122 protein-coding genes, 2 tRNA genes and 1 pseudogene (2 of these 125 only partly in view) are annotated in these 105,605 nt (G+C 64.2%); 72 read left to right on the top strand and 53 right to left on the bottom strand.

Annotated elements, in window-relative coordinates; genetic code table 11:
• Positions 1–1,071, bottom strand: partial view of a DNA topoisomerase IV subunit B gene (parE, locus tag ACNJYD_RS20530; RefSeq protein ID WP_260383545.1) — the 5' portion only. The gene continues 972 nt to the left of window position 1, outside the view; only the first 1,071 of its 2,043 coding nucleotides appear in the window; the start codon lies at positions 1,069–1,071; its stop codon lies off the left edge, out of view.
• Between the two features lie 274 nt (positions 1,072–1,345).
• Between parE and ACNJYD_RS20525 the strand changes: the two genes are divergently transcribed.
• A complete protein-coding gene (locus tag ACNJYD_RS20525) occupies positions 1,346–1,876 on the top strand; it encodes a DedA family protein (protein WP_172789134.1) in 531 nt (176 codons plus the stop codon).
• 40 nt (positions 1,877–1,916) lie between these two features.
• Here the strand turns inward: ACNJYD_RS20525 and ACNJYD_RS20520 are convergent, their stop codons facing one another.
• Positions 1,917–2,918: an MBL fold metallo-hydrolase gene (locus ACNJYD_RS20520; protein WP_212258602.1), complete on the bottom strand. Its 1,002-nt coding sequence runs from the start codon at positions 2,916–2,918 to the stop codon at positions 1,917–1,919.
• A 427-nt stretch (positions 2,919–3,345) separates the two neighbouring features.
• On the opposite strand from ACNJYD_RS20520, the gene ACNJYD_RS20515 reads away from it, so the two are divergent.
• A complete protein-coding gene (locus ACNJYD_RS20515) occupies positions 3,346–4,014 on the top strand; it encodes an FMN-binding negative transcriptional regulator (protein ID WP_439363153.1) in 669 nt (222 codons plus the stop codon).
• Positions 4,011–4,994: an N-acetyl-gamma-glutamyl-phosphate reductase gene (gene argC / locus ACNJYD_RS20510; protein WP_212258605.1), complete on the top strand. Its 984-nt coding sequence runs from the start codon at positions 4,011–4,013 to the stop codon at positions 4,992–4,994. Before ACNJYD_RS20515 ends, argC begins: the two co-directional genes overlap by 4 nt.
• Before the next feature lie 74 nt (positions 4,995–5,068).
• Here argC and ACNJYD_RS20505 read toward each other — a convergent pair whose 3' ends face one another.
• From ACNJYD_RS20505 to ACNJYD_RS20495, 3 genes are all read right to left on the bottom strand, one after another.
• Positions 5,069–5,836 carry an outer membrane protein gene (locus ACNJYD_RS20505; RefSeq protein ID WP_172789138.1) on the bottom strand — a complete coding sequence of 256 codons (768 nt, stop codon included), beginning with the start codon at positions 5,834–5,836 and terminating at the stop codon, positions 5,069–5,071.
• 179 nt (positions 5,837–6,015) lie between these two features.
• Positions 6,016–6,414, bottom strand: coding sequence for an MAPEG family protein (locus ACNJYD_RS20500; RefSeq protein ID WP_172789140.1), 399 nt, complete (start codon positions 6,412–6,414; stop codon positions 6,016–6,018).
• A 65-nt stretch (positions 6,415–6,479) separates the two neighbouring features.
• Complete coding sequence (locus tag ACNJYD_RS20495) at positions 6,480–8,288, bottom strand: PHA/PHB synthase family protein (protein WP_439363152.1); 1,809 nt, start codon at positions 8,286–8,288, stop codon at positions 6,480–6,482.
• A 254-nt stretch (positions 8,289–8,542) separates the two neighbouring features.
• Between ACNJYD_RS20495 and ACNJYD_RS20490 the strand changes: the two genes are divergently transcribed.
• The 4 genes from ACNJYD_RS20490 (at position 8,543) to glpX (ending at position 12,752) form a co-directional block, all read left to right on the top strand.
• Positions 8,543–8,818 carry a hypothetical protein gene (locus ACNJYD_RS20490; protein ID WP_172789142.1) on the top strand — a complete coding sequence of 92 codons (276 nt, stop codon included), beginning with the start codon at positions 8,543–8,545 and terminating at the stop codon, positions 8,816–8,818.
• A 228-nt stretch (positions 8,819–9,046) separates the two neighbouring features.
• Complete coding sequence (locus ACNJYD_RS20485; protein ID WP_172789143.1) at positions 9,047–10,267, top strand: LL-diaminopimelate aminotransferase; 1,221 nt, start codon at positions 9,047–9,049, stop codon at positions 10,265–10,267.
• A gap of 28 nt (positions 10,268–10,295) precedes the next feature.
• A complete protein-coding gene (locus ACNJYD_RS20480) occupies positions 10,296–11,612 on the top strand; it encodes a homoserine dehydrogenase (RefSeq protein WP_172789144.1) in 1,317 nt (438 codons plus the stop codon).
• Between the two features lie 138 nt (positions 11,613–11,750).
• On the top strand, positions 11,751–12,752 hold the full coding sequence (gene glpX, locus ACNJYD_RS20475; RefSeq protein ID WP_172789145.1) for a class II fructose-bisphosphatase: 1,002 nt from the start codon (positions 11,751–11,753) through the stop codon (positions 12,750–12,752).
• A 64-nt stretch (positions 12,753–12,816) separates the two neighbouring features.
• Here glpX and ACNJYD_RS20470 read toward each other — a convergent pair whose 3' ends face one another.
• Positions 12,817–13,839, bottom strand: coding sequence for a hypothetical protein (locus ACNJYD_RS20470; protein WP_439363151.1), 1,023 nt, complete (start codon positions 13,837–13,839; stop codon positions 12,817–12,819).
• A gap of 337 nt (positions 13,840–14,176) precedes the next feature.
• Between ACNJYD_RS20470 and ACNJYD_RS20465 the strand changes: the two genes are divergently transcribed.
• On the top strand, positions 14,177–14,905 hold the full coding sequence (locus ACNJYD_RS20465; protein ID WP_439363150.1) for a haloacid dehalogenase type II: 729 nt from the start codon (positions 14,177–14,179) through the stop codon (positions 14,903–14,905).
• Between the two features lies 1 nt (position 14,906).
• Entirely contained in the window at positions 14,907–15,320 is a 414-nt protein-coding gene (locus ACNJYD_RS20460) for an ASCH domain-containing protein (protein WP_439363149.1), read from the top strand.
• A gap of 111 nt (positions 15,321–15,431) precedes the next feature.
• Here ACNJYD_RS20460 and ACNJYD_RS20455 read toward each other — a convergent pair whose 3' ends face one another.
• A complete protein-coding gene (locus ACNJYD_RS20455) occupies positions 15,432–16,403 on the bottom strand; it encodes an MBL fold metallo-hydrolase (protein WP_439363148.1) in 972 nt (323 codons plus the stop codon).
• A 191-nt stretch (positions 16,404–16,594) separates the two neighbouring features.
• A complete protein-coding gene (locus tag ACNJYD_RS20450; RefSeq protein ID WP_439363147.1) occupies positions 16,595–17,260 on the bottom strand; it encodes a GntR family transcriptional regulator in 666 nt (221 codons plus the stop codon).
• A gap of 115 nt (positions 17,261–17,375) precedes the next feature.
• On the opposite strand from ACNJYD_RS20450, the gene ACNJYD_RS20445 reads away from it, so the two are divergent.
• From ACNJYD_RS20445 to ACNJYD_RS20420, 6 genes are all read left to right on the top strand, one after another.
• Positions 17,376–18,170, top strand: a complete 795-nt coding sequence (locus tag ACNJYD_RS20445) for an enoyl-CoA hydratase/isomerase family protein (protein ID WP_439363146.1) — start codon at positions 17,376–17,378, stop codon at positions 18,168–18,170.
• 9 nt (positions 18,171–18,179) lie between these two features.
• Positions 18,180–19,433, top strand: a complete 1,254-nt coding sequence (locus ACNJYD_RS20440) for a CaiB/BaiF CoA transferase family protein (RefSeq protein WP_439363145.1) — start codon at positions 18,180–18,182, stop codon at positions 19,431–19,433.
• 53 nt (positions 19,434–19,486) lie between these two features.
• On the top strand, positions 19,487–20,479 hold the full coding sequence (locus tag ACNJYD_RS20435) for a Bug family tripartite tricarboxylate transporter substrate binding protein (protein WP_172789153.1): 993 nt from the start codon (positions 19,487–19,489) through the stop codon (positions 20,477–20,479).
• 178 nt (positions 20,480–20,657) lie between these two features.
• Positions 20,658–21,140, top strand: a complete 483-nt coding sequence (locus tag ACNJYD_RS20430; RefSeq protein WP_212258628.1) for a tripartite tricarboxylate transporter TctB family protein — start codon at positions 20,658–20,660, stop codon at positions 21,138–21,140.
• A gap of 11 nt (positions 21,141–21,151) precedes the next feature.
• Positions 21,152–22,690 carry a tripartite tricarboxylate transporter permease gene (locus ACNJYD_RS20425; protein WP_439363144.1) on the top strand — a complete coding sequence of 513 codons (1,539 nt, stop codon included), beginning with the start codon at positions 21,152–21,154 and terminating at the stop codon, positions 22,688–22,690.
• Entirely contained in the window at positions 22,687–23,688 is a 1,002-nt protein-coding gene (locus tag ACNJYD_RS20420) for a 4-hydroxythreonine-4-phosphate dehydrogenase PdxA (RefSeq protein ID WP_172789156.1), read from the top strand. Before ACNJYD_RS20425 ends, ACNJYD_RS20420 begins: the two co-directional genes overlap by 4 nt.
• 14 nt (positions 23,689–23,702) lie before the next feature.
• Here the strand turns inward: ACNJYD_RS20420 and ACNJYD_RS20415 are convergent, their stop codons facing one another.
• Entirely contained in the window at positions 23,703–24,446 is a 744-nt protein-coding gene (locus ACNJYD_RS20415) for an SDR family oxidoreductase (RefSeq protein ID WP_260383550.1), read from the bottom strand.
• A gap of 320 nt (positions 24,447–24,766) precedes the next feature.
• Complete coding sequence (locus ACNJYD_RS20410) at positions 24,767–25,843, bottom strand: methyl-accepting chemotaxis protein (protein WP_439363143.1); 1,077 nt, start codon at positions 25,841–25,843, stop codon at positions 24,767–24,769.
• Positions 25,844–26,126: 283 nt separating this feature from the next.
• Here ACNJYD_RS20410 and recJ point away from each other — a divergent pair, with 283 nt between their 5' ends.
• The 3 genes from recJ to ACNJYD_RS20395 all read left to right on the top strand — a co-directional run bounded on the left by recJ (position 26,127) and on the right by ACNJYD_RS20395 (position 29,737).
• Positions 26,127–27,968, top strand: a complete 1,842-nt coding sequence (recJ, locus tag ACNJYD_RS20405) for a single-stranded-DNA-specific exonuclease RecJ (protein ID WP_439363142.1) — start codon at positions 26,127–26,129, stop codon at positions 27,966–27,968.
• Positions 27,969–28,031: 63 nt separating this feature from the next.
• Positions 28,032–28,841, top strand: a complete 810-nt coding sequence (locus ACNJYD_RS20400) for an SDR family NAD(P)-dependent oxidoreductase (protein ID WP_439363141.1) — start codon at positions 28,032–28,034, stop codon at positions 28,839–28,841.
• A gap of 98 nt (positions 28,842–28,939) precedes the next feature.
• Positions 28,940–29,737 carry an aldolase gene (locus ACNJYD_RS20395; RefSeq protein WP_439363140.1) on the top strand — a complete coding sequence of 266 codons (798 nt, stop codon included), beginning with the start codon at positions 28,940–28,942 and terminating at the stop codon, positions 29,735–29,737.
• Positions 29,738–29,870: 133 nt separating this feature from the next.
• On the opposite strand, the gene ACNJYD_RS20390 is transcribed toward ACNJYD_RS20395, so the two are convergent.
• The gene (locus ACNJYD_RS20390) at positions 29,871–31,100 is read right to left on the bottom strand and encodes a lytic murein transglycosylase (protein WP_439363139.1); all 1,230 of its coding nucleotides are present in this window, start codon (positions 31,098–31,100) and stop codon (positions 29,871–29,873) included.
• Between the two features lie 200 nt (positions 31,101–31,300).
• On the opposite strand from ACNJYD_RS20390, the gene ACNJYD_RS20385 reads away from it, so the two are divergent.
• On the top strand, positions 31,301–31,552 hold the full coding sequence (locus ACNJYD_RS20385; protein ID WP_172789163.1) for a hypothetical protein: 252 nt from the start codon (positions 31,301–31,303) through the stop codon (positions 31,550–31,552).
• A 33-nt stretch (positions 31,553–31,585) separates the two neighbouring features.
• Here the strand turns inward: ACNJYD_RS20385 and ACNJYD_RS20380 are convergent, their stop codons facing one another.
• Positions 31,586–32,107, bottom strand: a complete 522-nt coding sequence (locus ACNJYD_RS20380) for a MarR family winged helix-turn-helix transcriptional regulator (RefSeq protein ID WP_439363138.1) — start codon at positions 32,105–32,107, stop codon at positions 31,586–31,588.
• Positions 32,108–32,161: 54 nt separating this feature from the next.
• Between ACNJYD_RS20380 and ACNJYD_RS20375 the strand changes: the two genes are divergently transcribed.
• Both ACNJYD_RS20375 and ACNJYD_RS20370 read left to right on the top strand, forming a co-directional pair.
• On the top strand, positions 32,162–32,641 hold the full coding sequence (locus ACNJYD_RS20375) for a carboxymuconolactone decarboxylase family protein (protein WP_172789165.1): 480 nt from the start codon (positions 32,162–32,164) through the stop codon (positions 32,639–32,641).
• Between the two features lie 21 nt (positions 32,642–32,662).
• Positions 32,663–33,166, top strand: coding sequence for a cupin domain-containing protein (locus ACNJYD_RS20370; RefSeq protein WP_439363137.1), 504 nt, complete (start codon positions 32,663–32,665; stop codon positions 33,164–33,166).
• Positions 33,167–33,195: 29 nt separating this feature from the next.
• On the opposite strand, the gene ACNJYD_RS20365 is transcribed toward ACNJYD_RS20370, so the two are convergent.
• The 3 genes from ACNJYD_RS20365 to efp all read right to left on the bottom strand — a co-directional run bounded on the left by ACNJYD_RS20365 (position 33,196) and on the right by efp (position 36,470).
• Positions 33,196–34,182, bottom strand: coding sequence for a DUF808 domain-containing protein (locus ACNJYD_RS20365; protein WP_172789167.1), 987 nt, complete (start codon positions 34,180–34,182; stop codon positions 33,196–33,198).
• A 74-nt stretch (positions 34,183–34,256) separates the two neighbouring features.
• The gene (locus ACNJYD_RS20360; protein WP_439363136.1) at positions 34,257–35,858 is read right to left on the bottom strand and encodes a M23 family peptidase; all 1,602 of its coding nucleotides are present in this window, start codon (positions 35,856–35,858) and stop codon (positions 34,257–34,259) included.
• Between the two features lie 45 nt (positions 35,859–35,903).
• The gene (efp, locus tag ACNJYD_RS20355; protein WP_260383560.1) at positions 35,904–36,470 is read right to left on the bottom strand and encodes an elongation factor P; all 567 of its coding nucleotides are present in this window, start codon (positions 36,468–36,470) and stop codon (positions 35,904–35,906) included.
• Positions 36,471–36,632: 162 nt separating this feature from the next.
• Between efp and epmA the strand changes: the two genes are divergently transcribed.
• Genes epmA through ACNJYD_RS20340 form a run of 3 tightly spaced genes read left to right on the top strand, consistent with a single transcriptional unit; the run spans position 36,633 to position 39,074 of the window.
• On the top strand, positions 36,633–37,685 hold the full coding sequence (gene epmA / locus ACNJYD_RS20350) for an EF-P lysine aminoacylase EpmA (protein ID WP_439363135.1): 1,053 nt from the start codon (positions 36,633–36,635) through the stop codon (positions 37,683–37,685).
• A complete protein-coding gene (locus tag ACNJYD_RS20345) occupies positions 37,682–38,776 on the top strand; it encodes a lysine-2,3-aminomutase-like protein (protein WP_439363134.1) in 1,095 nt (364 codons plus the stop codon). Before epmA ends, ACNJYD_RS20345 begins: the two co-directional genes overlap by 4 nt.
• A 43-nt stretch (positions 38,777–38,819) precedes the next feature.
• Positions 38,820–39,074 carry a hypothetical protein gene (locus ACNJYD_RS20340; RefSeq protein ID WP_172789172.1) on the top strand — a complete coding sequence of 85 codons (255 nt, stop codon included), beginning with the start codon at positions 38,820–38,822 and terminating at the stop codon, positions 39,072–39,074.
• Between the two features lie 60 nt (positions 39,075–39,134).
• Here ACNJYD_RS20340 and ACNJYD_RS20335 read toward each other — a convergent pair whose 3' ends face one another.
• The 6 genes from ACNJYD_RS20335 to ACNJYD_RS20310 form a co-directional block, all read right to left on the bottom strand.
• Positions 39,135–40,220, bottom strand: coding sequence for a 3-deoxy-7-phosphoheptulonate synthase (locus ACNJYD_RS20335; RefSeq protein ID WP_311739340.1), 1,086 nt, complete (start codon positions 40,218–40,220; stop codon positions 39,135–39,137).
• A 235-nt stretch (positions 40,221–40,455) separates the two neighbouring features.
• Positions 40,456–41,034, bottom strand: a complete 579-nt coding sequence (locus ACNJYD_RS20330) for an HdeD family acid-resistance protein (RefSeq protein WP_439363133.1) — start codon at positions 41,032–41,034, stop codon at positions 40,456–40,458.
• A 68-nt stretch (positions 41,035–41,102) separates the two neighbouring features.
• On the bottom strand, positions 41,103–42,143 hold the full coding sequence (locus ACNJYD_RS20325) for a PrsW family glutamic-type intramembrane protease (RefSeq protein WP_439363132.1): 1,041 nt from the start codon (positions 42,141–42,143) through the stop codon (positions 41,103–41,105).
• Positions 42,144–42,644: 501 nt separating this feature from the next.
• A complete protein-coding gene (locus ACNJYD_RS20320; protein WP_260383564.1) occupies positions 42,645–42,917 on the bottom strand; it encodes a hypothetical protein in 273 nt (90 codons plus the stop codon).
• A gap of 104 nt (positions 42,918–43,021) precedes the next feature.
• The gene (locus ACNJYD_RS20315; protein ID WP_172789177.1) at positions 43,022–43,648 is read right to left on the bottom strand and encodes a PilZ domain-containing protein; all 627 of its coding nucleotides are present in this window, start codon (positions 43,646–43,648) and stop codon (positions 43,022–43,024) included.
• A gap of 217 nt (positions 43,649–43,865) precedes the next feature.
• Positions 43,866–44,540, bottom strand: coding sequence for a hypothetical protein (locus ACNJYD_RS20310; RefSeq protein WP_212258659.1), 675 nt, complete (start codon positions 44,538–44,540; stop codon positions 43,866–43,868).
• Between the two features lie 328 nt (positions 44,541–44,868).
• Between ACNJYD_RS20310 and ACNJYD_RS20305 the strand changes: the two genes are divergently transcribed.
• Positions 44,869–46,320, top strand: coding sequence for a glycosyltransferase (locus tag ACNJYD_RS20305; protein WP_433996079.1), 1,452 nt, complete (start codon positions 44,869–44,871; stop codon positions 46,318–46,320).
• Between the two features lie 53 nt (positions 46,321–46,373).
• Complete coding sequence (locus tag ACNJYD_RS20300; RefSeq protein WP_439363131.1) at positions 46,374–47,981, top strand: hypothetical protein; 1,608 nt, start codon at positions 46,374–46,376, stop codon at positions 47,979–47,981.
• 18 nt (positions 47,982–47,999) lie between these two features.
• Here the strand turns inward: ACNJYD_RS20300 and ACNJYD_RS20295 are convergent.
• Positions 48,000–48,074 (bottom strand) — tRNA-Glu (locus tag ACNJYD_RS20295).
• 224 nt (positions 48,075–48,298) lie between these two features.
• Between ACNJYD_RS20295 and ACNJYD_RS20290 the strand changes: the two genes are divergently transcribed.
• The 3 genes from ACNJYD_RS20290 to ACNJYD_RS20280 are packed head-to-tail and all read left to right on the top strand — an operon-like array spanning position 48,299 to position 49,022.
• The gene (locus ACNJYD_RS20290) at positions 48,299–48,553 is read left to right on the top strand and encodes a PilZ domain-containing protein (protein WP_172789179.1); all 255 of its coding nucleotides are present in this window, start codon (positions 48,299–48,301) and stop codon (positions 48,551–48,553) included.
• Between the two features lie 50 nt (positions 48,554–48,603).
• A complete protein-coding gene (locus ACNJYD_RS20285) occupies positions 48,604–48,849 on the top strand; it encodes a hypothetical protein (protein ID WP_212258770.1) in 246 nt (81 codons plus the stop codon).
• A gap of 5 nt (positions 48,850–48,854) precedes the next feature.
• A complete protein-coding gene (locus ACNJYD_RS20280; protein WP_172789180.1) occupies positions 48,855–49,022 on the top strand; it encodes a hypothetical protein in 168 nt (55 codons plus the stop codon).
• 127 nt (positions 49,023–49,149) lie between these two features.
• Here the strand turns inward: ACNJYD_RS20280 and ACNJYD_RS20275 are convergent, their stop codons facing one another.
• Both ACNJYD_RS20275 and ACNJYD_RS20270 read right to left on the bottom strand, forming a co-directional pair.
• The gene (locus ACNJYD_RS20275) at positions 49,150–49,788 is read right to left on the bottom strand and encodes a glutathione S-transferase family protein (RefSeq protein WP_172789181.1); all 639 of its coding nucleotides are present in this window, start codon (positions 49,786–49,788) and stop codon (positions 49,150–49,152) included.
• Positions 49,789–50,080: 292 nt separating this feature from the next.
• Positions 50,081–50,533, bottom strand: a complete 453-nt coding sequence (locus ACNJYD_RS20270) for a VOC family protein (protein WP_172789182.1) — start codon at positions 50,531–50,533, stop codon at positions 50,081–50,083.
• Positions 50,534–50,676: 143 nt separating this feature from the next.
• Between ACNJYD_RS20270 and ACNJYD_RS20265 the strand changes: the two genes are divergently transcribed.
• Entirely contained in the window at positions 50,677–52,545 is a 1,869-nt protein-coding gene (locus ACNJYD_RS20265) for a hypothetical protein (RefSeq protein WP_260383568.1), read from the top strand.
• 269 nt (positions 52,546–52,814) lie between these two features.
• Here ACNJYD_RS20265 and ACNJYD_RS20260 read toward each other — a convergent pair whose 3' ends face one another.
• Complete coding sequence (locus tag ACNJYD_RS20260) at positions 52,815–53,474, bottom strand: oxidoreductase (protein ID WP_439363130.1); 660 nt, start codon at positions 53,472–53,474, stop codon at positions 52,815–52,817.
• Between the two features lie 381 nt (positions 53,475–53,855).
• Here ACNJYD_RS20260 and ACNJYD_RS20255 point away from each other — a divergent pair, with 381 nt between their 5' ends.
• Together ACNJYD_RS20255 and ACNJYD_RS20250 are read left to right on the top strand one after the other, a co-directional pair.
• Complete coding sequence (locus ACNJYD_RS20255) at positions 53,856–54,056, top strand: hypothetical protein (RefSeq protein WP_439363129.1); 201 nt, start codon at positions 53,856–53,858, stop codon at positions 54,054–54,056.
• Positions 54,056–54,319, top strand: a complete 264-nt coding sequence (locus ACNJYD_RS20250; protein ID WP_439363128.1) for a hypothetical protein — start codon at positions 54,056–54,058, stop codon at positions 54,317–54,319. Before ACNJYD_RS20255 ends, ACNJYD_RS20250 begins: the two co-directional genes overlap by 1 nt.
• 3 nt (positions 54,320–54,322) lie before the next feature.
• On the opposite strand, the gene ACNJYD_RS20245 is transcribed toward ACNJYD_RS20250, so the two are convergent.
• Positions 54,323–54,475 carry a hypothetical protein gene (locus tag ACNJYD_RS20245; RefSeq protein WP_172789552.1) on the bottom strand — a complete coding sequence of 51 codons (153 nt, stop codon included), beginning with the start codon at positions 54,473–54,475 and terminating at the stop codon, positions 54,323–54,325.
• A 58-nt stretch (positions 54,476–54,533) separates the two neighbouring features.
• Positions 54,534–54,725, bottom strand: a complete 192-nt coding sequence (locus tag ACNJYD_RS20240; RefSeq protein ID WP_439363127.1) for a DUF3072 domain-containing protein — start codon at positions 54,723–54,725, stop codon at positions 54,534–54,536.
• A 98-nt stretch (positions 54,726–54,823) separates the two neighbouring features.
• Here ACNJYD_RS20240 and ACNJYD_RS20235 point away from each other — a divergent pair, with 98 nt between their 5' ends.
• The 3 genes from ACNJYD_RS20235 to ACNJYD_RS20225 all read left to right on the top strand — a co-directional run bounded on the left by ACNJYD_RS20235 (position 54,824) and on the right by ACNJYD_RS20225 (position 56,315).
• Positions 54,824–55,057: a hypothetical protein gene (locus ACNJYD_RS20235; RefSeq protein WP_439363126.1), complete on the top strand. Its 234-nt coding sequence runs from the start codon at positions 54,824–54,826 to the stop codon at positions 55,055–55,057.
• Positions 55,054–55,278: a hypothetical protein gene (locus ACNJYD_RS20230; protein WP_085974320.1), complete on the top strand. Its 225-nt coding sequence runs from the start codon at positions 55,054–55,056 to the stop codon at positions 55,276–55,278. Before ACNJYD_RS20235 ends, ACNJYD_RS20230 begins: the two co-directional genes overlap by 4 nt.
• 830 nt (positions 55,279–56,108) lie before the next feature.
• On the top strand, positions 56,109–56,315 hold the full coding sequence (locus ACNJYD_RS20225; protein WP_197958740.1) for a hypothetical protein: 207 nt from the start codon (positions 56,109–56,111) through the stop codon (positions 56,313–56,315).
• An 82-nt stretch (positions 56,316–56,397) separates the two neighbouring features.
• On the opposite strand, the gene ACNJYD_RS20220 is transcribed toward ACNJYD_RS20225, so the two are convergent.
• Together ACNJYD_RS20220 and ACNJYD_RS20215 are read right to left on the bottom strand one after the other, a co-directional pair.
• Entirely contained in the window at positions 56,398–56,700 is a 303-nt protein-coding gene (locus ACNJYD_RS20220; RefSeq protein WP_212257008.1) for a hypothetical protein, read from the bottom strand.
• A gap of 110 nt (positions 56,701–56,810) precedes the next feature.
• Positions 56,811–57,302: a hypothetical protein gene (locus ACNJYD_RS20215; RefSeq protein WP_439363125.1), complete on the bottom strand. Its 492-nt coding sequence runs from the start codon at positions 57,300–57,302 to the stop codon at positions 56,811–56,813.
• Positions 57,303–57,558: 256 nt separating this feature from the next.
• Here ACNJYD_RS20215 and ACNJYD_RS20210 point away from each other — a divergent pair, with 256 nt between their 5' ends.
• The 3 genes from ACNJYD_RS20210 (at position 57,559) to ACNJYD_RS20200 (ending at position 59,166) form a co-directional block, all read left to right on the top strand.
• Positions 57,559–57,855, top strand: coding sequence for an HU family DNA-binding protein (locus ACNJYD_RS20210; RefSeq protein ID WP_018323108.1), 297 nt, complete (start codon positions 57,559–57,561; stop codon positions 57,853–57,855).
• Between the two features lie 497 nt (positions 57,856–58,352).
• Positions 58,353–58,487, top strand: coding sequence for a hypothetical protein (locus ACNJYD_RS20205; protein ID WP_256456618.1), 135 nt, complete (start codon positions 58,353–58,355; stop codon positions 58,485–58,487).
• Positions 58,488–58,968: 481 nt separating this feature from the next.
• A complete protein-coding gene (locus ACNJYD_RS20200; protein WP_212257284.1) occupies positions 58,969–59,166 on the top strand; it encodes a hypothetical protein in 198 nt (65 codons plus the stop codon).
• Here ACNJYD_RS20200 and ACNJYD_RS20195 read toward each other — a convergent pair.
• Both ACNJYD_RS20195 and ACNJYD_RS20190 read right to left on the bottom strand, forming a co-directional pair.
• Positions 59,163–59,288 carry a hypothetical protein gene (locus ACNJYD_RS20195; RefSeq protein WP_439363124.1) on the bottom strand — a complete coding sequence of 42 codons (126 nt, stop codon included), beginning with the start codon at positions 59,286–59,288 and terminating at the stop codon, positions 59,163–59,165. The two genes, ACNJYD_RS20200 and ACNJYD_RS20195, sit on opposite strands and share 4 nt — an antisense overlap.
• 82 nt (positions 59,289–59,370) lie before the next feature.
• Complete coding sequence (locus ACNJYD_RS20190; protein WP_439363123.1) at positions 59,371–59,601, bottom strand: hypothetical protein; 231 nt, start codon at positions 59,599–59,601, stop codon at positions 59,371–59,373.
• Between the two features lie 280 nt (positions 59,602–59,881).
• On the opposite strand from ACNJYD_RS20190, the gene ACNJYD_RS20185 reads away from it, so the two are divergent.
• Complete coding sequence (locus ACNJYD_RS20185; RefSeq protein ID WP_172789561.1) at positions 59,882–60,169, top strand: hypothetical protein; 288 nt, start codon at positions 59,882–59,884, stop codon at positions 60,167–60,169.
• A gap of 97 nt (positions 60,170–60,266) precedes the next feature.
• On the opposite strand, the gene ACNJYD_RS20180 is transcribed toward ACNJYD_RS20185, so the two are convergent.
• Positions 60,267–60,431 (bottom strand): hypothetical protein, encoded by a 165-nt coding sequence (locus ACNJYD_RS20180; RefSeq protein WP_008558907.1) that lies wholly within the window; start codon positions 60,429–60,431, stop codon positions 60,267–60,269.
• A 256-nt stretch (positions 60,432–60,687) separates the two neighbouring features.
• On the opposite strand from ACNJYD_RS20180, the gene ACNJYD_RS20175 reads away from it, so the two are divergent.
• The 5 genes from ACNJYD_RS20175 to ACNJYD_RS20155 all read left to right on the top strand — a co-directional run bounded on the left by ACNJYD_RS20175 (position 60,688) and on the right by ACNJYD_RS20155 (position 63,984).
• Positions 60,688–61,449 carry an SIR2 family NAD-dependent protein deacylase gene (locus ACNJYD_RS20175; protein ID WP_439363122.1) on the top strand — a complete coding sequence of 254 codons (762 nt, stop codon included), beginning with the start codon at positions 60,688–60,690 and terminating at the stop codon, positions 61,447–61,449.
• 198 nt (positions 61,450–61,647) lie between these two features.
• A complete protein-coding gene (locus tag ACNJYD_RS20170; protein ID WP_172789563.1) occupies positions 61,648–62,310 on the top strand; it encodes a cold-shock protein in 663 nt (220 codons plus the stop codon).
• 110 nt (positions 62,311–62,420) lie between these two features.
• Positions 62,421–62,906, top strand: a complete 486-nt coding sequence (locus ACNJYD_RS20165) for a DUF192 domain-containing protein (protein WP_212257013.1) — start codon at positions 62,421–62,423, stop codon at positions 62,904–62,906.
• Between the two features lie 91 nt (positions 62,907–62,997).
• Positions 62,998–63,074 (top strand) — tRNA-Pro (locus ACNJYD_RS20160).
• Positions 63,075–63,789: 715 nt separating this feature from the next.
• Positions 63,790–63,984 (top strand): hypothetical protein, encoded by a 195-nt coding sequence (locus ACNJYD_RS20155; protein ID WP_172789565.1) that lies wholly within the window; start codon positions 63,790–63,792, stop codon positions 63,982–63,984.
• A gap of 9 nt (positions 63,985–63,993) precedes the next feature.
• On the opposite strand, the gene ACNJYD_RS20150 is transcribed toward ACNJYD_RS20155, so the two are convergent.
• Complete coding sequence (locus tag ACNJYD_RS20150; protein ID WP_260383578.1) at positions 63,994–65,166, bottom strand: OpgC domain-containing protein; 1,173 nt, start codon at positions 65,164–65,166, stop codon at positions 63,994–63,996.
• 250 nt (positions 65,167–65,416) lie between these two features.
• On the opposite strand from ACNJYD_RS20150, the gene ACNJYD_RS20145 reads away from it, so the two are divergent.
• Both ACNJYD_RS20145 and ACNJYD_RS20140 read left to right on the top strand, forming a co-directional pair.
• Positions 65,417–65,722, top strand: coding sequence for an ETC complex I subunit (locus tag ACNJYD_RS20145; RefSeq protein WP_172789567.1), 306 nt, complete (start codon positions 65,417–65,419; stop codon positions 65,720–65,722).
• Between the two features lie 304 nt (positions 65,723–66,026).
• Positions 66,027–66,521, top strand: a complete 495-nt coding sequence (locus ACNJYD_RS20140) for an Lrp/AsnC family transcriptional regulator (protein WP_172789574.1) — start codon at positions 66,027–66,029, stop codon at positions 66,519–66,521.
• Between the two features lie 45 nt (positions 66,522–66,566).
• Here ACNJYD_RS20140 and ACNJYD_RS20135 read toward each other — a convergent pair whose 3' ends face one another.
• Positions 66,567–67,595 carry an AraC family transcriptional regulator gene (locus tag ACNJYD_RS20135; RefSeq protein WP_439363121.1) on the bottom strand — a complete coding sequence of 343 codons (1,029 nt, stop codon included), beginning with the start codon at positions 67,593–67,595 and terminating at the stop codon, positions 66,567–66,569.
• A 111-nt stretch (positions 67,596–67,706) separates the two neighbouring features.
• Between ACNJYD_RS20135 and ACNJYD_RS20130 the strand changes: the two genes are divergently transcribed.
• Genes ACNJYD_RS20130 through ACNJYD_RS20115 form a run of 4 tightly spaced genes read left to right on the top strand, consistent with a single transcriptional unit; the run spans position 67,707 to position 73,429 of the window.
• Entirely contained in the window at positions 67,707–68,879 is a 1,173-nt protein-coding gene (locus ACNJYD_RS20130) for an isovaleryl-CoA dehydrogenase (protein ID WP_212257015.1), read from the top strand.
• Positions 68,880–68,903: 24 nt separating this feature from the next.
• Positions 68,904–70,508, top strand: coding sequence for a carboxyl transferase domain-containing protein (locus tag ACNJYD_RS20125; protein WP_212257016.1), 1,605 nt, complete (start codon positions 68,904–68,906; stop codon positions 70,506–70,508).
• Positions 70,509–70,512: 4 nt separating this feature from the next.
• Entirely contained in the window at positions 70,513–72,516 is a 2,004-nt protein-coding gene (locus ACNJYD_RS20120) for an acetyl/propionyl/methylcrotonyl-CoA carboxylase subunit alpha (protein ID WP_212257017.1), read from the top strand.
• A 1-nt stretch (position 72,517) separates the two neighbouring features.
• On the top strand, positions 72,518–73,429 hold the full coding sequence (locus ACNJYD_RS20115) for a hydroxymethylglutaryl-CoA lyase (protein WP_212257018.1): 912 nt from the start codon (positions 72,518–72,520) through the stop codon (positions 73,427–73,429).
• Positions 73,430–73,636: 207 nt separating this feature from the next.
• On the opposite strand, the gene ACNJYD_RS20110 is transcribed toward ACNJYD_RS20115, so the two are convergent.
• The 4 genes and pseudogenes from ACNJYD_RS20110 to ACNJYD_RS20095 all read right to left on the bottom strand — a co-directional run bounded on the left by ACNJYD_RS20110 (position 73,637) and on the right by ACNJYD_RS20095 (position 77,532).
• On the bottom strand, positions 73,637–74,563 hold the full coding sequence (locus tag ACNJYD_RS20110; RefSeq protein ID WP_439363120.1) for a dihydrodipicolinate synthase family protein: 927 nt from the start codon (positions 74,561–74,563) through the stop codon (positions 73,637–73,639).
• Positions 74,564–74,637: 74 nt separating this feature from the next.
• Positions 74,638–75,621: a TRAP transporter substrate-binding protein gene (locus tag ACNJYD_RS20105; RefSeq protein WP_439363119.1), complete on the bottom strand. Its 984-nt coding sequence runs from the start codon at positions 75,619–75,621 to the stop codon at positions 74,638–74,640.
• A 23-nt stretch (positions 75,622–75,644) separates the two neighbouring features.
• A pseudogene (locus ACNJYD_RS20100) lies at positions 75,645–76,909 on the bottom strand (TRAP transporter large permease).
• Complete coding sequence (locus tag ACNJYD_RS20095) at positions 76,909–77,532, bottom strand: TRAP transporter small permease (protein WP_439363118.1); 624 nt, start codon at positions 77,530–77,532, stop codon at positions 76,909–76,911. The pseudogene ACNJYD_RS20100 and the gene ACNJYD_RS20095 overlap by 1 nt, the downstream one beginning before the upstream one ends.
• 199 nt (positions 77,533–77,731) lie before the next feature.
• Between ACNJYD_RS20095 and ACNJYD_RS20090 the strand changes: the two genes are divergently transcribed.
• Complete coding sequence (locus ACNJYD_RS20090; protein ID WP_439363117.1) at positions 77,732–78,415, top strand: GntR family transcriptional regulator; 684 nt, start codon at positions 77,732–77,734, stop codon at positions 78,413–78,415.
• Positions 78,416–78,517: 102 nt separating this feature from the next.
• Here ACNJYD_RS20090 and ACNJYD_RS20085 read toward each other — a convergent pair whose 3' ends face one another.
• Genes ACNJYD_RS20085 through ACNJYD_RS20075 form a run of 3 tightly spaced genes read right to left on the bottom strand, consistent with a single transcriptional unit; the run spans position 78,518 to position 81,446 of the window.
• Positions 78,518–79,876: a TRAP transporter large permease gene (locus ACNJYD_RS20085; protein WP_172789122.1), complete on the bottom strand. Its 1,359-nt coding sequence runs from the start codon at positions 79,874–79,876 to the stop codon at positions 78,518–78,520.
• The gene (locus ACNJYD_RS20080) at positions 79,873–80,427 is read right to left on the bottom strand and encodes a TRAP transporter small permease (RefSeq protein WP_172789121.1); all 555 of its coding nucleotides are present in this window, start codon (positions 80,425–80,427) and stop codon (positions 79,873–79,875) included. The genes ACNJYD_RS20085 and ACNJYD_RS20080 overlap by 4 nt, the downstream gene beginning before the upstream one ends.
• Complete coding sequence (locus ACNJYD_RS20075; RefSeq protein WP_172789120.1) at positions 80,424–81,446, bottom strand: TRAP transporter substrate-binding protein; 1,023 nt, start codon at positions 81,444–81,446, stop codon at positions 80,424–80,426. Before ACNJYD_RS20075 ends, ACNJYD_RS20080 begins: the two co-directional genes overlap by 4 nt.
• 332 nt (positions 81,447–81,778) lie before the next feature.
• Here ACNJYD_RS20075 and ACNJYD_RS20070 point away from each other — a divergent pair, with 332 nt between their 5' ends.
• Positions 81,779–82,024: a pentapeptide MXKDX repeat protein gene (locus tag ACNJYD_RS20070; RefSeq protein ID WP_036027965.1), complete on the top strand. Its 246-nt coding sequence runs from the start codon at positions 81,779–81,781 to the stop codon at positions 82,022–82,024.
• A 125-nt stretch (positions 82,025–82,149) separates the two neighbouring features.
• On the opposite strand, the gene ACNJYD_RS20065 is transcribed toward ACNJYD_RS20070, so the two are convergent.
• Complete coding sequence (locus ACNJYD_RS20065) at positions 82,150–82,497, bottom strand: DUF6481 family protein (RefSeq protein ID WP_172789119.1); 348 nt, start codon at positions 82,495–82,497, stop codon at positions 82,150–82,152.
• 266 nt (positions 82,498–82,763) lie between these two features.
• Between ACNJYD_RS20065 and ACNJYD_RS20060 the strand changes: the two genes are divergently transcribed.
• The 3 genes from ACNJYD_RS20060 to ACNJYD_RS20050 all read left to right on the top strand — a co-directional run bounded on the left by ACNJYD_RS20060 (position 82,764) and on the right by ACNJYD_RS20050 (position 84,237).
• Entirely contained in the window at positions 82,764–82,991 is a 228-nt protein-coding gene (locus ACNJYD_RS20060; protein WP_212257024.1) for a hypothetical protein, read from the top strand.
• Between the two features lie 76 nt (positions 82,992–83,067).
• On the top strand, positions 83,068–83,304 hold the full coding sequence (locus tag ACNJYD_RS20055; protein WP_212257025.1) for a hypothetical protein: 237 nt from the start codon (positions 83,068–83,070) through the stop codon (positions 83,302–83,304).
• Between the two features lie 174 nt (positions 83,305–83,478).
• Complete coding sequence (locus ACNJYD_RS20050; protein ID WP_172789116.1) at positions 83,479–84,237, top strand: hypothetical protein; 759 nt, start codon at positions 83,479–83,481, stop codon at positions 84,235–84,237.
• Positions 84,238–84,529: 292 nt separating this feature from the next.
• Here the strand turns inward: ACNJYD_RS20050 and ACNJYD_RS20045 are convergent, their stop codons facing one another.
• Positions 84,530–84,691, bottom strand: a complete 162-nt coding sequence (locus tag ACNJYD_RS20045) for a hypothetical protein (protein WP_172789115.1) — start codon at positions 84,689–84,691, stop codon at positions 84,530–84,532.
• A gap of 165 nt (positions 84,692–84,856) precedes the next feature.
• On the opposite strand from ACNJYD_RS20045, the gene ACNJYD_RS20040 reads away from it, so the two are divergent.
• Positions 84,857–85,042: a hypothetical protein gene (locus ACNJYD_RS20040; RefSeq protein ID WP_212257026.1), complete on the top strand. Its 186-nt coding sequence runs from the start codon at positions 84,857–84,859 to the stop codon at positions 85,040–85,042.
• 288 nt (positions 85,043–85,330) lie between these two features.
• Here the strand turns inward: ACNJYD_RS20040 and ACNJYD_RS20035 are convergent, their stop codons facing one another.
• Positions 85,331–85,558, bottom strand: coding sequence for a DUF2171 domain-containing protein (locus ACNJYD_RS20035; protein WP_025036201.1), 228 nt, complete (start codon positions 85,556–85,558; stop codon positions 85,331–85,333).
• Between the two features lie 114 nt (positions 85,559–85,672).
• Here ACNJYD_RS20035 and ACNJYD_RS20030 point away from each other — a divergent pair, with 114 nt between their 5' ends.
• A complete protein-coding gene (locus ACNJYD_RS20030) occupies positions 85,673–87,058 on the top strand; it encodes a hypothetical protein (RefSeq protein WP_246571199.1) in 1,386 nt (461 codons plus the stop codon).
• A gap of 737 nt (positions 87,059–87,795) precedes the next feature.
• Here ACNJYD_RS20030 and ACNJYD_RS20025 read toward each other — a convergent pair.
• Complete coding sequence (locus ACNJYD_RS20025) at positions 87,796–88,188, bottom strand: hypothetical protein (RefSeq protein ID WP_439363116.1); 393 nt, start codon at positions 88,186–88,188, stop codon at positions 87,796–87,798.
• A 426-nt stretch (positions 88,189–88,614) separates the two neighbouring features.
• On the opposite strand from ACNJYD_RS20025, the gene ACNJYD_RS20020 reads away from it, so the two are divergent.
• Both ACNJYD_RS20020 and ACNJYD_RS20015 read left to right on the top strand, forming a co-directional pair.
• Positions 88,615–88,791: a hypothetical protein gene (locus ACNJYD_RS20020; RefSeq protein WP_439363115.1), complete on the top strand. Its 177-nt coding sequence runs from the start codon at positions 88,615–88,617 to the stop codon at positions 88,789–88,791.
• Entirely contained in the window at positions 88,781–89,458 is a 678-nt protein-coding gene (locus tag ACNJYD_RS20015; protein WP_439363114.1) for a Fic family protein, read from the top strand. The genes ACNJYD_RS20020 and ACNJYD_RS20015 overlap by 11 nt, the downstream gene beginning before the upstream one ends.
• Positions 89,459–89,678: 220 nt before the next feature.
• Here the strand turns inward: ACNJYD_RS20015 and ACNJYD_RS20010 are convergent, their stop codons facing one another.
• The 5 genes from ACNJYD_RS20010 to ACNJYD_RS19990 all read right to left on the bottom strand — a co-directional run bounded on the left by ACNJYD_RS20010 (position 89,679) and on the right by ACNJYD_RS19990 (position 93,095).
• Positions 89,679–90,833, bottom strand: a complete 1,155-nt coding sequence (locus ACNJYD_RS20010) for a tyrosine-type recombinase/integrase (protein WP_439363113.1) — start codon at positions 90,831–90,833, stop codon at positions 89,679–89,681.
• Between the two features lie 223 nt (positions 90,834–91,056).
• Positions 91,057–91,212, bottom strand: a complete 156-nt coding sequence (locus ACNJYD_RS20005; protein WP_439363112.1) for a hypothetical protein — start codon at positions 91,210–91,212, stop codon at positions 91,057–91,059.
• On the bottom strand, positions 91,209–91,421 hold the full coding sequence (locus ACNJYD_RS20000) for a hypothetical protein (RefSeq protein WP_439363111.1): 213 nt from the start codon (positions 91,419–91,421) through the stop codon (positions 91,209–91,211). The genes ACNJYD_RS20005 and ACNJYD_RS20000 overlap by 4 nt, the downstream gene beginning before the upstream one ends.
• Before the next feature lie 232 nt (positions 91,422–91,653).
• The gene (locus ACNJYD_RS19995) at positions 91,654–92,127 is read right to left on the bottom strand and encodes a phospholipase (RefSeq protein WP_439363110.1); all 474 of its coding nucleotides are present in this window, start codon (positions 92,125–92,127) and stop codon (positions 91,654–91,656) included.
• A gap of 185 nt (positions 92,128–92,312) precedes the next feature.
• Positions 92,313–93,095 carry a LexA family transcriptional regulator gene (locus ACNJYD_RS19990; protein ID WP_439363109.1) on the bottom strand — a complete coding sequence of 261 codons (783 nt, stop codon included), beginning with the start codon at positions 93,093–93,095 and terminating at the stop codon, positions 92,313–92,315.
• Between ACNJYD_RS19990 and ACNJYD_RS19985 the strand changes: the two genes are divergently transcribed.
• From ACNJYD_RS19985 to ACNJYD_RS19950, 8 genes are all read left to right on the top strand, one after another.
• Positions 93,004–93,195 (top strand): helix-turn-helix domain-containing protein, encoded by a 192-nt coding sequence (locus ACNJYD_RS19985; protein WP_439363108.1) that lies wholly within the window; start codon positions 93,004–93,006, stop codon positions 93,193–93,195. The genes ACNJYD_RS19990 and ACNJYD_RS19985 overlap by 92 nt on opposite strands.
• A 174-nt stretch (positions 93,196–93,369) precedes the next feature.
• Positions 93,370–93,537, top strand: coding sequence for a hypothetical protein (locus tag ACNJYD_RS19980; RefSeq protein ID WP_439363107.1), 168 nt, complete (start codon positions 93,370–93,372; stop codon positions 93,535–93,537).
• On the top strand, positions 93,534–93,746 hold the full coding sequence (locus ACNJYD_RS19975) for a hypothetical protein (RefSeq protein WP_439363106.1): 213 nt from the start codon (positions 93,534–93,536) through the stop codon (positions 93,744–93,746). Before ACNJYD_RS19980 ends, ACNJYD_RS19975 begins: the two co-directional genes overlap by 4 nt.
• Positions 93,743–94,234, top strand: coding sequence for an HNH endonuclease (locus tag ACNJYD_RS19970; protein ID WP_439363105.1), 492 nt, complete (start codon positions 93,743–93,745; stop codon positions 94,232–94,234). The genes ACNJYD_RS19975 and ACNJYD_RS19970 overlap by 4 nt, the downstream gene beginning before the upstream one ends.
• The gene (locus ACNJYD_RS19965) at positions 94,231–96,630 is read left to right on the top strand and encodes a DUF7220 family protein (RefSeq protein ID WP_439363104.1); all 2,400 of its coding nucleotides are present in this window, start codon (positions 94,231–94,233) and stop codon (positions 96,628–96,630) included. The genes ACNJYD_RS19970 and ACNJYD_RS19965 overlap by 4 nt, the downstream gene beginning before the upstream one ends.
• The gene (locus ACNJYD_RS19960) at positions 96,627–96,815 is read left to right on the top strand and encodes a hypothetical protein (protein WP_439363103.1); all 189 of its coding nucleotides are present in this window, start codon (positions 96,627–96,629) and stop codon (positions 96,813–96,815) included. The genes ACNJYD_RS19965 and ACNJYD_RS19960 overlap by 4 nt, the downstream gene beginning before the upstream one ends.
• Complete coding sequence (locus ACNJYD_RS19955; protein ID WP_439363102.1) at positions 96,812–98,515, top strand: DNA cytosine methyltransferase; 1,704 nt, start codon at positions 96,812–96,814, stop codon at positions 98,513–98,515. The genes ACNJYD_RS19960 and ACNJYD_RS19955 overlap by 4 nt, the downstream gene beginning before the upstream one ends.
• Positions 98,512–98,727, top strand: a complete 216-nt coding sequence (locus tag ACNJYD_RS19950) for a cytochrome C (protein WP_439363101.1) — start codon at positions 98,512–98,514, stop codon at positions 98,725–98,727. The genes ACNJYD_RS19955 and ACNJYD_RS19950 overlap by 4 nt, the downstream gene beginning before the upstream one ends.
• Before the next feature lie 23 nt (positions 98,728–98,750).
• On the opposite strand, the gene ACNJYD_RS19945 is transcribed toward ACNJYD_RS19950, so the two are convergent.
• Complete coding sequence (locus tag ACNJYD_RS19945) at positions 98,751–99,440, bottom strand: hypothetical protein (protein ID WP_439363100.1); 690 nt, start codon at positions 99,438–99,440, stop codon at positions 98,751–98,753.
• A gap of 49 nt (positions 99,441–99,489) precedes the next feature.
• Between ACNJYD_RS19945 and ACNJYD_RS19940 the strand changes: the two genes are divergently transcribed.
• The 3 genes from ACNJYD_RS19940 to nusG all read left to right on the top strand — a co-directional run bounded on the left by ACNJYD_RS19940 (position 99,490) and on the right by nusG (position 101,579).
• A complete protein-coding gene (locus ACNJYD_RS19940; protein WP_439363099.1) occupies positions 99,490–99,768 on the top strand; it encodes an ABC transporter substrate-binding protein in 279 nt (92 codons plus the stop codon).
• A 69-nt stretch (positions 99,769–99,837) separates the two neighbouring features.
• Complete coding sequence (locus ACNJYD_RS19935; RefSeq protein ID WP_439363098.1) at positions 99,838–101,013, top strand: helix-turn-helix domain-containing protein; 1,176 nt, start codon at positions 99,838–99,840, stop codon at positions 101,011–101,013.
• A complete protein-coding gene (gene nusG / locus ACNJYD_RS19930) occupies positions 101,010–101,579 on the top strand; it encodes a transcription termination/antitermination protein NusG (protein ID WP_439363097.1) in 570 nt (189 codons plus the stop codon). The genes ACNJYD_RS19935 and nusG overlap by 4 nt, the downstream gene beginning before the upstream one ends.
• Positions 101,580–102,141: 562 nt before the next feature.
• Here nusG and ACNJYD_RS19925 read toward each other — a convergent pair.
• Together ACNJYD_RS19925 and ACNJYD_RS19920 are read right to left on the bottom strand one after the other, a co-directional pair.
• A complete protein-coding gene (locus tag ACNJYD_RS19925; protein WP_439363096.1) occupies positions 102,142–103,677 on the bottom strand; it encodes a sensor histidine kinase in 1,536 nt (511 codons plus the stop codon).
• Positions 103,678–103,824: 147 nt separating this feature from the next.
• Entirely contained in the window at positions 103,825–103,947 is a 123-nt protein-coding gene (locus ACNJYD_RS19920; RefSeq protein ID WP_439363095.1) for a hypothetical protein, read from the bottom strand.
• Positions 103,948–104,096: 149 nt separating this feature from the next.
• On the opposite strand from ACNJYD_RS19920, the gene ACNJYD_RS19915 reads away from it, so the two are divergent.
• Together ACNJYD_RS19915 and ACNJYD_RS19910 are read left to right on the top strand one after the other, a co-directional pair.
• On the top strand, positions 104,097–104,705 hold the full coding sequence (locus ACNJYD_RS19915; protein ID WP_439363094.1) for a hypothetical protein: 609 nt from the start codon (positions 104,097–104,099) through the stop codon (positions 104,703–104,705).
• Positions 104,702–105,605 carry the 5' end (the start) of a phage terminase large subunit family protein gene (locus ACNJYD_RS19910; RefSeq protein WP_439363093.1) on the top strand. Its footprint extends 1,049 nt past the window's final position, so the window shows 904 of its 1,953 coding nt (coding positions 1–904); its start codon is at positions 104,702–104,704; its stop codon lies beyond the right edge, outside the window. Before ACNJYD_RS19915 ends, ACNJYD_RS19910 begins: the two co-directional genes overlap by 4 nt.

The following is a 105,605-nucleotide window of genomic DNA, read 5'->3' as shown; positions in this document are numbered from 1 at the left end:
CACGTCTTCCGAGGTGACGGAGGCCGCGCGCTTGCCTTGGCCGACGCGCTCGGCGTGATCCTTCAGGCCGCGCAGCAGCGCGCTGCGCAGGCCGGATTCGTGCGTGCCGCCGTCGGGCGTCGGCACGGTGTTGGTGTAGGACGAGAGGAAGCCGTCGGCATCAGCGGTCCAGGCCACCGCCCATTCGCAGGCGCCGTGCGCGCCGTTGCGCCCCGACTTGCCGGAGAAGATGTCGGGATGCACCAGCGTGTCGGCGTGGATCGCGGCCGCGAGATAATCCTTGAGGCCGCCGGGGAAGTGGAAGGTCGCCTCCGCCGGCACGTCCTCGACGCCCTTGAGCAGCTCCGGCGCGCAGTTCCAGCGGATCTCGACGCCGCCGAACAGATAGGCCTTCGAGCGCGTCATCTTGAACAGCCGCTGCGGCTTGAACGCGGCCTTGGCACCGAAGATGTCGGTGTCGGGCTTGAAGCGCACGCGCGTGCCGCGGCGGTTGTTGATCTTGCCGAGATCCTCGAGCTTGCCCTTGGGGTGACCGCGCTCGAACGTCATGCGGTACAGCTTCTGGCTGCGCGCGACCTCGACCTCGAGACGGGAGGAGAGGGCGTTCACCACCGAGATGCCGACGCCGTGCAGGCCGCCCGAGGTCTCGTAGACCTTGCTGTCGAACTTGCCGCCCGAATGCAGCGTGCACATGATGACTTCGAGCGCCGACTTCTTTGGGAATTTCGGATGCGGGTCGACCGGGATGCCGCGGCCGTTGTCGGTCACGGTCAGGAACCCGTCTGCGCTGAGCTCGACTCCGATGAAGGTTGCGTGTCCGGCCAGCGCCTCGTCCATCGAGTTGTCGATGACCTCGGCGAACAAGTGATGCAGCGCCTTCTCGTCGGTGCCGCCGATATACATGCCGGGCCGGCGCCGCACCGGTTCCAGCCCTTCGAGCACTTCGATGTCGGCTGCCGTGTAATCGGCTTCCCCGCCGCTTCCGCGCGGCGCCGCCTTGGCGGCGCGGGGCTTCGGCTCGTCACCGCCGAAAAAGTCATCTTTTGCTTTGGGCTTCAATTGCTTGGACATGAATCTTGATACGTTTTGAGGGCCGCGGAAGCGGCGAATCGGTTAGGCCGACTATGCCACTTCTCTCCTGGAAAGGTTACCGGAGGGCGGGCCGCGCGCTGTGGGTTGGGAGCCAATCCCGGCGATTTTACGCCGCCGGCCCGCCATTTCCCGGCAATTTGACGTTCCCGCCTTAGTCATGTCGGGTTTTGTGACTTGATGTCACACAAGTCCTTGGCTTACCAGTCCTTTTCATCGAGCAGCACCTTGAGACGGGGCGGGAAGGCTTTTTTGGATGGAGCAATTTGCGCACGCCCTGGCTGACTTCGTGCGCGTTCACCAGGCCTGGGCGGCGCCAATCGTGTTCCTGCTGGCGTTCGGCGAGTCGCTCGCGTTCATCTCGCTTCTGGTCCCGGCCTGGGGTGCGCTGGTGGCCATCGGTGCACTGATCGGGGCGAGCGGCATCAGCTTCTACCCGATCTGGATCGCCGGCGGCCTCGGCGCGGCGCTGGGCGACTGGGTCTCCTACTGGTTCGGCTACCGCTACAAGGAGAGGGTTGCCCAGATGTGGCCGCTCTCGCGCTATCCGGAACTCCTGCCCCGAGGTGAGGCCTTCGTGCGCAGCTGGGGCATCCCCAGCATCTTCATCGGCCGCTTCTTCGGCCCCTTGCGCGCCTCCGTGCCGCTCGCGGCCGGCATTTTCGAGATGCCCTATTGGAGCTTTCAGGCCGCCAATTTCGTCTCGGCCCTGATCTGGTCGGCCGTGCTGCTGCTGTTCGGCGACGTGCTCGCCAAGATCATGGAATGGATCTGGCGGGTGATCTGACCGGGCAACCGGGCCGCCCGGTCAGGGCGTCAGGCCAAGCCTACAGCGTTGCGTTCCAGATCGCGGGGATCCAGCGATAGCCGGAGCCGTCCTTTTCCTTCTCGACCCGGACGAGACCGGGGAAGGCGGCGTGGAAGGCCTGGATCGGCATCTTCTCGGCAATCGCCATGTCGTAGAGCTTGCGCCGCGTCTGCTGTGCCAGCGGTTTGTCGACATCGGATGCGATGTTCCATTCGGGATGCTTCACGAACAGGAACGCTGCGCCCGCGGTGATATCCACCTGTACAAGCACCTTCTCGGCGCCGGAGGCGACGACAAAGGAATTGTGGCCCGGCGTGTGGCCGGGGCTAGCCACCGAGGTGATACCGGGCGCGACCTCCTTGCCGGCCTCGTATTGCGTCACCTTGCGACCGAGCGCATCGAACACGCGGCGGATGTTCTTGAAATTGTTCTCGAGGATCGGATTGCCCATTCCCTTGCTCATCTCGCCGTCGTCCATCCAGAACTTCCATTCCGCCGCCGGCACCATGATCTCGGCATTGGGGAAGGCGGGCTTGTTCTCGGCTGCCAGCAGGCCGTTGATGTGGTCGCCATGGAAGTGGGAGATGATGACGGTGTCGATCGCCGCGCGGTCGATGCTTGCGGCTGCCAGGTTGTTGTGGAACTGGCCGACCTTGCCCTTGGTCTGCGCGAACTGGTCGGGCCCAAGACCGGTGTCGATGACGACGAGCTTCGGTCCGGTGTTGACGACCACGGGGTTGAATGTGTGGGTGACCTTGTCGGTCGGCAGGTGATGTTCGGCGAAGACCTTGTTGATGTCGTCCTTGCTGGCACCGGCCGCGTAATTGTCGGTCAAATTGACGGTGGCAACGCCGTCGCAGACCACCGTGACCTGATGGGTGCCGACATTGTAGCGATAAAAGCTCGCATTCTGCTTTTCGGCCGGGGGCGCGGCGGCGCTCGCGGGAGAGGTCTTCACGAAGGGCAGGAGCGCCGAGGCGGCGGCACCGGCCAGCGTAGCGCGACGTGTGATCTCGGTCATGACGATGTCCTGAGGCTGGGTTGCGAAAGGGAGGACCCGGCGAGGTTGTGGCCCGCCGGTCATTCTCGGGAACACCCACGCTTAAGGGAAATTCCGCTGCAAGCCGATGACATCCGTGCGGCAACGTGCCGTCCCGTCCCCCAGTGCGGCAACGTGCCGTCACCAGTGCGGCATTGTGGCGGTCGACCCCGGCATCCCGCGAGATTTGGACTTGACCCTGGAACCCGCAGGCCTTATAGCCGCGCGCCATGATCAACGCCGCGACCATCATGTTCGCTCGCCGCCGCCGCCGCAGCTTAGCGGTTTGGGCGGTCGATCGCGTTTGAGATCATCGTCTTTGCCGCTGGACCCGATCCGCGGCATCCTCTCTCCTGTCAGCGCGATCTGATCCGGCGGCTCCCCCGAGGAGGCCCAGCAGGAGACCACGATGTACACGCCACCCTTTTTCAAGCAGGACCGCGCCGCGAGTTTGAAATTCGCCGAGGAGCGCGGCTTCGGCACCATGTGCGCGTTCGACGGCAGGAAGCCGATCGCCTCGCCATTGCCGTTCTATTTGACCTATGCCGCAGACGGCACGCCGCAGGCCGCGTTTCATCTCGCCCGTCACAATGCGCTGCTAAAGCAGGCGGGCGGCGATGCGTCGTGGCTGCTCGCGGTCAACGGCCCCGATGCCTATGTATCGCCGGACTGGTACGTCTCGCCGGATCAGGTTCCGACCTGGCTCTACCAATCGGTGCATCTGAGCGGTCCAGTACGGCCGTTGTCGGATGAGGAGCTCGCGGTGCAGGTCGACACGCTCAGCGACAAGTTCGAGAATTGGCTGCTGCCGAAGAAGCCATGGACCTCGGACAAGATGACGGCGGGCCGGCTGGAAGCGATGAAGAAGGGAATCGTGGGTCTGGTCATGACGGTTGAAGAGGTCGAGGGCAGCTTCAAGCTCAACCAGCACAAGTCCGACGCCGACTATACGGCGATCGCCAATGCGCTCGGCGCGCAGCCCGCGGCCGACGCCAGGAAAATCGCGCAACTGATGCAGGACGTGAGGCCGGAAGCCTTTGCGGCCGAGACCAACGAGCTCGAAAGGAGCGTTCCATGAGCCTCACCGAAACCACGAAAGCCCCGATCACCGGCGCGGCCAAGAAGCCCGCCACCGTCTTCGTCGACGGCGGCTCCGGCACCACCGGGCTCGGCATCAACGAGCGGTTGAAGCTCCAGAGCGACGTTGCGGTCAAGACCATCGCCGACGACAAGCGCAAGGATCCGGCCGCCAAGAAGGCACTGATGGAGGAGGTGGATCTCGTCATCCTCTGCCTGCCCGACGACGCCGCCAAGGAAACCGTTGCCCTGGTCGACAGCATGGGCACTCAAGGGCCGAAGGTGCTGGATGCCTCGACCGCCTACCGGGTCGCGCCGGACTGGGCTTACGGCTTTCCGGAGCTGACGCCGGACCAGGCCGGCAAGATCAAGGCCGCCAAGAAGGTCTCCAATCCCGGCTGCTATCCGACCGGCGCGATCGCGCTGTTGCGGCCGATCGTCGATGCTGGCCTGCTGCCATCGGATTATCCCGTCACCGTCAACGCGGTGAGCGGCTATTCCGGCGGCGGCAAGTCGATGATCGCAAGCTTCGAGGATGGCAGCGCGCCGTCCTTCGAGCTCTACGGCCTCGGCTTCGAGCACAAGCATCTGCCGGAGATGCAGCTCTATTCGAACCTGACGCGGCGGCCGATCTTCATCCCCTCGGTCGGCAACTATCGACAGGGCATGCTGGTCTCGGTGCCGCTCCAGCTCGACACGCTGCCGGGCAAGCCTGGCGGCGCCGACCTGCAGGCGGCGCTGGCAAAGCGTTACGCCGGCTCGAAATACGTCAAGGTGATGCCGCTGCAGAGCGAGGCGAGCAAGGGCGGCCGGCTCGAGCCGGAGGCGCTCAACGAGACCAACATGCTCGAGCTCTACGTCTTCGCCAGCGACAAATATCACCAGGCGCTACTGGTCGCCCGGCTCGACAATCTCGGCAAGGGCGCATCCGGTGCAGCCGTGCAGAACATGCGGCTGATGCTGGGACTGCCGGAGGAGTAGGGCAGTCTCGTGTCCCGGACGCGGTGCAGCGCTTAGCGCTGCTCCGCAGAGCCGGGACCCATAACACGACAAGCTCAGTACTTCGCGACGAGCGGCCCGCCGAACCGGTAGTTGATGCGGGCGGTGATCAGATCGACGTCCTGACCGATCCGATCGGTGCGCGAGAACGTGCCGGCAGGCGCCAGCGCGCCGGTGGAGGTCAGCGTGACGTCGCGCCGGCCCATGAACAGATGGTCGTATTCGAGGCCGACCGACCAGTTCGGGGCAAAGCCGTACTCGAAGCCGACGCCGACCGCGGCGCCCCAACGAGTCTCGTTGGCACGGTCGAACTCGGCTCCGGCCAGACCGCCCGTGCCGGCGCCCCGGTAGCGATCGCTGGTGACGGCGGCGCCGCCCTTCACATAGAGCAGCGCGCTGTTCCAGGCGTAGCCGACCTGGCCGGTGAACAGGCCGAAAGCCTCGATCCGGGTGCGGTTCTCGACCCCGAGAATGGCGCTGGCATTCCGGCCATAGAGATCGGCCCAGTCGCCCTGCGCTTCGAGACCAAACACGAAGGCACTGCTCTGCCAGCGATAGCCCACCTGGCCGCCGGCCACCGCGCCGGTCGCATCATGGCACCCTTCGGCAACGCCTGGGCCGAAGCCGGCGATCTGGTCCCAGCACTTGCGCGACGTACCGTATCCGCCATTGGCGCCGATGTAGAAGCCGCTCCAGTCATAGATCGCGGCGATCATCGGCGGCGCCTTGGTGTAGGGGCGGGCGGCGAGATCGGCGGCACCGGCCTGCGTCGTGATGGCTGCGAGCGAGAGCGCGCCGAGCGCGGATGCAATCTTCCAATTCATGTCTGCCCCGAATCAATTAATTGCGATGGGTAAATATAGCTGTGGAAGAACGAGCCAGTGCATTGGCAGAGCGGGCCGTTGCCGATTCTTCCGGACTGTCATCCTTCGGCAACAGTCTATCGGTCATCCAACCGCTGGTTGCGGCTGCGAAAGCGTGACTTCGGCGCAAGCCTGCCGCTTCAAACCAATCCGAAGATCGCCAGCGCCAGCACGGCCTGGGCGAGGAAGCCGACGGTGAAGGCGAGGGTACGGAACACCGGAATTCCGAGCGCATAGACGATGGTGTGCGCGACGCGCGACCAGAAATAGACGGCGCAGGCGAGCACCGTCCATTTCGTGGAATAGTCGATCGCGTTCAGGATCAGCACCAGCGGGGCGAAGATAATGAGGTTCTCGACCGCGTTGTCATGCGCGAACATCAGCCGGTTCGCCCATTCCGCCTGCGGCTTGTCGCCCCGCGAGGGGTTGGCCATGGCACCGCTCAACCCGCGAACCTGGCAGCGGTTGATGATGTAGGGAATCCACAAAACCCCCGTCAGGATCACCGTCAGTGTCAGCCAGAACAATTCGCGTGTCATAGTGCCGGTCCCCTGTGTCGTCGCTGGATTGAGGAAAAGTCTATACGAAAGCGCGCCGGATTCCGCTACGCGCGAACTCTGACATAGCTGCCGGGCGCGTCCTCGATCGGCGGGAAAGCTTCGCTGCCGACCGCGCGCGCCGGGACCTCCTCGGGATCGAGCTCGCCCAGCCATTGGCGCCAGTCCGGCCACCACGAGCCCTTGTGCTCCACGGCGCCCTTCATCCACTGCGCGACGTTGACGTTCTTGATGTTGTCGTTGGTCCAATATTGGTACTTGTTCGCGGCAGGCGGATTGACCACGCCCGCGATGTGGCCCGAGCCGGACAGCACGTATTTCACGGGGCCGCCGAAGAACTGCGAGCCGTACAGCACCGATTCAGCGGGCGCGATGTGGTCCTCGCGGGTGGCGAGGTTGTAGACGGGCACCTTGACCTTGGAGAGATCGAGCAGGGTGTTCTCGAGCACCATCGTGCCGGTGGAGAGCCGGTTCTCGAGGTAGCAATTGCGCAGGTAATAGGAATGGTTGGCCTGGGTCATCCGTGTCGCATCGGAGTTCCAGTGCAACAGGTCGAACGCGCTCGGCTGCTGGCCCTTCAGATAATTGCTGACCACATAGGACCAGATCAGGTCGTTGGAGCGCAGCATGTTGAAGGCCATCGCCATCTTCGAGCCTTCGAGCACGCCGGCCGTCTTCATGTCGTGCTCGAGCGCTGCGATCTGCTCCTCGTCGACGAACACGAGGAGGTCACCCGCATGGGTGAAGTCGACTTGCGCCGCGAAGAACGTCGCCGAACTCACGCGCTGGCGGCGCTTCTCGGCAAGCCAGGCCAGCGTGGTCGCGAGCATCGTGCCGCCGACGCAATAGCCGGCGGTGTGGACCTTCATCTCGCCGGTGACCTTCTCGATCACGTCCATCGCCGTGAGCGGGCCTTCCTTCATGTAGTCTTCCCAGCCCTTGGTGCCGAGCCGCTTGTCGGGATTGACCCACGAGACCACGAACACGGTGATGCCCTGGTCGACGCACCACTTGATGTAGGATTTCTCCGGCTTGAGATCGAGGATGTAGAATTTGTTGATCCAGGGCGGCACGATCAGGAGCGGGGTGCGCAGCACCTTCTCCGTCGTCGGCGAATACTGGATCAGCTGCATCATCTCGTTCTGGTAGATCACCTTGCCCGGCGTCGTCGCCATGTTGACGCCGACGACGAGATTGTCCGGGTTGGACTGGCGGATCTTCAGCATGCCCTTGCCGGCGGCGATGTCCTCGGCCAGCATCTTCAGGCCGCGCGCGAGGTTCTCGCCGCTGGACGCCACCGTCTCGCGCAGCACCTCGGGATTGGTCAGCACGAAGTTCGATGGCGAGAGCGCGTTGGTGACCTGCTGGACGTAGAAGTCGGCCTTGCGGCGCGTGTTCGGATCGAGCCCTTCGGCGTCGCGCACCAGCTCCTGCGCCCATTTGGTCGTGAGCAGATAGAGCTGCATGACGAAGTCGAAGAACTGGTTCGACTTCCACTCCGGATCGGCGAAGCGCTTGTCGCGCGGCGAAGGAGCGATCGCGGGCTCGGCATCCTGGCCGGCCAGGCGGCGCGCCGCCGAGCCCCAGAGGTCGAGATAGTCCTTGGCGAGCTTGGTCTGCAGATCGGACGAGCGCGAGGAGTCCGACAGCCAGTATTCGGCGACCGCGGTGAAGGTCTTGACCATCTCCGTGAGCTCGGGCGGCGGGCGGTCCTGCACCTCGCCGCTCTCGCGCGGCTTGAGGTAGGCGGCGAGCGCCTTGCCGCCGCTCTCCATCGCCCGCGCGACGTTCATCGCGAAGGCTTCGGCATCGAACTTCGTCTCGGGTTTCGGCGTATCGGTCGTGGCCATACTCATGAGCAGAACAGTAACGATTCATTCCGTATTCGTCACCGCGAAGCTCGCATGTTTGACGTTAAACACTCTCGAAGATGTGTTGCACTGCGACAAATCTTCTTGGTTCCGTCACAATCGGGCCGCACGTCTCGGTTTGTTGGGCATCGGCTGTTTTCTCGCTCCTACCATTTTGGGCAGCAATGGTTTGAGCTTGGGCGCGGTCTTGGGTAAGCTTGCCCGGGGCCGTGCTTTGGGACGAGTAGGGGATTTCCCAAGTGTTGGCGGTATGGGACCTGCAAAAGACGCTGCCGATTTGCGGCGCGGTGCTGATCGCGGCGCTCGCCTTGGGCGGGTGTTCGAGCCAGTTCGCGGATCTGGCGCCTGCGGATGCGCCGCCGCGTGCCAGGGAGCCCGGGACCTATCTGCCGGTGCACGATCTGCCGCCGGATCGCGATCAGGCGATCATCCCGCTGGAGCAGCGCGCCAAGATCGAAGCCGAGCTCGCCGCCGCGCGCGACCGCCAGGCCGCTGCCGCCAAGGACGGCAAATAGGCCCGTGACAGCGAGACCGGCAAGGTAATCGCTGGCGCGTCCGTGTTGCCGTGCTAAAAGACCTCGGTTCAGCCAAGAGTCAGGGCGAACGACTTCAGTCTTCGTCGCCGACGATTGCTCTAAGTATTTGATTTTGAGTAATTTTCGCGATGAGACCTGAGGGCTTTTGGAATGGCCCTCGCGGCCTGTCGATTCTGTCCTGACCGGTTGCCCGGAGCCCAGAGAGCCATGGAAGAATTTTACCGCATTCGCCGCCTTCCGCCGTACGTGTTCGAGCAGGTCAACCGGGCCAAGGCGGCTGCGCGGAATGCCGGCGCCGACATCATCGACCTCGGCATGGGCAATCCGGACCTGCCGGCGCCGGCGCACGTGCTGGAGAAGCTGAAGGAGACGCTGGGCAAGCCGCGCACCGACCGCTACTCCGCCTCGCGCGGCATCCCCGGACTGCGCCGGGCCCAGGCCGCCTATTACGCCCGCCGCTTCGGCGTGAAGCTGAACCCCGACACCCAGGTGGTGGCGACGCTGGGTTCGAAGGAAGGTTTTGCCAACGTGGCGCAGGCGATCACCGCGCCCGGCGACGTCATCCTCTGTCCGAACCCGAGCTATCCGATTCACGCCTTCGGCTTCTTGATGGCGGGCGGCGTGATCCGCTCGGTGCCGTCGGAGCCGACGCCGCAATTCTTCGAGGCGGCGGAGCGCGCGATCGTGCATTCGATCCCCAAGCCGCTCGCGCTCGTCGTCTGCTATCCCTCGAACCCGACCGCCTATGTCGCGAGCCTGGACTTCTACAAGGACCTCGTCGCCTTCGCCAAGAAGCATGAGATCCTGATCCTGTCCGATCTCGCTTATGCCGAGGTCTATTTCGACGAGAGCAACCCGCCGCCCTCGGTGCTGCAGGTGCCGGGCGCGATGGACTGCACCGTCGAGTTCACCTCGATGTCGAAGACCTATTCGATGGCCGGCTGGCGCATGGGCTTTGCGGTCGGCAATGAACGCGTGATCGCTGCGCTCGCCCGCGTCAAATCCTACCTCGATTACGGCGCGTTCACGCCGGTGCAGGTCGCGGCGACCGCGGCGCTGAACGGCCCGGACGATTGCATCAAGGAGATGCGCGACACCTACCGCAAGCGTCGCGACGCGCTGGTGGAATCGTTCGGCCGCGCCGGCTGGGACATCCCGCCGCCGGAAGCCTCGATGTTCGCCTGGGTGCCGCTGCCGGAAGCCTTCCGCAGCATCGGCAGCATGCAGTTCGCCACCCTGATGGTGGAGAAATCCGGAGTCGCGGTGTCGCCCGGCGTCGGCTTCGGCGAGCATGGTGAAGGATATGTCCGCATCGCCATGGTGGAAAACGAGCAACGGATCAGGCAGGCCGCGCGCGGCGTGCGCCGCTTCCTTGAAAGCGGGATCGAAACGTTGCACAACGTCGTTCCGCTCGCCAATCGGCGTTAATTCTCTTCTGCAGGTTTTCTGAAGTATCATGGTCGCACCCCTGAAAGTGGGCATAGCGGGGCTCGGCACCGTGGGTGCCGAAGTTGTCCGCTTGATCGAAACGCAAGCGCGCGTGCTGGCGGGCCGCAGCGGCCGCGGCATCCGCGTCGTCGCCGTCACCGCGCGTTCGAAGGCGAAGAAGCGCGGCATCGACCTGCGCGGCGTCGACTGGGCCAAGGATCCGATGGCGCTCGCCACGCATCCGGAGGTCGATTGCTTCGTCGAGCTGATGGGCGGCGCCGGCGATCCGGCGCTGTCGGCGGTGGACGCTGCGCTCAGTGCCGGCAAGTCGGTCGTCACAGCCAACAAGGCGCTGCTCGCCAAGCACGGCCTCAAGCTCGCCAAGGCGGCTGAAAAGCACGGCGGTGCGCTGAATTTCGAGGCAGCCGTCGGCGCCGCGATCCCCGTCATCAAGACGTTGCGCGAAGGTCTTGCCGGAACCGGCGTCAACCGCGTCTACGGCATCCTCAACGGCACCTGCAATTACATCCTGACCCGGATGGAGCAGGAGGGCCTGTCCTTCGCCGAATGCCTCAAGGACGCGCAGCGGCTCGGCTATGCCGAGGCCAACCCGTCCTTCGATGTCGACGGCCACGATACCGCGCAGAAGCTCGCCATTCTCGCCAGCCTCGCTTTCGGCACGAAAGTTGCTCAAAGCGCCGTGTATGTCGAAGGCATCTCATCCATCGCGCCGGAAGATCTTCGCGCCGCCGCCGATCTCGGTTACCGCGTCAAGCTGCTCGGCGTTGCCGTTCGCACCGCCAAGGGCATCGAGCAGCGCGTGCATCCGACCATGGTGCCGAAATCCTCCTCGATCGCGCAGGTGATGGGTGTCACCAATGCGGTCACGATCGATGGCGAGGGCATTCCGCCGATCACGCTGGTCGGCCCCGGCGCCGGCGGTGCCGCGACCGCATCCGCCGTCGTCGCCGACATCGCCGACGTCGCGCGCGGCATCCGCGCCAATCCGTTCGGCCGGCCGATCGCGCAGCTGCGCGACACCAAGAAGGCGCCGATGGAGCGCCACGAGGGCGGCTATTACATCCGCCTGCTCGCGCGCGATTTCCCCGGCACTGCGGCCGCGATCGCGACGCGGCTCGCGGAGCAGAAGATTTCGATCGAGTCGATCGTGCAGCGTCATCCCAATGGCGGCGCAGCACCCGCTGACGGCAAGGCGGTCCCCGTGCCCGTCATCCTGATCACTTATGCGACGCATGAGGACGCCGTGCGCCGTGCGCTCGCTGCCGTGCAGAAGGACAAGGTGATCAGCGGGCGTCCGCAGGTCATCAGGATTGAGAAGAACTGAGCATGCTCCGGAAAAGTGTGACGCGGTTTTCCGGCAAGAGCATGCTCAAACCATAGAGCACGGTTCGAACGAACTGTGGGTGTTGCGAGTTGATGCGGACGGAGATTTCCGTCCCAAACGTTTCGAAGGAGTGAGCCGATGTCGACCCATATTGAAGTCCCCCCGCACGCCTTGCTCGAGCGCATTCTGACGCTGGAGATCGTGCGGGTGACGGAGCGGGCGGCGGTGTCGTCGGCGCGGTTGCGCGGCCACGGCAACGAGAAAGCGGCCGACCAGGCTGCGGTCGACGCCATGCGGCGCGAGCTCAACAAGCTGCCGATTCAGGGCACCATCGTGATCGGCGAGGGCGAGCGCGACGAGGCGCCGATGCTGTACATCGGCGAGCAGGTCGGCCTCAAGGCAGGTCCCGAGGTCGATATCGCGGTCGACCCGCTCGAAGGCACCACGCTGTGCGCCAAGAACATGCCGGGCTCGATCGCCACCATGGCGATGGCCGACGGCGGCACGCTGCTGCATGCGCCCGACGTCTACATGCAGAAGCTCGCGATCGGCCCCGGTTACGACAAGGGCGTCGTCGATCTCGATGCCTCGCCGGCCGATAACGTCCGCCGCCTCGCCAAGGCCAAGGGCGTCAAGCCTGAAGGCATCACGGTCCTGGTGCTCGACCGTCCGCGCCACGCCGACATCATTTCGAGCGTGCGCTCGACCGGCGCTGCCGTGCGCCTGATCACCGACGGCGACGTCGCCGGCGTCATCCACTGCGCCGACCCCGACAACACCGGCGTCGACATGTATCTCGGCACCGGCGGTGCACCGGAAGGCGTGCTCGCCGCCGTGGCGCTGCGCTGCATCGGCGGCCAGATGCAGTGCCGCCTGATCCTCGACTCCGACGAGAAGCGCGAGCGCGCCGCCAAGATGGGCGTCAACGATCCCAAGATGATCTACGGCATCGAGGACATGGCACGCGGCGACTGCCTGTTCGCCGCCACCGGCGTCACCACGGGCTCGCTGCTGTCGGGCGTCAAATTCCGCAAGGACGGCGTGATCGAGACCGAGACGGTCGTGATGCGCTCCGTCACCGGCACGGTGCGCTACATCAAGGCCGAGCATCGCGAGCTGGCCAAGTTCCATCTGGACTGAGGTCGCGGTCATCCGCGCCCGCTTGTTCGGCGCTTTGGTCGCTGCCGAATCCGTGCTCTGCCTGCTATGGGCTGCGATGCGGTGCCGGGGCGAACATGTGCAGGTCGCGCAACATCAGAGCGAGCATGACGGCCCCCTGGAGCTGCCCAACCTCATCGGCCCAGGGCTGAAGAACGGACTTCGCCGTCGCCGTGTCTCCGCGCGCGAGCGCGCTGCGCGCGCTTATGTCGGCCTCGGCATAGGCGTCAGTTGCGATCATACGGGACAGCGCCTGCGTGAGGCCTTCATCGAAGCTCTCCAGGCGTACTTCGGAGAGGTAGTGATCAGGCTTGAGACCGATTTTGTTTCTTGGATGCGCCGAATCGAAATGCCCAACCTTTGCCAGCATGATCAGCAGGGGATGATTTGCGGCGATGGAAGGGGGAATGATCGGATAGGTCTTGTTTCTCCCCGCTCGATCATCAAGAGATGAGAAGGAGATGACCGGCCCAAGGTTGAAGCGCGACTTGCGATGGAGCACAGCGACGCGATGGTCGATCTCGGAGTCCGGTTTGAACACTTCACCGTTCTTGAAACTGGTGTCGGGATCGGCAGCGATGAGAAATGCCGAGAGCTGGGCAACCCGGCCGGTGACGGTGCGTTCGTCAAGCCCGTCCACCTCAAACTCGATCTCTCGTCCAGCGAACGCGGACAATCCGAGCGTATAAGCCCCCACGGTCTCGCCGGAACGGAAGGGAACGATGTCCATCCACAATCCGAACGGCTGATCTGGATACGCCTCGAACGCACGGCTTGACTGCTCCAGCCACATCTCGGGGGAACGGCCGACCTTTCCGCCCCAGATGACGGCGACGACACCGGGCATCGCCGCGAGCACTGCGCCTACAAAGGCGGTCGTGAGGGGCGTGCGCTCGGCAAATCCCAGCGCTTTCGTTTCAGCATTGCTTTTGGCCGGGTCCATTGCCGCGACGACGAGGTGCGCGCGATGGCGTCCGGCGGCGTGAAAAGCTTCCGGCCATAGTGACGAGGCCCGCTCCCAAAGCCGCTGATCAAAAGGCACCGGCTCCGGTATCAGGAAGATCGTCATGACGTGATCTCCGATGCCGATGAGCATCGGACGGGCCGCGCTGTCGCTTGGTGCGACAGTGCTGCGACTGCACCGCAAGTCGGGATGACGAACCCGTATTGACTGGATTAGAGCTTCCTCATCCGGGAGACGGGCATCTTCGAGCAATATGAAAGCGATAGGAATGTTTGTCATGGAAGATGCGATTGCAAGCAATAGGCAGGCTGATCACGCCGCTCGCGCTGGGCGAGCCTGATGCGGCGGGCAACCGCTATTGTTGCATGGAACGGATCATGCTTTAAAGCCCCCAATCTCGGCCGGAGCTAGCCGGGCCAAAACATAATGAGCGGAGCGAAGCATGACCACACCATCCGATCTCTCCGCCGTCAAAGCCCTCGTCTTCGACGTCTTCGGCACGGTCGTGGACTGGCGCACCAGCCTGATCACCGACTTCATGTGGTGGAGCAAGCAGCGCGGCATCAGCGCCGATTGGACCGCGCTCGTCGACGGCTGGCGCGGCATGTACATGGCCTCCATGGACGACGTGCGCAAACATCCCGAGCGCGGCTATGTCATGCTCGATGATCTTCACCGCCACTCGCTGGAGCAGCTCGTCGAGAAATTCGCGATCAAGGGCCTCACCGAGGCCGATCTCGATTACCTCACCAAGGGCTGGCATCGGCTCCATCCCTGGCCCGACAGCGTCGCCGGCCTGACGCGGCTGAAATCAAAATTCGTGATCTCGCCGCTGTCGAACGGCAACGTCGCGCTGCTCACCAACATGGCGAAGTTCGCCGGCCTGCCGTGGGACCTGATCCTGTCGGCCGAGCTGTTCGAGCATTACAAGCCCGATCCGGAAACCTATCTCGGCGCCGCGCGCCTGCTCTGCCTCAAGCCGGAAGAGGTGATGATGGTCGCCGCCCACAATGGCGATCTCGCGGCCGCGCAGAAGAACGGATTGAAGACCGCCTTCGTCGCGCGACCGACGGAGTACGGGCCGCTCCAGAAGGTCGATTTCGAAGCAACCGGCAATTGGGACATCGTCGCGAAGGATTTTGGCGGCATCGCCGACAAGCTCGGCTGCTAGGATGGGCAAGCAGATCCCCGAACGACATCGAGATCTGCGAACCTTCGCGTTCGGCGACAGCCCTGCGCTGGCGGACGAATTGGTCGAGCTCGTCGTCAACGGCATCAAGACCGCGACGTGCAGCACCGAGGACGAGCCGAACACCTCTACGCCCGGTGAGCGCTGGGTCGTGCTCGACGGGCGCGGAGAGCCGCGCTGCGTCATCGAAACCATCGAGGTGACATACCGGCGCTTCAATGAGGTCGATGCAGCCTTTGCACACGACGAGGGAGAGGGCGACCGGAGCCTGGCTGATTGGCGCCGTGCCCATCAATCCTATTTCGGCAGGCTCGGTCGCTACGGCGACGACATGATGCTGATGTGCGAGCGATTTCGCCTGGTCGAGGTCTTCGGCGATGCCGGTATGGATCCATAGGGGACGAGGAGATCCTAACTCTGGATCGCTCGTACGAGACCGGCTTGTGGGGCGCCTCGCGCCGCGAGAAACAGTCCGGGCGGCCCGCGCCGCCCGGACCTGAACTGATAGCTACAACGTCATCTTCATCGGCTCCGGATAGTAGCGGAAGCCATCTCCGGCCTTGGCGACGTGGCCATAGCCAGGCCAGGCGAAGTGATAGGACATCACCGGGATCTTGTTCGCCGCCAGCATCGTCAGCAGCTTGACGCGCGACTCGGCCGCCTGCTTCGGGTCGGAGTCATAGGAGAACTCCATCCGTGGTTTCTCCAGCAGCAGCACCGAATGGTGCGAGAGATCGCCGAGGAAGGCGAATGACTTGCCTGCCGACGAGACCATGAAGATGGTGTGGCCGACGGTGTGGCCGGGCGCCGCGATCGCCTGCACGCCGGGCAGGAATTCCTCGCCATCCCTGAAGAACTTGATTCGCTCGCGGACCGGCAGCAGGTTCTTGCGGGCGTGGACGACGAAGTCCTTCGCCGCGCTGCCGAGCTTGCCTTCGTCGGTACAGAAGTCGAAATCGCTCTGGGCAATGTAGACTTGCGCGTTGGGGAACAGCGGCTTGCCGCCCTCGTCGACGATGCCACCGATATGATCGATATGGGCATGCGAGCACACGACGGCATCGATGTCCTCCGGCTTGATGCCGGCCTCCGTCATGCTCTTCTGCTGACGTCCGGTGCTGGCGCCGAACATCTTCGATGAGCCCATGCCGGTGTCGAACAGGATGAGCTTGTCGCCGGTGTTGACGATCGGAGAATTCTGTTCGAGCACGACATTGTCCGGCGACAGGAAATTGTCGGACAGCATCTTCTTGACCTCTTCCTTGGGAACGCCGGTGAAGGTCCCGGAGGGATCGCCGAGCGGAAGCGGTCCGTCGGATACGACGGTCACCTCGGCATCGCCGAGAACGAAGCGGTGCCAGTAGGGCGTCTGGGTGCCGAGCTTGGGCGCCCGCGCCATCGCGCTGCTGCCGAGCAGGGCGCTGGCGCCGAGGCCGGCTCCGAGTGCGAGTAGGGATCGACGCGAGACGTCAAGTGTCATTCGTATCCTCCATTTTCTGTTTTGATCCGCGCGATTGTTCGCGCGTGATGTGCGGCCTTGGGCCGGCAGCGGGATGCTGCGCCGGTTCAGACAGGCTCGCAAGAGGAAACGGATTGATGATCGCGTGGCGCGCAAGCATCAATCAATGATTGTGTCGCGATTGTGTTCGCTGGATCGTCGCTGCAGAAATCTCACGCGATACGGAGCGAGGGCTCACTTGCATCCGTCTCGGCAAAGCCCGCCTGCAGCACCTCTTCGCGCTTGTGACGAAGATGCGCCCGCAGGATGTGGGCGAGGCCGATTCCGTCGCGGCGCTGAAGTGCGTTGAGGATCGCCTCGTGCTCCTTCACGGCGAGCGCCCAGCGCTGCGGCGTCATCGGCGTGACGTAGCGCGCGCGCCGGATGCGCGCGGTCACCGAGGCGTAAAGCCCTGCGAGCACGGGATTTCCTGCTGCGGTCACGATGCCTTCGTGGATGGCGCGGTTGCCGCGATAGTACTGGATCAAATCGCGGTCGCGATAATGCTGCACCATCTCGTCATGCGCGGCGGCGATCGCGTCGATCTCGGCATCGCCAATGCGCTCGCAGGCGAGTTCGCCGGCGAGGGCCTCCAAGCCCTGGCAGACCTCGAACAGGTCGCGCATGTCCTTGTCGGTCAGTTTTGCTGCGCGCGAGCCGCGATGCGGCAGCAGCTGCACGAGCCCTTCCGCGGCCAGCACCTTGAGCGCCTCGCGCAGCGGCGTGCGCGAGATTTCGAGCCGCTCGCACAGCTCGCGCTCGGGAATCCGCGCGCCCGGCGGAATTTCGCCGTCGAGCAGGATGGCGCGGATGCGGCCGACAACCTCCTCGTGAAGCATGGAAGCGCTCCGTTTTGAATGCAAAAGCGGGATTATATGGCGATATTCGGAAGTTCCCGCTTGCTAATCGCAAATTTTGCATTCAAAAATGTAAAAAACAAGAGGACATGAGGAAATGGACCTGGCTACGGAGGCGGACGACCTCGTTTTTGAATGCAACGATGGCATCGGGCGGATCACCTTCAACCGCCCGCAAGCCCGTAACGCCTTCACCTTCGCCATGTACGAGCGGCTTGCCGCGATCTGCGAGCAGGCCAACCGCGACCATGCGATCAAGGTGCTGGTGCTGCGCGGTGCGGGCGACAAGGCCTTCGCGTCCGGCACCGACATCAACCAGTTCCGCGAATTCAGGACGCCGCAGGACGCCATCGATTACGAGAACCGCATCGATCGCGTGCTGACCACGCTGGAGCAGTGCCGGGTGCCGACCATCGCGGCGATCAACGGGTTCTGCACCGGCGGCGGCGCCGGCATTGCCGCGGCATGCGATCTCCGCATCGGCACGAAAAGCGCAAAGATCGGATTTCCCATCGCCAGGACGCTCGGCAATTGCCTGTCGATGTCCAATGTCGGCCGTCTCACCGCCCTGATCGGCGCGGCGCGCGTCAAGGATCTCATCTTCACCGCGCGCCTCGTCGATGCCGCGGAGGCCGCAAGCGTCGGACTGCTCGGCGAGGTCGTCGAGGATCTTGCCGCCCTTGAAGGACGCGCGGACGAGGTCGCCCGGCTCGTTGCGAGCCATGCGCCGCTGACGCTGAATGCAACCAAGCAGGCTGTCGGCCGCCTGCAACGGCGGCTGACGCAGGACGAGGGCGAAGACCTCATCCTGATGTGCTACACGAGCCAGGATTTTCGCGAAGGGCTCGATGCTTTCCTCAACAAGCGCGCGCCGCAATGGCGCGGCCAGTAGGACGAGCCGATGCAAAGTTCACAATCCACCTCTCGCCGTTCGGGGCCGCTGGCCGGCCTCAAGGTCATTGACCTTACCCACGTCATGGCCGGACCGACCTGCACCTTGATGCTCGCCGACATGGGCGCCGACGTCATCAAGATCGAGAAATGGCCGAACGGCGACGACACCCGCCATTCGGTGCCGCCGAAGATCGGCGACGAGGCGGCGTCCTTCCTGATGATGAACCGCAACAAGCGCGGCATCGTGCTGGATCTCAAGACCGACGGCGGCAAGGAGGTGTTGCGCCGGTTGATCGCGGATGCCGACGTGCTGGTCGAGAACTTTGCGCCTGGCGCGATGGAGCGCCTCGGCTTCGGCTATGAGGCGCTGCACGCGGAATTCCCGGCACTGATCTATTGCTCGCTGTCGGGCTTCGGCCGTACCGGCCCCTACAAGCATCGCAGGGGATTCGACCTCGTCGCGCAGGCCATGAGCGGCATCATGAGCTTTACCGGCGAGCGGCCCGACGGCCCGCCGGTCAAGTGCGGGCCGCCGCTGTCCGACATCACGGCCGGCCTGCTCGCGACCATGGGCATCCTTGCGGCCTACACCCATCGCCTCAAGACGGGCGAGGGGCAGTGGGTCGAGACCTCGCTGTATGAAGCCGCCTTGGTGCAGACCTATTGGCAGTCGACCATCGCGCTCGCCGCGGGCACCGCGCCGCGCGCGATGGGCTCGGCGCATCCGCTCAACGCGCCGTATCAGGCCTTCGAAGCCTCGGACGGCTGGCTCGTGGTCGGCGGCGCCAACAAGAAGCACTGGCTGTTGATGCTGGAAGCGCTCGGCGCAAGCGAACTCGCCGACGATCCGCGCTTCGTCACCGGCGCCGATCGCATGGCCAATCTGAAGGAGCTCGAAGCCGTCCTCAGCGAGCGCTTCCGCACCCAAACGCGGGCGCATTGGCTGGCGGCGCTGGACGAGAAGGGCGTGCCGTGCGGCCCCGTGCACGACATGCTGGAGGCGCTGAGCGATCCGCAGACGCTGGCGCGGGAGATGGTTGTCGAGGTCGAGCACTCCACGCTCGGTCCCGTCAAGACGATCGGGCTTCCCATCAAGTTTTCGGAGACCCCGGGCAAAGTGCGATCAGGCGCACCGGTCTATGGTGAACACACGCGAGAGGTTCTGGCCGAGCACGGGTTCGACCAGTCACGAATCGAAGCGCTCGAAAAAGAAGGCGCAATCGTTTCCGCCCAGGAAAAGCGCGAGGAACGCGTCGCCTGAACGGACGTCGATACGACAACAATAAAAGACAAAAAAATCAGCTGGAGGAAATCATGGGTCGGACGTCAACATTTCTGCTCTCCGCAGCCGCAGTCGTGCTCGCCGGCACCATGCCGGCGCTCGCCGCCTGGCAGCCGCAAAAGCCGATCGAGTTCATTGCCACCGCCGGCCCCGGCGGCGGCACCGACAATCTCGCGCGCGCGGTGCAGAACATCATCACCAAGCACAAGCTGACGGACCAGCCGATCGTCGTCGTCAACAAGGGCGGCGGCAGCGGCGCCGAGGGCTATGTCTACGGCAAGGCCTCCGCGGGCGATCCCTACAAGGTGATCTTCGGCACGTCGAATGCCTGGCAGCAGCCGCTCGTCTCCAAGGTCGCCTTCAACTACACCGATCTCACGCCGATCGCGGCGATGGCGCAGGACGAGTTCCTGCTCTGGGTCAAGCAGGACGCGTCGTACAAGACCGCGGGCGACTATCTGAAGGCGGCCGCATCGGGCGAATTCAAGATGGGCGGCGCGCAGTCCAAGGACACCGACGAGGTGCTGACCCGCATGATCGAGAAGGCCGGCAAGGTCAAGCTGACCTACATCCCCTTCAAGAGCGGCGCCGAGACCGCCGTGCAGCTCGCCGGCGGCCATCTCGACTCCCACGTCAACAACCCCAGCGAGAGCCTCGGGCAATGGCGCGGCGGCACGCAGCGACCGCTTTGCGTGTTCAGCCCGAAGCGGCTGCCGCAGGGCCCGAAGGTCACCGCGACCGAAGGCTGGGGCGACGTTCCGACCTGCGTCGAGCAGGGCCTCGACATCAAGCAATACGAGCAGCCGCGCACCGTGTGGCTGCCCGGCAAGGTCACGCCGGAGCAGGCCGCGTTCTATGTCGACCTCATGAAGAAGGTGCAGGCAACGCCGGAGTGGAAGGACTACATCGAGAAGACCTCCCAGGTCGACACGTTCCTGACCGGTGCCGAGCTTGACAAGTTCATCAAGGAGGACCTCGAGCACGTCAAACAGGTCGCAGGCGAGCAGGGCTGGCTGGTCAAGTGAGGCCGAGGATGGCCTTCGATCGCGCAGCCGACGACAGCCCTGGTCCTCATCCTGAGGAGCCCGCCGGAGGCGGGCGTCTCGAAGGATGGCCCTGGATGCGATCTCGCCTGGAGCCGTCCTTCGAGACGCGCGCCAAAGCGCGCTCCTCAGGACGAGGACTGTTTCGCCGGAGCTGCCCATGATCTCACGCCGCACGCTTGAGCTTGCGACCGCCGTGCTCACCGGCAGCTTCGGCGTGGCTGTCGTCGTCTCCAGCCTCGACAACGGCATTGGCTGGTCGAGCGCAGGCGTCGATGCCGGCACGTTCCCGTTCCTGACCGGGATCATCGTCGTGCTCGGCAGCCTCTACAATCTGGGACGAGGCCTGCTGCCGGCCGCGACGCTCGCAAACGTACCGATCGCGATCACGTCCATCGAGCTGCGGCGGCTCGCGGGCCTGTTCGTGCCGGCTGCGATCTTCGTCGCCGCGATCCCGCTCGCCGGGATGTACGTCGCCTCGGCTCTTTACGTCTTCGCGGTGCTCGCGATCCCGCGGCACCAATCCGTGCCGCGCGCGCTCGCCATGGCAGGAGCCACGGCGCTCGCGCTCTATCTCGTGTTCGAGCGCATGTTCCAGGTCAGCCTGCCGCACGGCGCGCTCGCCGCCGCCTTCGGGTTCTGACGGAGGGCCCGATGGACAATCTCGCAGAGCTCCTGCACGGCTTCACCATCGCGGTCACGGCGCCGCATCTGGTTCTGATGGTGGTCGGCGTGCTGCTCGGCATTCTCGTCGGCGTGCTGCCGGGGCTGGGCGCGCCGAACGGGGTGTCGCTGCTCCTGCCGCTCACCTTCGGCATGCAGCCGGTCTCGGCGATCATCCTGCTCTCCAGCATGTATTGGGGCGCACTGTTCGGCGGCTCGGTAACCTCGATCCTGTTCAACATTCCGGGCGAGCCGTCGTCGGTGGCGACCACCTTCGACGGCTATCCGATGGCGCGCGACGGCCGGCCGACCACGGCGCTCGCGACCGCCTTCGGCTCGGCGGCGTTCGGCGCGCTGATCGGCGTCATCCTGATCACGTTCCTCGCCTCCTGGGTGGCGCAGGTCGCGCTCGCCTTCGGACCGGCCGAGTATTTTGCGGTGTATTTCCTGGCCTTCGCCAGCTTCGTCGGCATGGGTGGCGCGGCACCGATCAAGACCGTCGTGGCACTCGCAATCGGCTTTGCGATCGCCGCCATCGGCATCGACACGGTGTCCGGCAGCGTGCGTCTCACCATGGGAGTGGACGAGCTCGTCAAGGGTGTGAGCTTTGTCGTCGCGGTGATGGGCCTGTTCGGCATTGGCGAGCTGCTGGTCGCCGTCGAGGAGGAGTTTCACGCCCGCGCGGTTTCCTCGAAGATCGATTGGCGCGAGGTGTTCCGCGCCGTCGGCCGCCTGCCGCGGCACGGCGTGGCATTGCTGCGCAGCGCCGCGATCGGCTGCTGGATGGGGATCACGCCGGGCGGCCCGACCGCGGCCTCCTTCATGAGCTACGGGATTGCGCGCCGCTTCTCGCGCCGCGGCCGATATTTCGGCACCGGCGAGGTCGAAGGCATCATCTCTCCGGAGACGGCCGATCATGCTGCCGGGACCAGTGCGCTGCTGCCGATGCTCTCGCTCGGCATTCCCGGCTCGGCGACCGCGGCCGTGATGATGGGCGGGCTGATGATCTGGGGCCTCAATCCCGGGCCCATGCTGTTCGTCGACAGCAAGGATTTCGTCTGGGGCCTGATCGCCTCGATGTATGTCGGCAACATCGTCGCCGTGGTGCTGGTGCTGCTGACGGTCCCGGTGTTCGCCGCCTTGATGCGGATACCCTTCGTGGTGATCGCGCCGCTGATCGTGATCATCTGCGTCGTCGGCGCCTATTCGGTGTCGAACTCCTATCTCGACGTCGTCATGATGCTCGGCTTCGGGGTCGTCGGCTATCTCTTCAAGAAGCTGTTCTATCCCTTAGCGCCACTCGTGCTCGCAATCGTCATCGGCGACAAGGCCGAGGACGCGTTCCGGCAGTCGATGCTGATCTCCAAGGGCTCGCTGGGCATCTTCTTCGCGAACAAGCTGGTGACGTGCCTGATCGTGGGCGGCATCGCGCTGCTGCTGCTTCCGCTTGTGCTGCAGCTGGCGCGGCTTCGGCGCAAACCCGCGTCGCCCGCGACCGATACGCCAGTCCAGGAAAAGGTGATCATATGACTGCAAAGCCGCTGATTGCGCTGGCCATGGGCGATCCCGCCGGCATCAGTCCGGAGCTGACGGCGAAGCTCGTGGCGCAGGACGACATTCGCGCGAGCTGCCGGCTCGTCGTCATCGGCGACCGCCGCATCTTCGACGAGGGGGCGCGCGTCGCCGGCGTCAGGCCGGACTTGTCCACGGTGGAGCAGGGGACCGAGCTTCGCGCGGCGGGGGAGGATGCACTGTTCATCGATCTCCGCCACCTCGACCCCAGGGAGGTCGAGCCGAAGACGGCGACCCTTGCCGGCGGAAAATTCGCGCTGGCCAATTACAGACATGCGCTCGAGCTCGGCCGCGACGGCCATGTCGACGCGGTCTGTTTCACCCCCTTCAACAAGCAGGCGATGCGTCTTGCCCGTGCCGAGTACGACGACGAGATCGCGTTCTCGGCCGAGGTCGTCGGTCTCAAAACGCCGGCAAGCGAATTCAACGTGCTCGACCGGCTCTGGAACGCACGGGTCACTTCCCACATCCCGCTCAAGGACGTCGCTGCGAAGCTGTCCGGCGAACGCATCCATCGCGCGCTCAAGCTGACCGATTCCTGCATGCGCAACGCCGGCTTTGCGCGGCCGCGGATCGCGGTCGCAGGCCTCAATCCCCATGCCGGCGACGGTGGCAATTTCGGCCGCGAGGAGATCGATGTGATTGCGCCGGTGGTCGCAGCAAGCCAGCGCGAGGGCATTGCTGCGGAGGGACCCTTTCCCGCCGACACCGTGTTCCTGCGCGCCAAGGCCGGCGCCTTCGATGCCGTGCTGACGATGTATCACGACCAGGGCCAGATCGCGATGAAGCTGATGGGTTTCGATCGCGGCGTGACCTTGCTCGGCGGCTTCCCGTTCCCGATCTGCACGCCCGCGCACGGCACCGCCTACGACATTGCGGGGCAAGGCATCGCCTCGATTGGCGCCAGCCGCGCGGCACTGCTGCTCGCAGCGGAGATGGCTCGGCGCACCCGCTAATGAATCAGGGATATTCAGGCCGTCGCGAGCCACTTGGCGAGCGGCGTCGTCCCGAGCCGCGCCTCGCCGAGCGGGTTCAGCGATTGGTCGTCGATGAGAGCGCCGTAATAGGGCGCCTTCGGATCTCCGACCACAGGCCGGGCGTCGCCGGATGCCCTCAGACGCCGCGCGATGAATTCGTTGAAGGGCGCCTTCTCGGGTCCGGCGATATCGATCGTCCCGTTGAGCGGCTGCTCCGTTGCGACTTCGGCGAGGCGGTCGGCGACGTCGGCTGCCGCGATCGGCTGAAACAATGCGGAGGGAACGACGATCTTCCCCTCGCGCACGCTGGTCTCGGCGATGGCGCCGAGGAACTCGAAGAACTGGGTGGCGCGCACGATCGAGTAGGGGACCGAGCCGGACTTGATGACGGTTTCCTGCGCCAGCTTGGCACGGAAATAGGCGTTGTCGGGCGAGCGGTCGGTGCCGACGATCGAGAGCGCCACGTGATGTCTCACGCCTGCTGCGGCCTCGGCCGCGACGAGATTCTCGCTCGATCGCTGGAAGAACGCGAGCACCGCGGCCGGCTCCCAGGACGGCGCGTTGGCGACGTCGACGACCACATCCGCGCCCGAAAGCGCTGCGGCAAGGCCTTCCCCGGTGACGGCGTTCACGCCGGATTTCGGCGAGGCAGCCACCGCATCGTGGCCGTGCAGCTTGAGCTTCGCCACGAGCCTGGACCCAATCAATCCGGTTCCGCCGATCACGACGATCTTCATGGCATGTCTCCTTGCGATTGCGGAGCGCGAGATGATCGAAGCCAATCGAAAGTCGCGCCTCCCACGTCACCCATATGGTGCGAAGTGACTCTAGCCGATCCACGGCGCAGGCTCTTGCCTGTAACAGGCATACCTTGGCGGAAAATGCTGCCCGCATTTTGCCCGACGTTTCAAAACGTCCTGATGAACGCAAGGTGGCGCAGGCCCCTAAAAAAGGCCAATCAAAACAACCCTCAGGCTACTGTGCATGGGGTTGTTTTCGCACTTTTGGATTGGACGGCCGACCGCGTCCGATGTCGGGAGGGCGGCCGCTGGTCGCCTTATGCCCCGCAGACGATCACGCCGTACCAGCCGAGCCCGCGATAGGTCTCGTAGCCCGGGGTGGCATGGAAAGCGACCAGCGTGCCCGTGCGGTCGTGGTAGAAGCCGGAGCGCTGGCCGTTCAGCGACAGCGAGATGCGTTCGCTGAGGATGCCCTGGCCGTCGGAGGCCGCGATCACGCGGAAATTCGAATCGACCAGCAGCACGCGGGCCTTGTCGCTGTCGCCGACGCGCACGCCCTGTACGATGGCGCGGGCCTGCGGCTCCCAGTCGAAATGGATGGCGAGCACTCCGATCGGCGCGCCGTTGGCCTGGCCGCCGGCGCGGACGCTGGCGCAATAGGTCGCGACCTGGGCATTGCCGAGCAGCGGCTGGTTCTCGACGTCGCCGGCGACATAATCGTCGCCGGAGCGCAAGGACCGCGCGTCGCGAAACCATTTGGTATGGGCGACGTTCTGGCCGACGACGCGGAAGCGGTCGGCGCGGCCGTTGGCGATGACGTTGCCGTCGAGGTCGCAGAGCCAGAGATCGAGATAGACGGTGTAGGCCCCGAGGATCACGCCGAGGCGCTGCGAGGCATGGGAGACGGCCGCAGCACTGGGCGAGGCCGCGCAATCGACCACGGCGGAATCGGTCGCCCACCAGCGCACGTCGCAGGTGCGTTCATAGAGATTGCGGTCGATCAGCTCGATCGCGTTGAGCGACAGGTCGACCATCCGCTCGCCGCGGGAGCGCTGGCTCATGCGGTCGATCGAGGCGACGAGATCGCCGGTGCGTTTGGTTAGCTGGGTCTCGAGCTCGCGGGCGATGGTCTCGACCTGCTGGCCGACGCCGCGCACCTCCTGAGCCACGACCGCAAAGCCCGCGCCTTGCGCGCCGGCGCGCGAGCTTTCGATCAGCGCGTTCAGCGCCAGCATCTTCATCTGGTTGGTGATCTGCTGGATCGACTTGGTCTTGTCGACCGCGATCTGGTTGACCTCCGCGGTGAGGCGGTTGATCAGCGCGGAGATGTCGGAATCATCGTCCGCAGCCTCGGTGGCGATCGGCTTGGCTTTCAGACCCAGCGCAGCTGACATCGGGAACTTCCCTTGGCAATGAGGTCTGATCTGCAATGAACCCGGAACAACAACTTACAGATCGAATACGATTCTTTTTCGAGGATTCCGCCTAACGCCTGCTTAATTTGCTGTTTGCCGGAATGCCTAAATGATAGTCACTCCGGCCCGCCGACCTGCCATCCACCGCTTTGTGCGCCCCAGCCGTTGCAAATCGCCGGGGTTTCCCAGCCAATCCTTTCAAGCCAGTCCCGGCCGCGAGCGTGATCGCCCGGACCCGAGTTCCCAATCGATAGCCCTCGCCATGACGCCTCCCGCATCCGCACTGCCCGTCGAAGCGCCCCAGGCGTTCCTGGGCGTGGCACGCTCGCTCACCGACAAGCTGTGGCGCGACCGGCTCGATGCCCGCGGCGCGGCCCAGGCGCTCGCCATGGTGCAGCGGCACCAATTGCCGGAGCTGCTGGCGCGGGCGCTGGCGGGGCGCGGGGTCGATATCGACGCCGTCACCGATTTCCTCGATCCGACCATCCGTAAGCTGCTGCCGGACCCCTTCACGGTGACGGAAATGGAGGCCGCCTCCAAGCGCGTCGCGGATGCCGCGACCAATGTCGAGAAGGTCGCGATCTTCGGCGACTACGACGTCGACGGCGCCACCTCGGCGGCGCTGCTGGCCTGGCACCTGCGCCATTGCGGGCTCGATCCGCTGATCCACATTCCCGACCGGATTTTCGAGGGCTACGGCCCGAACGTCGAAGCCGTGCGCGGGCTCGCCGCAAAGGGCGCGACGCTGCTCGTCACCGTCGATTGCGGCACCACCAGCATCGAGCCGCTCGCCGAGGCCAAACGCCTCGGCATGTCCGTGGTGGTGATCGACCACCACCAATGCGGCCTCGATCTCCCCGAGGTCGATGCGCTGGTCAATCCGAACCGTTCCGATGATCTCTCGGGCCTTGGCCATCTCGCCGCCGTCGGCCTCGTGCTGGTGACGCTGGTCGCGGTCAATCGCGAGCTGCGCCAGCGCGGTTTCTGGACGAGCGAGATGCCGGAGCCCGATCTCCTGGGCATGCTGCACCACGTCGCGCTCGGTACCGTCGCCGACGTCGCGCCGCTGATCGGGCTCAACCGCGCCTTCGTGGCGAAGGGGCTGATCGCGATGCGTCGGCGCGACCATGTCGGCCACACTGCGCTGATGGACGTGGCACGGCTCAACGGCCCGCCGGAAGCCTGGCATCTCGGTTTCATGCTGGGGCCGCGCGTCAATGCCGGCGGCCGTATCGGCCGCGCCGATCTCGGCGTGCGGCTGCTGCTCGAAGGCGACAGCATCGAGGCGGCGCGGATCGCGGCCGAGCTCGACCGTCTCAACAGCGAACGCCGCGTCATCGAGCAGGCGGCGGAAGCCCAGGCCGAAGCCGAGGCGCTGGCCTCGATCGGGTTGGAGGACAAGCTCGCCGTGATCGTCACGGCCTCGGAAGGCTGGCATCCGGGCGTGGTCGGCCTCGTCGCCTCGCGCCTGAAGGAAAAGTTTTCGCGGCCTGCCTTTGCCATTGCGCTGGAGCCCGGCGGCATCGGCACCGGCTCGGGCCGCTCGGCCGCGGGCGTGGATCTCGGCAAGGCGGTACGGCAGGCGGTCGCCGACGGCATTCTGCTCAAGGGGGGCGGCCACGCCATGGCCGCGGGCGTGACGCTGCGCAAGGAGAAGCTCGCCGAATTCCGCGCCTATCTCGAGAACGCGCTGGCGCGCGACGTCGCCGAGGCGCGCCACGTCAACGAGCTCTATATCGACGGCGCGGTCTCGGCGCGCGCGGTGACGCCGGAGCTAGCGACGACGCTCAACCGCGCCGGTCCCTTCGGCAGCGGCAATCCGGAGCCGGTGCTGGCACTACCGGCGCATCAACTCGTCTTCGCCGACGAGGTCGGGCAGGCACATCTGCGCCTGCGCTTCAAGGCGGGTGATGGCGCCATCGTCAACGGCATCGCGTTCCGTTCGATCGGCCAGAAGCTCGGCAATGCGCTGCTCGCCAATCGCGGCCAGCAGATGCATGTCGCGGGCTCGTTGTCGGTGGACCGCTACCAGGGCGCGGAGCGCGTGCAATTCCGCGTCGTCGACGTCGCGCTACCGGACCAGGGGCCATCCGTGATTAGATGACGCATGATCGACGAGATCATGCGTCAGAAGCAGGTTGCTCAAACAACAAAAAAGGGAGTGAACATGGCAGGGCAGGTTGAGGGCAAGGTCGCGCTGGTGACGGGCGGCGCCTCCGGCATTGGCGAGGCTATCGTCGAGCTGTTCGCGCGCGAAGGCGCGACCGTTATCATCACCGACATCGACGAGCTGCGCGGGCCCGACCTCGCCAAGCGCGTGACGAATGCCGGCGGCAAGGCGATCTTCCTGGAGCAGGACGTCACCAGCGAGGAGCGCTGGATCGAGATCGTCGCCGAGATCGCAAGGCGCTTCGGCCGGCTCGACGTGCTCGTCTCCAATGCCGGCATCGGAATTTCCGTGCCATCGATCGTCGACATGACTCTCGCTGACTGGCGCAAGCAGAATGCGATCAATCTCGATGGCGTGTTTCTGTCGGTCAAGCATTGCCTTCCCCTGATGCGTAAGACCGGCGGCGGCTCGATCGTCATGATGTCCTCGCTGGCCGGCCTGCGCGGCTCGCCTGGATTGTCGGCCTATTCAGCGACAAAGGGCGGCGTGCGGCTGTTCGCCAAGTCGATCGCGATGGAGTGCGCGGCGGCAGGCGACGGCATCCGCGTCAACTCGGTTCATCCCGGCATCATCGATACCCCGATCTGGGGCAAGATCCCGACGGGGGCGGCCGGCTCTGGCCAGAACGCCCCGATCGATCCGGAGGAGCGCGCCCGTGTCGTCACGCCGCTTGGCCGTGCCGGCCAGGCCGCGGAGATCGCCTCGGGCGTGCTGTATCTCGCCTCCGATGCCTCGCGCTATGTCACCGGCAGCGAGCTCGTCATCGATGGCGGCATGAACGCCGGCGGGGTGCCGCGGCGCGCTTGATCGACGCAGGGCAGGGTGGCGACCGCAGGGGCTGACGCGAAGGCGCCAGCCCTGTACAACACGGGCCAGCTCCCCAACCGACAGAGGTGTCCTTCGCCATGGCGCACAGCCTTCACGCGTCCTCACCCGCGCCCGCGACCTTCCGCTCCAATCGGCCGGATCTCGCCACCGACGCGATCCGCACCGCACGCGAGGATCTCGCCGCCTGCTTCCGCATGGCCGCGCGCAACGGCTTTGAGGAGGGCATCTGCAATCACTTCTCGGCGGTCGTGCCGGGCCATGACGACCTCTTCCTCGTCAACCCCTACGGCTACGCCTTCCGCGAACTGACGGCGTCAAAGCTCCTGATCTGCGATTTCCACGGCAACGTGCTCGACGGCGAGGGCGTGCCCGAGGCGACCGCCTTCTACATCCATGCCGAGATGCACAGGCTGCTGCCGCGCGCCAAGGTCGCCTTCCATACGCACATGCCCTATGCCACGGCGCTGTCGATGACCGAGGGCGAGCCCCTGATCTGGGCCGGCCAGACCGCGCTGAAATTCTACGGCCGCACCGCGGTCGACCGCGACTATAACGGCCTCGCGCTCGACAACCGCGAAGGCGCGCGTATCGCCTCCGCCGTTGGCGATGCCGACATCGTCTTCATGAAGCATCACGGCGTGATGGTGCTGGCGCCGACCATCGCGGAGGCCTGGGACGATCTCTATTATCTCGAGCGCGCCGCCGAGGTGCAGGTGCTGGCGATGTCGACCGGACGGAAGGTGCTGCCGGTCGATCCCGCGATTGCGGCCGAGACCTACAGGCAGATGCGCGAGGGCGATTCCGAATCCGCCCGGCTGCATCTCGCTGCGATCCGCAGACAGCTCGATGCGGAAGAGCCGCAATACAGGCACTGAGAAAGGGAGCACCAGCCACGGTGTCATTCCGGGGCGCGCCACTTGGCGCGAACCCGGAATCCATTTTTCCGCGCGCTTGCTGCCCGATGGATTCCGGGCTCGCGCTTCGCGCGCCCCGGAATGACGAGCGCGACTATCCACCCTGCCGCAGCTTGGCCAGCACCTTCAGTCCACCATAGCCGTCCGCCGGCGTGATGCCGGCGCGCTGCTGGAAATCCTTGACCGCCTTCATGGTGTCGTTGCCGACGCGGCCGTCGGTGCCGCCGGTGTCGAAGCCGGCCTTGGTGAGGCGCGTTTGCATCTCCTGCACCTCGGCGAGCGTCAATGCACGCTCGGAGCCCGGGAAAGGCTGGATGAAGGGCGGAGCTCCCAGGCAGCGATCCCCGAGATGGCAGATCGCCAGCGCGTAGTTCATGGAAGGGTTATAGCTCTTCACCGAATAGAAGTTCGGTCCGAGCAGGAAGGTCGGCCCGCCCGCAACCGGCGTCCACATCTGTGCGGATGCGTTGGGCTGCGGAAACGGTTGGCCGTCGGCGCGGCTGACGCCGGCCGCCTGCCAGGCTGCATAAGTACGGTTGCCGCTCATGTTGCCGGACGCGCGCACCTCGTAGCCCCAATGCTCGCCGCGATGCCACTTGCCGCGATTGACAAGGTATTTTGCAGTCGAGCCCAGCGCGTCGTCGGGCTTGCCGAACGGCGAGACCTTGCCGTCGCCGTCATAGTCGATGCCGACATTGAGCCAGACTTCCGGCATCCATTGCGAATGCCCCATCGCGCCGGCCCAGGAGCCCTTCATCTCCTCGGGCGTGGACCAGCCCTTGTCGACGATGCGCAGTGCGTTGATCAGCTCGGTCTCCCAATAGGCCTTGCGGCGCGGCTCGTTCCAGGCGAGCGCGGCGAGCGAGGGAAACACCGGCCTCATGTGGTTCTGCTGCACCAGGGGATCGCCATAGGCGGACTCGACGCCCCACAGCGCCAGCAGCGTGCCGCGCTCGACCCCGAAATCGCGCTCGACGCGGGCGAGCAGCGCCTCGTTGTTCTTCAGCGCGACCTTGCCGTTGATGATGCGCCAGTCCGAGACGCGACGGTTGATGTACTGCCAGACCTGCTCGTGGAATTCGGGCTGGTTGCGCATCTGCGCGAACACGCTCATGTCCGGTTCGACCCGTCCCATAGCGCGCTGCCATGTCGCGGCGGAAATACCATTTGCCATCGCGCGTGCGCGAAAGCTCTCACGCCATTCGTCGAAGCCGGGAGGCGCGGCGAGAGCGCGGGTGGGAAGCGCGAGCAAAGCGGCTGCACCAAGCGTCGACTGGAGCAGGGCGCGGCGGGTGTGACGGGGCGAGGAATCAGCGTGCTTCATGGGCACATTCTAGCCGGAAACATGGCCCGTGTGAGTCGGTTCCAGAAACGGCAGCGTGCTGAAGTCCTGCCTGGGCGGGTCAGCTGTTCCCACCGGAACAAGTGTCGCTCTTCCCGCATTCCCTCCACACCCGGAAGGAGGAGAAGACGGGGCCGTGGGCCTGCCTTCCGTATGTCTGTTCATCGAAACATCGGGGTCCAATGAAGATACGCACGCATGCGGAAAGCCATGTCGTCGAGCTCGACGACGGATCGCAATGGAAGATCTTTCCCGGCGACCTCGCGACGACGCTGAGCTGGAAGCCCGAAACCGATTTGCGTCTCGAGCCGAGCGGTGAGCGGGTGAATTCGCACGTGCTGGTCAATACCGCCGACCAGACCCGCGTGCGGGTGATCGCGGCGGACGAGACCTGGCCCGACGGCGCAGTCAAGAACGCCTTGAAAGGCGGGTAGAACTGCGGCCGCGACAGCTGCGATGCCGGTCGCCTAGTCCTCCTGCAGGTCAGCCGCAATTCCGGCAAGCCAGCGCCGGATCGTGGTTTCCGCCTTTGAATCCAGATTTCGAGCGAGGCGCTTCTCCAATTCGAGCACACGCTGCCGGCACGTCTTCAAAAGTGTCGCGCCGCGCGGCGTCAGCGTCCATTGCTGGATGCGGCCGTGGACGGGATGAGGCGTCATGACAATGGCACCGTCGCGTTCGAGGTTGCGAATGATGACGCCGACGGTCTGGGGGGTCAGGAAGGTGAGGCGGGCGACATCGGCCCCCGACAAGCCCGGATAGGCGTTGAGCATCGTCAGCACCGCGAATTGCGGCGACGTCACGCCGAGATCGGCCAGGGTGCGCTCCATCGTCAGACGAACCGCGGCGTGGGCCTGGCGCAGCAGATAGCCGAGGTAGCCCTGCTCGCCGCGCTTGCCTTCGCCCGGCGCGGGAACATGCACGGCGCCGCCTTCAACTGCCTTTCGTCCCGATTGCGATCTCGTGACGTCATTGGTCTTGCGTGGCATATAAGAGCTCTTATAAGATATCCGAGCTCTTATAATAGGCCGAGGTGAATGGCAATGTCACACGCCCGCAGCGAATATGAAGATTTCAAACGGATCGCGCCCGATGCGTATGATCTGGTGCTGGCGCTGGGCCAGCTTGCGGCCAAGGCCGGCCTCGACAAGCAACTGCTCGAACTGGTCAAGCTGCGCGCCTCGCAAATCAACGGCTGCGCCTTCTGCGTGCAGCACCACGTCCTGCTGTCGGAACGGATCGGCGTTCCCGTCGACAAGCTCCATCTGGTCGCGGTCTGGCGCGAGGCGCCGATCTTTTCGCCGCGCGAGCGGGCTGCGCTCGCCTGGGCCGAGGCGCTGACCTGTCTGCCCGACGGCGTCGGCGACGAGGTCTATGCGGAAGCGTCCGGCGAATTCTCCGAGACTGAATTGACGTACCTGACCTCGGCCGTCGCCTCGATCAACGTCTGGAACCGCTTCGGCGCGGCGTTTCGCTGGACGCCTGCAAAGCGGCCGGTCGCAACGGCCGCCGCTGCGTCCTGACGGAGGCAAGGGGAGATCACGATGACAGCCATGAGCTTTTCTGCCGTGCAGTGGCCGGCGCCGTCGCGTTCGACGACGCTCGCCGTCGTCGCAGGGGTCGCCTGCGCGCTCGCGATCGGCAAGACGCTGCCGGTGACGATGGACACCGTCGCAGGCGTACTGACCCCGCTCTGCGCCACGGCCGCGGAGGGCTCGCCGCTCGACAAGGTCGAGCCGATCGGCTCCTACGCGCTGCCGAACGTCCCGGGCAAGCGCGTCACCATCGTGCGCGTGTTCTATGGTCCGGGCGGGTTTTCGCGGCCGCATCGCCACGCGGGATCCGTTACCGCCTACATCACCAAGGGCGAGATCCGCTCGCAACTCGGCGGCGGCCCGGTCGAGACGTTCGGCGTCGGCCAGTCCTTCTTCGAACCACCGGGCTCGACGCACCTGGTCTCGGCCAATGCCAGTATGACGGAGCCGGCGGAGTTGATTGCGGTGTTCGTGGCCGATGAAGGCGCGCAGCTGACGACTTTCCTGGAGTAGCCTACACGGGGCATTCGCGACGGCCGTGCTCAGGCCGATCGCGATCGCCTCAGCCGTTTCCATGCCGGTGCGAGTCCGTATTCGACGACCGGAATGGCAACCGCGCCGATGAGCAGTCCAAGCGCGCCCGAGATGGCTGCCTCGACCGACCATTCGACGATGCCGGCAACGGATGGAAGGAGATGTGCGGCAGCCTCGGTTGCGGCATGGACCGTGTCACCAATTGCGGGCGGGCCGTACTTTTCGATGCCGTGCAGGATGATGCCGCCGCCGACCCAGATCATGGCGGCGGTGCCGATCGCGCTCAGCACCGCCAGGAAGGCGGGCATGCCGCGGACGAGCGCGCGTCCAAGCAAGCGGATCGCGCGACCAACGAGTGAAGTGCCGCCGTAGCGCGCAAGGGCGATGCCGACATCGTCCGCCTTCACGATCAAGGCGACCACGCCATAGACCCCAACGGTGATAAAGACGCCGACCAGCGCCAGCACCAGCGCCTGCGTCCAGATGCTGCCCGCAGGGATAGCCGCCAGCGTGATCGCCATGATCTCAGCCGACAGGATGAAATCCGTCTTGATGGCGCTTGCGACCTTCTCGTCCTCGACCGATCGCGTATTCAACGCAATCGGCTGCAGCTGAGCTTCGTGCTGGTGCGCATGATGCGGCAGCACGGCTTCGAGCACCTTTTCGGCGCCCTCATAGCAGAGAAAGGCGCCGCCCAGCATCAGCAGCGGCGTGACCGCGGCGGGAAGGAAATAGCCGAGCAACAGGGCAACGGGCAGCAGAATCAGCAGCTTGTTGCGCAGCGATCCGATCGCGATCTTCCCGACGATCGGCAGTTCGCGTTTCGATGCAAAACCGATGACGTAGTTCGGCGTGACCGCCGCATCATCGATGACCACGCCGGCCGCCTTTGTGCCCGCCTTGGCAGCCTGGGCCGCGACATCGTCAAGCGAGGCTGCAGCCACCTTTGCGATCCCCGCGATGTCGTCGAGAAGACCGATCAGTCCGACACTCATCAACCTGTCCTTCTTCGTTCGAGCCGGCGAGATGCGCGACCAGATGCACGCTCCGGCAACGAACGAGTACGCTCTCAGTTCTCCTCGCCGCCCGCCCCCTCGCGCAAGTCGGGCTTGAGCACGTCCTGCGGCAGCGCATGGGCCACCGGTTGCGACGTGATTGCGATCTCCGGGCCGATCTCGCGGCCGCGCGCGCGGATCAGCCGCTCATAGGCCGAGACCAGCGTGACGTAGGGATTGACCCAGATCCAGCCGTCGCGGGTGAATACCTGGACGTCGAAATGCAGGTGCAGCGACGTTCCGGCGGGACGGTCGAGATAGTTCGAGACCACGCCGATCTTCTCGCCTTCGCTGACGAGGCGGCCGTTGACGAGGCCGTCGGCGTTCATCGCGTGCGGATTCATGTGCATGTAGCGGAAACGGATGTGCTCGGTGCGGCTATTGACCTGAAGCGTCGCCGCCTGGTCCTTGACACCGCGGATGACGATTGCATCACGCACGGCGACGACGCCGCGCTGCTTGGGATCGCAGGGCTCGCGGCCTTCGCCGGGCGGCGGACAGTCGGCGGCGCGGATGTCCTCGCCCTGATGGCCGTAGCCTCCGCCGCATTGCCACACTTCGAAACTGCGCGACTCGCAGAAATTGTCGCGCCAGGGAAAGGCGGTCGGGCCTTCGCTCTTGTCACGTTTGCCGTAGGATTGCGAGCGCACGAAGGCGGGCGCCTTCTCCAGCGGAAAGCGGATCTGGGCGTAGGCCATAGCGTCGGGATGGCCGCCCTGCTTGCGGTAGCCGGTGTTCGGGATGATGTCGCCGCTCGGCCGGTAGCTGAAATCCGGTGAACGCACCGCGGGGCGCGCGATGATGTTGGAGGCAACGTCCGTCAGTGGCCGCATGCGCTGGCCGCCAGCGATGCGCAGCGCCTTCAGGAAACGCTCGGCGACCGGATAGGCCTCCTTGCAGGCGAGCCGCCGCGGCCTCGCGACGCTGTCGAGGCACTGGATCGACACCACATAGGCGGCGCCGAAGCGGGTGAAGGCGTAGCGCACATAGCCTTCCCGGATGAACCTGCGCAGATCCGGATAGGCTACTGCGAGCGGCTTGACTGGCTCGCCCTTGCCCCCGGCGGGATCGGCGATGTCGTAGACGAGCGCCGAGCCCGTGATCTGCACCTCGACAGGCCTTGCGTACACCCGGCTTGGCATGCCCTCACCGGCGCCTGGATCGAGCGAGAAGGTCGCGCTGTAGCCGGCGGGCCCGGCATCGAACATGTCGACAGGATTGAAATCGGCCTGGTAGCGCGACAGCGCGAGCGTAGCCGGCGCGCCGCTGCGCTGCGCATCGAGATACGCGGCGGCGTCGAACGGCAGCAGCACGGGGACGGGACTTCGGGTAATGCCGGTGAAGAAGCGCGAGGAGATCGCGTTGAGCTGCACCAGTGCGGGCATCGCGCGCGGGTCGTAGCGCGGCACTGTACGGCGGGGTGCGAAGATGAAGTCGCCCGCAATCTGGGGACGGCTGTTGATCTCGCTGCGAAGCTGGTCGAGCGCCGCGCGCCAGTCGACGCGCAGGGCCGTCAGCGAGGGGCTGCGGAATTCATCCGCAGCGAGGGGAGTGGCAAGGAGGAGCGAAAGCAGCGCCAGATGCAGCGAGACGAAGCGGAAACCCTTCCCGACCACTGCCTCGCCCCCCGGCGGTACCTGTTGCGATCGCTCGGTTCCCCGTCAGTCCTTGGCGCGCTCGGAGTAGGAGCCGTCTTCGGTCATCACCACGATACGGGTGCCGACCGAGATGTGCGGCGGCACGGTGGTGCGCACGCCGTTGGAGAGCACCGCCGGCTTGTAGGACGAGGAGGCGGTCTGCCCCTTGGTCACGGGCTCGGTTTCGACCACTTCGAGCGTCACGCGCTGCGGCAGCGCCATCGACACCACATTGACGTCGTGGGTCGACAGCTTGACGGTCATGTCTGGCTGAAGATAGGCGGCCGCGTCGCCGACCACGTCCTTGGAGACCTGGACCTGGTCGTAGGTCTCGGGGTTCATGAAGTGGAAGCCGTCGCCGTCTTCGTACAGGAAGGTGTAGTTGCGCTCTTCGATCGTGGCCTTTTCGACCTGGTCGGTGGTCTTGTAGCGCTCGGAGATCTTTACCCCGTCCGAGATTCGGCGCATTTCGATCTGGCTGACCGGGGTACCCTTGCCGGGATGGATGTTCTCGGCGCTCACGACGACGTAGAGCTTGCCGTCTTGCTCGATCACGTTGCCCTTGCGAATAGAACTGGCGATGACTCTCAAAGCTGTATTTCCTGCTTGCTTGGCCCGGCACCAGCCAGGACGTGGTCGAATTGATGTGGGACTTGGGGCCTCAAATCGGACCTCGGCGCCCGTTTCGGGCCGCAACATACTGATTTTGCCGTTGGATGCCAGCACTTTGCTGCCGGTCGGGGCGGTCGGTTGATGGCTGGGGACAAGCCGATGTCGCCGTTTTGGTCGCCCTCGCGGCACCTCGACCGGCGGCCGTTCCTCCAGGCCAGGGCCGCCGTGACCGGAGCCTTGCGGGGGTTTTTCGCCGAACAAGGGTTTGTGGAGGTCGAAACCTCCGTTCTCCAGGTCTCTCCGGGCAACGAGACCCATCTGCACGCCCCCCGGACCGAGATCATGCGGCCGGACGGCAGCCGGGCCAGCCGATACCTGCGGACCTCGCCTGAATTCGCCTGCAAGAAGCTGCTGGCGGCGGGCGAGACGCGGATTTTCGAGTTCGCACGGGTGTTCCGGGACCGCGAGCGCGGCGACCTGCATCTGCCGGAGTTCACCATGCTGGAATGGTACCGGGCAGGCGCCCCCTATGATGCCATCATGGCTGATTGCGTCGTGGTGATCGCCCGTGCGGCGCAGGCGACCGGGATCGGGACCTTCTCCTTCCGCGGCCGGACCGCCGATCCCTTCGCCGAGCCGGAGCTCCTGACGGTCGCGGGCGCCTTCGAGCACTTTGCCGGCATCGACCTGCTGTCGACAATTTCGGGCGGCGAGGGTAACCGTGCGGCGCTGGCCGCGGCGGCAGCCGGAAAGGTCTGTGTCGCCGAGGACGACACCTGGTCGGACATCTTCAGCAAGGTCCTGGTCGAGCATGTCGAGCCGCAGCTGGGGCAGGGGCGTTTGACCATCCTGTTCGAATACCCATCTCCAGAGGCGGCGCTGGCGCGGGTGAAGACGGTCGATCCGAGGGTCGCCGAACGTTTCGAGGTCTATGCCTGCGGCGTCGAGCTCGCCAACGGCTTTGGAGAGCTGACCGATGCCGAGGAGCAGCGCAAACGCTTCACGGAATCGATGACGGAGAAGCAGCGCCGCTACGGCGAAACCTATCCGCTCGACGAGGATTTTCTGACGGCGGTTGCCGCAATGCCGGAGGCAAGTGGTGTCGCGCTCGGCTTCGATCGGCTGGTGATGCTGGCGAGCGGCGCAATACGAATTGATCAGGTGGTATGGACACCCCCTGCGGATGAGAGATGACAAAGACCAACCTTGCACGCACTCTGCGCGAACCTGCCGAGCTGGTGGCCGAGGGGCTGGCGCCCGCAGCGGCGCTGCCGGCGCTCGAACGCGTTGCCGCGCGCTATGCCGTGGCGATCACGCCTGATCTGGCCGGATTGATCGACCCGACGGATCCCGACGATCCCATCGCGCGGCAGTTCGTTCCGACCTCGGCCGAGCTCGAGGCGCGGCCGGGCGAGAATGCCGATCCGATCGGCGATCACCCGTATTCGCCGGTCGCCGGAATTGTGCACCGCTATCCCGACCGCGTGCTGTTCAAGCTCGTTCATGTCTGCGCGGTCTACTGCCGCTTCTGCTTCCGCCGCGAGATGGTCGGCCCCGGCAAGGACAATGCGTTGTCGGAGAGTGCCTATCGCGCCGCGATCGACTACATCCGGGCGGATGGCGAGATTTGGGAAGTGATCCTGACCGGCGGCGATCCCCTGATGCTGTCGCCCCGGCGGATGAGCGAGATCATGGCCGATCTTGCGGCCATCGATCACGTCAAGATCATCCGTCTTCATACCCGCGTTCCCGTGGCCGAACCTGCACGCGTCAGCGCGGAGATGGTTGCGGCGCTGAAGGTCGCGGGCGCGGCCACCTGGGTCGCGGTACACGCCAACCACGCGCGGGAACTGACGGGGCCCGCGCGCGCCGCCTGTGCGCGGCTCGTCGATGCTGGTATACCGCTTGTGAGCCAGTCCGTGCTGTTGCGCGGCGTCAACGATGACATCGCCGCGCTGTCGGATTTGATGCGAGCTTTCGTCGAATGCCGGATCAAGCCCTATTACCTGCATCACGGCGATCTCGCGCCGGGCACGGCGCATCTGCGAACGACGCTGGCGCAAGGCCAGGACTTGATGCGGCAGTTGCGCGGACGGGTGTCGGGCCTGTGTCAACCGGACTATGTCATCGACATTCCCGGCGGCGCCGGCAAGTCGCCGGTAGGGCCGAATTACGTGTTGGCGGTGCAAAATACCGCGGACGAGGCGCGTGAAGCGGAATCGGAAACGCGCTATCGTATCGTCGACTATTGCGGCGACGTTCATCTCTATCCGCCCGAGACATGAGGGGCGATGGCATGGACGCTGATTTGAGAATGGAGAAACGGACATGAAGAAGATCATGCTGGCAACATCGCTCGTGGTCTTGCTTGGCGGCGCGGCTGTTGCGCAGACCGGCGGCTCCAAGGGATCGACATCAAGCGGCGCATCGTCCGGATCGGTGTTGCCGGCGCCGGTCGGTCATCGCCAGCCGCGTGCCGGGGATGTGCCGAGCGAGAAGAATCTGAGCGATGCGAACGATCCGCTCAGCAAGGAAAACCAGGCGCTCGACAAGAAGATCAAAAGCATCTGCCGCGGCTGCTGAGACTTTCACCTCTCCCCGTCGGGGAGAGGTGAGGAACGAGCCATCTAACCCAGTGATCCGTCAGGCTGACCTCTCGTGCAGTCCCGCGCGCTGGGTGTTGCGGCGGATCTCGACGGCGTCGGCGAGCTGCTCGAGCGTCTTCGACGTCGTTGCCCAGTCGATGCAACCGTCAGTGATGCTCTGCCCATAGGTGAGCGGCTTGCCCGGCACGACATCCTGGCGGCCGGCGACGAGATTGCTCTCGATCATCACGCCCATGACGCGGCTCTCGCCGCCCGAGATCTGGCGGGCGATATCGGCCATCACCAGCGGCTGGTTCTCCGGCTTCTTGCTCGAATTGGCATGGCTGGCATCGACCATCACCAGCGGGGCAACGCCGGATTTGGTCAATTCATTGCAGGCGGCTGCAACACTTGCCGCGTCGTAGTTCGGCTCAGCTCCGCCGCGCAGGATGATGTGGCAGTCCTCGTTGCCGGCGGTCGAGGCGATCGCCGAGCGGCCGAGCTTCGTGACGGCCATGAAATGATGGGGATGCGAGGCTGATTTCACCGCGTCGGCCGCGATCCGCACATTGCCGTCGGTGCCGTTCTTGAAGCCGACCGGGCAGGACAGCCCCGATGCCAGCTCGCGATGGATCTGGCTCTCGGTCGTGCGCGCGCCGATCGCAGCCCAGGAGACGAGGTCGGCGATGTATTGCGGCGTGGTCATGTCCAGGAACTCGGTGCCGGCGGGCAGGCCGAGATTGTTCACGGCCGCGAGCACGTTGCGCGCGAGCCGCAAGCCCTTGTTGATGTCGAAGCTGCCGTCGAGGTCGGGATCGTTGATCAGGCCCTTCCAGCCGACCGTCGTGCGCGGCTTCTCGAAATAGACCCGCATCACGATCTCGAGCTGATCGGCGAGATCCTCGCGCAGTTTCGCCAGGCGCTCGGCGTAGTCGAGCGCGGCCTTGGGATCATGCACCGAGCATGGGCCGACGACGACCAGAAGGCGGTCGTCCTGATTGCTCAGGATGGCGTGGATGGCGTTGCGCGCGGCCATCACCACACGCGTTGCGGTGAGCGTACGGGGGACTTCCCGCATCACCTCTTCAGGCGTGCTCAGCTCTTTCAGTTCGCGGATACGAAGATCGTCGGTCGTGCTCAGCACGGCGGGCTCCTGTCTGTTCTAGAACCTGCCGGCCAATAAAAAAGCCGCCAGGTCTGGCGGCTGTTCGGACGTTTGCTGCAATGTTTTAGATTGAGCGCGATCCTCCCGCCGCCAGCGAGCTGTCGTAGCTAAAGTACCAAAAATAGCTGGTGGCGACGGTGATCATGGGAAGGCCATATAGCGTGCCGCTGGCGCCTTGTCACCCCCCAAGACGGCACAAGACGCAACGCGCGTTTCAGGTGTTGTTTTTGCGTGCCGCCAGCGCCATGCCGATCAGGGTGGCACCGCCGAACAGCAGGTTGATACCGACGAGGACGCCGATCGCCCACTCCGCCGAGCTTGGCAGTCCCGTGATCACCATGAACGAGATCGCGATGTCGACGAGGCCCGAGATCAGGAGCCACGACCAGCGGCCGCTGAGCTCGCGGCGGTGCTCCAGCGCGTACATGATGGTGGCGACGCCCTCGGCGAGGAAATAGGCGCCGAGCACGATGGTCAGCGTCAGCACGGCCTGCATCGGCCGGGCCAACAGCAGCATGCCGGTGAGCACGGCCAGCGCAGCCGAGATCAGCGACCACCAGAAACCCGGCGTGCTGCGCGCCCAATAGGTCGCGATCAGTCCGCCGATGCCGCCGATCAGGAACATCCAGCCGAGGAAGATCGCGGTCGCAAGACTGGCGAGCGGCGGCAGGACAAGCGCGGCAATGCCGAGGACGGCAAGCAGGATGCCTTCGAACAGAAAAGCCTTCCAATGCGTCTTGACCGCCTGGTTCATCTCGGATTGGAGGCGACCAAATTCCTCGGGCGATGTCATCGTCGGGCTCCGGAACGAGAGGATTACCCCAATCTAGTAGGCCGATGGCGCGTTCGCCATGCGGTGGATCAAGTACCGCCGGGCGCCGAGGAGAAGCCCTCCGCGCTGGTGCGGATGCGGTTGCGGCCGAGAATGTAGATCGCCGATGTGACAATCAGAAGCGCAAGGCCGAGCAGGATCGAGACGAAACCGATCGGGATCAGCGCCAGCGTCAGGTTACGCTCGGGGTTGATCAGCCAGTGATGGATCGAGGTCAGGACGAAGGCGAGCCCGACAAATCCGATGCCGCCGCCGGCGAGCAGCAGCGCCCACATCCGGCGCAGCTGGCTGAGCCGCTCGCGTGCGACATCGGTCCGCGGCGCATGGTGGCGAGCGACGCGCCGGACCAGGCGGATGGCAAAGGCGATCGAGCCGAAGCCGATCAACAGGCTCGCCGCGCCCAGCCACATGCGCAAGCTGGGATCGAGATCGGGCATGCGCTGGAGCGTCAGCAACGGGAAGTCGAAGGCCGAATGCAGCGCGAGCGGGCCGGCGAAGATCAGCAGGCGGCTGGAGAGACGGGCCCAATCGCGATGATGGCGGTTCGCGCCCAGCGCCGTGCCGGCGCGCGCAATGGTCAGGTAGGCGCCCGCGATGATGCCGAGCGCACCGTGGAAGGGCACGGTCAGGACGCTGCGCAGCGCGGCTAGCGAGCGCCACATGTCGGCGTGCTGGACCAGGTAGGCGAGGTTCTCGTAGGCGGCGAAGCCGAGGCCGACCGCGGCGCCGTAGACCACGGTGTCCATCGGATTGGCAAAGGTCCGCCGCTTGGTGGAAGAGACCAGCACGATGGCGATCACCTTGACGGCCTCCTCGGGCAGCGCGACGCCGAAGATCGAATGCATGGCCAGCGCCGCCCAGGGGTCGTCCGGGGCGGCGACCATCTTGGCGAAGGGGGCGCGCGCGAGACCCAGGAGTGAAATGCTGGCCGCCCCCAGCAGGAATGCGGTCCAGACCTGGGCCGGCGGGCCGGGACGCTCTTCGGCGGCGATGACGAGCCAGAGCATCAGCAGCGCCGGGGCGATGGCGGCAGTTCCAATGACGGTGGGGAGCGCTTCGATCAGGTACATTGGCGCCGAAAATAGGTTCCCTTGATCCGCTTATCTACGTTCACCGATGCGACCATGTGTCATGCGCCGGCTGTCGGGTCGCTTAACACGCGCGACAGCTGCCGTTCATGCGCTCCTCTCCCGTTACGAGGTGGAATACAAGCGCAATCAATTGCATGACAAAAGATGCTCGTCATCCATGGCAACGAGTGCGCGGCGGGCGCGGGATTGAGATTTGCAAGCCAGATCAAGGCAATGCGTTGGTTTCTTCGATTCTCGGCGCACATGGCCCGGCGGCGGCCGGTCCTAGTCTCGCTTCGCTATGCGCCCGTGGCGCGGGGCGTCGATCCGGCGTGCGCGCAACCGCTCCAGCTCCCAGAACGCGCGGACGAGGCACGTGCCGAGGCAGAGGACGATGAGCAGCAACAGAAAGGCCTGATCGACGGCAGGGATGTGTATCATGGCGATGATAAAGCAACGCCCATGCCAGGCGTTCCCGCGACGGTCCGCGCTTTTTCCAGCTCAGTGCGTGGTGATCGCAGGCGGCGCGTCGGGTGCGACGTCGAAGGCGCCGAGATGGAATTCCTCGCCGGTGGAGTCGGGCGATTCGGAACTCTGCGCCAGCAGCGTGAACGCGGCCTGCGGGTATCGCTTCCAGATCTCGAGATCGCCGGCGGTGATGGTGAGCCAGCCGAACGTGTACATGTAGCGTCCGGGCTCGGTTACCCGGCCGACCCTGTCCCAGGTGATCTTACCAACCTTGATCTTTTCAGCCGTGATCTTGTCGACTGCCATTCGGTCCCCCGATCGCAAGTCTGCAAAATGACGTCCGGCCCGAGGCACAGACCTGCAAAAGCTGATCCGGCATTGGGGCCGCTATAGGGCGGCGTGGCGGAGGGTCAGGCCGACTTCAGCAAGGGCGCGCGCACGATCAGGCGGCCGAGGTCGTCCCGGTCCTGCTTTTCGGCGAATTTGACCGCAAAGCCGTGGTCGAACTTGCGGATCACCCGCCCGACGCAGCCGCCGACAGCAAGCGGGGTTCCGATCGCCGGATCGTATTCGGAGGACACCGCGACGCCGGCCGTCGAGACGTCGATGATGAAGCAGGAATGGCTGCTGCCGTCCGCGAGGGTCAGGACGGTGTGCGAGATCTGCGGAACGAAACGCGCGTCACGCCGCAGCTCCCGAACGCTGGCATCCTTCTGCTTCTTCTCCAGCCAGGTCAGCTTTTCCGACATCCAGGCGCGCCGCGCCCGCGTCATCTCGAGCTCCATCAGGAAGCCTGCCTTCAATGTCGCACTGATGGTGCCCTGGAATTCGCCGAAATCCTGGAAGTAAGAGGTCAAGCGCTCGCCGACCTTGCCGACCACAGGCACGTCCACGATCATCCGGAAGGGTGAGACGCGCTTGGTCCGGCAGGCGAAGCTGCGGAGCTTGCCCTCGCAATCGTACCAGCGGGGCAGCGAGTAGCTGCCGCTGACCGCAACATCCACTGCTCGCTGCCTCAGGAATTCTGCGACGGACATGAGCGCCAATCTGCTTTGGATGACTTCCGTACTTTCACGGTAACTGCGAAACTCTAAGCAAATGATACTGAAGCCCAAGAGCAGGGGTAAATTTTCAGTAAATGCGCGGCTCGGCGGCACAGTAGGGCGCGCGGCATAAAGCCCCGTTGTGCTACAGGCAATCGCACAGCGTTGTCCACTCAGGGTGCAGCGAAGACACGGCGCTCCGCGGCGGCCCCTAGAGGAGTCCGAACAGCACCAGAATAGTCAGCGCGGCAGCGGCCACGGCGAACTGGATCGTCCTCCACGTCGGGCCGTCCGGGCGGATCTCCCATCCTAAACGCGGCAATGCGCGCCGCAATGCGAGCGGCGTCAATGCCTCGACGACGGCGAGCAGAAGGGCAATGCCTGCCAGGGAAGGCCATGACTCGGTCGGAGGCATCCATGGTGCGAGCCACACGGGGACGGAGCCTTTCAAAGCGCCGAGCAACGCGAACCATCCGAACCAGAATACAGAGCGCTTGACGAGGTCTGGGCCGATCGTTTCGGGCTCGAGGCGGATACCGATGCTTGCCAGTGCGCGTTCAATGCGCTCGCCGTCGGTCAGGAACAGAAACGCGCCGAAATAGAGAGGAACGTGCGACTGGAAGAGTAGCCCGCCGACACCGAACAGGACGACGTAGGCGATGACATCGCTAACAACGTCCTTGGCGCTGCTGCCAGACGGCACGGGTGCGGCCGGCGCAAAATCGGCCTGGGGCCGCGGCGCCGACCGGGCGCGCGCCATGTGCTCGAGCATTTTGGCGCGTCGCTCCGGCGAATATGGCGCGGTGCGGCGCATCCATGCCAGTGGCGTGGTCGTCGTGGAGGGGAGGCCGGACTGGCCTTCCAAGGTCGGCTTGCCCTGCTCCATGAGTCGAACCAGATCCTTCAATGCGCGGCGCCGCCGCGGCGGTGGTTTCCTTCAGACATTGGTTGCGGGTGAGGGCTGGGGAGTTCATGCCGGGTAACGGATTTTGCCGCTCATCGTCGCCGGCCGAGGACGAATGGATGGCGGCATATCCGGCGATCCACGTCGATGATTCTTCCTGTTGATCTCGCTCTCCAGTTGCGCTTGAGTACGATTAGGTCTGGGGGACCATATTGATGTCTAATTTGGTGGCTGCGGCGTCCTGCGCCGCGGCGTTGAATTTTGCGGTCCGTTTCAGTTCGAGCAGGCTCAATGAAACCTGCGTCTTGCCATGGACATGACAGTCGTCTCCGACTGCCTGTCCCCGCGGAAGGCAGGAATTCTAGATCACGCCGACCGGATCGCCGCGGATCGCGTGGCGTGGCGTGAGAGGAACCGCTTTTTTCACGACGAGGATGAGCGCTATCTCCGGTTTCTGATCCCGCCGGGAAGCCGCGTCCTCGACATTGGTTGCGGCATCGGCGATACACTCGCGAGTCTTGCGCCATCACATGGCGTCGGGGTCGATCTCTGTCGCAAGCAAATCACGATCGCGCGGCAGCGCCACCCCGATCTCACCTTCATCGAAGGCGATGCCGAAGACCCCGCGACGCTCGATGGGCTGCAAGGTCCGTTCGACTATATCCTCGTCCTCGATACGATCGGTTCGGTGGAGGATTGTCAGAGGTTCATCGCCCAGCTGCATCCGTTCTGTACGCGGAATACGCGCCTGGTGATCGGCTACTTCTCGCATCTCTGGTATCCCCTGCTGAAATTCGCCGAATTCGTCGGCCTGCGGATGCCGCAACCGGACCAGAACGTGCTGTCGCCGACCGACCTGCGCAGCCTTGCCAGGCTTGCGGATTTCGATCCGGTGAAGTCGGAGCAACGCGTGCTCTCTCCGGTCGGGATGTTCGGGGTCGGCCGTTTTCTCAATCGTTTCGTCAGCGTGCTCCCGGGGATCCGCCAACTGGCGCTTCGACATTATCTGGTCGCTCGCTCCGGCCGCAGCGCGAGGGAAGAATTCGCTTCGGCCACCGTCGTCGTCCCGGCGCGCAACGAACGCGGCAATATCGAGCCTGCGGTCCTGCGAATTCCCGACTTCTGCAGCGACATCGAGATCATCTTCATCGAAGGTCACAGCCAGGACGGTACGTTCGAGGAGATGGAGCGGGTCAAGCAGGCGCATCCATCCAAGGACATCAAGGTGATGCGGCAGCCGGGCAAGGGCAAAGCCGACGCCGTCTTCACCGCCTTCGACGCGGCGCGCGGCGACGTGCTGATCATTCTCGACGCCGACCTGACGATGCCGCCGGAGCAGATTCCGAAATTCGTCGAGGCGCTGCAGGCGGGCAAGGGCGAATTCGTCAACGGATCGCGCCTGGTCTATCCCATGGACGATGGCGCGATGCGCTTCCTCAACCTGATCGCCAACAAGATCTTCTCCTATCTGTTCTCCTGGCTGCTCAATCAGCGCTATACCGACACGCTGTGCGGCACCAAGGTTCTGCGCCGCAGCGACTATCAGCGCCTGAAGGCCGGCAAGGCCTATTTCGGTGATTTCGATCCGTTCGGCGACTTCGACCTGATCTTCGGCGCATCGAAGCTCAACCTGAAGACCGTGGATCTCCCGATCCGCTACGCCGCGCGCACGTACGGCGAGACTCAGATCTCCAGGTTTCGCCATGGCTGGATGTTGCTGAAGATGGTGGCTTTCGCCTTCTTCAAGATCAAGGCGATCTAGGCCGCGGAAGCCACGGTTCGAGTATGTCAGACGATTGCTATCCCGACGCACGGTTGAGCGGAAGGATCAGAACGCTGCTGATCCTCATCGTGCCGTCGCTGTATCTGGCGGCGACGTTGCTCTATTCGGCCTACCAGGCCGTTTGGGGCGTCCAGGTCGATCCGGAATCGGCCTACACGATGAACGGGCTGGCGATGGCGGCGGGATACGGCTCGCTGAAATTCGATCACCCGGGTACGACGACGACGCTGCTCGTCGCGTTGATCGTCAGGGGCTGGGCTCTGGTCGCCGGGGCCGGGGATGTCGTCGCGTTCGGGCTCGAACACTACGATGCCATCACATGGGCAGGCCGAACCGGAGAGGCGCTGGCGCTCACTGGCGCGTTGCTGGCCGGCGGACTCATCGTCGGTCGGACGACCCAGAGCGCGATCGCTGCGATGCTGTTTCAGGCCGGTGCGTTCGTGCACTCCGACTCGTTTCACTTCCAGACCGTGCTTGCGCCGGAAAGCCTGATGGCCGCCTTCGCGCTGTTCGGCATGGCGATCGTGATCAAGGCCGCGCTCGATGCGCGCCCGCCGGGGACGGGGCTCGGCGTCGTTTCCGGGGTCATCTTCGCCGTCGGATTTTCGACCAAATATCTCTACCTGCCGCAGGCGCTGTTCGCCGTGTGCCTGCTCAGAAACAGGCGCGCGTTCGTCGCCGCTGCGATCGCGGGGGCGATCGGCTTCGTTGGCTTCAGCCTGATCTTCAATCCGGGAACGATCACGCGCGGATTCGGATGGCTTGCGCAAATCGCCACCCACAAGGGAAATTACGGCGAGGGCGAGCCAGGGTTCATTGATTTCGGAATATTCTGGTCGAACATGGCCGCGATCGTCAAAGCCGCGCCGCTCGTGCTTGGCGTGTACGTCGTCGCCGCGGCCGTGGCGGTGGCCTGGTGTGTCAAGAGCCGGAGCTGGCGGGATCCGGTCAGCCTGACGCTCGGTGCCGCCGTCCTCATCTATGCCGCGCACCTCGTGGCAACGTCGAAGCATTACGCGGTCCATTACATGCTGCTGCCGTGGGTGCTGACGGGTGGCGTACTGGTCCTTGTCGTGGTGCAGGTCAGACGGCTCGTCCCGGCGATCCCGTCGGCCGCGCTGAGCCTGCTCGCTGGCAGCCTGTGCGTGGCGATCAGCGCGGGGACGCTGATCGAAGCCCGCGGCGCAGCGCTGCACTCGTATCGCTTGAACGCGATCGGAGCCAGGCTCTCGAAGGCCGTGGTCGCGGCAGGCCCCGCCTGCGCCAACGTCTCCAGCATGTTCGTGCGCGCGCCGGAGAACGACATGAACCACGGCTGGGACATGACGGTGCAGCTCTGGGGCGACAAGGCGATGCGGGACAGGTTCTCTGCGGCCTATGCGAGCGTCTTCAGGATCCCGCTGCTGGACCACAACGGCTACACGCGCGTGCTCAAGAACAACTTTCGTCCGGACAGCTACGCGAAGCTCGCGGCGGATTATCCCTGCATCGTCGTCCGCGCACCGGAGGCGCTCGATGCCGAAAGCTCGATCGGGCTGCTGGGCCTCAATCCCGACCATTGCCTGATCGAGGGGATCCACGTCTATACCGTCGGGCTTGCCTGCGCGAAGGTCGGCAGTAGCTTCCTGGAGCAGCGGTGAGGGGGATTGCGGACTGGCTGGCGCTCCCTAGCGGAATCGAACCGCTCTCTCCACCGTGAAAGGGTGGCGTCCTAACCGATAGACGAAGGGAGCAAACACAGGGCCCTGCCGATTGTCCCGGCACGGCCGCTGGCCGGCCGAACAGGGTCCGGCGGCTTGCAGCGGGCGAACGTATAGTGGCCTTTGCGCTCCCGGGCAAGCCGTTCGGGAACGGTCTTTTGGCTCCGGTGGATAGCCCCAAGCCCGGGATCATTCGGAGGCGATTTCAACGGTTTGTTAGGGTTCCCTGCGTAGCGCTGGATGGGGAGATTTTGCTGATGCCACCGCCGAAGAAGCGCGCAGCCCGCAAGCTGCTGTCGCAGCACGCCTGGATTACGCTGGACGGCGGATTCGCCGCGCGGCATTGCCTGGTTCAGGACATTTCGGATTCGGGTGCCAAGATCACCCTCGACGAGGACGCAAGCCAGCTTCCCGGCGTGATCCGGATGGCCTTCGCGCGCGATGCGCGCACCGGGCGGAGCTGCCAGGTGATCTGGCGCCGCGGCAAGTCGGCCGGCGTCAGGTTCCTCTGATCGCGGACCGCCCGATGGCGCGCGCGGCCGGTCCGGGCTACAAGGCGGCGATGCGCACACCGCTCCTCATCCTGCTCTGTCTGCTGGCCACGTCCGCGACCGCGGCCGAGAGCCTGCGCCTGCCGCCTGCCGAGCCGCCACAGGCGGGCAAGGCGCTGCCGCTGGCCGGCAGCACGGCCGGGAAGGCGAAGGCAGGCTCCTGCGCAGCGTACGGCCCGCGCTTCGTGATGGTCGAGGGCACCGGGACCTGCGTCCAGCTCGGCGGCGCGATCAGCGTCGACACCATCCGGCGCTGAAGGCCATGCCTGCGGATCTGGTGCGGCTCGACATCATCGTTCCCGTGCTGATGTATTGCGCGCTGCTGTGGTGGGTCGGCCGCGGCCTCAGCTGGACCGCGCGCCTTGCGACCGCCGCGGTGACGCTGTTGCTGATCATCGCCGTGCTGCTGGTCGAGCGCGGCTGGCGCTAGCGCACGTCAAAAGTTGAGAAAACAACCCCATGCACAGTAGCCGTCAAGCGCGGCCGTGACGCCGCGGGGCGCGCGCCGGAACGAGGATTCCCCGCGCGATCGCCGCAGCTTGACCCGCGCGAGGTGCTCACGACATCGGCGGTGCGACGAATTGCGCAAACCCCGGCCGTTTGCCGAGCTCGGCGAGCCAGCGCGTGAGGTGCGGCTGTGCCGGCCGGCTGATGCCCTCGACCCCGAGCCAGCGCCGCGCATAGGATCCGACCGCGATATCGGCCAGCGTGAACGTATCGCCCTCGATGAAGCGGCGCGTGGCGAGCAGGCGGTCGGCGATCGCCCAGACCTCGGCAGCGGCATCGGCATCGCGCTGCACCTGGATCATGTCGCGCTCGGCGGGCGCGGTGCGCACGATGCCCCAGAACACCGGGCGGTCGACCGGCTGCACCGTCGCCAGCGTCCAGTCGAGCCAGCGGTCGACCGAGGCGCGCTGCTTCGGCGCCTCGGGGTAGATCGGCGTGCCGCGCCCATGCGCCATGCAGAGATAACGCATGATCGAATTGGATTCCCACAGCACGAAGTCGCCCTCGACCAGCGTCGGAATCCGCGCATTGGGATTCATCGACAGATATTCGGCCTCGCGCGTCTTGCCGTATTGCATGCCGGCATCGATGCGCTCGTAAGCGAGGCCGAGCTCGGTGCAGCACCACAGCACCTTCTGCACGTTGACCGAGTTGGCGCGGCCCCAGATCGTCAGCTTGGTGTCAGGCATGAAGCGTCTCCCCGCATTGTCGCTTGCTGCGGGTGATAGCGGAATTCGGCGCACTGAGCGATGCGCGATTGCATCGTGCCCCTCATGCAAAAAGCTCCGCACGCGGCGGAGCTTTCATTGCAAAGTTCAAGCCTTTCACTCAGCGGCCGAAGAACAGCCACAACAGAATGATCACCGGGATCGGCACGCCAAGCATCCACAGCAACAGCCCTCTCGCCATCGCATCCTCCTCCAATCGCATCGCTTGGAGGGTGAACGCGGGCAGTGGGCGCTTGTTCCTGCGCGAAAGGGCCTACCAATGGCCGGTATTGGGCATCGACGCCCAGGGCTCCTGCGGCGGCTTCGGATCGCCCTTCTGCAGCAGCTCGATCGAGTGCAGGTCCGGCGAGCGGACGAAGGCCATGTTGCCGTCGCGCGGGGGACGGTTGATGGTGACGCCCGCCTTCATCAGCTTCTCGCAGGTGGCGTAGATGTCGTCGACCTCATAGGCGAGATGGCCGAAGAAGCGATCCTCGCCATACTTCTCCTCGTCCCAATTGTAGGTGAGCTCGACCAGCGGCGCCCCGCGGGTCGGCGGCTGCTTCTTCAAGGCTTCGAGATCGTCCGCCGAGCACAGGAACACCAGCGTGAACCGCCCCTTCTCGTTCTCGATCCGCCGCACCTCCTTCAAGCCGAAAGCATCAACATAGAATTTCAGCGCGACATCGAGATTGCGCACGCGCAGCATGGTGTGGAGGTATCGCATGGTTGTTGCTCCCTGGAACGGACGGAGGGTTTTGTCTTGGGCCGGGACGGCGGGGTAGGAAATAGCAGGAAACGGGGAGGAGGGGCAGGGGGAAGGCTCGCGCGAAGCCGAAGCGTCAGCGAAGATTCCCAGCCGGACACACGATGCTGACGGCACCCGATGAGTCCCTTTCCGACGGCAGCTGCAGTGATCTTCCACGAGGTGTCTCGACTTTGGATTGTTCACGTGAAAAGATGCACGTGTTCTCGTTGAGGGAACGCGACCCCCTGCATATTGCGCAGGGACAAAATTGGGGGATCTCCGTGCGCGAATTTGAAGAAGGCGCCGTATTGCACGTGCGCGCAATTGCTGGACTGCACGTCGTTACGCTGGCTTGGGACTTCGCACCGGGCCAGGAAGCCAAGAAGACCGGACTATTGGGCTTTGCCATCGAGCGCACCGAGTTCGACAGGAACGACAATATCCACGAGCGCTACTTCATTAGAGGGATCAAGCGCTTCAAGCACAAGGACGAGGGACTGGCTCCTGGAACTCCGGTGCCGACGTCGGAGCATCCGATTCAGACATTTCAATGGGGCGACTACACCGCCAAGCCCGAGACAACCTACGAATTTCGCGTCATCCCGGTCTACGGCAAGCCAAAACTCCTCGAGCTCGATGTTGCATCGGCAACCAAAATTCGTGTGAGCACGGAGGCAGAAGAGGGTGGAAACAAGCCGGGAGAAATCACTCACGACATCTATTTCAACCGCGGTGCCGCCGGTTCTCAGGCGTTCGCACGCAAGTTCGGCAAGACCGAGCTCGATGAAAACGATCCCAGCTCGGATGCGATGAAATGGCTTTCCCGTGGCCTGTTCGAGGCACTCGTCAAGTTCATCGAATATCCCTCGACGCTGCAAAACCCCGGTGACTACGCCTTGCGGGCGATGCTTTACGAGTTTCGTTACAAGCCCGTCGGCCTGGCGTTCAAGAAAGCGAAGAATGCCGGCGTCGACGTCGATATCCGCTACGAGGCACAAAGCTATGTGGACGAAAACGAGGAGATGATAGCTGCGGCCAGGATCAAGAGCATCTGCACGCCGCAGAAGTCGCGCGCCGGAATTAGGCACAATAAGTTCATCGTTCTGCTCCACAACGACGTGCCGATCGCCGTCTGGACGGGGTCGACGAACATTTCCTCGGGCGGCATCTTCGGCCATTCCAATGTCGGCCATGTCATATGGGATGGTGAGATTGCACAGAGCTTCCTCGATTATTGGGAGCGCCTGGCTGCACCGGACGTCACGCTTGCTCCCCTGAAGAAAGCAAATCTCGCTGTCGATGCGACGCCTGCGCGCCATACTTTGCCGCCGAAGAATCGCATCTTGCAGCTGTACTCGCCGCGCGACGACAAGACGAAGCCGACGACACTGGAATGGTATGCGGATCTCATCGCCGACGCCAAGCGGATGGCCTGCATCACGTTCGCCTTCAACCTGGACGACTTCCTCTACAAGGCGCTGGCAAAAGACGATGATACTCTCCGCTACTCGCTGTTCGACAAGGATCCGGGAGACGAGTTTGCCGACGAAATCAAAGTCACGGGCAACAGCGTCATGGCGCCCGGAGCCAAGCTTTCAAAGGGCGATCTCGAATTCTTCCTCGGCGAGAAGCTGACCGGTTTCAACCGCAACTTCTATGTTCACGACAAGTTTCTGCTAGTCGATCCGCTGGGAGGCGACCCGGTCGTCGTCACCGGCACTGCAAATTTCAGCCAGCCGTCACAGAACGCCAACGACGAGAATATGCTGGTCATCCGCGGTAACACGAGAGTCGCCGACATCTATTTCGGCGAGTTCATGCGCGTGTTCGACCACTTCTACTCGCGCTATGTCGTCAAGAAGATCAAGGAGGCGGGCAAGGGCGACCCGGACGCCGGTTTCCTGAAGGAGAATTGGAAGGAATGGGTGCCCGGTCATTTCAAAGCGGGGCAAAAGCAGTTGCGGCGCGAGATCTTCATGAAGCAGGATTGATTGGAAGCTGTTGGGATTAACGTCGCCCGAAGAGGCGGCTTCGACTTAGGGTGACGTGCACCAGACTCCCGGAGTGTGGGGCGGGACGCCGGACACTGACTTGGTTCGTAGGATGGGTAGAGCACTTGCGAAACCCATCATGCTTCGTCACGCAACAAGGCTCTCGATGGGTTCGCTTCGCTCTACCCATCTACGAGCTTACGTTGCTGGCGACGGAGAGCGTCGATCGAGAAGGTTTCGCAAGGGCTCAACCCATCCTACGAGCTGCATCACGTTCGAAGCAGTGCCGCCATCTCTTTCCAATGATAGATTCGCACCTTCTCCGTTTGATGCCGCGCGGCTTTGGCGATGGCGTGCGCGATGTCGTTGCCGGCGAGCCCGCGATATCGGTCGGCCGGGCCAAGGAGCAGCGGATTGAGCACGCCCCATATCGCGATGATGAGGCGCTCACGCGGGCGGTCTTCGTCGCGCGCGCCGAGGATCATCGACGGGCGGAAAATATGCGTGTGCTCGAAATCGAGCGAGAGAATGTCGCGCTCCACCTCGCCCTTGGTCCTGAGATAGAACACGCCGGAGCCGGCGTTGGCGCCAACGGCCGTGACCAGAAACACAGACCGCGCGCCGTTCGCTTTTGCGATCTCGGCCGCCAACAGCGGATAATCATGATCGATCTTGTAGTACTCGGCCTCGTCAGGGGTGTGCTTGCGCGTCGTCCCCAGCGCAATGAAGATCTCGTCCGCAACCAATTGCGGCTTGAGTGCGGGCAGGGAAGCGAGATCGCCGATCAGCACCGTGAGCTTCGGATCGCTCACCGCCAGCGGCTTGCGGGCCACGGCCACAATCCGCGAATAATCGGGACTGTCCAACAGGTCGTGCAGCAAATGCGAGCCGATGAAGCCGGTTGCGCCGAAGACAAGTGCGGTTTTCATTCAAGCCACCGTTTTGCGTTGAGAGCCCAAAGGCCAGGTTGATGAGTGCAGATCAGGAGACCCAAGGCAAATCTGGGTTAGCTCGTAGGATGGGTAGAGCACTTGCGAAACCCATCCTGTTTCGTCACGCAGCAAGGCCCTCGATGGATTTCGCTTCGCTCTACCCATCCTACGAGCTGATCGGTTGTTGAAAGTCAGGGGGAGTGGCGGCCGTAGGTCGTGCAGGATGCGCAACATCCGGATCGAGCCTTCCGCTACGGTATAGGCCGCGACATGGCGTGCCGACAATGACGAACTCGCCTGTGCCGGCCATTTGGCCGATCGTGACACCGCGATGACCGGCCCAATGAACCCCGCCAGCGGTCGCGCCGACCAAACGCCATGGCCGCATTGCTTGCAGAACTCCTGTTCGATCTCGTCAGAGCCGTCGTGGGCAGCTGGCTGAGAGAGGCTGCGTTCGCTATCGGTGCGTGGCTCGATACCAAGATTCACAGCCGCACGGCACGCCTTGTCGTCGGCCTCGTACTCGGGGCCGCCGCCTTTTTCCTCATTCCTGCTATCTCCGGCCTGCTGGGTCTTTGATGCTCTCCGTGAGGACACACCTCGTCATCGCATTGGCCGTCGGGGCGCTCGTCTCGACGGTGCTCCTCGTCCTGGAGCCGCTGACCGACTTCGCGTTTCTTTGGCTGGAGTGGCCGGGCATCACCGCAGCGTATTTCTTCTGGGGAGCGGTTGGAGGGTCGACCTTCGCCGGCATCGCCATTTCCTGGGTCGTGAATGCGCTGACCTACGGTCTCGGTGCTTTCGTCATTCTCAGCGCCTTCAAGGTGCTGAGGGAAGCATGATCCTCACGCCGTCTCGTCGTCACCCTTGGCGACGATCTCGACTTCGAAATAGCCCATGTCGCGGAGCTCGGCGGCCTTCTTCTCGGCCGCTTCCCTTGTGTCTCTCTTCAGGATGATCTGGCCCGCTCCGTCGCGGGCGCAAACGAAATAAGGCATTCTCGATTCCCAATTTCGTTTGCATACGCACGGAGCCGGGTTCCCGCAATCGGACGGCTCACCCCTCCAGCTCGGCCTTTTGCCGCATCTTGTCGATCAGCTCCGAGGCCTCGGCCTTGGTCAGCTCCTGCTCAGGCAGGTCCTGGTGAGCCTGCTCGGCCAAGGTCTTGAGGTAGGATTCCTGGGCTCCGGTCATCGGATCGTCGCCGGAAACCCAATCCTTCGGGTCCTTCTGGGTGTTGTCGGCCATCACACATCTCCCATTCCGCTTTCCGTAGAACGTCGGACTCGACTCTTCGTTCCGTTTTTGTTCTCATGGGTCACATCTAGAATTCGCGAGGCGGAACAATGCCGGACCTGGACTTTCTCAGGCGGGAGATCGAACGGATGCGCAGCCAGATCGGCAGGCAGAGGAAGGAGATCCTCCAGCTCCAGCGGGCGGGTATCGGCACCGCCTCGGCCGAAGCGCTGCTGTCGCGGATGGAGGCGAAGGTCGAGAGCCTGTGCGCCGAACGCGACGCGCTGAAGGCGGCAGAGCCGCGCCAGACCAAAGGCCGGGTGCTCGGCGGGAGGACATGGTGAGCAGGCGATGGTTCGACGACGAGAGAGACCTGTCGCCCTTCCTGACCGCGCTCGAGGACGTTCGCCGCAGAGCGACGCGGGAAGGGTGGTGCTATGCCCACGTCCAGGCCATCATCGTCGCCATTGATCAATACGCCGAAGCTGCGACAGGTAACCGCGAGTATTTCCTGAACAAGCCGGTTTCGATCGGAGACAATCGGAAGGCGGCGGACATTCCGTGAGCGTTCCAGCGGCTCTCTGCCGCCGAGGTCCGGCAAAGCCGTCGGATGCAAATGAGCCCGCGCACGAGTCTCCAAGGTGAGAAGGGCCGGGTCCGCGGATTCGCGAACGATGCGTCATGTAAGCTTGCGCCGCTTCGGTTATGTCGCGAGCGCGCAAGCATCCCCAGGCATGCGCGCTTGTCGCTGCCGCCGATTAGCGCGGTGAGTCGGAGGAGAGAGTCGACCTGGTGCGCCCGGGCGAGGCAGTCTTGCTTCGCGGCGAAGCAGTGCTCTTGCCGGACTTCGGATGAGCTTTTGCTGTGATCCCGTTCTGCTCATCGAACTGCTTCAGCCAGGCCGCGATATATCGCGGGTCCTCGGGACAAAGCCGCTCGAGCAAACGAAGGTTCTGCGCTCTGAATTCCACAAGGGTTTTCGGCATCACGGCTCCTCAAAACCCTGCCCGTCGCAAAAATGGGTCTGGAGGGCTGCCGGGTCAACGGCAAAGAGCGCTTGAAATCCCGGGCGAACTGATGCAGCGCCAAAAGCGAAAACCCCGCCCTTGGGAAGCGGGGTTCTCTGTCGAGGTGAAGCTTAGGGACGCTTCAACTGTAAGACGCGCAAACGGCAAGAAAGTTCAAATGAGGACGCGGATGCACTCGCGCCGGGCAATTACAAATCCGTAAGTCGGTTGAAAATCGACGCCCAAAAACTATCTCTGCGTCAGGCGGCAGCGTAACAAGCCGCCCTTCAACTGACACCCAGCCGCCGCGCTCAGAACAGGCGAAGCTGGGTCCTTTGACATTCTCCCGCTTAAGGTCCCGCCTCATTGGCCTCAGAGGCAAACGTCCATGGCTGCCCGCACCTACAATCACGAACGCTGGTCGGAAGACGACGACCGGCTGCTTCGATCCATGTGTGAAAGCGGCAAGAGCCTCACGCTGATGATCGTGAAGCTGAAGCGGCCCATTGCATCGATCAGGTCGCGCGCGATCGAGCTTGGCATCAATCTCCCGGGCACGCGCATCGGCCTGCGACGGAAGCGGCGAACCGCTTGAGCCCGCGCGTCGGACAAAACTGCTGAGCGACCTGCCTCCATCGCTGAAAGCCGGTGCGCACTTTCACGCCCTTGCGGCCGGGCTAGGCCGCGATCCGGTGTTCGACCGGCGTCGTCAGGAACTTGAGCGCTTCGGCATGTGCGAGATCCGGAACCGCGATCGCCGTGTGGCTGTACATCGCGTGTGTCCGCGACGCCGCGATCTTGTCCAGGATATCCTTGCCCTTGATGACGTGGAGGCCCATGCCGTCATCGACGGGGAAGATCGCCAGCACCACGTCGTAAGCCGCGATGACCGCTCTGAGCGCCTCTGCCTTGTCTTCGGCGACATCGACAAAAACACGAACATCAGCTGCGAGTTCACGCAGCTCGTTAAAATCCAGCACTGTCAGGATACTCCAACGCAACCAACCTGATCGAAGCTTGGTCGCGTTAGGTTACTGAAGCGTCAACAATGGGCGCCGAGCCACAAGTTTCACGACGAGGTGACTTCGCTTTAGCGCTTGGCTTCGTTGTTGCGAAGCCTGGCCTCCGCGGCCTCGTCGACGAGGTTCAAGGTGGCGCCGTCATAGCTCAGCTTGAGCCCGCGGCCGACGATCCAAGTCCAGCCTTCGCGGTCCTTGATGGCCGGTGCGTTGAACTGCTCGGAGATCGATTTGACGGCGGTGTCCTGCGATCCGGGATTGTTCAGCGTCGCATCGACGCGCCAGATCGGATGCCTGGCGTCGGCTTCAACGCCGTGGGCTGTGACCTTGGCGCCGTTGATCTCGCATTCGAGGGTGTACGGACCTCGGCTCTGCCGGCAGAGATAGTGGCGTTGACTGACGAGCTTGCTCGCCTCATCGAATGTCATCCCCGGCGAGAAGCCGAAGATGTCGGACTTTTTCACGAGCGCAAGCGACGCAGGCTTCAAGAAGCCTGGCTGGATCGCGACGAGGGCTGCGACAGCGAACACGATCAAACCTGCAATGACGATAGCGACCTTCATCAGCACCCCATCGGAAAACTTGCGACCTTATAGCAGGCGCGGTGCTCTGGCAGGTTCAAGAAAATTGCAGGTCTTACAACATCTTGCACAGGAAGTCCGGAACCCCGCAGAGCCCATGCTTGCGTTTTCGGCCTCGATAGGGTCTAAGCCCGATCACTTCATGACTTCTGGCATGAATCAGCAGCGCGCATTCGCGGGTCCGGCCGCGTCCCCAGCAGCAGATTGCTCCGCGCACCCATTCAAAGGAATTCAGACCATGGCAAAGATGACGAAGACCCAATTGATCGATGCAATTGCCGAGGGCACGCAGCTTTCGAAGAACGACGTGAAGTCCGTGATCGAGTACATGGCGACCGTCGGCTACAAGGAGCTCAACGAGTCCGGCGAGTTCGTCATTCCCGGCTTCGTGAAGATGTCGGTCGTGAACAAGCCGGCGACCGAAGCCCGCATGGGCGTCAATCCCTTCACCAAGGAGCCGATGCAGTTCGCGGCGAAGCCCGCCAGCAAGTCGGTCAAAGCCTCGCCGCTGAAGGTGGCCAAGGACGCCGTCTGACGTGCCGGCGATGTCGTTGCGGCGCGCTCATTGGCGCGACGCCGCAGCGATCAACCGCTGAAGACCAGGTGGGCTCGGCCATGGCGATGCCGAACATCACCAGACCATCACGACAAGCCGTAGCGCGCGGTGCTCGCGCCATCGGGAACGGCAAGCCCCGTTCCGTCACCATCCTCACTCGCTTTCACAAGAAAAAGCCCCGCGCTTTCGCGCGAGGCTCTTTTGGCTGACGGCGTTGGGATTTCAGCGCCTGGCCGACAGCCAAGGCTCCTAACCTAAAGTTGAAATTGCAAAAAGCAACAGCGCCGCCGTGACGGAATATGTTCGTCAGGCGGCGCTGCCGTGTAACTGGGCGCTGAAATCCCCAGCTTCAATGAGTGCTTGCTGCGCCGCAAAGGTTCAACACCGCCCCAGGAAATTTCGCCGGTGGGGGCTGGACTTTTTGTTCTCATTTTGTTCTAGTATGAGCCGCCCAGGTGGACCGTTGGAGGTTGCTCATGACCGTCGAAAAACAGCGCGAAGTGATCAGGCTCTGGAACGAGCTCAGGAAGCTCGAGGGCCCTGCCGCGGAAGAGCTCCGCATCCAGATCCTCGAATGCTTCTCGAAGGAGAAGGCGAAGCGGGCGGCCTGACCTAGCATCGACGCAACGCGGCGACGCGCGAGCGCGATCCGCTCTGAGGGGAGCGCGCTTGATCTGTCGCCGCGTTGCCTGCCGGCGAACTCTTGCTGGCGAACTCTTGTCGCGGAGTTTTGTCGGAGAAGGTCTTGTTGCAGAAGGGTCTTGTTGCAGGGTCTTGCCGCCGAAGAGTCCTGCCGCGGCGAACGTGTGAGCGTGCGCGCTTTCATCGATCGTTAGGAATTGCTCTGCGCTGATTCTTGCGACTCCGATTCGTTCTTCGCGAACGAAATGGAGTCGAAGCTGGAACAAAGCGCGCCGCGGAGCTGCCGGCTGCGGTCTGGCTAACGATAGCTTACGCGGATGCCGATAACCCTATTCGGTTAGGTTAAAAGCCCAATCGCGTTGCGCTTGCTGCGCCTTGGGGTAGGTGTTCGGCAAAGACAAGCAAGAAACGACGTTGCCAAAGAACGATTTGCCCAAGAAGCAATTTGCCATGATGCCTTTTTCAGAGCCGTCCTTTTTTCAAGGCGACCGGCACACCTACCGGCGCGTTGCCGTCGTCGGCGCGCTGTTCTGTCTTGCTTTCGTCGTGATCAGCTTCTCGCTGCGGCCGCAGGCCGAGGACACGCGCGTTGCGGTCAAGGCCGACCGGCTGGTCCGCACGGCCGGCCAGGCACCGCGCGCCAATTAACGCTCGTCGCCACCTCGTTGGTCGTCGGCCCGTGCCTGCGGGCATGCGGCACCGCGCGAGGCGAGCGCCACGAAGCCAGCATAGCCGGACAGGTTGAGCAAGATTTCGAGCCAGGCAGGCATATCGGCCTCCTTCCCTCCGCTCAGCGTGAGGAAAGATTCAACGTCCGCGCGTAATCCCGGTTCCGTACTCCCGCAGAGAAATTCAAAGCGGAGAGGAGGGGTCGAGCCTTCGGCCGAGGGTCGCGACGGATTCGCTCGACGGCTGCTCCTTCAGGAACTCGGCGATGGCCTGCGCCAGCTCGCGGTCGCTCATCGGCGTCGGCGGTGGGCGCAGCGTGCCGACACCGAAGCTGCGGACGATCTCGTCGTAGTGCTCATCGTCGGATCTGGGAACCATTTTGCGGATACGGGCCAGCAAAGCGGATAACGGCAAGCTTTCCTCCTCGATCGTCGTCCCTGCTGGCAACCGTCATGGTCTGCTGCCATCTGCTCCCGTGAAACTGAAAACCCCGCCAGCATCGCGGAGATGCTGACGGGGTCTTCGTGCTGTCGCCTCAACCCGGATGGCGGAGGCGCCCGCACTTGGAACGTCAATCCGCCACAGGCGATTTCGTTCCCGCTGCATCGACATTTTTTGACCGCGATCGGTTCCCTGCGTTCCGCGCAACCATCGCAGGCGCTCGCGGTTACCCCCTGCAGCGAAGGAGGAGAGCATGAAGAAGACACTGGCAGTTCTGGCCACCGTCGCAGCCGTTGGCGTGACCGCGGTCGCGGCCCCTGCGCCCGCCGAGGCAGGTCACCGCGGCATCGGGCCGGGCCTGGCGTTCGGCCTTGCCGCCGGCGCCATCACCGCGGGCGCGGTCGCAGCCTCCCATCCCTATGGCTATTACGGCCCCCGCTACGGCTATTATGACGGCCCGAGCTATTATTACGGACCGGGTCCGTATGCCTATTACGGCGGGCCGTACTACCGACGCCACCACCACTGGCGCCATTGGTAAGTCCGGCAATTGAGTGATCGCCGATAGCGAAAAGCCCGGAGCGCTGCTCCGGGCTTTTTTTCATTCGCATGTCGTCGCGCCCTGCCGGCGCGACCGATTACGGCCAGAGCGAGGGCCGCTCGACCTTGCGGGCATTCTCCAGCGTCGACACGAAGTATTCCTCGCGCTCGCGCTTGAACTTTTCCTGAGTGGCACGGAAGGCGGCGACACGGGCGGCGATCTCTTCGCGTTCGCGCTCTTTGCGCTGTTCGTCCTCGGTCATGTCAAATCTCCCCTCTACACCTTGAGTATGTGCACATCTGAACTCAAGCACTGCCGCCGCAATCACGTTGAGTCGCGTCAACACATCCATTGGCACTTCCGAATGGGGCGTCAATGGGGAGGAGGCATTGCAGGATTGTGATATGCGAAGGTCGGAAGAAATTGCCGAGCGCGTTGCGTTGGCGCTTGATAAGAGCGTCAACGATCTTGCCGCTTGCGCATGTTGCTGTCAGGCCAAACGGAGTCGGGAGGCGCGATTGATCGCATCGGATCTTCAGAGCGGTATCGAGCGGCTCGGCGACATGATCGCCGATGCCAGGACCATCGTGCCGTTCACCGGTGCCGGCATCTCGACCGAATGCGGCATTCCCGACTTCCGCTCGCCGGGCGGAATTTGGACGCGCAACCGTCCGATCCCGTTCGACGAGTTCGTCGCGAGCCAGGAGGCGCGGGACGAATCCTGGCGCCGGCGCTTTGCGATGGAGGCGGTCTTTGCCGCAGCGAAGCCCGGCCGCGGCCATCGGGCGCTGGCATCGCTCTACCGCGCCGGCAAGGTTCCCGCCGTCATCACCCAGAACATCGACAACCTGCACCAGGCCTCGGGCTTCGCGCCGGAGCACGTGGTTGAACTTCACGGAAATACCACTTATGCGCGCTGCATCGGTTGTGGGCAGGCCTATCCGCTCGACTGGGTGAGGCGCCGTTTCGACAACGATGGCGCGGCGCCCAACTGCACCGCTTGCGACGAGCCGGTGAAAACCGCCACGATTTCCTTCGGCCAGATGATGCCGGAGGACGAGATGCAGCGCGCGACAGCGCTGTCGCAGGCTTGCGATCTCTTCATCGCGGTCGGTTCCTCACTGGTGGTCTGGCCGGCCGCCGGTTTTCCGATGATGGCCAAGCGCGCCGGTGCACGTCTCGTGATCATCAATCGCGAGCCGACCGAGCAGGACGACATCGCCGACCTCGTCATCCACCACGACATCGGCGAGACTCTCGGGCCCTTTGTCGCAAATTGAGGCGTCAATTTGATTCGCGGCTGTGCAAGCTGTTCATAGGTTCCGGCGAATCTCTTTTTTGTCTATGCGTCGCAACCGGGAGTGTTATCTTTTGAGTCGAAAGATTCGCGTCGCGTCGAATTGAGAACATTCTCTTAAGACGCGTGATTCGAGCGCCGCCAATGTGGCGGGTTGCATGGCAGTGTGGGGTCCGGGGTTATGGGGTCGTCGGACGGATTTGAGTCCAAGAAGCTTGGAGTTCCCGGACAGGGCACCTCGCCGGGGCGCTTGACGCCGAGCGAGCATGGCAGCGCCGGCCGCGACACCGCACTCAGTCCCTTCACCGGATTGGGCGAAGCCAGCGCCAACCTCGTCGAGGTCACCGGCGTCATCAAATGGTTCGACGCCTCCAAAGGCTACGGCTTCATCGTTCCCGACAATGGTTGGCCCGACGTCCTGCTGCACGTTACCGTGCTTAGGCGCGACGGCTTCCAGACGGCTTATGAAGGCGCCCGCATCGTCGTCGAGTGCATCCAGCGCGCCAAGGGCTACCAGGCTTTCCGCGTCGTCTCGATGGACGAATCGACCGCGATCCATCCGGCGCAGATGCTGCCGCCGCGCACCCATGTCACGGTCACCCCGACCAGCGGGCTGGAACGGGCCCAGGTCAAATGGTTCAACCGGCTGCGCGGCTTCGGCTTCCTGACCTGCGGCGAGGGCACCCCCGATATCTTCGTGCATATGGAGACGCTGCGCCGCTTCGGCATGACCGAGCTCAGGCCGGGCCAGTATGTGCTGGTCCGCTTCGGGCCCGGCTCCAAGGGCATGATGGCGGCCGAGATCCATCCCGAGACCGGATCGCCGGGATTGCAGTCGCACTAAGAATTCCCGCAATCGTGAGCAGAGGCGCGCTGCGAGTCCGGCGCGCCTCTTCCTTTTCGGGCGGTCGCCGCGTAAGGACTGACTTTAAGTCCCACGCCGCGAGAGCCCCCATGAATTCTGATCGAAAGGCCGTCTGGTCCGCTCTGAAGGGCTGGCTGGCCGCCATCCTCGTCATCGCCTTCTGGGCCGTCGCCGGCGCGCCGGTCGGCGCCGCCAGCTTCCAGCCGCTCGAGATCGTCACCAAGAACGGCGTGCAGGTGTTCTCGGTCGAGATGGCAACGACCGCGGAGGAGAAGGAGACCGGCCTGATGTACCGCAAGGAATTGGCCGACGGCAAAGGCATGCTGTTCGACTTCAATCCCGAGCAGGAAATCTCGATGTGGATGAAGAACACTTATGTTTCGCTCGACATGATCTTCATCCGCGCCGATGGCCGCATTTTGCGCATCGCCGAGAATACCGAGCCGTTGTCGACGAAGATCATCTCCTCCCGGGGGCCCGCCCGGGCCGTGCTGGAGGTGGTGGCGGGAACGGCGCAGAAGTACGGCATCCGTCCCGGTGACCGCGTTGGTCACCCCCTGTTCGGCGGCAAATAGGGCGGGCAGGGCTATTGCCGCCCCGGCCGGCGGCTTTTGGAAGCTTGCTGGCGCACCGGGAAGCGTGTATCGACGGGGCTCGCCGGACATTCGGGGTATAGCGCAGCCTGGTAGCGCGGCAGTTTTGGGTACTGCAGGTCGTTGGTTCGAATCCAGCTGCCCCGACCAGTCCCGGGCGGCGCTGGCCTAGAGGTCAGCATCCAACCGGCAATGGCCACATCCACGCGTCCGGCCTCCGCATCGCGCGGAAATCAGCAAGACCTCATCGAACCTTCGCCCGTCGCCATCGACAAATCCGTGTTGGGGATTTCAGCGCCCAATGTCTAAACGGACGCCGCCAAGCGATGAATATTCCGCTTGTGCGGCGTTGCGCTTTTCGGGCCGCGCTCGTCAGTTCGACGCGCACCAGCCGGGCGGAAATGGGACGTACGACCAGGCCATCTGGTTGTCGTTGGCGGCTTGCGGTGGCTCTTGCGAGGCCGTGCTCACGATTGACGCGGGCCGCGCCACGCGGAGCGCGAGGCGCAGACGTGCCCATTGCAATTTCATCATTGTCGTCCCCCCGCAATCTACTTGCTTCCAAACGTCCGATCGTCTGCAAAGTTCAGTGTAGAAATCACTGTGCGCCGAAACGGCGCGCTCGCCCTCAAATCACGGACATTCTAGAAAAACCGGCGCCGACTTTCAACCGATCGCGCCGCCCCATCCCAAGAAGTAAGGTTGATCGGCAAGGTTAAAGGCGAGCGGCTGTTGCGGTCGTCTGCGTGGCTGTTATCACGTCGGTCCCGGCTCGCGATGGGCTGCTTTCACTCTGTGCGACCACAGATGACGGTTCGTCGCGGCGCGCGCATCTTTTGAGTTCTGCGCCAGCGAGTTCTGCCCCATGTCTCTTGATCCCAACATCAGGACCGTCGGTCCGCAATCGAACTGGACCGAGATCTGGCACCTCTGGACGGTGATCGTACCGCGCCGCTCCATCAACGGGCAGTTCGTGCTCGGCAAGGTCTGGCGTCGCCACGACGGCCGCGACTGGATCTACAAGAAGTTCACCGAGTTCGACGGCGAAGAGGCGGCTTAGCCGCCTCTCTCAGGCCGCCTTCGCTTCGGCAGCCGGCTTGGCCGGCGGCGGCTTCAGCGGCTTGTCCTGCTTCTTCGACCACGAGATGTAATAGGCCACGGTCGTCATGATCGCGATGCCGGCGACACTGACGAAGATCTGCGCGAGCAGCGAGCCCGAGCTCATCGACAGCTCGAAATGACCGACGAAGGACAGGAACACGCCGACGCAGAACACGGCGAGCGACTGCTGGCCGCAGACGATCAAGGGGTCGAACACCTTCCACTCCAGCCCCGGCCACTCCTTCGGCACGAAGCGGATCACCAGGATCACGATCACCACGAAATGGAGGAAGCGGTACGGCGCGAGGTTGGTCTTGTCATTGGGGTTGAAGGCCGAGAACAGCCATTCCGGGAACATGCCGCCGAAGGCGGGGAAACGGCCGGCCATGGTCATGACCAGCGCGAACAGGAGATAACCGAGGCAGACCCACAGCGTAACAGGCGAATTGATCAGCGCGATCGAGCGGCGCGCGCCGCCCATGGAGCACCAGGCGCCGAACACGAACAGCACCTGCCAGCAATACGGATTGAAGTACCACTGGCCGGCCGGATAGGCGGTGAGATTCCAGCCGAAATGGCGCGCGGCGAGCCACAGCACGATCGACAGGATCATCGTCAAATCGGGCTTGCGCAGCATGAACCACAGCACCGGCGGGAACAGGCCCATCAGCACGATGTAGAGCGGCAGCACGTCGAGGTTGAGCGGCTTGAAGCGCAGGAACAGGCCCTGGCGCAGCGTCTCGGTGGCGTTGTCGACGAGGCCGGCGACATTGAACTCGTTGATCATCTCGGAATCGCCGAAGCGCAGCGCGAGATAGCTGATCGAAGCAATGTAGATCACGAACAGGATGATGTGGGCGACATAGAGCTGCCAGACCCGCTTGGTCAGCCGCGTCGCGCCGACGATGAAGCCGCGGTCCAGCATCATCCGTGCATAGACGAAGGAGGCGGTGTAGCCGGAGATGAACACGAACAGGTCGGCCGCGTCGGAAAAGCCGTAGTTGCGGGTCGTGATCCAGTTCACGACGTTGTCGGGGATGTGGTCGAGAAAGATCGCCCAGTTCGCGACACCGCGAAACAGGTCGAGCCTGAGGTCACGGCCCTTTTCGGGCAGCGTGGCGTTGATGTTCAGGAAGGCCATGCGACAGAAGCTCTCGAAGAGGACGGATCTGCTGGTATCGACGAGACGGCGTCGGGCGGGATCCCGGCGCGGAAGGCGGGTACGCAATTGTCACGGTGCAGCATAGTGACTATACCGTTGGCGAGGGTGCCGGGGCCGGAATCACGATCAGTTCCCAACCGGTTTCTCTATACTATCCCCGAGATTTCCACCAACTGCCACCGTGACGCATCGAAATCGAACGAAAAGACGAAGAGGCCCCGGACCAGTCATGACCGCACGCATTTTCAAGCCTGCCAAGAACGCGATGCAATCCGGCCGGTCCAAGACCAAGGAATGGCAGCTCGACTACGAGCCGGAGCAGCCGCGGTCGGTTGAGCCGCTGATGGGCTGGACTTCGTCGGCCGACATGAAGCAGCAAATTACGCTGCGCTTCCACAGCAAGGAAGAGGCGATCGCCTATTGCGAGCGCAAGGGCATCGCCTATCAGGTGATCGAGCCCAAGGAGTCGATCCGCCGGCCGGTTGCCTATGCCGACAATTTCTCGTTCCGTCGCGGCGAGCCCTGGACGCATTGAGGGGCCATTCTCATCCGAAGCATCCAAAGTGCCGTCATGCCCGGGCTTGTCCCGCCTGCGCGGCCGAAGCCGCTTCGGCGAGGCGAAGGCCCGGGCATCCACGTTTTTGTAGATGAAGAACGTGGATGGCAGGGACGAGCCCGGCCATGACGAAGGGAGCGGCTGGTCGCCCGAGCCCAAGAACCCTTGCCCAAGAACCCTTGCCCAAGAACCCTTGCCCAAGAACCCTTGCCCAAGAACCCTTGGCAGCCATTTCCCGCCGTGCTTCGCTGCCTCGCATGACACGACCATGGCGGGGCGGGGTATGGCGGGGCGTGACCAGCTCGACGGCGTCGATCTGAAAATCCTATCCGAGCTGCAGCAGGACGGGCGGGTTCGCAACAACGAGCTGGCACTGCGGGTCGGTGTGTCCGCGCCGAACTGCCTGCGGCGGCTGAAGTCGCTGTTCAGCCGCGGCGTGATCCGGGCAGTGCGCGCCGTGATCGACGAGCGGCTGCTCGGCTACGAGGTGGTGTCGTTCGTCTCGATCCAGCTCGGCAGCCAGGCCCAGCCGGTGCTGGAGGCGTTCGAGAGCTCGATCGCCGCGATCCCGCGCATCCAGCAATGCTGGCGGATTTCCGGCGATACTGACTATCTCCTCAAATGCGTGGCGCCGAGTGTCGAGAGCATGCGCCAACAGCTCCTGCATTTCGCCGCGATGCCAAACGTCAAGAACGTCCGCAGCTTCCCCGTGCTCGGGGTTGCCAAGGACGTGCCGCTGCCTTTGCAGGAGGTCGCGGTGGCGGAGGCGGCTGGGTAGCGCTTCGAATATCCCCCCATCAAATCTGAAGTTCAGAGGCGCGTCTCAGCGATACCGCCCCCGAAACTCGCGCGGGCTGGCACCGGTCCAGGTGCGGAAAGCGCGCGAGAAGCTCTTCTCGTTGCGGAATCCGGCAATCTCCGCGATGCGCTTGATCGGCGTGCGGCCGCGCATCAGCTCCTGTTTGGCGAGCTCGAATTTCGCCTCCTCCTTGAGATCGCGCAGCGAGGTGGACTCCTCGCGCAGGCGGCGATGCATCGTGCGGGTGGAGAGCGCAAGCTCGCTGGCGACGTCCTCGGCCCCGAGGACGCGTCCGCGCGCATTGCGCAGCACGCGGCGGACGCGCTCGACCAGCAGGCGGTCGCGCCGGTAGGGCAGCACGGTGAGCCGGAGCGCGCCCTTGAGCATGTTGTCGAGATCGGCCGCGCTGCGCGTCAGCGGCAGCGACAGATAGTGCTTGTCGAAGATGATGGCCGCGCGGTCCGCATCGAAGCGGACGGTCCGGCAAAAGATGGTCGGATAGACCGAGACGTGGCCGGGCTTGGGATAAGGGAACTCAGCCGCCCGGAGTGCGATCTGGGAGTCGACAGCCCAGCAGGAGAAGCCGAGCACATAGCGGAGCAGGGTGACCAGGCAGAATTCGCGCAAAGCCCCGAGGTCACGCTGCTCCCGGATTGCCACGACCGCAGTCTCCTCGCCGATTTCGAGTTCGAGCAGCACGTCCTCGGTGAGCAGGCGGTGATGCCGGCACCAGCGCTTGAGCGCGACCTCCAGCGTCGGCGCGGTGATCGAGGCGCGGCACAGCATGCCGTAGGAGCCCCACGGCAGCCGGCGCGAGAACCAGCCGAGCGCCTCGTCATCGAGCTCGCGCATGGCGTGGCCGGCGAGGGCCTCGAACTGGGCGGCGGTGACCCGCCCATCCGGAGAATTGACCAGGTCCGGCGCAACCTGACCCCGGCTCAACGCCTCCGCGGGATCGCGGCCGTAACGCTCGTAGGCTGCGACCACGCCGCGGACGAAGGCGGCAGGGGTGACGGCGCGACGCGGGATCGCGGTTGCGGCTTGAAAAGGCATCGGAATTCCCTCCGGAAAATCCTCGCCAAGTTTGGCGGAAAATGCAACCTTTTCGACCGGAGAAGGTCCCGGACCTCGCTAGGTTCGGACCCAAATTACGGAGGAATCGCCTTGAACATCCCGAGCATCGATTTCGATCTGGGCGAAGACATCAGCCTGCTGCGCGACACGCTCCGCGCCTTCGTGGAGGCGGAGATCACGCCGCGCGCGGCCGAGATCGAGAAGGCCAACCTGTTCCCGGCAGACCTGTGGAAGCGCCTTGGCGACCTCGGCCTGCTCGGCATGACCGCGCCGGAGCAATATGGCGGCTCCAACATGGGCTATCTCGCCCATATCGTCGCCATGGAGGAAATCTCGCGCGGCTCGGCGGCCGTGGGGCTGTCCTACGGCGCCCATTCCAACCTCTGCGTCAACCAGATCCGCCGCAACGGCAATGACGCGCAGCGGCAGCGCTATCTGCCGAAGCTGATCTCAGGCGAATATGTCGGTGCGCTCGCGATGTCCGAGCCCGGCGCCGGCTCCGACGTCGTCTCGATGAAGCTGCGCGCCGACAAGCGCGGCGACCGCTACGTGCTCAACGGCTCCAAGATGTGGATCACCAATGGCGGCGATGCCGACGTGCTGGTGGTCTATGCCAAGACCGATCCGGAGGCCGGTCCGCGCGGCATGACCGCCTTCCTCATCGAGAAAGGCTTCAAGGGCTTCACCCACGGCCAGCATCTCGACAAGCTCGGCATGCGCGGCTCCAACACCTATCCGCTGTTCTTCGACGATTGCGAGGTGCCGGAGGAGAACGTGATGGGCAAGGTGGGCGAGGGCGTCAAGGTGCTGATGTCCGGCCTCGACTATGAGCGCGCGGTGCTCTCGGGCGGCCCGCTCGGCATCATGGCGGCCTGCATGGACGCGGTGGTGCCCTACATGCACGAGCGCAAGCAGTTCGGTCAGCCGATTGGCGATTTCCAGCTGATGCAGGGCAAGCTCGCCGACATGTACGCGACCTGGCAGGCCACGCGCGCCTATGTCTACGCGGTGGGGCGCGCCTGCGACCGCGCCGACCATGCGCGCAGCCTGCGCAAGGACGCTGCTGCTGCGATCCTCTATTCCGCGGAGAAGGCGACCTGGATGGCGGGCGAGGCGATCCAGGCGCTCGGCGGGGTCGGCTATACCTCCGAATTCCCGGTCGGCCGCCTGTGGCGCGACGCAAAACTCTACGAGATCGGCGCCGGCACCTCCGAAGTTCGGCGCATGCTGATCGGCCGCGAGCTGATGGCCGAGACGGCTTAAGTCCCTTACTCCATTGGAATCACCATGCCGCTCCATTCCAGCATCGATCCGTCTTCATCAGATTTTGCGCGCAATTCCGAGGCCATGCGCGGCCTCGTCGCCGACTTGCGCGAAAAGCTTGCCCAAGTCGCCGGCGGCGGCGGCGAGGCCTCGCGCCAGCGCCACACCGCGCGCGGCAAGATGCTGGCGCGTGAGCGCGTCGACCTGTTGGTCGATCCCGGCACCTCGTTCCTGGAGCTGTCGCCGCTCGCGGCCTACGGCCTCTATGGCGGCGACGTGCATTCGGCCAGTGTCGTCACCGGGGTCGGCCGCATCTCGGGGCGTGAATGCGTGATCGTCGCCAACGACGCCACCATCAAGGGCGGCACCTACTACCCGATGACGGTGAAGAAGCATCTGCGGGCGCAGGACATCGCGCGGCAGAACAATCTGCCCTGCGTCTACTTGGTGGATTCCGGCGGCGCCTTCCTGCCGCTGCAGGACGAGATCTTTCCGGACGAGCGGCACTTCGGCCGCATCTTCTACAATCAGGCGCAGATGTCGTCGCAGGGCATTCCGCAGATCGCGATCGTGATGGGCTCCTGCACCGCCGGTGGCGCCTATGTGCCGGCGATGTCGGACGAGAGCATCATCGTGCGCAACCAAGGCACCATCTTCCTCGGCGGCCCGCCGCTGGTGAAGGCCGCGACCGGCGAGGTCGTCAGCGCGGAGGAGCTCGGCGGCGCCGATGTTCATTCGCGGCAGTCCGGCGTGACCGATCACTACGCCCAGAACGATGCGCATGCGATCGGCATCGCCCGGCGCATCGTCGGCACGCTGAAGCCGTCCGCGCGGCCCAACCTCAACATGCATAAGCCGCGCGATCCGCTGTTCGCGGCGGAGGAGATTTACGGCGTGGTGCCGGTCGACGGCCGCAAGCCGTTCGACGTGCGCGACATCATCGCGCGCATCGTCGACGGCTCGGAGTTCGACGAGTTCAAGAAGCTCTATGGCACGACCCTGGTGTGCGGATTCGCCCATATCTGGGGCTATCCGGTCGGCATCATTGCCAACAACGGCATTTTGTTCAGCGAGAGCTCGCTGAAGGGCGCGCATTTCATCGAGCTGTGCTGCCAGCGCGGCATTCCGCTGGTGTTCCTGCAGAACATCACCGGCTTCATGGTCGGCAAGAAATACGAGGCCGGCGGCATCGCCCGCGACGGCGCCAAGCTGGTGACGGCGGTCGCGACGGCGTCGGTGCCGAAATTTACGGTCGTGATCGGCGGCTCCTATGGCGCCGGCAATTACGGCATGTGCGGCCGCGCCTACGCGCCGCGCTTCCTTTGGATGTGGCCGAACGCGCGCATCTCGGTGATGGGCGGCGAGCAGGCTTCGATGGTGCTGAGCCAGGTCCGCCGCGACAATATCGAGGCCAAGGGCGACAGCTGGTCCAGGGAAGAGGAAGATAAATTCCGCGAGCCCATTCGCGCGCAATATGAGAGCCAGGGCCACCCATATTACGCAACCGCACGGCTGTGGGACGACGGCGTGATCGACCCCGCCGACACGCGCCTCGTGCTCGGCCTCGGCCTCTCGGCGGCGTCGAATGCGCCGATCGAGCCGACGAAATTCGGCCTGTTCAGGATGTGATGCGATGGACCGCTCAAAGCTCTACCGGCGTTTTCGCACGCTCCTGATCGCCAACCGCGGCGAGATCGCCTGCCGCGTCATCCGCACCGCGCGGGCCATGGGCCTGCGCACGGTCGCGGTCTATTCCGAAGCCGATCGCGATGCGATGCACGTCGCGCTCGCGGACGCGGCCGTGTTGCTCGGGCCCGCCCGGGCCCGCGACAGCTATCTCAATATCGAGCGGCTGATCGAGGCCGCGCGGAAGACCGGCGCCGAGGCCGTGCATCCCGGCTACGGCTTCCTGTCGGAAAATGCCGAGTTTGCGCGAGCCTGCTTCGACGCCGGGCTGGTGTTCGTCGGCCCGACCGCCGGGATGATGACGGCGATGGGCTCGAAATCCGGCTCGAAAGAGCTGATGGAGCAGGCCGGCGTGCCGCTGGTGCCCGGCTATCACGGCGATGCGCAGGACGACGCGACGCTGGCGAAGGCGGCCGAGAAGGTCGGCTTTCCCGTGCTGGTGAAGGCCTCGGCCGGCGGCGGCGGTCGCGGCATGCGCATCGTGCGCTCGGCTGATGAGCTTGCGCCTGCGATCGTCAGCGCCAAGCGCGAGGCCAAGGCCGCCTTCGGCGACGACCGCATGCTGATTGAAAAGTACGTCGACAATCCCAGGCATATCGAAGTGCAGATCATCGGCGACAGCCATGGCAATCTGCTCTCGCTGTTCGAGCGCGAATGCACGTTGCAGCGCCGGCACCAGAAGGTGATCGAGGAGGCGCCATCGCCAACGCTCAATGCCGCGCAGCGCGAGACAGTTTGTGCTGCCGCGCGAAAGGCAGCGGGCGCCGTGAACTATGTCGGTGCCGGCACCATCGAGTTCGTCTCCGACGGCAAGGATGTGTTCTTCATCGAGATGAACACGCGCCTGCAAGTTGAGCATCCCGTAACCGAGCTGATCACCGGGATTGATCTCGTCGAGTGGCAGCTGCGCGTCGCCTTCGGCGAGGCGCTGCCCTTGAAGCAGGACGAGATCAAGCTCAACGGCCATGCCATCGAGGCGCGCGTCTACGCCGAGAACCCGACCAAGAACTTCATGCCGTCGGTCGGCAGAATCTCGACCTGGCGCATGCCGGCGGAAACCGGCGGCCTGCGCATCGACGCCGGCTATCGCGAGGGCGATAGCGTCTCGCCCTACTACGATGCGATGTTGGCAAAAACGGTTGCATGGGCGCCCACGCGGGACGTTGCGATCGACCGCCTGAACCGCGGCCTGGAGGAGTCCGATGTCCGCGGCATCGTCACCAACATCCCGTTCCTGTCCGCGCTGATCACGCACCCGAAGGTGCGCGCGAACGCGATCGACACCGGCTTCATCGAGCGCGAGCTGGCGGTACTGACGTCGGCGGCGCCGGCGCCTGGAGAGCTCGAGCTCTGCGCCGCAGTCGGTGCAATCGTCAACGAGGAGCGGCAGACGGCGCAGGCGGAAGCGAATTCGCCCTGGCAGACCTTTGGCTGGCAGCCGGTCGGCCGCCGCCAGCGCAGCTTTGCCTTCCGCGTCGGCCATGGTCCGGAGCAGAAGATCACGCTGAACTACGGCAGCGGGCCGGCGACGCTGGTGATCGGCGAGCGCGAGCTGGCGTTCACGATCGCGGCCAAGGACGGCGGATTCGATCTCACGCTTGACGGCGTCAAATCGTCGGTTGCGGCTGTGATCGACGGCCACGAACTGTACCTGCGCACCCGCAACGGCCGCTTCGACCTGCACTGGGTCGATCCATTCGGCGGCGAGAGCGAGGAGCATGTCGGCGAGGACAAGATCGCAGCGCCGCTGCCGGGAACCGTCGTCGCCGTGCTGGCCGAGGAGGGTGCCAAGCTGGAGAAGGGTGCGCCGATCCTCACGCTCGAAGTGATGAAGATGGAGCAGACGCTGCGCGCGCCCTATGCCGGTGTGCTGAAATCCATCAAGTGCAAGGTCGGGGACATCGTGCAGGAGGGCGTCGAGCTCGCCGTGGTCGAGCCTGCAGGAGAGTGACATGAGCGACCAGGTCCGCATCATCGAAATGGGGCCGCGCGACGGCCTCCAGAACGAGAAGACGCCTGTCAGCGTCGAGGCGCGCATCGCGTTTGTCGAGGCGCTGGTCGCGGCCGGGCTACATACGGTCGAGGTCGGCGCCTTCGTCTCGCCCAAGGCCATCCCGCAGATGGCAAGCTCGGACGCCGTGCTGCGCGGCGTCGCGCATGTGAAGGACGCCGAATTCCACGTGCTGGTACCGAACGAGAAGGGCTATGACGCCGCGCGCGCTGCGGGCGCCAAAGTGGTCTCCGTGTTCGCGGCGGCCTCCGAAGGATTTTCGCGGGCGAACATCAACTGCACGGTTGCGGAGTCCATCGAGCGCTTCAAGCCGGTGCTGGCGCGCGCTAGGGACGATGGCGTCAAGGTGCGCGGCTATATCTCCTGCGTGCTCGGCTGTCCGTTCGATGGCGAGATCAAGCCGAAGGCGGTGGCCGATCTTGCGAGCACGCTGTGGGATCTCGGATGCTATGAGATCTCGCTCGGCGACACCATCGGCGTCGGCACGCCTGATAGGGCGAAGGACATGTTACGCGCGGTCAGCGCCAACATCCCGCCAGCAAAACTCGCGATGCATTTCCACGACACCTATGGTCAGGCGCTCGCCAACCTCTATGCGGGCCTGGAAGAGGGCGTTCGCGTCATCGACGCCGCCGCCGGTGGGCTCGGCGGCTGTCCCTATGCGCCGGGCGCGACCGGCAATGTCGCGACCGAGGATGTCGTCTACATGCTCGAGGGCATGGGTATCAGGACCGGCGTCGATATGGACAAGCTGCTGGCAGCGACGAATGAGATGAGCGTCGTGTTGGGCAAGCCGCCCGTGAGCCGCGTGGCCTCCGCGCTGAACGCGAAGAAGAAGCAGGTGGGTTCGTAAGTCTCCGTCATTGCGAGCGCAGCGAAGCAATCCAGAGTCTTTCCGTTGAGGCGGTCTGGATTGCTTCGTCGCTTCGCTCCTCGCAATGACAAGTGAGAGAGCCTTCGTAGGGTGGGCAAAGGCGCGAAGCGCCGTGCCCACCATCTTTCACAATCGTTGGCGGAAGGTGGGCACGCTTTCGCTTTGCCCACCCTACGAGACCTGCCATCAAGCCGCCTTCAGGCCGACATCGGGCAGCTGCGGCCGGTTCTTCAACGCACGGGCCATCATGGCCTCGACCTCGGCCTTCTCGTGCGGCAGCAGTGCGAGGCGGGGCGGGCGGGTCAGGGCGGTGCCGCGGCCCATGATGTGCTCGCACAGCTTGATGCACTGGACGAGGTCCGGGCGGGCATCGAGATGCAAGAGCGGCATGAACCATTCGTAGAGCGGCATCGCTTCGGCCAAGCGTCCGGCCTTGGCGAGGCGGAACAGCGTTTCGCCTTCGCGCGGGAAGGCGTTGGACATGCCGGAGACCCAGCCGACGGCACCCATGGCGACGCTCTCGACGATGACGTCGTCGAGACCTGCGAACAGCACGAAGCGGTCACCGACCATGTTCCTGGTGTCGATGAATCGTCGCGTGTCGCCGGAGGAATCCTTGAAGCAGACCACGGTCTCGACGTCGGCGAGCGAGGTCAGGATGTCGGGTGTGACGTCGTTCTTGTAGATCGGCGGATTGTTGTAGAGCATCACCGGCAGGTCGGTCGCAGAGGCGACGGCGCGGAAATGCGCGGCGGTCTCGTGCGGCTTGGAGGAATAGACCAGCGCCGGCATCACCATGACGCCGTCGATGCCGATGCGTGCGGCTTCCTTCGCGGTCTCCACCGCAAAGGCGGTGGTGAACTCGGCGATGCCGCACAGCACGGGCACGCGGCCCTTCGCGACCGCCTTCGCGGTCTCCATGATCGCGACCTTCTCCTTGCGCTCCAGCGAGGTGTTCTCGCCGACCGAGCCGCAGACGATCAGGCCGGAGACGCCGTCGCGGATCAATCCGTCCATCACCTTGGCGGTCGCGTCGATGTCGAGCGAGAGATCGTCGTGGAATTGAGTGGTGACGGCCGGGAAGACGCCTTCCCAGGCAACGCGGCGGCTCATTGTTTTGACTCCAGGTAAATATGCCGGCGGGGGGCTGGAGCCGCCGGCTTTTGTGAAAGGGATGGGGAACCGGATCAGAGCGTCGCGCCGACCTTGCGTAGCTCGGCGAGGACGGGGGCCTTGGGCAGCCAGATCTTGTCGAACTCGGCGATCACGGCCTCGGTGTCCTTGGCATCGACCTGGCGGATCGGGATCGGCGCTTTCTTGAAGTTCTCGATCAGCGTGGGCTCGTTGCCGGCGAGCTCGTCGATCTGCGCGTCCAGCGTCGACTTGATCGTCTTGGTGATCAGCTCGCGGTCGGCGGCGGGCAGCGACTGCCAGACCCGGCCGGAGACCACCGCGGCCATCGGCATGAAGACGGCGTTCATTTGCAGGATCACCTTCGACACCTTGTCGAAGCGCTGGTTCCAGGAGAATTCGAGATCGGCTTCGAGGCCGTCGACCTGGCCGTTGGCCATGGCATCGAACACCTGCGGCGTCGGAATCGGCGTCGGCGCTGCGCCGAGCGATGAATAGAAATCGCGATAGACCGGTGTCGGGTTGATGCGCAGCTTCATGCCCTTGATGTCGGCCAGCGAGTTCAGGTCCTTGGAGGAGAACACCGCGCGCATGCCGGTGATGCCCCAGCCGAGCCCGATCGTGCCGGTCTCCTGCGGCAGCACCTCGAACAGCTTCACCGCCGCCGGATGCAGCACGAACTTCGCCACCGCCGGCGTCGAGCGCACGATATAGGGCGCGTTGATCGCGGCGATGTGCGGCACGCGCGAGCCGAGCTCGGCGGCCTGGATGAAGCCCATGTCGAGCGCGCCGGATTGCAATTGCTGCATCATCGCGGTCTCGTTGCCGAGCTGGCCGGAGTGAAACACGGTCAAGGTCAGGCGGCCGTTGGTGGCAGCCTTGAGCTCGTCGCCGAATTTGAGCGCGGCCTTGTTCCAGGAATGGCCGTTCGGCGTGATCAGGCCGAGACGGAATTCCTTGGCCTGGGCGAGCGCCAGCGACGGCGCGAACACCGAGGCGGCGGCACTGGCGGCGAGAAAGTGGCGGCGTGAAAGCGGCATGGTCGGGCTCCTTTCGGATGGGCCTATTTGACGAGGATCAGCGAGAGCGAGGGATAGAGCGAGAGCAGCACCAGGAGGACGCAGGAGATGACGAAGAAGGGCAGCGTCACCATGAACATCCTGCCGGGCTTGGCGCCGGTGACGGCGGCCGCGACGAAGAAGCAAAGCCCGACCGGCGGCGACAAAAGGCCGAGCACGAGGTTGATCACCACGACGACGCCGAACTGCCGGGGGTCGATGTGATAGATCTCGGTTGCGACCGGCAGCAGGATCGGCACCGTCATGATCAGGCCGGGAATGCCGTCGATTACAGTGCCGATCACCAGCAGGATGGCGTTGCAGATCAGCATGAAGCTGACGGGATCCTTGGCGGCGGTCTGGATCCAGGCCGCGGTCTCCTGCGGCACCTTGCCGAAGATCAGGACCCAGGAGAACACGGCGGCGGCCGCGACCAGAAACAGCACGATCGCCGAATAGATGGCGCTGCGCAGCATCATCTGCGGCAGCTGCGAGAACTCGAACTCCCTGGTCCAGAACTTTCCGACCAGCGCGGCGGCCACGGCGCCGACGGCGGCGGATTCCGTGGCGTTGGCGAGGCCGCCGAGAATGGTGCCGACGATGACGATCGGGATCAGCAGCGTCGGCGAGGTCCGCAGGATCGTCATGACGCGCTGGCGCGGCGTCTGATAGTCGGCGCGGGGATAGTTGTAGATGTAGCCCATCAGCGCGATGACGAGGCAGAACATCACGGTGAGGATGACGCCGGGCACGATGCCGGCGATCAGCATGTCGCTGACCGAGACCTGCGCCAGCACGCTGTAGACCACGAACATCACCGAGGGCGGGATGATCGGGCCGAGCATGCCGCCATAGGCGGTGAGACCCGCCGCAAACGTCTTGTCGTAGCCTTCTTCTCCATCTCCGGCACCATGATCTGGGCCATGATCGCGACCTGCGCGGTTGCCGATCCCAGGATGGAGGAGATGAACATGTTGGCGAGGATGTTGACGTAGGCGAGCCCGCCCTTGAGCGAGCCGACGAAGGCCATCGCCATGTCGACGATGCGCCGCGTGATGCCGCCGCCGTTCATGATCTCGCCGATCAGGATGAACAGCGGGATCGCGATCAGGCCGTAGCTGTCGACGCCGCCGAACAGCTGAAGCGGATAGGACTGGAACAGCACCGGGTTGCCGGACGCCGCGATATAGACGAGCCCGGCGAGGCAGAGGCAGAGGCCGATTGGCACGCCGACCAGCATGAACGCGACGAAGGCGGCGGACGTGATCATCAATTGACCCCGTCGAGCTCGGAGAGCTGGAAGCCTGTCAGCGGCGTGCGCGGGACCAGCCCGAGATCTTCCAGCAGATTGGCGAGGCCGTGGATGGTCATCGACACCGCGAAGATCGGCAACGTGAGATAGAGCACCCAGGTCGGCCAGTTCAGCGTCTGGGTGCGCTCGGTATAGAGGAAGTTGAAGGTCTCGGCCGCGAGCTTGCGCCCGTCGAAGCCGACGATCGCCAATCCGATCGGGTCCATCCAGAGCACGCAGGTGACGGTCAGGGCAACGCCGAACACGACGACCATGCCCGTCGAGATCACTTTTGCGATCTTCTGGCGCCGCGGCGACAGCCGCTCCGTCAGCATGGACACCGCAAAATCGAGCCGCAGCCGCGTCATCGCGGACGCCCCGATGAAGGTCAGCCAGACCACGCAATAAACGGCGGATTCGTCGATCCAGTAGATCGGGAAGTGCGAGTAGCGGGTGACGACGTTCACCAGGATCAGGCCGGTGAGCAGATACATCAGGCCCATCAACGCCAGCCGCTCAAACGCGAGCAGGGCGCTCGACATCCGGACGATCGTACGTCGGAGGCTGAGCGCGCGCGTGGCCGGCATCGTCTGCTCGATCATGAAAGAGGCCCCAACCCCCGAAGATTTGTCGTGCGATTGCCAAATGTATAATTTATACATTTTGGGAGTCAAACGGAGATTGCGGTCAATTCGGCGGCAGGACGCGCTTTTGCTGGGCACCGGCTTTTGCGGGACACGTCAACATGCAAGAGAGGGACCGCTTCGGCCGGACGAGTCGGAAAGCAGGACGGAAAGTCAGATGAAACAGCCTCTGAAGCATCGCACCCTGTCGGCTGCGATCGTCGACCAGCTCCGCCAGGCAATCCTCGACGGCACCTATCCGGCCGGATCGCAACTGCGCCAGGACGCGCTCGGCGAGGCCTATGGCGTCAGCCGCATTCCCGTGCGCGAGGCGTTATTCCAGCTCGAGGCGGAAGGCCTGGTGCGGATCGTTCCGCAGAAGGGCGCCATCGTATCCGAGCTGTCGCTGGACGAGATCAACGACGTTTTCGACCTGCGCCGCATCCTGGAGCCGCGATTGCTGGCGCAGTCGGCGCCGCGTTTCACGACTGAGGATTTCGACGGGCTCGATAACATCCACAGGAGTTTCGAGAAGGCGATCAAGGCGCGCAACGTCAGTGAGTGGGGCCAGCTCAACGCCGACTTCCACATGGCGCTCTACGTTCACGCGCCGCAGCCGCGCACCCGCGCGATCGTACTGTCGCTGCTGCAGACCAGCGATCGCTACACGCGCCTACAGCTCTCCAACACCAAGGCGATGGGCATTGCCGAGAAGGAGCACGCCCAGCTGATCGCGCTCTGCCGTGCGGAGAAAGTGGACGAGGCCTGCCGGTTTCTGGAGCTGCACATCGAAGCCGTGCGCAAGGACCTGCTGCAGGTGGTGGCGAATGCGCCGAAGTCGCGGCGGAAAGAGAATTCGTAGGGTGGGCAAAGGCGCGCAGCGCCGTGCCCACCATCTCTTCGTGATCGCCGACAGGTGGTGGGCACGCTTCGCTTTGCCCACCCTACGATAGCGACCGCAGCGTCACCTGCTGCCGTCCGGCCCCATCACGAGGTCCGGGAGCCAGGTCGAAATCCCCGGCACGAAGCAGAGCAGCAGCACCGCGAGCATCATCAAGAGCACGAAGGGCAGCGTGCCCCAGATCACCTCGCGCAGGGGAATATCAGGCGCGACGTTGCGGATGACGAAGATGTTGAGGCCGACGGGTGGATGGATCAACCCCATCTCCATCACGATGGTCATGACCACGCCGAACCAGATGATGTCGAAGTTGGCGGCGCGGAGCGGCGGCAGGATGATCGGCGCCGTCATCAGGATGATCGAGACCGGCGGCAGGAAGAAGCCGAGCACGACGACCATGACGAGGATCGCGAACAGCAGCTCCCAGCGCGGCAAATGCATCGCGACGATGGCTTCGGCCACCGATTGCGAGATGTGCAGATAGCTCATCACGTAGGAATAGAGCAGCGACATGCCGATGATCATCATCAGCATGGTCGATTCCCGGATCGTCGACTTCATGATCGGGGCGAGGTCGCTCGGCCGCCACACGCTGTAGATTGCCGCGATCAGCGCCAGCGCCAGGAGGCCGCCGAGGCCCGCGGTTTCCGACGGCGTGGCGTAGCCGCCATAGAGCGCGACCATGACACCGGTGAGCAGCAGCACGAAGGGGATCACGCGCGGCAGCACGCTGAAGCGCTCGGCGAGCGTATATTCGTCGCGGGTGAGGATCGCAGCCTCCGGCCCGCCGTTCTTGTAGACCGCTTCGGCCGCCCTGTATTCCTGGCGGAAGCGGATCACGGCATAGGCGCCGAACAGCGTGACCAGCAGCAGGCCCGGTCCGATGCCGGCGAGGAACAACCGCCCGAGCGACTTTTCGGCGGCGACCGCGAACAGGATCATGGTGATCGAGGGCGGAAGCAGGATGCCGAGCGTGCCGCCGGCGGCGATGATCCCAGCTGCAAAGCCGCCGGAATAGCCGCGCTTGCGCATCTCGGGGATGCCGGCCGAGCCGATCGCCGAGCAGGTCGCGGGCGAGGAGCCGGCCATCGCCGCGAACAATGCGCAGGCGAACACGTTGGCGACGCCGAGGCCGCCGGGCACGCGATGCAGCCAGGCGTGCAACGCCGAATAGAGATCCTGGCCCGCGCGCGACTTGCCGATCGCCGCGCCCTTCAGGATGAAGAGCGGGATCGACAGCAGCGTGATCGAGGCCATCTCCTCGTAGACGTTCTGCGTCACCGTATCGAGCGAGGCCGAGGGCATGTAGATGCCCATGAACACGACCGCGACCGCGCCGAGCGCGAACGCAATCGGCATGCCCGAGAACATCACCAGCAGCGTCGCAATGCCGTAGGCAAGGCCAATGCCGAAAACGCTCATGGCCGCTTGGCTCCGGTGAAGGGCAGCGCAAGCTGCACGAGGATCTGGAGGCAGAGCAGGCTCATCCCGAGTGCCATCAGCGAGTAGGGGATCGCGAGCGGCGGCGACCACATCGAGTTGGAGACCTGGCCGTCGACATAGGCCTCATGGGCCAGTGTCCAGGACTTCCAGGTGAAGAAGGCGCAGAACAGGAATGTGGCGGCATCGACCAGCCAGAGGCGAACCTGGTTCGCGAATGGCGACAGCAGGCCGACGAAGGCCTCGATGCCGATATGACCGCGATTCTGCTGCACATAGGCCGCCGTCATGAAGGTGGCGCCGACCAGGAGGAACACGGCGGCCTCGTCCTGCCAGTAATTGGCGGCCTTGAACAGCGCGCGGCTGAGCACGCTGTAGCTCAGGATGGTGCAGGCGGCGACCAGCGCAATCGCGGCGAACACGACGATGATGCTGTTGAGGACGGCGAGACCGCGATCGATCGCCGCCGCAGGGCCGGTCCCTGCGGCAACGCTCGCCTGGTCGTCACGATCCGGAAGCGGACCGTGGCTCATGCCGCGACGTCGATGGCGAGCTTGAGCAGGTTTGCGGCGGTCGCGGTCTTGGCGCTGTAATCCTTCCACGCGGTGTCGCGCGCGATGTCGCGCCATTTGCCGACGGTCGCGGCATCCAGAACCGAGACCTTGGCGCCGGCCTTCTCATAGACCTTGGCGACCTCGACGTCGTCGTCCTGCGCGCCCTTGCGGCCGAAGGCTTCGAGCTCGGTGCCGACCGCGAGCAGGATGTCCTGATGGTTCTTCGGCAGCTTGTCGAAGATCGCTTTCGACATCATCAGCGGCTCGAGCATGAACCAGTAGGAGGCGCCTGCCCCTGATGTCAGCGACTTCGCGACCTCTTCCAGGCGGAACGAGATCAGGCTGGTCGAGGAGGTGATGCCGGCATCGCAGGCGCCGGTCTGCATCGCCGCGTAGATTTCGTTGGAAGGCACCGACAGCACCGAGGCGCCGGCGGTCTGCAGCACCATGTCCATCTCGCGCGAGCCGCCGCGCACCTTCAGGCCCTTGGCGTCTTCCGGCGCGACGATCGGCTTGGAGCGGCTGGCGACGCCGCCGGCCTGCCAGACCCAGGTGAGCAGGATGATGCCCTTGTCGGCGAGGAAGTCGGTCAGCGCCTTGCCGACGGGCTCCTTCTTCCAGCGCAGGCCCTGGTCGTAGGTGGTCACCAGGCCCGGCATCAGGCCGATATTGGTTTCCGGCACCTCGCCGCCGGCATAGGGCATCGGATAGAGGCTGATATCGAGCGCGCCCTTGCGCATGGCGGAGAACTGCGCGTTGGTCTTGATCAGCGAGGAGTTCGGATAGATCTCGGCGGCAATGTCGCCGTTGCTGCGCTTGGCAACTTCAGCGGCGAACATGCGGCAGAGCCGGTCGCGGAAATCGCCCTTGTCGATGGTGCCGCCCGGAAATTGATGTGAGATCTTCAGCGTGGTCGCGGCCTGCGCGGTGCCAGTGCCGAAGCGCAGAATGGCGGGTGCCGCGACGGCGGTCGCGATCAGATGTCGGCGCGTAATCATGGTGTGATCCCTTTGATCGTTTCTTTGGACTGTTCTTGTTGGTGTGATTTGGGTCGGGTCTTGTCAGACCGGCGTTCGGGCCCATCCTAGCCGGTCTTCCACCCGATATTCTCTCATCTGATAGTTCGAGACCGAATGCCCCGGCAAGTGCCGGCCGTGCTGCGCTGCACACTTGCGATCCCGGTTGTGAGCGCGAAGCACGTCGTACAGCGGCCAGCGGATGGCTCGCCAAAATTTATAGGCAGCGGCGTAACAACGCCGACTGGCGATCCGTCGATATTGAATAGCGGCGTCCGTCGCTGACAAACACCATCTCGAAGGAAAGATGAACCATGACCATTCGCACCCGCATCGTGCTCGGCGTCTCGGCTGCCGCTCTCTCGCTAGGCCTCGCGTTTGCGCCGGCCGCTTTTGCTCAGGACAAAATGGGCAAGGACGACGGCATGATGAAAAAGGACACGATGTCCAAGGACGGCATGATGAAGAAGGATACCATGTCCAAGGACGACGGCATGAAGAAGGACCACATGTCGAAGGACGGCATGAAGAAAGACGACGGGATGATGAAGAAGAACTGATCCAGGGCCGTCATCGCGCAACGCCCTTTGGCGGGTCGCGCCCTCTCGAATTCCGGCGGCGGCCTTTGAGGCCGCCTCCGGAATGATTGTTCAGTTCAAGTTCAATTGAACGTGACCGGCGAGTCTTACTTGCGCTTCGCTTTGCGGGCGGCGTAGCGCGCATCGCGCTTGGCCTTCTGCTCGGCCTCGAGCGCAGCCAGCCTCTCGGCGGCTTCCTCGGCCTCCCGCGCGATCCGCGCAGCTTCCGCCGCCTTGGCCTCTTCCTCGAGGCGCTTCTGTTCGGCCTTTTCGGCCTCGCGCGCGGCCTTTGCCTCGGCGCGCTTGGCCGCGAGGGCCTCGCGTTCAGCGCGGCGCGCAATCACCGCCGGATCATCGGGGCCCGGCTGCGACTTGAACTTGTTCAAAAGATTTTTGCGAGCGTCCTGCGCCGCCTTTTGCCGGTCTGCAAAGCCGGGTTCCCTGAATCCACTCATCGACGAGCCTTGTCTTCCTCGCTTTCGATCCTACATCGGTGCCTGTTGGTACGTCGGCTGGGCATAGCAGGCGCCACGCGACGCAGAAGCGTGTACATCGGCGCGCGTCGCGAAGCCACCCATAATCGCAGCCGATCAGGTCAACGAAAAATCGCCCCCCCGACGATCTCTCGTAGCCCGGAAAAACTGCTGAATTGTGATGTCCCTCATAAACGGGGCACACGGGCGACGCCTAGCGTCCGCCCCGTACGAGACGGAGCACGGGCATGACGATCTCAAGACCAAGCCTGAAAGCGCTGGCGATTGCCTTCGCCGTGGCCGGCGCCGCGCTGCTGCTCGCACGTCCGCAGCCCATCGAAAGTGCGGTGCTGGGAGCGGATTGGGAATGCACCCGGACTGCATTCGTGCTCACGAGCTGCGCACCGCGCGTTCAGGAGGCAATTCCGGCGGTCGAAACCTTGCGCAAGGATGCGATCCGGCAGACCCGGGGCTGAATTGGGCCGGGTGATCGGGATGTGACGCGACGCCGCAGAGGTGGTAAAGCCAGCGCGCCAGCGTGACCAGGCGGCCATGTCGAAACCAGAGTCCAGATCCGAACGGGGCGAGGAGCCCAATCTTCGACCGAAACGTCAGCCCAAGCGTCCGTCCGGCGGCGACCGCCGCGGCGCGCTCGCAGGATTGATCATCGCGGTCGTGATCCTCGGCGTCGGCTGGTGGCTGGCCCGGGATCTGACGGCAGCCAGCAAGATGCAGGATTGCCTGATGTCCGGGCGAAGCAATTGCAACGTGATCGAGCCGGCGCGGTAGGCGCGATCCCGCACGACCCGCAGGGCTGAAAAAAGGCCCTGATCTTAATCATTTGTAACGGGACTTAGCCGATCAAGCAGGGCAGTGATTTCGGCCGGCATCAGCCCGGCGCGTGGCGATTCGTCGATCGCGCCCGGAAATCATGGCCATGGAAAGAGCAGGGGGCTAGCACGCATGAGTGCGTCCAAACGCATCAAGATCATCCTTCCCGTGGTCTCCGCCATTTCGTTGCTCGCGCTGTCGGCGCAGGCCCAGGAGGCCAGGCCACCGAAAGACGCCAGCCCACCGCCGGCCGGGCCGGCCGCAGGCGCGCCGCCACAGGCCAATCCGACCATGCGCAAGGGCCCTCCACCCCAGCAGGCGACCCGCCCTGCGCAGCCCGGCGGTCAGCCCCATGCAGGTCACAATGCCGGCGGCCCGCCGCCCGGACGTCATGTTGCGCGCGGTCCTGCTCCGGCACGGGACTGGGGCGGACACAGCTATCGCGGCAATCTCGCCTGGGAGGGCGGACGCTGGCGCCACGAAGTCCGCCATGGCCGGTCCGGCTGGTGGTGGGACGTTGGCGGCGTCTGGTACTATTATCCGCAGCGCATGGCTGGCCCGCCGGCCTACATCTCAGAGGACTATATCGACGACGTGCCGGTAGCCTACGCCCCGCCTCCGGTGGCCTATGCGCCGCCACCTCCGCCGCCGCCACCGGCTGATCCCGGCGCAAGCGCGCTTGGCGGCGCGATCGTCGGCGGCCTGCTGGGCGGGCTGATCTCAGGCAATGCAACAGGGGCTGCCGCTGGCGCGGTCCTCGGCGGTGCAACGGGCGCAATCGCCGGTGCGACCGCTGCAGCCCAGCCCGGCTATTACTGGGCGCAGGGTGCCTGCTACTACCGTTATCCGAACGGCCAATATGTGCAGGCCGACCCCCGCGCCTGCTATTGAGTTTTCTATTGAGTTTTCCTGGCCGGATCGGACCATTGAGGCGGGCTCGGGCCCGCCTCATCTTCTTGCACACCGGCGGTTGCTTCGAATTGGCTCTGGCGCTCGCCGCCGCTCCACGCAAATCTCAAAGAAAAATGACGGGATGATTCGCGGGGATGTGGGACATGCTGGATGCCATCCAGATCAGCCTGGCGCTCTGGGCCATGATCGTTTGCGGCGGAATTAAACTCGCGCAGGTGCTGCCCAGCCTAATCTAAGGCAGGATCAGCGGGTAGACCGACCACGTCGCGCGTCAGGACACGAGCCAGTTGAAGAACGCGATCGAGGCCCAGACCAGGCCGGCGATCCAGGCCACCATGACGACGCCGATGGTACCGAGATAGGCGATGCCGAGCAGGTCCGCGCGATGTCGCTGCGTCGGCACGATGACTTCGGTTGCTGCTTTGCGTGTCATGATCGGACATCACCCATGAAGCCTTGGCAGCTTGTTTAGCGGAGATGTCGCGGACAGGCTGTGACGTGGTTCACAGATCGGTCCACGCGGCTGGCGGGGGACCCCGCAATCATACGGAACGAAATTGCCACGCGCTTGTCCAGATGGCCGGCTAGAGTCTGTCTCATGTACACCGAGTACGATCCGCAACATGAGGCCGAGGCCGCAATGAAGCGCGCCGCGGAGGCCGAGGGTGTCGACCGGCAACGGCTGATCCAACTGGCCCTGGCATGGCACGAACTCGCCCGCGATCTGCGCGATGAGCAAGCCGGCGCCTCGCATGCGGCCGGACACAGACCGCCGGCCCGATAGCACTGACATGAGAAAAACCCCGTGCTCGGGGGACAAGCACGGGGTCCTTCAAAGCCGACCGGGGCTGGCGGGTCGGCACCACTCTGTTCGGTTGTCAAACGCGCTGATCGCGCATTCGTTCCCGATCGATCCGCAGTGATAAAGGCCATCGAATTGCAGCGATCTTCCACCGCAGCAAGCTATCGTTAACGAATGCGCCGCGCCATCGAATTGCGGTTGCGATTCGTGCTTGCGAACGAAGCGGAGTCGGACCGTGAACAAACAAAAGCCCCGCGGGGGCTCAGTGTTTTACGCCGCTTCCGTCTTCGGAACGGCATCGGCATTCACCGACAGCTTGACGACGTCGCCTTCGACGGCACCGACATATTTCGTGTCGATATAGTGGTGATGGTCCTTGTGACCTTCCGGGCTGTCCTTGCGCGTCAGCTTGATGCGGTTGCCCTCGAGCCGATCGACGGTGCCGACATGTGCGCCGTCCTTGCCGATGATTTTCATGTGCTCTCTGATGTCAGCCATGCTGTCCTCCTTGCATGGATTCAACTGCGAAGGTGCCTGTTCGTTGCAGCGGGCGCGTTGGACCCGCTGGGTTTTCCAGACGTTGACGCCTGACTGGATCTGTCAAGAAGCGCAATGGAGACCATTCGAGCCTATCTGGAGCGCAAGCACGCGGAACTCAGGCTGTTGAACGGCAGCCTGAGAAACCCGCTCGACTTGGCGCCGCCGTGTTCCGTCGACGACGTCGTCCGATCCAAATTCCAGATCACTGCGGCGCTCAGGGCGGAGCACGAATTGCACGAGTGGAAGGCGACCGAGACAGCCTGGTCGCACACGGCCGATCCCGCCAGCGGGCCGTTCGAGTTCAGTTACGATTACCAGCGGGCCGATCTCACGGTACGCGGGCCGTCGTTCTACGCGCTCGACGGCGGCTGCACGAGCACGGCGATCTACACCGCCTCGGGAATGGCGGCGATCTCCGCGGTGCTGCTTGCCTCCGCGCGGATCGTTGCGAAGGCCGACATCCTGGTGCTGCCAGGCTCCTACGGCGAGTCGCTGGAGCTGATCCGAAGCTTCATCCCGCATTTGCGGATCGAGGCCTTGACGCTGCCGCTCGGCGATGCGTTGGCACGGGTGGGCTCGCCGCGGATCCTCCTGCTGGATTCCTGCTCCGTCGCCGGCGCCATCGAAGCGGTGCTGCGCCGTGACGGCTCGGGACTCGATCTCCTGATTTTCGATACGACGTGCTTCGCCGGCAGGTCCGGTCGCATCAGGCGGGTCTCGAGGTGGGCCAGGTGGCACGGAATTCCGCTGGTGCTGGTGCGAAGCCACAACAAGCTCGACTCGCTCGGAGCGGAATATGGCAGGCTCGGCTCAGCCGTCTTCGTGCACGGGCATGAGCGTTCGCCGCGGGCAGGGGACATTGAATGGACACGTCTCGCGTCCGAAACGCGCAATGCGGTGCGGCTGCTCGGCGGTGCGGCATTGCCGGCCCACTTCCCGCCCTTCGCAGGCAGCGCGGCGTACTGGGCGCTGACGAAGCGGCGCGTGGCGGCGATCTTGCGTAACGGCCGAAGCTCGGCGCGATACTTTGCCGCCGAGATCCCGGCGCTCTCGGCTCAGCTTCGCTTCACCCACGGTCTCTACGTGACCCTTCGCGGACAGCGCGCGCTCGACGAGGCGGCAGCGCGGCAGGCTGCCGAGGACATGAGCTGCGAATTGCGCCGCGAGGGCTTTCCCATCCGCCACGCCGGCAGCTTCGGGTTCGACTTCGCCGCGACCGAATGGTTTCACGATGCGACGACGGATCAGTACAGTGTCCGGGTGGCGGTTCCGGATCTGCCGACCGAGGTGTGGGGCGATCTCACCGCTGCCATTGCGCGGTGGTGGCGCGGTCATCAGCCGGCAGGCGGTGACGTGTCTGTCGACGGCCCGGCGGAGGGCGCGTCGATCAGTCGACCGCCAGGCAATATTCCAGTTGCGGCTTCTCGCGGTCGCGGCGCGCCCATTCCTGAAGGGTAAATGCAGGCTGACGTTGTCCCGTTGCGGCGCCAAGGATCGAGGCCTGCGCCAGCTTGATGGGCCGCGTGACCACATTGGTGTTCACCACGCCTGCGTCGACTGCCAGATACGATATCGCAACGACCGCGACCGCAGATGCGATCGCCATTCTCGTCAGCTCGGATTGCTGCATTCAAAACCTATCGGACGCATCTCGTCCGGCGGTTACATAGGGCTGATCTGCGCAGTTCAAAGGCCGGCATATGGTTACCCACGCCTTCGTGATGGGCGCCGGCTTTGCAAATGGTGAATGGCGATCCCGGCAGGACTCGAACCTGCAACCCGCGGAGTAGAAACAAGCTGGGCACAGAGCCAAAATCCGCCACTCAGCAAAGGCTTAGCGGCCGTCCACGCCGCGATCCGGGGTTCTCTCCGGGACTTTGTCGCCGTAACGCGCTTGGTACAGCGCTTCGAGTCGCAGCTGCGCCGCCAGAGCACCTCCGCCAGTGCCAGCGCCGCCTCAGGCGCAAGGCGCGTGTCCAGGCCAAGCTGTGCATTCATCCTGAACGCCTCTGCCTGGCGGGCCAGCGCGCCGACAAGGGCGCCACGGGTCGCAGGCGGGGCACGCTGGTGCGTTACGGCCATAGGGCTGCCAGACTGCGGGCGGGGTTTGCTGCGGGCACGGACAGGCTTCCTAGCTGGTTTGGCGTCTTGTTGCGGTGCCGTGCTGCCAATCCAGGCAGCACGGCCAGCCCAGTTCAGCTCAGCAGCAGGCGCTCCATCGGCGAGAGCGCCGGAGGAGGCACCACCGGCCCATCGAACAGATCGAACCGGGTGTTGCCGATCGCCGTCTGCACCGACGCGGTGAACAGATCGTCCGCGTGGTTAGTGACGCACTCGGCGAGTCGTCCATGGTAAACCCCATAGAGACCCTTCGTGAGATGCCGGTCCTTGCGGCCGATGATCCCGAATGCAAGCCCATCCTCTACGATGAATGGACGCATCCACGCCATATGGCGAAATTGGTTTGGCGTATGGGTGAAGTCGCCGTTGCCGTCGTAAGTCCACGTTTCAATGTGGTTCTGGTCGATACACCAGCGAAGTCGCTCGAGCAGCGTTTTTGGTTTGTTCGTGCTGAAGAGAATGCTCATAGTTCCATTGGTCTTTCATTAAATGGCGACCATGGGGAACGTAGCCACTTGACAACCGTTGTCCGAAATACAAATGGTGTGCATGTGATCACATCTTCCTTAGCCGCCAGGTTGAGGATAGGGCCCGGCCGGTGCGCTAACACCGGACCGGGCCGTTCTGTGTTTGACAAAGCAAACGCTCCAGAGATGGTTATCTCGATGGCTTCGTGCAAGCGTCGGGAGCTATTTTTTTGTGTTTGTAAACCATTTATTCGTCATTGACGGCAGGCGAATCGGTTGCCGCTCTGCGGCCCTGGGCGTGCTGGTGACGGCCCTCGTGGCAGCCTTGTCACATCGCCTAAGACAAAATTTACGCAACTGGAAAACGCTAGCGCCGTTGTCAGACCAAATGTATGACTTGATTCTGGAAGTGCGGGAGAGCTTGCCATGACTGAAGAACTCAAGACGTTAATCGAAGTGGCCAAGCGGGTTACACCGAGCCCAGCGGAACGTGAGGAGCAGCGTCGTAGCTTCGCCTATGGGAATACGGCTTTCGAAAACAGCCTGATCACGCGTGAAATGATCGATCGCCAAGCGGACAAGCTGGCGGCTGATGAGCGATGAACCTCGCAAAGAACGGCACAGCCACGCGCTCGAACCTGAGATCATTACCGATCCGCAGCTAAAAGCCGAAGCGGAGGCCGCAAACGGCCTCCGCCAGTATGACTTCGCAGAGAAAAGCGTCTATCAAGCGCTTGAGCGAACGCCTTTCAAGCTACGGCCTTCACTGATCTATGCGTTCCAGCGAGAAGCTCTGCGCGGGATTAGCGCTTATGCGGGAATGCAACGGCCGGGCGATGTGGAAATCGTAAACAGCAAGCATGAGCCTGTCGGGGCGCATCTTGTTCAAGAGCTCATTGAAGAGCTCTGCGACTACGTGAATGACAATTGGGAAAAGCCGGCCATTCATCTGGCCGCCTACGTGATGTGGCGTCTCAACTGGATTCATCCCTTCGCGGATGGAAACGGGCGTACCTCCAGAGTTCTGTCTTTCTTTGTCTTGTCCGTACGGCTCGGCTTCGTGCTTCCGGGCTCGCCCACGCTGCCTGAGCTGGTTATTGCTCATCGCAAAGACTACGAAGATGCTTTGGATGATGCTGACGCGGCGTACAAGAACGGACGAGAGATCAACGTTTCAAAAATGGAGCATCTGATAGAGTCGTTGCTGGCGAAGCAGCTGCACCGTGTCTATGAGGTTGCATCCGGTAAAGTGGCCGTCCCCGATTCCTAAAGGTCATTTTGCTCCGTCCAATTGGGGCATCAAGAAGAAACCGGCCAGTTGCGGCCGAGCTCTCTACTGAAAGCGGTCTGGCTGCGTGTGCCCGTCGCCGGCCGATCGAATCCCGCCGCACGTCGGCGCCGCGATGACCGCATTTGCTGCAGGTCAATTGCGGCTCGATGTCCGACAGGCGCATATCGTCGGGCCAGCGGTCGACCTCGGCAGGCCCCAGTCATTCGCCCTTTTCGATCAGCCGCGGCGCTGGCGTCGCGTCGCGCGCGCCGTGCGTCTCCTCCATCGCCTGGCGGACATCGTCGACCGTTGCGGCCGTGTAAAAGCTCGACGTCGTCTTGATGTCGGTATGGCCGAGCAGCTCTTGCACCACGCGCAGGTTGCGCGTCTTGCGGAGCGTTCGCATGCCGGTGGTGTGGCGCAGGTCGTGGATGCGCGCCTTCACGCCGGCCTTGGCCCACGCGCGGTCCTTGTGCGAGCCGAAACCCTCATAGGTGATGGGGTGGCGCTCGCCTTTCATGCGGCGATCTTTCGGGTTGCGCCAGTTTTTCCAGTTGCGCTGCGCCTTGGTGGTGAAGACGAATTCGGCATGGTGGCCGCGCCGGCTCCAGAGCATCGCATAAGCTTCGCGCGTCAGCGGAATGGTGCGCCAGCCGCCCCCCTTGACCTGCACCTGGATGGTGGCGTTCTCGAAGTCGACTTGCGGCCAGGTGATCAGCATCTCACGCCGGCGCAATCCGGTGATGATGGCGAAGCGCCGCAGCTCGGCATAGTCAAAATTCTCGGCCGCATCCAGCGCCTGTTCCTCTGCTGCGGAGATCTCGCGCACCGGGCGCCTGGTTTCTTTAAGCCGATGCTTTTTCCAGGTCGGCTCATTTAGCAGGTAGGCGTTCCAGTTTTCCTTGGCCCGGCGCATCACCCGGCGCAGCAGGTCGATGGTGCGATTGACGGTCGTCGCGGTGATCGGCCGGCGCATGATCTTGGTGCGGCCGCGCTCGATTACGGTAGAGTGCCGCCGGGTATCCTTGCGGCGCTCGGCGACCAGGCGCGAGACCGAGTCATCGATGATGTCATGCAGCTGGGTCTTTGCGCCAAGGATCTCGACGATGCGGTCGAGCGCGCTTTTGATCTTGTGATCGGCCAGATGTTGGCCGTGCTCGCCCCACCAGCGCTCGCAGGCGCGCTGCAGCGTTAAGGGGGCGCGCTGCTCGGCTCGCTCGCGTTCGAGCTGCGCGAGGGCCTCACGTCGCTTTTCTTTTTCGACCTCGCGGGCCTCGAGTTCATTGTCCCGTTGCGTGGATCCGTAAAACCGACGACGTTGTATCTGGAATTCGTATTGGAAGAATTGCGAGCGCTTGTCGCGATAGACGGACATGGCCCTCGGTCCCCTGTCAAAAGTGCCTCGATGTCCGCGCGGGTAAAGCAGCGGCGCGGCTTGTCCCGGCCCAAGCCCTTGCTCCGGTCGGGCAGGCGGCCGGCGTCAATATGGCGCTTGATGGTTTTCCGGTCCATTGGGAACAGCCGAGACAGCTGTGGAACGTCGATGGTCACGAAGTCCCGGAAGTGCGACTCGAGGGCGGGGGAGAGCGAGGCGCTGCTCATACCGTGTCCTCTTCCTCGGAGGGATTGAGGATCAGCGCGCCGGCGTCCTCAAGGCCCTGCCGGCGGCCCCGCGCATAGGCCCGGCGGTACGCGGCGACCGCGATTGCGGACGCGAGCGCTACGATGGCGACAGCGACGGCAATGCATGTCATCCCGGCTCTCCCGTCACCTGCGGGGCGCGCTGGAGCCAGCGCCCATCATCGCCAACGATCTCCGCTAGGCCGCTGGCGATCAGCTGCGTGACGACCCGATCGCTGATCCGCCGCGTACCGAACCGCCAGCCGCCGCGCGCGCGCCGCTCGAATTGGCCGAGTTCAAGCAGGCGGAGGTAGTAGGACCGTGACGAGAAGTGTGCGCTCATCCGCGTCGCTCCGCAACCAGAACGGGTGTACGCGACAGCGGCGCGTCCATGGCAACGGCAATGCGGCACTGTACAGCGAGCAGCTCGCGCCAGTGCGAGGCGCGGGCGGATTGGAGGCGGCTGCCGCTTCCTGTGCGGGTTTCGGGCAGCGGCAGTGGCAATTCCCTGTCCACGCACACCCTGCAGTCGGGACAGCTGCAAGCGAGGACAAGGTCGGGGAAGTAGACGCACATCAGCAGGCAGCCCCGTTCTGCCGGGAATAGGCCAGCGTGCGGGCGGCGTCGGCGTGCTCGAACAGCTGGCTCTTGCGCCAGCCCATCCGCATCAGGTCGGGCAGGGCGGCGCCTTCGTTGCGGGTGGTGATGGTGATGAAGTCGTCGGCGAGCTGGGCGATGGCGGCGGCGCCCGCCAGGCTGGCGCGGGCGGCGGGCAGGGCGGTGGGGGCGATCGTCTCGGCGATGCGCTCACGTTCGATCTGGGCCGCCTCGGCGGCTGCGGCGGCGTCCTGGTGCGCCTTGCGGGCCACGAGCAGGGCCTCGAGCGTGGCCTGCCGGTCGATGCGCCGCCCGCGCATAACCGGCTCGGTGCGCGGCATGCCCTTGATGCGGACGTCGGCGAAGCGGTTCTCGGAGCGGACTTGAAAAAAGCCGTGCAGCTTCAGCTGCGCCTCGAAATCTTTGGCAGACAGAACGGTGATGCGAGACACGGCGGCGAGTCTCCCGGAAATGTTTCACGGGAAACATTCGTAATGCAAAACGCATTCTTAAGTCAATGCAAATAGCATTATCAATCCAGCAAAGCTCGTTTGGCTGAATTCACCTGGCAGGAGGCCTTGCGCTCTGGCTATGAATGAAGCCTACGTTGACCTCCTTGAGGTCTTTTCGATCGAGTTCACTTGGGCACCAAATTCTTGACGGCGGCGGCCCAGTCAATTTTGACGTCCAGAATTGGCGGTTCGGTCTGAGAGAGGAGATGAAACAGCCCGCGTGCTTTGCTACGCTGGACTTTCTTGATCAGGATACGGCCATCGTCCAAGCCGACGACGCAAAGGCGATTGATGAGGTCCGCCGTAACGGGGCGGCGGACGTCGTCGTAAAATACAAGCCATCGATCAAAGAACGATCCCAAGCTCTCGCCGCGGATCTCAACCGCAACCGTCGAGTCGGTCGTGCCGTTCGGCGCGGGCACCTCATCAAGCGGGGCATCGTTTGCAAAGAAGTGCGTTTGTGCGCCCGCGCCGACATACCCGACGAGCGGCACATAGCGCATTTCATCGGCTGACTGCCGTCTCGCGCGGCGTTCTTTGGGACCTTTTCCGGTCAGGAGCCATTCCAGCGAAACGTGAAACTTCCGTGCATACTGGTCTGCTGCGTCTCTTTTGAAGCCGCGTCGCCCGTTCTCATGTTGGACATAGGTGACCTCACTAACGCCCAGCGCGTCAGCGGCAGCCCTTGCGGTTGCAAAACCAGCTTCTTTCCGGGCCGCGGCCAGCCTATCGTGCATCTCAGCCATAAATGCATTTTGCATTGGTTTAGGATGCAAAAGGCATTGACGATCATAATGCAAAAAGCATTGTTGCGTCATGAACGGGGCATTGATTCGTGAAGCGAGGGAGATGGTCGGCGAGAGCCAGGCCGCCTTCGGCGAACGTTTCGGGGTCGACCAAAGCACCATTCACCGTTGGGAGGCGAATGGTCCTCCGTCCCGAGGGCCGGCGCGCCGCGCATTGGAGCGGGAGATTCGTTCGATCGAGCAGTCGAGGTCTGTTCCATGACCAGGAACATGGCCTCTCGACGACACGATGATCGAGGCCGGGCCCCCGCCGAGACCACCAATTTTTTGGCTTGTGGACAACCGGGTCCGCGTCACCGCTCGGCCCGCTGTGGACGCGTGGGGAAAACGCGTTTCGGGCCCGCATTTCAAGGGATTTTCGCAAGGAGAGGGGCCAATGTCAGACGTCGCCACGCGCATCGCGGATCCTGACGATCTGCGCGTTCTCGTCATGCTGGCCGCGGTCCTGGTGCTCGGGCTTGGCTTGGCCGTCGCGGCCGGCGCGCAGCCGTTCCTGCATCGCGTCGACCGAGGCTTCGGCTTCTGGTGGGTCAAGCGCCAGTGAAGGCCGCCCGCGCCATCCTGTTCGGGAGCGATCGGCGGGTGATCGTCGGTGCCGTGCGCGTCGTCATCGCCGACGAAGCTCCGAGAGTTATCTTGCTCGGTCACCGGACTTTTCTGCCGATGCCGGCGCCGCCGAGCTGGGACGCAAAGTCCGTTCTTGCTTACGGGGAAGAGACTCCCTTCCGCGCCGATGAGGGCCTGCTCGAATGATGCAGGCCCCCCTCAACCTCCTTGGTGTGCGCGCGGTCGCGTTCGAGGCCGATCTCGTCGACCTGTCCTGGACGCCGTGGCGCCGCATCTGGCTGTCCTCGCGCAGGCCGGTCTGGACGCTGGTCGACGCCGAGGATTTTGACTGGCTGATGCAGTGGCAGTGGAATGTCTGGCACGGCGGCCAGGGCAAGGAATGGCAGCTCTACGCCAAGCGAAACATCGGTGAGCGGCGCGACACGGTGCGGATGCATCGCGAGCTGCAGATCCGCAACGACCCGCGTGATGCCGACTTCGTCGCATCCCATGTCGTCGACCACATCAACGGCCAGCCGCTCGATAACCGCCGCGCCAACCGGCGCTGGCTGACTCAGCGGGACAACATCATCAACCGCCGCACCCGCGGCGAGGCGCCGAGCCTCGACAGCATCCTGGCCGGGCTGCTCGCCGGCCTGCCATCGCGCGAACAGCTCGAGGAGATCCCGTTTTGACCGGGCTGGTCCGATACGAGGCGGCGCGCCGCGCCCTGGCCGAGGCGGTCGCGGTCGATGAGGTCCTGCAGGTCCGGGACGAATGGGAGGCCATTCGCCTTGCCGGGCAGGTGGCGCGGGACATGGAGCTGCAGATCCACGCCGCCAAGATCCGCTTCCGAGCTGAACGCCGGCTTGGGGAGCTGGTCCGCGAGCAGAAAAAGTCGGTTGGGCTCGCCAAGGGCGGCCAACCCTACCAGTCCGAGCGGGAACAGGTAGACCGCCCGGCCACGCTGGCCGAGGCGGGTATCGATCGCAAGCTCTCCGCGCGCGCTCAGCGCATCGCCGACATGGCGCCGGCCGATTTCGAGCGGGCCATCGAGCACCACGAGGCCGTGATGCGCTCGCTCAAAGGGCGCGTTTCGATGGACCTCACGCGCATCGTGGCGGATGAGCAGGGAGCGGAGCACCGCCGCAACCTGGCGCAGACGCTGTCTGACGCTTCGGCGCAGCTCGCGCCGTCGGGCCGGAAGTATCCGGTCATCTATGCCGACCCGGCTTGGCGCCGGCACCAGGGCGTGACCGACCGCTCTTACGAAAACCACTACCCCACGATGACGTGGGACGAGATCTGCGCGCTGCCGGTAGAGCAGATGGTACTGCCCGACGCCTGGCTGTTCCTCTGGATTCCCCGCGCGCACGCCTTCGCTCTGCATGAGATCGAGACCGAGGTCGAGGTCGTCGGCACCGGCGAGATCGTCCGCGCACGGGTCGCGATGCCGCTTGGCTACGCCGTGGCAAAATCCTGGGGCTTTGACAGCTATTCGACGCTGGCAGTCTGGACCAAGACCGACGCGGACCATCCCGACGTCGCCGGCACTGGCAAAATCTTCCGGGACCAGGACGAGCTGCTGCTGCTGTTCAAGCGGGGACAGGGCCTGCCGATGCCGGAGAAAAAGTTCGGCTCCAATCATCGCGAGCGGCCGCGCGAGCACTCGCGCAAGCCGGATTTCTACCGCGAGGTGATCGCCTCGATGACCGGCGGGCTGCCAGTCCTCGAGCTGTTCGCCCGCGTCGACGCCGAGCACCCGCTGCCGGAAGGCTGGGGCGCGTGGGGCAATCAGGCCGTCGTCGCGCCGGAAGGCGCGATCGGCAACCCGTCCGACGCGAGCGATAGCTCGTCGCCGACGGGCGACGATCTCCCGGAGCCCTCCGGTGAGACCGAGGCGGCCGCAGCGGAAGCAATATCGAACGGGGCCAGCGCCGCTGCGGCCGTCGACGTCGATCGCGCGCCATACGACGACGCCGACGTCATCACCATCGACCAGCTCGCCGGCTCCGATTGGCTGACGCCGGCCGAAGTGGATGCGCTGGAATTGCCGGAGCGAGAGCAACTCAAGATCCTTTCCGATTTCTGCCATCCCAAGCGCGCGCTCTGCGGCGTGCTCGGCCCGCACTGGCTGGCGCGCGAGATGGCTTATCAGGCCTCCGGTCAATGGGCGCTGCGCGGCAAGGGCTGGGACCGGCTGCGCGAGCTGGAGGCGGCCGAGGCCAAGCCGCCGGCGGCCGCGGTTGAGATGACCGAGCCTTACCTCGCGCCGCAAATGTCGTTCTTTGACGTCGCGCGCCAGATCGACGACGCGCCGCCGCCGGAGGTAGTCGACGGCGCGCTGCAGACGCGGCTGCCGGTTGACGACGACGAGCTTGCCGAGCAGGTCGCGCTGCTCGCGATCGACGCCGGCGGCGCGATCGAGCCGCAGATGCTGCGCCATCTCGTCGGCAAGGGCTTTGCGCATTGCGGGCTGACGAAGATCTTCGTCACCGACGACGGCCGCGCCTTCCTGGCGCAGCTGGTAGGTCCGGCGTCCGTTCAACAGCATCAGGGGGGCAGAGGCGTGAAGCAAAGCAAGATCATGTCGCTCGTCGAGAGCGTCATCAATATCGCGATCGGGTTTGGGATCAGCCTTGCGGCGCAGATGTATTTTCTGCCGCTGCTCGGCGTAACAATCTCGTTCGGGCAGAACCTGCTGTTCGCGGTGATCATGACCGTGATCTCGATTGCGCGGTCTTACCTGCTGCGGCGCGTGTTCGAGGCGCTGCATATTCGCCGTCCGCTGTCGCCGTTCATGCAGGCGGTCATTGCCGAGCGCTTTCGGCAGGTCGAGGTCGAGGGTTGGTCGACCGAGCACGATAACGCGCATCCTGTCGGCGAGCTGGCTGCTGCGGGGTCGAGCTACGCGATCATGCCGACGTGGCGCCGGCGGGCTGGCGTGGATTTTGGGCCAGAGCCGCCGATAGCATGGCCATGGTCGCTCGACTGGTGGAAGCCCCAAGACAATCGAAGGGACCTGGTGCGCGCCGCTGCGCTGGTCGTGGCCGAGGGCGAAAAGCTCGACCGCAATCGGGGGCGCAAATGATCCGCGGACAGATCCTGATCGGCGGCGGCTTCGTCGTGTTCTTTGCCGGTTTTATGGTCGGCTACACCATCGCTTGGTGGCAGCGCGGCCGCATCGCCGCGCGCACTGTGGCCGACGTCTCCGGTCCTGAGACCACGATCGTGCTCAGGGACCTCGAGTCGCGCGTGCGGAGGTCGCAGGCGTGAGGCGCAAGATCCTGGTTGCTGATCTATTCTGCGGTGCCGGCGGCTCCTCAACGGGCGCCGAGCGGGCGTTGGCGCGGCTTGGCCTTGAGATGGAGCTGGTTTGCGTCAATCATTGGGGCACGGCGCTGGAAACGCACCAAGCCAACCATCCGCATGCGCGGCACTATTGCGCCGACATCAGCCAGGTGCGCCCGCACCAGGTGGTGCCGGAGGGCTATCTCGACCTGCTCATGGCCTCGCCGACTTGTACGCATCACTCGATCGCGCGCGGCGGCAAGCCGACGTCGGATCAGCAGCGCTCCGATCCCTGGCACGTCATCACCTGGCTGACCGAGCTGCGCGTCAAGCGCATGCTGATCGAGAACGTCTGGGAATTCACCAAATGGGGGCCGGTCGACCCGACGACCCGCCGCCCGATCAAGGACAAGGAAGGCGAATATTTTCGCCTCTGGATCGACACCATCCGCCGCTTGGGCGCGACCTCGATCGAGTGGCGCAAACTCAACGCCGCCGACGTCGGCGGCGCCACCACGCGGCAACGCTTTTTCGGCTTCTTCCGCTTCGATGATCGGCCGCTGCTGCTGCCCGTGGCGACGCATGCACGCCGCGACGTCGCGCCCGACAAGGGCCTCATGCCGTATCGGCCGGCGAGGGAGATCATCGACTGGTCGATCCAGGGCCGGTCGATCTTCAAGCGCAAGAGGCCGCTCGCCGAGAAGACGCTGCGCCGGATCTATGCCGGCATCGTCAAGTTCGGCTGGCCGGAGCCCTTCATCGTGGTGCTGCGCCAGCACATGGCCGCGCAGGGCATCGACGTGCCGCTGCCGGCGCTCACCGCGCGCGGAACGCACGTCGCCCTGATGCAGCCCGTCACGCTGTCCAGCGGCGCCGGCGCAGCCCGCGGCGTCGATGCGCCGCTTTCCACCATCACGACCGGCGGCGCCGGCGCCGATCGCCAGGGCTGCGCGCGGCCGATGCTGGTCGAGCCGCTCATCCTCAACCGCGCCAGCGACGGCCACGGCGAGACGCGTGCTCATTCGCTCGATGTGCCGATGCCTACTGCGACGACGTCGGGCGCCGGCTACCTGGTCGAGCCCTTCGTGCTCTCGCGCCACGGCGACGGCGCGCCGCGCGGGGTCGACGATCCCACGCCGACGCAGGTTGCAAAGCACTCGCATTGCCTGATCTCGCCCTATTACGGCTCCGGCTCCGGCGAGACGCTGACCAGCGGCGAGGACCCGCTGCCGACCGCGACCGTCAAGGCGCGGTTCGGCCTGGTGGTGCCGATCACGCACAGCGACACCGCAAACCGCGCCCGCGACGTCGCCGCAGATCCGCTGCCGACGCTGACCACGGCCAACCGGGGCGAGCTGGCGTTCATCGCTGCGCAATTCGGCGAGCGTCCAGGGCAGGCGCCGCGCGTGCATGATCTCGAGGAGCCGGCGCCGACCGTGTGCGCTGGCGGGCACGTCAACCTGGTCGAGCCCGGACTCGAGTACGACATCCTGTTCCGCATGCTCGAGCCGCACGAGCTCGCCGCGGCCATGGGCTTCGAACGAGCCTACCACTTCGCCGGCACCAAGACCGACCAGGTCAAGCAGATCGGCAACGCCGTCTCCGTCGAGCAAATGGAGGCAAACGTCTACGCCATCATGCAGGACGAGGTCGCCTCGCCTGAATTCCTGGAGGCGGCCGAGTGAAGCACAAATGGAGCGACAAGACCCGCGCGCCGAATGGCGACAGCCGCAAGGTCTGCACGCACGAGGGCTGCGAGATCGTCTGTGTGTCCTGCCATCGTATCGACGATCACGGCCGAAAGTACCACCACAAGGAATGGTGGCGCGGCAGCCAGAAAATCCAGGTCGGTGGTAGCACGCCGGCATGTGAAGCGGCCGAGGTGTCCCCGTTATGAGCAATGACGAGCACTCGCGATCTCTAGTCTTCCCAGGCTTCTCTCGAGTCCGAGCGGTGCGAATGCGCTCTGGGATAGCGGAAGCCGCGTGTCCGGGCTGCTTCGATGGAAACTTTCAGATCTTTCCTGATATGCCAACAGAGCAAGCTGATCCTCGCTATGTCAGCCCTCATTTCCTCAAGCGTCGAACTCGGGCTGTCCTCATCGTACGCAAAGACGGTGTCGCCCAAGCGCTGTATTTTCTCGCTCAGTGTAGGAAGCCGGTCGCGCAGCTCTGCAAGGTCGTAAATCGTTGCCTCGGAGAACAAGTCAAGGCGAGACCAAGCTTCGGCGATTTCCGGTGGGGCGGGGGGCAGCTTGAGACGGTCCGCGCGGACCATCGGGCCGTGATCAACTTCATCTTCAGACGGATCTTGCACTCTCTTGATATCCGCTTGTGCTTTCTCAGCCTTTTGTTTGATAGGCATGAGTGCAGCTCGGAGGCGTTGGAACAATGCGAGCTCCTCCGCTGCTCGCTTCCGTTCTGCCTCTCTACTGTCGAAGCGAACCTTTGCCATTGCGGCAACAAACGCCAGGCCCGCCGCGGAAAATGCGACAAGAGCAGCCACGGTGGGCTGAAAGTCTTTCAGAGTGTCGTAAAGGGTGTGCGCCGCATTGGCGGCCGTTCCATCCGGCACTTTGGATCCCTTCCTGCGGTACTGAAATGTTCGCATCTTGCAGGCCCTCCGAGTGGTGTTCAAGTGCAAGCGCGGGGGACGTCTTATGCCTGACACCGGCCTCATCGTCTCGACGATCGCCGCTGGCGGAGATGTCGGTCTCAAGCTGGCCGATGTCATCGCCGCGCTGATCTGCAAGGTGGCCGACCGCGAGATCGACGGACTCGACAAGTACCAGGTCGTGAGTTTCGGCCGCACGGTTAACGGCGCGCGCTTTCCGGATCGATGGTGGCCGCGCCTGGCTAGGGCGCTCGAAACGGGCGCTTTCGATCGCATGTCGGCGGAGGCGATCGTCGATGTCATGGTCGAGCACGACAGGCCCTAGGCAGCGCAAGTTCTCTTCTTTGTTCTGTTGCTTACCGCGTCCAGTTGACTCGAAATCTCAAGGCCTCACGTGTCCAATCCTCGTCTGTCGATCATCCCCGCGGGGGCGGTGACTGATCGCTCGCTCGAGCCGCGCGACCTGCAAACGCTGTGTCTGCTCGGCCGGCACATCGATCGCGCCGGCTGGTGCACGCGCAGCCAAGTCCGCATGGCCGCCGAGCTGGGCTGTGGCCGCGCCACGCTGCAGCGCTCGCTCGACCGGCTCTATGAAGCCGGCTGGGTGGAGAAGAAGCGCCGCGACGTCTGGCGCCCGGAAGATTCCGCGCCGTCGTCGAGCTATGCGTATCGCGTGAAGCTCGACCGCGACGATTTCGATCTGAAAAGCCTCGCGCGCGAGGCTGATGATGGCGACGACGAGAGCCATGCAGAAAACGCGGAAGTACCGGAAAACGGGGAGGGGGTGCCCGCTGGTGGGCAGGGGTGCCCGCCCATGGGCAGGGGTGCCCATCCTAGCGCGGGCACGGGTGCCCACGCATACGCGGGCACCAATAACGACCCCTTAGAACGACCCCTCAAAACGATTGAGAGAGACGCGGGCGCGCGCGCGCGGGATCGCAAGGAACGCTTCAAGGCCGAGTTCCGCAAGCGCTGCCCGACTGCGGCTGCCGATGATCGCAACCGAACCGACTACGCGGCCGATGCGCTGACGGCCGAGGAGGAGAAGGCGGCGCTCGACGGCATCGCGCCGTTCCTCGAGGAGCTGAAGCGCGTCGGTCGCAAGGTCGTCCCGGCCGGCTGGCGCTACCTCGAGGAAGAACGCTGGACGCTCTTGCGCCAGGTCGGTGGCTCGGCGGATGGCGCTGCGTCATCGGTAGCGATCGACGAGGTCTCGGAAGCCGGTCGAGCGGTAACTGTGCTCTACGCGGTCGCGAAAACGCGGCCTTTCGTCAGTCATGGGCGGCTGATTTATCCCAGCGCCGTCACGCCGCAGATCCTGGCGTTCGCGGCCGTGGCCGACAAGTCGTCTTGGCGGTGGATCACCGATCGACAGCAGATCGCGGCGTGGCAGGCCTTCCTTGCCGCGCATGTGCTCAAGGGAAGGCCCGAGTTGCTCGAAAAACGCGGCGAAGAAACGGGCTTATACGCGCCCGGCCCATGGCCGCCGCGCAAGGATGGCGGCTGGCCGGAAACGGAAACCACTCAAACCGTCACCAACGACGCATCACGCGCAGGGGAAAAACTATGACCACGGTCTACAAAATCGGGGACTTCGTCGAGTATGTCCCGCTTGTTGAAAATGCGGTTGCCGTGCCGCTCGAGCCGAAGTGCTGGTATTTATTGCTGACCTATCCGCACAAGGAGCGGAAAGTCATGCACACGTTCCGTGAGCGCGGCGTGAGCGCTTATCTGCCGATGATCCGCAAGCGGACGGTTTATCGCGGCCGGCTCTGCGACGTCGCGGCGCCGCTTTTCGCGCAGGCGATCTTTATCCCGGATTTCCAGGCTTCGCTCGGAGGGGTTAGGGTCGATGGCGTGGATGGTTATTTCAGGATGGGCGACTGCTATCCGTACCTGAAGCCCAGCGACATGGCGAACGTGCGCGCACTGGAGGCGATGGGATCAATCCCTGTGTCCCGTCGTAAGCGCCTCTGGAGTGTTGGCCAGCTGGTGCGCATCACCAGCGGTCCGTTCGCGTTATTCCAGGGCACAATCGATCGGCTTGACTCGAAAGGCCGACTCAATGTCCTTGTCGACATCTTCAAGCGCATGACCCCGGTCGAATTCGACGAAGGTCAGATCGAGCCAGCCTAGGTGTTGCGACCGCGCACTGAATGGCTCGAACGGAGCAGCTCCCTCCGGCGCCTCCATCTTCGCTAGCGGCGAAGTGGAAGTTGAGGGGATTCCAACGGACAGCGGCAAACACCGGTAACAGTCTAAGGCTGCCTCTCGGGCGGCCTTCTGCTCTGAGCGATACTTATTAGACATACACGAAGCCCGCCCACGGAGCTGGTAATTGCGCTGCTAGTAAGTGAGGTCGAAAGCAAGGCTGTCATCTTCGGAGGTGTTACGGAGGCGAACCTGCCGCAGGATCTTAAAAACTCGCGCCGATCGTCTTCTTCTGAAGAGGACATTGCGACTCCTATGATTTTTTGAAATATTTATTAGGCGATTGGAGAGCTAAGCAGCTCAATCCATAAATGTAACTATATCCGGTGTTGTATCGGAGACCCGCAGCCGCGGGCATTGAAATCTTCCCGCGGTCCGGTGCGGGTCAAAACGCGAAGAACTCAGGTCGAGTAGATCTCGTCCGCTCTGGCTCATCGAGCGGACTTCGGACCGTCGCGGCGCAACGTCGCCGATGGGCCATCAGCGGTCATTCCTGGCTCCTCACCAGCGGCCGCGGCAGAGTAATGATGAATTCGGTGAATTCGCCGGGCTTAGTTTCGACGTCGATTCTGCCGCCATGTTGCTTGACAATGATATCGTGAGTCATCGAGAGGCCCAGCCCCGTCCCTTCCCCCGTTGGTTTGGTGGTGAAAAAGGGATTGAACATCTTCTCTTTCACCTCCTGCGGGATGCCGATGCCGTTGTCGCGAATTCGAATTTCGACTGTCTTGCCACGGTTCCTAGTGGCCGCGCTGACGACAGGCTCAAAAGCCACATCGCCTGCCTCGACCTTGCGCTTGGCTGCTGCATAAAATCCGTTGGAAATCAGATTTAGGAGCGCCCGGCTCATCTCCTGTGGATAGAGGTCGAGCGCGCCGGCATCAGGGTCGAGGTCGTGCGTGAGGGCAATGCTGCCGGCTTTCTCCGCCCGGACGCCGTGATAGGCGAGATTGAGGCTGTCCTCGACCAGCGCGTTGATGTCGGTAGCCCGCCGTTCGCCAGAACCCTCGCGCGAGTGCAGCAGCATGTTCTTCACGATGGAATCGGCGCGCCTGCCGTGCTGCACTATTTTTTGGAGGTTCTCCTTCAGTAGCCTCGTCAAATCGCCCACCTCTTCTCGAGTCTTATCGGTCAGCGCGGCGACCTTGAGCGTGTCGTTCAGTTCGTCCGTCAGTTCCGCTGATAGAGCCGAGAAGTTGTTGACGAAGTTGAGCGGGTTTTTGATCTCGTGCGCGATGCCAGCGGTGAGTTGGCCCAGCGAGGCGAGCTTCTCGGTCTGTACCAGACGATCCTGCGCGGCGCGGAGGTCGTCGAGGGACTGCGACAGCTCCCGGGTGCGTTCCTGAACCTCATTGAATAGCGCGACATTCGAAATGGCGATCACTGCCTGGTCAGCGAACGTCTTCAGCAGCTCGACATAATGACTCGGGAACGAGCCAGGTTGAACGCGCGTTACGCTGATCATGCCGATGGTTTTTTGATCGCGCAACAGCGGAACGAGCAGTAGGCTGCGCCACCCCCGCAATCTCGCTAACTCCTTCGCCGCGGGCGGGACGGCTGCATCATCCTCGGTGTCGAGAACGCGGACGATCTCGCCCTTGCGAATGGGTTCGCCCCAGTTGAACGCCGACAACGGCTGCGGATAGAATGTTTCGAGGGCGGCATCGGCAGAAACACTAGTCCTAGTGTACGCCATCAGGTGCAGGACATCATCCCTTAGCCTGAGCACCGCCGTCGAAAGGCCGTCAATCAGTCGCTTGGAGTGCTCTGCAATCGCCTCGAACACCGGTTGCACGTCATTAGGTGAACTGGCGATCACCTTCAATATCTCCGCCGTCGCTGCCTGCTGCTCGCGGGCCTCCCTCAACTCTTTGGTCAGATTGGAGATGGTCAAACGCTTAGTTCGGTTGGCGGTTGGTTGAATGCGGCGCTTGGTCTTGGTGGACTTGCGGCCCTCTGCTGGGCTTGCCTTGCGGGTTTCCGCTGCGCTCGTCTTGCCGCCCGTCCTTGATTGCCGCGCCATTTTCCCTCCAGGGTCAGGAATGGCATCTTATCGGGTCGAAGCACAATTCTGGAAGAGCCGAAATAGCCAACTACGGGTCACAAGCTGCCCATGCCACGGCCTCCGCCACAGGCCCGCTATTGAGGCAGAAGCGGCCCCATGCGCTTCCTAGGGTGTGCGGCCACGCTGGTTGGGCTTGTCGCTGCCCTCCTTGGCTGTCTCCTTCTCAAAAACTTTCGCTACATCCAGCGGGCCGATCGCTTCATCGCGGTCGGCCTTCTTTTGTTTCACGGGTCCCTCTGGCTTCCCGAGCGACCGCGGGTAATTCGGACCCCGGCGTTTCGGTAGTCTTGGCCATCCCAAACTTAGGTTGACACGGTTGACATGGTTGACAGGTGGCGGTTGACGCCGCCCGGTTGACCGCAAGGGCTCCGGCTCCAATGGACGGCATGACGCAGGCGGAATATGCGCGACATCGCGGCGTTTCCCGCCAGGCCATCTCCAAACTGATCAGCAGCGGCAAGATCCCGGCTTCGGCGTTCGTTCCGGGCGAGGGCGGCGCGCGCTTGATCAACGCCGCCGCGGCCGACCACGCTCTCGGCGAGGGTCGAGAGCGCGTGCTGCTCGACCAGCCCGAGCCGGACGATCTCCTGGCTTCGCTCGACAGCGAGGTCGTGGCGCCGCGGGTGACACCGGCGCCGGTCCGCCCGGAACAGCACGAACACATCGCCGCGCTGACCAAGGCGCGGACCGAAACAGAGACCTACCGTGCCGAGCGGGCCCGGATCGAGCTGGAGGAGAAGCGCGGCAAGCTGCTGAAGGTCGAGGACGTCGTCGCTTCGATGGAGAAGTGCGCCGCCGTGATCGTCCGCGAGCTGGAGGCCTTGCCGAATTTCGCCGACGAGATCGCCGCGGCAATCGCAAAGGACGGCGCCGGCGGGGCACGCTCGGTGCTCAAGCGCGTCGCTCGCGAGGTCCGCACGCAGCTCGAGCAGAACATGCGCCTGGCCGCGGCTGCGGATCGCGACGTCGAGGGCGAACCGCAGTGACCGGTTTCCCGCGCGCGCTTCCGCTGATCGCCGGGCTGTTCGCCGGCATCTTCGCGCCGCCGGCGCCGATGCCGCCGTCGGCCTGGGCCGGTCAGCATTTCTTCCTGCCGGATGGCGAGCGCAAAGCGCAGCTGATCGACCTCGCCCGAACGCCGCACCTGATCGAGCCGATGGACGCGCTCGGCCCCGACGCGCCGGACAATGAGCTGGCAGTGATGAAATCGGCGCAGTCGGCGTTCACCACCTGCCTGCAGGTCGTGGCGCTGCATTCGATCGACCGCGATCCGTGCGACATGATGATCGTGCAGCCGACCGACTCGGCGTTGACCGATTTTAACTCGCAGAAGCTTGGCCGGGCGATCGAGCTGTCGCCGCTGATGCGCCGCAAGGTCAAACCCCAAACGTCGCGCTCCGGCCAGTCGTCGACCACCTATGAGAAAAAATTCGACCCCGACTGCTCGCTGATCCTGTCGCTGGCGACGTCGACCGCAGACCTGCGCTCCAAGACGATCAAGAAAGCGCTGTGCGACGAGATCGACGAATATCCCGACGATCTCAACGATCAGGGCGATCCGCTCGACATGATCCGGGCGCGCCAGATTTCGTTCCTGCGCTCCGGCACGTGGAAGCGCGCCTATTTCTCGACGCCGACGATCAAGGGCACGTCCAAGATCGAGCAGAAGTATGAGGCTGGCGACAAGCGTCGCTGGACCATGACCTGCCCGCACTGCGGCGACGACAATCTGCGCTTCGAGTGGGGCGAAAGCTTCAAGTTCGATCGCGAGCCGCCCTTTGCCGCGCACTATATCCCGCCGTGCTGCGGTACCGTGATCGAGGGCTGGCAGAAATTTGCCGTCTACGAAACCGGCCGCTGGATGCCGACAGCGCCAGGCCCCGGCA

Origin of the sequence: Bradyrhizobium sp. SPXBL-02, assembly GCF_051853065.1 — a bacterium.
Taxonomy (GTDB): Bacteria; Pseudomonadota; Alphaproteobacteria; order Rhizobiales; family Xanthobacteraceae; genus Bradyrhizobium.
This window is presented reverse-complemented; position numbering and strand designations above follow the sequence as displayed.

What these genes read in the sequence shown, in the direction of transcription:
- ACNJYD_RS20145 (WP_172789567.1), top strand. Translation starts at nt 65,417, where the DNA reads ATGACCGCACGCATTTTCAAGCCTGCCAAGAACGCGATGCAATCCGGC.
- epmA (WP_439363135.1), top strand. Translation starts at nt 36,633, where the DNA reads ATGGCTGGGGACAAGCCGATGTCGCCGTTTTGGTCGCCCTCGCGGCAC.
- ACNJYD_RS20445 (WP_439363146.1), top strand. Translation starts at nt 17,376, where the DNA reads ATGGACCTGGCTACGGAGGCGGACGACCTCGTTTTTGAATGCAACGAT.
- ACNJYD_RS20050 (WP_172789116.1), top strand. Translation starts at nt 83,479, where the DNA reads ATGAGTGCGTCCAAACGCATCAAGATCATCCTTCCCGTGGTCTCCGCC.
- ACNJYD_RS20485 (WP_172789143.1), top strand. Translation starts at nt 9,047, where the DNA reads ATGGAAGAATTTTACCGCATTCGCCGCCTTCCGCCGTACGTGTTCGAG.
- ACNJYD_RS20440 (WP_439363145.1), top strand. Translation starts at nt 18,180, where the DNA reads ATGCAAAGTTCACAATCCACCTCTCGCCGTTCGGGGCCGCTGGCCGGC.
- ACNJYD_RS20410 (WP_439363143.1), bottom strand. Translation starts at nt 25,843, where the DNA reads ATGTCAGCTGCGCTGGGTCTGAAAGCCAAGCCGATCGCCACCGAGGCT.
- ACNJYD_RS20470 (WP_439363151.1), bottom strand. Translation starts at nt 13,839, where the DNA reads ATGACGATCTTCCTGATACCGGAGCCGGTGCCTTTTGATCAGCGGCTT.
- ACNJYD_RS20325 (WP_439363132.1), bottom strand. Translation starts at nt 42,143, where the DNA reads ATGTACCTGATCGAAGCGCTCCCCACCGTCATTGGAACTGCCGCCATC.
- ACNJYD_RS20235 (WP_439363126.1), top strand. Translation starts at nt 54,824, where the DNA reads ATGCCGGACCTGGACTTTCTCAGGCGGGAGATCGAACGGATGCGCAGC.
- ACNJYD_RS20000 (WP_439363111.1), bottom strand. Translation starts at nt 91,421, where the DNA reads ATGAGCGCACACTTCTCGTCACGGTCCTACTACCTCCGCCTGCTTGAA.
- ACNJYD_RS19970 (WP_439363105.1), top strand. Translation starts at nt 93,743, where the DNA reads ATGATGCAGGCCCCCCTCAACCTCCTTGGTGTGCGCGCGGTCGCGTTC.
- ACNJYD_RS20095 (WP_439363118.1), bottom strand. Translation starts at nt 77,532, where the DNA reads ATGATCGAGCAGACGATGCCGGCCACGCGCGCGCTCAGCCTCCGACGT.
- glpX (WP_172789145.1), top strand. Translation starts at nt 11,751, where the DNA reads ATGTCGACCCATATTGAAGTCCCCCCGCACGCCTTGCTCGAGCGCATT.
- ACNJYD_RS20210 (WP_018323108.1), top strand. Translation starts at nt 57,559, where the DNA reads ATGGCAAAGATGACGAAGACCCAATTGATCGATGCAATTGCCGAGGGC.
- ACNJYD_RS20260 (WP_439363130.1), bottom strand. Translation starts at nt 53,474, where the DNA reads ATGAAAACCGCACTTGTCTTCGGCGCAACCGGCTTCATCGGCTCGCAT.
- nusG (WP_439363097.1), top strand. Translation starts at nt 101,010, where the DNA reads ATGACCACGGTCTACAAAATCGGGGACTTCGTCGAGTATGTCCCGCTT.
- ACNJYD_RS20450 (WP_439363147.1), bottom strand. Translation starts at nt 17,260, where the DNA reads ATGCTTCACGAGGAGGTTGTCGGCCGCATCCGCGCCATCCTGCTCGAC.
- ACNJYD_RS20185 (WP_172789561.1), top strand. Translation starts at nt 59,882, where the DNA reads ATGAAGAAGACACTGGCAGTTCTGGCCACCGTCGCAGCCGTTGGCGTG.
- ACNJYD_RS20015 (WP_439363114.1), top strand. Translation starts at nt 88,781, where the DNA reads ATGAGCGATGAACCTCGCAAAGAACGGCACAGCCACGCGCTCGAACCT.
- ACNJYD_RS20075 (WP_172789120.1), bottom strand. Translation starts at nt 81,446, where the DNA reads ATGATTACGCGCCGACATCTGATCGCGACCGCCGTCGCGGCACCCGCC.
- ACNJYD_RS20365 (WP_172789167.1), bottom strand. Translation starts at nt 34,182, where the DNA reads ATGAGTGTCGGACTGATCGGTCTTCTCGACGACATCGCGGGGATCGCA.
- ACNJYD_RS20435 (WP_172789153.1), top strand. Translation starts at nt 19,487, where the DNA reads ATGGGTCGGACGTCAACATTTCTGCTCTCCGCAGCCGCAGTCGTGCTC.
- ACNJYD_RS20515 (WP_439363153.1), top strand. Translation starts at nt 3,346, where the DNA reads ATGTACACGCCACCCTTTTTCAAGCAGGACCGCGCCGCGAGTTTGAAA.
- ACNJYD_RS20390 (WP_439363139.1), bottom strand. Translation starts at nt 31,100, where the DNA reads ATGAAGCACGCTGATTCCTCGCCCCGTCACACCCGCCGCGCCCTGCTC.
- ACNJYD_RS20205 (WP_256456618.1), top strand. Translation starts at nt 58,353, where the DNA reads ATGACCGTCGAAAAACAGCGCGAAGTGATCAGGCTCTGGAACGAGCTC.
- ACNJYD_RS20115 (WP_212257018.1), top strand. Translation starts at nt 72,518, where the DNA reads ATGAGCGACCAGGTCCGCATCATCGAAATGGGGCCGCGCGACGGCCTC.
- ACNJYD_RS20500 (WP_172789140.1), bottom strand. Translation starts at nt 6,414, where the DNA reads ATGACACGCGAATTGTTCTGGCTGACACTGACGGTGATCCTGACGGGG.
- ACNJYD_RS20525 (WP_172789134.1), top strand. Translation starts at nt 1,346, where the DNA reads ATGGAGCAATTTGCGCACGCCCTGGCTGACTTCGTGCGCGTTCACCAG.
- ACNJYD_RS20495 (WP_439363152.1), bottom strand. Translation starts at nt 8,288, where the DNA reads ATGAGTATGGCCACGACCGATACGCCGAAACCCGAGACGAAGTTCGAT.
- ACNJYD_RS20455 (WP_439363148.1), bottom strand. Translation starts at nt 16,403, where the DNA reads ATGACACTTGACGTCTCGCGTCGATCCCTACTCGCACTCGGAGCCGGC.
- ACNJYD_RS20380 (WP_439363138.1), bottom strand. Translation starts at nt 32,107, where the DNA reads ATGCCACGCAAGACCAATGACGTCACGAGATCGCAATCGGGACGAAAG.
- ACNJYD_RS20340 (WP_172789172.1), top strand. Translation starts at nt 38,820, where the DNA reads ATGAAGAAGATCATGCTGGCAACATCGCTCGTGGTCTTGCTTGGCGGC.
- ACNJYD_RS20150 (WP_260383578.1), bottom strand. Translation starts at nt 65,166, where the DNA reads ATGGCCTTCCTGAACATCAACGCCACGCTGCCCGAAAAGGGCCGTGAC.
- ACNJYD_RS20060 (WP_212257024.1), top strand. Translation starts at nt 82,764, where the DNA reads ATGACGATCTCAAGACCAAGCCTGAAAGCGCTGGCGATTGCCTTCGCC.
- ACNJYD_RS20420 (WP_172789156.1), top strand. Translation starts at nt 22,687, where the DNA reads ATGACTGCAAAGCCGCTGATTGCGCTGGCCATGGGCGATCCCGCCGGC.
- ACNJYD_RS20010 (WP_439363113.1), bottom strand. Translation starts at nt 90,833, where the DNA reads ATGTCCGTCTATCGCGACAAGCGCTCGCAATTCTTCCAATACGAATTC.
- ACNJYD_RS20120 (WP_212257017.1), top strand. Translation starts at nt 70,513, where the DNA reads ATGGACCGCTCAAAGCTCTACCGGCGTTTTCGCACGCTCCTGATCGCC.
- ACNJYD_RS19925 (WP_439363096.1), bottom strand. Translation starts at nt 103,677, where the DNA reads ATGGCGCGGCAATCAAGGACGGGCGGCAAGACGAGCGCAGCGGAAACC.
- ACNJYD_RS20320 (WP_260383564.1), bottom strand. Translation starts at nt 42,917, where the DNA reads ATGGCAGTCGACAAGATCACGGCTGAAAAGATCAAGGTTGGTAAGATC.
- ACNJYD_RS20200 (WP_212257284.1), top strand. Translation starts at nt 58,969, where the DNA reads ATGATGCCTTTTTCAGAGCCGTCCTTTTTTCAAGGCGACCGGCACACC.
- ACNJYD_RS20070 (WP_036027965.1), top strand. Translation starts at nt 81,779, where the DNA reads ATGACCATTCGCACCCGCATCGTGCTCGGCGTCTCGGCTGCCGCTCTC.
- ACNJYD_RS20400 (WP_439363141.1), top strand. Translation starts at nt 28,032, where the DNA reads ATGGCAGGGCAGGTTGAGGGCAAGGTCGCGCTGGTGACGGGCGGCGCC.
- ACNJYD_RS20425 (WP_439363144.1), top strand. Translation starts at nt 21,152, where the DNA reads ATGGACAATCTCGCAGAGCTCCTGCACGGCTTCACCATCGCGGTCACG.
- ACNJYD_RS20005 (WP_439363112.1), bottom strand. Translation starts at nt 91,212, where the DNA reads ATGACATGCATTGCCGTCGCTGTCGCCATCGTAGCGCTCGCGTCCGCA.
- ACNJYD_RS20280 (WP_172789180.1), top strand. Translation starts at nt 48,855, where the DNA reads ATGCCTGCGGATCTGGTGCGGCTCGACATCATCGTTCCCGTGCTGATG.
- ACNJYD_RS20290 (WP_172789179.1), top strand. Translation starts at nt 48,299, where the DNA reads ATGCCACCGCCGAAGAAGCGCGCAGCCCGCAAGCTGCTGTCGCAGCAC.
- ACNJYD_RS20090 (WP_439363117.1), top strand. Translation starts at nt 77,732, where the DNA reads ATGAAACAGCCTCTGAAGCATCGCACCCTGTCGGCTGCGATCGTCGAC.
- ACNJYD_RS19945 (WP_439363100.1), bottom strand. Translation starts at nt 99,440, where the DNA reads ATGCGAACATTTCAGTACCGCAGGAAGGGATCCAAAGTGCCGGATGGA.
- ACNJYD_RS20240 (WP_439363127.1), bottom strand. Translation starts at nt 54,725, where the DNA reads ATGGCCGACAACACCCAGAAGGACCCGAAGGATTGGGTTTCCGGCGAC.
- ACNJYD_RS20055 (WP_212257025.1), top strand. Translation starts at nt 83,068, where the DNA reads ATGTCGAAACCAGAGTCCAGATCCGAACGGGGCGAGGAGCCCAATCTT.
- ACNJYD_RS20080 (WP_172789121.1), bottom strand. Translation starts at nt 80,427, where the DNA reads ATGAGCCACGGTCCGCTTCCGGATCGTGACGACCAGGCGAGCGTTGCC.
- ACNJYD_RS20040 (WP_212257026.1), top strand. Translation starts at nt 84,857, where the DNA reads ATGTACACCGAGTACGATCCGCAACATGAGGCCGAGGCCGCAATGAAG.
- ACNJYD_RS20480 (WP_172789144.1), top strand. Translation starts at nt 10,296, where the DNA reads ATGGTCGCACCCCTGAAAGTGGGCATAGCGGGGCTCGGCACCGTGGGT.
- ACNJYD_RS20020 (WP_439363115.1), top strand. Translation starts at nt 88,615, where the DNA reads ATGACTGAAGAACTCAAGACGTTAATCGAAGTGGCCAAGCGGGTTACA.
- ACNJYD_RS20215 (WP_439363125.1), bottom strand. Translation starts at nt 57,302, where the DNA reads ATGAAGGTCGCTATCGTCATTGCAGGTTTGATCGTGTTCGCTGTCGCA.
- ACNJYD_RS20170 (WP_172789563.1), top strand. Translation starts at nt 61,648, where the DNA reads ATGGGGTCGTCGGACGGATTTGAGTCCAAGAAGCTTGGAGTTCCCGGA.
- ACNJYD_RS20155 (WP_172789565.1), top strand. Translation starts at nt 63,790, where the DNA reads ATGTCTCTTGATCCCAACATCAGGACCGTCGGTCCGCAATCGAACTGG.
- ACNJYD_RS20430 (WP_212258628.1), top strand. Translation starts at nt 20,658, where the DNA reads ATGATCTCACGCCGCACGCTTGAGCTTGCGACCGCCGTGCTCACCGGC.
- ACNJYD_RS20285 (WP_212258770.1), top strand. Translation starts at nt 48,604, where the DNA reads ATGCGCACACCGCTCCTCATCCTGCTCTGTCTGCTGGCCACGTCCGCG.
- ACNJYD_RS20395 (WP_439363140.1), top strand. Translation starts at nt 28,940, where the DNA reads ATGGCGCACAGCCTTCACGCGTCCTCACCCGCGCCCGCGACCTTCCGC.
- ACNJYD_RS20035 (WP_025036201.1), bottom strand. Translation starts at nt 85,558, where the DNA reads ATGGCTGACATCAGAGAGCACATGAAAATCATCGGCAAGGACGGCGCA.
- ACNJYD_RS20085 (WP_172789122.1), bottom strand. Translation starts at nt 79,876, where the DNA reads ATGAGCGTTTTCGGCATTGGCCTTGCCTACGGCATTGCGACGCTGCTG.
- recJ (WP_439363142.1), top strand. Translation starts at nt 26,127, where the DNA reads ATGACGCCTCCCGCATCCGCACTGCCCGTCGAAGCGCCCCAGGCGTTC.
- ACNJYD_RS20135 (WP_439363121.1), bottom strand. Translation starts at nt 67,595, where the DNA reads ATGCCTTTTCAAGCCGCAACCGCGATCCCGCGTCGCGCCGTCACCCCT.
- ACNJYD_RS20105 (WP_439363119.1), bottom strand. Translation starts at nt 75,621, where the DNA reads ATGCCGCTTTCACGCCGCCACTTTCTCGCCGCCAGTGCCGCCGCCTCG.
- ACNJYD_RS20310 (WP_212258659.1), bottom strand. Translation starts at nt 44,540, where the DNA reads ATGGAGCAGGGCAAGCCGACCTTGGAAGGCCAGTCCGGCCTCCCCTCC.
- ACNJYD_RS20255 (WP_439363129.1), top strand. Translation starts at nt 53,856, where the DNA reads ATGGCCGCATTGCTTGCAGAACTCCTGTTCGATCTCGTCAGAGCCGTC.
- ACNJYD_RS19980 (WP_439363107.1), top strand. Translation starts at nt 93,370, where the DNA reads ATGTCAGACGTCGCCACGCGCATCGCGGATCCTGACGATCTGCGCGTT.
- ACNJYD_RS20375 (WP_172789165.1), top strand. Translation starts at nt 32,162, where the DNA reads ATGTCACACGCCCGCAGCGAATATGAAGATTTCAAACGGATCGCGCCC.
- ACNJYD_RS19990 (WP_439363109.1), bottom strand. Translation starts at nt 93,095, where the DNA reads ATGGTGCTTTGGTCGACCCCGAAACGTTCGCCGAAGGCGGCCTGGCTC.
- ACNJYD_RS19960 (WP_439363103.1), top strand. Translation starts at nt 96,627, where the DNA reads ATGATCCGCGGACAGATCCTGATCGGCGGCGGCTTCGTCGTGTTCTTT.
- ACNJYD_RS20275 (WP_172789181.1), bottom strand. Translation starts at nt 49,788, where the DNA reads ATGCCTGACACCAAGCTGACGATCTGGGGCCGCGCCAACTCGGTCAAC.
- ACNJYD_RS20245 (WP_172789552.1), bottom strand. Translation starts at nt 54,475, where the DNA reads ATGCCTTATTTCGTTTGCGCCCGCGACGGAGCGGGCCAGATCATCCTG.
- ACNJYD_RS20460 (WP_439363149.1), top strand. Translation starts at nt 14,907, where the DNA reads ATGGGCAAGCAGATCCCCGAACGACATCGAGATCTGCGAACCTTCGCG.
- ACNJYD_RS20305 (WP_433996079.1), top strand. Translation starts at nt 44,869, where the DNA reads ATGGACATGACAGTCGTCTCCGACTGCCTGTCCCCGCGGAAGGCAGGA.
- argC (WP_212258605.1), top strand. Translation starts at nt 4,011, where the DNA reads ATGAGCCTCACCGAAACCACGAAAGCCCCGATCACCGGCGCGGCCAAG.
- ACNJYD_RS20265 (WP_260383568.1), top strand. Translation starts at nt 50,677, where the DNA reads ATGCTGACGGCACCCGATGAGTCCCTTTCCGACGGCAGCTGCAGTGAT.
- ACNJYD_RS20030 (WP_246571199.1), top strand. Translation starts at nt 85,673, where the DNA reads ATGGAGACCATTCGAGCCTATCTGGAGCGCAAGCACGCGGAACTCAGG.
- ACNJYD_RS20505 (WP_172789138.1), bottom strand. Translation starts at nt 5,836, where the DNA reads ATGAATTGGAAGATTGCATCCGCGCTCGGCGCGCTCTCGCTCGCAGCC.
- ACNJYD_RS20065 (WP_172789119.1), bottom strand. Translation starts at nt 82,497, where the DNA reads ATGAGTGGATTCAGGGAACCCGGCTTTGCAGACCGGCAAAAGGCGGCG.
- ACNJYD_RS20330 (WP_439363133.1), bottom strand. Translation starts at nt 41,034, where the DNA reads ATGACATCGCCCGAGGAATTTGGTCGCCTCCAATCCGAGATGAACCAG.
- ACNJYD_RS20385 (WP_172789163.1), top strand. Translation starts at nt 31,301, where the DNA reads ATGAAGATACGCACGCATGCGGAAAGCCATGTCGTCGAGCTCGACGAC.
- ACNJYD_RS20125 (WP_212257016.1), top strand. Translation starts at nt 68,904, where the DNA reads ATGCCGCTCCATTCCAGCATCGATCCGTCTTCATCAGATTTTGCGCGC.
- ACNJYD_RS20195 (WP_439363124.1), bottom strand. Translation starts at nt 59,288, where the DNA reads ATGCCTGCCTGGCTCGAAATCTTGCTCAACCTGTCCGGCTATGCTGGC.
- ACNJYD_RS20025 (WP_439363116.1), bottom strand. Translation starts at nt 88,188, where the DNA reads ATGAGCATTCTCTTCAGCACGAACAAACCAAAAACGCTGCTCGAGCGA.
- ACNJYD_RS20225 (WP_197958740.1), top strand. Translation starts at nt 56,109, where the DNA reads ATGGCTGCCCGCACCTACAATCACGAACGCTGGTCGGAAGACGACGAC.
- ACNJYD_RS19915 (WP_439363094.1), top strand. Translation starts at nt 104,097, where the DNA reads ATGGACGGCATGACGCAGGCGGAATATGCGCGACATCGCGGCGTTTCC.
- ACNJYD_RS20345 (WP_439363134.1), top strand. Translation starts at nt 37,682, where the DNA reads ATGACAAAGACCAACCTTGCACGCACTCTGCGCGAACCTGCCGAGCTG.
- ACNJYD_RS20315 (WP_172789177.1), bottom strand. Translation starts at nt 43,648, where the DNA reads ATGTCCGTCGCAGAATTCCTGAGGCAGCGAGCAGTGGATGTTGCGGTC.
- ACNJYD_RS20165 (WP_212257013.1), top strand. Translation starts at nt 62,421, where the DNA reads ATGAATTCTGATCGAAAGGCCGTCTGGTCCGCTCTGAAGGGCTGGCTG.
- ACNJYD_RS20045 (WP_172789115.1), bottom strand. Translation starts at nt 84,691, where the DNA reads ATGACACGCAAAGCAGCAACCGAAGTCATCGTGCCGACGCAGCGACAT.
- ACNJYD_RS19985 (WP_439363108.1), top strand. Translation starts at nt 93,004, where the DNA reads ATGAACGGGGCATTGATTCGTGAAGCGAGGGAGATGGTCGGCGAGAGC.
- ACNJYD_RS20110 (WP_439363120.1), bottom strand. Translation starts at nt 74,563, where the DNA reads ATGAGCCGCCGCGTTGCCTGGGAAGGCGTCTTCCCGGCCGTCACCACT.
- ACNJYD_RS20520 (WP_212258602.1), bottom strand. Translation starts at nt 2,918, where the DNA reads ATGACCGAGATCACACGTCGCGCTACGCTGGCCGGTGCCGCCGCCTCG.
- ACNJYD_RS20180 (WP_008558907.1), bottom strand. Translation starts at nt 60,431, where the DNA reads ATGACCGAGGACGAACAGCGCAAAGAGCGCGAACGCGAAGAGATCGCC.
- ACNJYD_RS20140 (WP_172789574.1), top strand. Translation starts at nt 66,027, where the DNA reads ATGGCGGGGCGTGACCAGCTCGACGGCGTCGATCTGAAAATCCTATCC.
- ACNJYD_RS19940 (WP_439363099.1), top strand. Translation starts at nt 99,490, where the DNA reads ATGCCTGACACCGGCCTCATCGTCTCGACGATCGCCGCTGGCGGAGAT.
- ACNJYD_RS20415 (WP_260383550.1), bottom strand. Translation starts at nt 24,446, where the DNA reads ATGAAGATCGTCGTGATCGGCGGAACCGGATTGATTGGGTCCAGGCTC.
- ACNJYD_RS20270 (WP_172789182.1), bottom strand. Translation starts at nt 50,533, where the DNA reads ATGCGATACCTCCACACCATGCTGCGCGTGCGCAATCTCGATGTCGCG.
- ACNJYD_RS20370 (WP_439363137.1), top strand. Translation starts at nt 32,663, where the DNA reads ATGACAGCCATGAGCTTTTCTGCCGTGCAGTGGCCGGCGCCGTCGCGT.
- ACNJYD_RS20250 (WP_439363128.1), top strand. Translation starts at nt 54,056, where the DNA reads ATGCTCTCCGTGAGGACACACCTCGTCATCGCATTGGCCGTCGGGGCG.
- ACNJYD_RS20465 (WP_439363150.1), top strand. Translation starts at nt 14,177, where the DNA reads ATGACCACACCATCCGATCTCTCCGCCGTCAAAGCCCTCGTCTTCGAC.